The organism is Pseudomonas sp. IT-P260, from assembly GCF_949768395.1.
Taxonomy (GTDB): domain Bacteria; phylum Pseudomonadota; class Gammaproteobacteria; order Pseudomonadales; family Pseudomonadaceae; genus Aquipseudomonas; species Aquipseudomonas parakoreensis.
In genome coordinates this window covers 1-111,703 of sequence record NZ_CATKPO010000006.1, presented here as the reverse complement: position 1 = coordinate 111,703, position 111,703 = coordinate 1, and the positions used below count along the sequence as shown (strand labels likewise).

109 protein-coding genes, 1 tRNA gene and 1 pseudogene (1 of these 111 cut by a window edge) are annotated in these 111,703 nt (G+C 59.5%); 65 read left to right on the top strand and 46 right to left on the bottom strand.

Annotation, left to right across the window (positions count from 1 at the left end; genetic code table 11):
• A protein-coding gene (locus tag ACM6HV_RS04975) for an APC family permease (protein WP_414903671.1) crosses the window boundary here: on the bottom strand, nt 1–104 show its 5' end (the start). The gene continues 1,525 nt to the left of window position 1, outside the view; only the first 104 of its 1,629 coding nucleotides appear in the window; its start codon is at nt 102–104; its stop codon lies off the left edge, out of view.
• Nucleotides 105–304: 200 nt separating this feature from the next.
• On the opposite strand from ACM6HV_RS04975, the gene ACM6HV_RS04970 reads away from it, so the two are divergent.
• On the top strand, nt 305–1,078 hold the full coding sequence (locus ACM6HV_RS04970) for a helix-turn-helix domain-containing protein (RefSeq protein ID WP_414903670.1): 774 nt from the start codon (nt 305–307) through the stop codon (nt 1,076–1,078).
• 10 nt (nt 1,079–1,088) lie between these two features.
• On the opposite strand, the gene phnE is transcribed toward ACM6HV_RS04970, so the two are convergent.
• The 5 genes from phnE to ACM6HV_RS04945 form a co-directional block, all read right to left on the bottom strand.
• A complete protein-coding gene (gene phnE / locus ACM6HV_RS04965; protein WP_414903669.1) occupies nt 1,089–1,856 on the bottom strand; it encodes a phosphonate ABC transporter, permease protein PhnE in 768 nt (255 codons plus the stop codon).
• Nucleotides 1,853–2,680, bottom strand: a complete 828-nt coding sequence (locus ACM6HV_RS04960) for a PhnE/PtxC family ABC transporter permease (protein WP_414903668.1) — start codon at nt 2,678–2,680, stop codon at nt 1,853–1,855. The genes phnE and ACM6HV_RS04960 overlap by 4 nt, the downstream gene beginning before the upstream one ends.
• Nucleotides 2,674–3,471, bottom strand: coding sequence for an ATP-binding cassette domain-containing protein (locus ACM6HV_RS04955; protein WP_145593466.1), 798 nt, complete (start codon nt 3,469–3,471; stop codon nt 2,674–2,676). Before ACM6HV_RS04955 ends, ACM6HV_RS04960 begins: the two co-directional genes overlap by 7 nt.
• Nucleotides 3,468–4,331 carry a putative selenate ABC transporter substrate-binding protein gene (locus ACM6HV_RS04950; RefSeq protein ID WP_041072554.1) on the bottom strand — a complete coding sequence of 288 codons (864 nt, stop codon included), beginning with the start codon at nt 4,329–4,331 and terminating at the stop codon, nt 3,468–3,470. Before ACM6HV_RS04950 ends, ACM6HV_RS04955 begins: the two co-directional genes overlap by 4 nt.
• Nucleotides 4,332–4,601: 270 nt before the next feature.
• A complete protein-coding gene (locus tag ACM6HV_RS04945) occupies nt 4,602–4,994 on the bottom strand; it encodes a RidA family protein (protein ID WP_108182541.1) in 393 nt (130 codons plus the stop codon).
• 122 nt (nt 4,995–5,116) lie between these two features.
• On the opposite strand from ACM6HV_RS04945, the gene ACM6HV_RS04940 reads away from it, so the two are divergent.
• The 3 genes from ACM6HV_RS04940 (at nt 5,117) to ACM6HV_RS04930 (ending at nt 8,412) form a co-directional block, all read left to right on the top strand.
• Nucleotides 5,117–6,061 carry a LysR substrate-binding domain-containing protein gene (locus tag ACM6HV_RS04940; protein WP_414903667.1) on the top strand — a complete coding sequence of 315 codons (945 nt, stop codon included), beginning with the start codon at nt 5,117–5,119 and terminating at the stop codon, nt 6,059–6,061.
• Between the two features lie 74 nt (nt 6,062–6,135).
• On the top strand, nt 6,136–7,296 hold the full coding sequence (locus ACM6HV_RS04935) for a radical SAM protein (protein ID WP_414903666.1): 1,161 nt from the start codon (nt 6,136–6,138) through the stop codon (nt 7,294–7,296).
• Between the two features lie 93 nt (nt 7,297–7,389).
• Complete coding sequence (locus tag ACM6HV_RS04930) at nt 7,390–8,412, top strand: GlxA family transcriptional regulator (protein ID WP_414903665.1); 1,023 nt, start codon at nt 7,390–7,392, stop codon at nt 8,410–8,412.
• A 25-nt stretch (nt 8,413–8,437) separates the two neighbouring features.
• Here ACM6HV_RS04930 and ACM6HV_RS04925 read toward each other — a convergent pair whose 3' ends face one another.
• The gene (locus ACM6HV_RS04925; RefSeq protein ID WP_414903664.1) at nt 8,438–9,472 is read right to left on the bottom strand and encodes an alpha/beta fold hydrolase; all 1,035 of its coding nucleotides are present in this window, start codon (nt 9,470–9,472) and stop codon (nt 8,438–8,440) included.
• A gap of 301 nt (nt 9,473–9,773) precedes the next feature.
• Between ACM6HV_RS04925 and ACM6HV_RS04920 the strand changes: the two genes are divergently transcribed.
• Nucleotides 9,774–10,187 carry a cupin domain-containing protein gene (locus ACM6HV_RS04920; RefSeq protein ID WP_145593471.1) on the top strand — a complete coding sequence of 138 codons (414 nt, stop codon included), beginning with the start codon at nt 9,774–9,776 and terminating at the stop codon, nt 10,185–10,187.
• A 6-nt stretch (nt 10,188–10,193) separates the two neighbouring features.
• On the opposite strand, the gene ACM6HV_RS04915 is transcribed toward ACM6HV_RS04920, so the two are convergent.
• Nucleotides 10,194–11,183 carry an AraC family transcriptional regulator gene (locus ACM6HV_RS04915; protein ID WP_414903663.1) on the bottom strand — a complete coding sequence of 330 codons (990 nt, stop codon included), beginning with the start codon at nt 11,181–11,183 and terminating at the stop codon, nt 10,194–10,196.
• A 120-nt stretch (nt 11,184–11,303) separates the two neighbouring features.
• Entirely contained in the window at nt 11,304–11,999 is a 696-nt protein-coding gene (locus ACM6HV_RS04910; protein ID WP_145593472.1) for an SDR family NAD(P)-dependent oxidoreductase, read from the bottom strand.
• 402 nt (nt 12,000–12,401) lie between these two features.
• On the opposite strand from ACM6HV_RS04910, the gene ACM6HV_RS04905 reads away from it, so the two are divergent.
• A complete protein-coding gene (locus tag ACM6HV_RS04905) occupies nt 12,402–13,907 on the top strand; it encodes a diguanylate cyclase (protein WP_414903662.1) in 1,506 nt (501 codons plus the stop codon).
• Between the two features lie 54 nt (nt 13,908–13,961).
• Here ACM6HV_RS04905 and ACM6HV_RS04900 read toward each other — a convergent pair whose 3' ends face one another.
• Nucleotides 13,962–14,945: a zinc-dependent alcohol dehydrogenase family protein gene (locus ACM6HV_RS04900; protein WP_414903661.1), complete on the bottom strand. Its 984-nt coding sequence runs from the start codon at nt 14,943–14,945 to the stop codon at nt 13,962–13,964.
• A 176-nt stretch (nt 14,946–15,121) separates the two neighbouring features.
• On the opposite strand from ACM6HV_RS04900, the gene ACM6HV_RS04895 reads away from it, so the two are divergent.
• A complete protein-coding gene (locus tag ACM6HV_RS04895) occupies nt 15,122–17,497 on the top strand; it encodes a phosphoketolase (RefSeq protein ID WP_414903660.1) in 2,376 nt (791 codons plus the stop codon).
• Between the two features lie 4 nt (nt 17,498–17,501).
• Here the strand turns inward: ACM6HV_RS04895 and ACM6HV_RS04890 are convergent, their stop codons facing one another.
• Together ACM6HV_RS04890 and ACM6HV_RS04885 are read right to left on the bottom strand one after the other, a co-directional pair.
• Complete coding sequence (locus tag ACM6HV_RS04890; protein ID WP_108182555.1) at nt 17,502–17,927, bottom strand: potassium channel family protein; 426 nt, start codon at nt 17,925–17,927, stop codon at nt 17,502–17,504.
• 27 nt (nt 17,928–17,954) lie between these two features.
• Nucleotides 17,955–18,602, bottom strand: coding sequence for a BON domain-containing protein (locus tag ACM6HV_RS04885; protein WP_108182556.1), 648 nt, complete (start codon nt 18,600–18,602; stop codon nt 17,955–17,957).
• Nucleotides 18,603–18,958: 356 nt separating this feature from the next.
• Here ACM6HV_RS04885 and ACM6HV_RS04880 point away from each other — a divergent pair, with 356 nt between their 5' ends.
• The 3 genes from ACM6HV_RS04880 to ACM6HV_RS04870 all read left to right on the top strand — a co-directional run bounded on the left by ACM6HV_RS04880 (nt 18,959) and on the right by ACM6HV_RS04870 (nt 21,750).
• The gene (locus tag ACM6HV_RS04880) at nt 18,959–20,353 is read left to right on the top strand and encodes an MBL fold metallo-hydrolase RNA specificity domain-containing protein (RefSeq protein ID WP_414903659.1); all 1,395 of its coding nucleotides are present in this window, start codon (nt 18,959–18,961) and stop codon (nt 20,351–20,353) included.
• A gap of 65 nt (nt 20,354–20,418) precedes the next feature.
• Nucleotides 20,419–21,306: a universal stress protein gene (locus ACM6HV_RS04875; protein WP_414903658.1), complete on the top strand. Its 888-nt coding sequence runs from the start codon at nt 20,419–20,421 to the stop codon at nt 21,304–21,306.
• Nucleotides 21,307–21,495: 189 nt separating this feature from the next.
• The gene (locus ACM6HV_RS04870; RefSeq protein WP_239777329.1) at nt 21,496–21,750 is read left to right on the top strand and encodes an Lpp/OprI family alanine-zipper lipoprotein; all 255 of its coding nucleotides are present in this window, start codon (nt 21,496–21,498) and stop codon (nt 21,748–21,750) included.
• Between the two features lie 95 nt (nt 21,751–21,845).
• Here ACM6HV_RS04870 and ACM6HV_RS04865 read toward each other — a convergent pair whose 3' ends face one another.
• Together ACM6HV_RS04865 and ACM6HV_RS04860 are read right to left on the bottom strand one after the other, a co-directional pair.
• Entirely contained in the window at nt 21,846–22,394 is a 549-nt protein-coding gene (locus tag ACM6HV_RS04865; RefSeq protein WP_145593479.1) for an Hsp20/alpha crystallin family protein, read from the bottom strand.
• 372 nt (nt 22,395–22,766) lie between these two features.
• Nucleotides 22,767–23,291, bottom strand: a complete 525-nt coding sequence (locus tag ACM6HV_RS04860) for a GAF domain-containing protein (RefSeq protein ID WP_047294079.1) — start codon at nt 23,289–23,291, stop codon at nt 22,767–22,769.
• Nucleotides 23,292–23,505: 214 nt separating this feature from the next.
• On the opposite strand from ACM6HV_RS04860, the gene ACM6HV_RS04855 reads away from it, so the two are divergent.
• Nucleotides 23,506–23,736, top strand: a complete 231-nt coding sequence (locus ACM6HV_RS04855) for a hypothetical protein (protein ID WP_027613841.1) — start codon at nt 23,506–23,508, stop codon at nt 23,734–23,736.
• 312 nt (nt 23,737–24,048) lie between these two features.
• Here ACM6HV_RS04855 and ACM6HV_RS04850 read toward each other — a convergent pair whose 3' ends face one another.
• Entirely contained in the window at nt 24,049–24,477 is a 429-nt protein-coding gene (locus tag ACM6HV_RS04850) for a hypothetical protein (RefSeq protein ID WP_414903657.1), read from the bottom strand.
• A gap of 470 nt (nt 24,478–24,947) precedes the next feature.
• Between ACM6HV_RS04850 and ACM6HV_RS04845 the strand changes: the two genes are divergently transcribed.
• Nucleotides 24,948–25,259, top strand: coding sequence for a hypothetical protein (locus ACM6HV_RS04845; RefSeq protein ID WP_414903656.1), 312 nt, complete (start codon nt 24,948–24,950; stop codon nt 25,257–25,259).
• 80 nt (nt 25,260–25,339) lie between these two features.
• Here the strand turns inward: ACM6HV_RS04845 and ACM6HV_RS04840 are convergent, their stop codons facing one another.
• Nucleotides 25,340–25,732 (bottom strand): Imm41 family immunity protein, encoded by a 393-nt coding sequence (locus ACM6HV_RS04840; protein ID WP_145593480.1) that lies wholly within the window; start codon nt 25,730–25,732, stop codon nt 25,340–25,342.
• Nucleotides 25,733–26,002: 270 nt separating this feature from the next.
• On the bottom strand, nt 26,003–26,473 hold the full coding sequence (locus ACM6HV_RS04835) for a hypothetical protein (protein ID WP_085654133.1): 471 nt from the start codon (nt 26,471–26,473) through the stop codon (nt 26,003–26,005).
• A gap of 289 nt (nt 26,474–26,762) precedes the next feature.
• Between ACM6HV_RS04835 and ACM6HV_RS04830 the strand changes: the two genes are divergently transcribed.
• From ACM6HV_RS04830 to ACM6HV_RS04810, 5 genes are all read left to right on the top strand, one after another.
• Entirely contained in the window at nt 26,763–27,494 is a 732-nt protein-coding gene (locus ACM6HV_RS04830; protein WP_047294081.1) for a GntR family transcriptional regulator, read from the top strand.
• A gap of 133 nt (nt 27,495–27,627) precedes the next feature.
• A complete protein-coding gene (locus ACM6HV_RS04825) occupies nt 27,628–28,917 on the top strand; it encodes an MFS transporter (RefSeq protein ID WP_414903655.1) in 1,290 nt (429 codons plus the stop codon).
• A 28-nt stretch (nt 28,918–28,945) separates the two neighbouring features.
• Nucleotides 28,946–29,776: an amidohydrolase family protein gene (locus ACM6HV_RS04820; RefSeq protein WP_414903654.1), complete on the top strand. Its 831-nt coding sequence runs from the start codon at nt 28,946–28,948 to the stop codon at nt 29,774–29,776.
• A gap of 90 nt (nt 29,777–29,866) precedes the next feature.
• Complete coding sequence (locus tag ACM6HV_RS04815; RefSeq protein WP_086791015.1) at nt 29,867–31,243, top strand: GntP family permease; 1,377 nt, start codon at nt 29,867–29,869, stop codon at nt 31,241–31,243.
• Nucleotides 31,244–31,744: 501 nt separating this feature from the next.
• Nucleotides 31,745–33,502, top strand: a complete 1,758-nt coding sequence (locus ACM6HV_RS04810) for a diguanylate cyclase (RefSeq protein WP_414903653.1) — start codon at nt 31,745–31,747, stop codon at nt 33,500–33,502.
• A 517-nt stretch (nt 33,503–34,019) separates the two neighbouring features.
• Here ACM6HV_RS04810 and ACM6HV_RS04805 read toward each other — a convergent pair.
• On the bottom strand, nt 34,020–35,069 hold the full coding sequence (locus ACM6HV_RS04805) for a tyrosine-type recombinase/integrase (protein ID WP_414903652.1): 1,050 nt from the start codon (nt 35,067–35,069) through the stop codon (nt 34,020–34,022).
• A 1-nt stretch (nt 35,070) separates the two neighbouring features.
• Nucleotides 35,071–35,313: a DUF4224 domain-containing protein gene (locus ACM6HV_RS04800; RefSeq protein ID WP_414903651.1), complete on the bottom strand. Its 243-nt coding sequence runs from the start codon at nt 35,311–35,313 to the stop codon at nt 35,071–35,073.
• Between the two features lie 11 nt (nt 35,314–35,324).
• Between ACM6HV_RS04800 and ACM6HV_RS04795 the strand changes: the two genes are divergently transcribed.
• Complete coding sequence (locus ACM6HV_RS04795; RefSeq protein ID WP_414903650.1) at nt 35,325–35,624, top strand: hypothetical protein; 300 nt, start codon at nt 35,325–35,327, stop codon at nt 35,622–35,624.
• A 75-nt stretch (nt 35,625–35,699) separates the two neighbouring features.
• Nucleotides 35,700–35,840, top strand: coding sequence for a hypothetical protein (locus ACM6HV_RS04790; protein ID WP_414903649.1), 141 nt, complete (start codon nt 35,700–35,702; stop codon nt 35,838–35,840).
• Between the two features lie 55 nt (nt 35,841–35,895).
• Here the strand turns inward: ACM6HV_RS04790 and ACM6HV_RS04785 are convergent, their stop codons facing one another.
• On the bottom strand, nt 35,896–36,390 hold the full coding sequence (locus ACM6HV_RS04785) for a hypothetical protein (protein WP_414903648.1): 495 nt from the start codon (nt 36,388–36,390) through the stop codon (nt 35,896–35,898).
• A 436-nt stretch (nt 36,391–36,826) separates the two neighbouring features.
• Between ACM6HV_RS04785 and ACM6HV_RS04780 the strand changes: the two genes are divergently transcribed.
• Nucleotides 36,827–37,408 carry a hypothetical protein gene (locus ACM6HV_RS04780; protein ID WP_414903647.1) on the top strand — a complete coding sequence of 194 codons (582 nt, stop codon included), beginning with the start codon at nt 36,827–36,829 and terminating at the stop codon, nt 37,406–37,408.
• Nucleotides 37,409–37,755: 347 nt separating this feature from the next.
• Here the strand turns inward: ACM6HV_RS04780 and ACM6HV_RS04775 are convergent, their stop codons facing one another.
• Complete coding sequence (locus tag ACM6HV_RS04775; RefSeq protein WP_414903646.1) at nt 37,756–38,310, bottom strand: hypothetical protein; 555 nt, start codon at nt 38,308–38,310, stop codon at nt 37,756–37,758.
• A 207-nt stretch (nt 38,311–38,517) separates the two neighbouring features.
• Here ACM6HV_RS04775 and ACM6HV_RS04770 point away from each other — a divergent pair, with 207 nt between their 5' ends.
• From ACM6HV_RS04770 to ACM6HV_RS04760, 3 genes are all read left to right on the top strand, one after another.
• Nucleotides 38,518–39,144: a hypothetical protein gene (locus ACM6HV_RS04770; RefSeq protein WP_414903645.1), complete on the top strand. Its 627-nt coding sequence runs from the start codon at nt 38,518–38,520 to the stop codon at nt 39,142–39,144.
• A 100-nt stretch (nt 39,145–39,244) separates the two neighbouring features.
• A complete protein-coding gene (locus tag ACM6HV_RS04765; RefSeq protein ID WP_414903644.1) occupies nt 39,245–39,490 on the top strand; it encodes a hypothetical protein in 246 nt (81 codons plus the stop codon).
• 92 nt (nt 39,491–39,582) lie between these two features.
• On the top strand, nt 39,583–40,215 hold the full coding sequence (locus ACM6HV_RS04760) for a hypothetical protein (RefSeq protein ID WP_414903643.1): 633 nt from the start codon (nt 39,583–39,585) through the stop codon (nt 40,213–40,215).
• A 21-nt stretch (nt 40,216–40,236) separates the two neighbouring features.
• Here ACM6HV_RS04760 and ACM6HV_RS04755 read toward each other — a convergent pair whose 3' ends face one another.
• Complete coding sequence (locus tag ACM6HV_RS04755; protein ID WP_414903642.1) at nt 40,237–40,551, bottom strand: hypothetical protein; 315 nt, start codon at nt 40,549–40,551, stop codon at nt 40,237–40,239.
• 189 nt (nt 40,552–40,740) lie between these two features.
• Between ACM6HV_RS04755 and ACM6HV_RS04750 the strand changes: the two genes are divergently transcribed.
• Nucleotides 40,741–41,436, top strand: coding sequence for a hypothetical protein (locus ACM6HV_RS04750; RefSeq protein ID WP_414903641.1), 696 nt, complete (start codon nt 40,741–40,743; stop codon nt 41,434–41,436).
• A gap of 397 nt (nt 41,437–41,833) precedes the next feature.
• Entirely contained in the window at nt 41,834–42,547 is a 714-nt protein-coding gene (locus ACM6HV_RS04745; RefSeq protein ID WP_414903640.1) for a hypothetical protein, read from the top strand.
• Nucleotides 42,548–42,578: 31 nt separating this feature from the next.
• On the opposite strand, the gene ACM6HV_RS04740 is transcribed toward ACM6HV_RS04745, so the two are convergent.
• The 7 genes from ACM6HV_RS04740 to ACM6HV_RS04710 all read right to left on the bottom strand — a co-directional run bounded on the left by ACM6HV_RS04740 (nt 42,579) and on the right by ACM6HV_RS04710 (nt 45,221).
• Nucleotides 42,579–43,142 (bottom strand): siphovirus Gp157 family protein, encoded by a 564-nt coding sequence (locus ACM6HV_RS04740; RefSeq protein WP_414903639.1) that lies wholly within the window; start codon nt 43,140–43,142, stop codon nt 42,579–42,581.
• On the bottom strand, nt 43,139–43,714 hold the full coding sequence (locus ACM6HV_RS04735; RefSeq protein WP_414903638.1) for a hypothetical protein: 576 nt from the start codon (nt 43,712–43,714) through the stop codon (nt 43,139–43,141). The genes ACM6HV_RS04740 and ACM6HV_RS04735 overlap by 4 nt, the downstream gene beginning before the upstream one ends.
• Nucleotides 43,711–43,884 carry a hypothetical protein gene (locus tag ACM6HV_RS04730; RefSeq protein ID WP_414903637.1) on the bottom strand — a complete coding sequence of 58 codons (174 nt, stop codon included), beginning with the start codon at nt 43,882–43,884 and terminating at the stop codon, nt 43,711–43,713. The genes ACM6HV_RS04735 and ACM6HV_RS04730 overlap by 4 nt, the downstream gene beginning before the upstream one ends.
• Nucleotides 43,885–44,041: 157 nt before the next feature.
• Nucleotides 44,042–44,236, bottom strand: coding sequence for a hypothetical protein (locus tag ACM6HV_RS04725; RefSeq protein ID WP_414903636.1), 195 nt, complete (start codon nt 44,234–44,236; stop codon nt 44,042–44,044).
• Nucleotides 44,233–44,424: a hypothetical protein gene (locus tag ACM6HV_RS04720; RefSeq protein WP_414903635.1), complete on the bottom strand. Its 192-nt coding sequence runs from the start codon at nt 44,422–44,424 to the stop codon at nt 44,233–44,235. The genes ACM6HV_RS04725 and ACM6HV_RS04720 overlap by 4 nt, the downstream gene beginning before the upstream one ends.
• The gene (locus ACM6HV_RS04715; protein WP_414903634.1) at nt 44,421–44,825 is read right to left on the bottom strand and encodes a hypothetical protein; all 405 of its coding nucleotides are present in this window, start codon (nt 44,823–44,825) and stop codon (nt 44,421–44,423) included. Before ACM6HV_RS04715 ends, ACM6HV_RS04720 begins: the two co-directional genes overlap by 4 nt.
• Nucleotides 44,826–44,978: 153 nt before the next feature.
• On the bottom strand, nt 44,979–45,221 hold the full coding sequence (locus ACM6HV_RS04710) for a hypothetical protein (RefSeq protein ID WP_414903633.1): 243 nt from the start codon (nt 45,219–45,221) through the stop codon (nt 44,979–44,981).
• Nucleotides 45,222–45,513: 292 nt separating this feature from the next.
• On the opposite strand from ACM6HV_RS04710, the gene ACM6HV_RS04705 reads away from it, so the two are divergent.
• Nucleotides 45,514–45,927 (top strand): hypothetical protein, encoded by a 414-nt coding sequence (locus tag ACM6HV_RS04705; protein ID WP_414903632.1) that lies wholly within the window; start codon nt 45,514–45,516, stop codon nt 45,925–45,927.
• Nucleotides 45,928–45,955: 28 nt separating this feature from the next.
• Here ACM6HV_RS04705 and ACM6HV_RS04700 read toward each other — a convergent pair whose 3' ends face one another.
• The gene (locus ACM6HV_RS04700) at nt 45,956–46,183 is read right to left on the bottom strand and encodes a hypothetical protein (RefSeq protein WP_414903631.1); all 228 of its coding nucleotides are present in this window, start codon (nt 46,181–46,183) and stop codon (nt 45,956–45,958) included.
• 137 nt (nt 46,184–46,320) lie between these two features.
• On the opposite strand from ACM6HV_RS04700, the pseudogene ACM6HV_RS04695 reads away from it, so the two are divergent.
• Nucleotides 46,321–46,596, top strand: a pseudogene (locus tag ACM6HV_RS04695) (terminase small subunit); the annotation flags it as partial.
• A gap of 129 nt (nt 46,597–46,725) precedes the next feature.
• Here ACM6HV_RS04695 and ACM6HV_RS04690 read toward each other — a convergent pair.
• Entirely contained in the window at nt 46,726–47,643 is a 918-nt protein-coding gene (locus tag ACM6HV_RS04690; protein WP_414903630.1) for a LysR family transcriptional regulator, read from the bottom strand.
• A gap of 143 nt (nt 47,644–47,786) precedes the next feature.
• On the opposite strand from ACM6HV_RS04690, the gene ACM6HV_RS04685 reads away from it, so the two are divergent.
• The 6 genes from ACM6HV_RS04685 to ACM6HV_RS04660 all read left to right on the top strand — a co-directional run bounded on the left by ACM6HV_RS04685 (nt 47,787) and on the right by ACM6HV_RS04660 (nt 53,543).
• Nucleotides 47,787–48,545 (top strand): 5-oxoprolinase subunit PxpA, encoded by a 759-nt coding sequence (locus tag ACM6HV_RS04685; RefSeq protein WP_414903629.1) that lies wholly within the window; start codon nt 47,787–47,789, stop codon nt 48,543–48,545.
• Between the two features lie 94 nt (nt 48,546–48,639).
• Nucleotides 48,640–48,885: an acetyl-CoA carboxylase gene (locus tag ACM6HV_RS04680; RefSeq protein ID WP_414903628.1), complete on the top strand. Its 246-nt coding sequence runs from the start codon at nt 48,640–48,642 to the stop codon at nt 48,883–48,885.
• A 10-nt stretch (nt 48,886–48,895) separates the two neighbouring features.
• Nucleotides 48,896–50,269: an acetyl-CoA carboxylase biotin carboxylase subunit gene (locus ACM6HV_RS04675; protein WP_414903627.1), complete on the top strand. Its 1,374-nt coding sequence runs from the start codon at nt 48,896–48,898 to the stop codon at nt 50,267–50,269.
• Nucleotides 50,266–51,138, top strand: coding sequence for a 5-oxoprolinase subunit B family protein (locus ACM6HV_RS04670; RefSeq protein ID WP_414903626.1), 873 nt, complete (start codon nt 50,266–50,268; stop codon nt 51,136–51,138). Before ACM6HV_RS04675 ends, ACM6HV_RS04670 begins: the two co-directional genes overlap by 4 nt.
• Nucleotides 51,135–52,109: a biotin-dependent carboxyltransferase family protein gene (locus ACM6HV_RS04665; RefSeq protein WP_414903625.1), complete on the top strand. Its 975-nt coding sequence runs from the start codon at nt 51,135–51,137 to the stop codon at nt 52,107–52,109. The genes ACM6HV_RS04670 and ACM6HV_RS04665 overlap by 4 nt, the downstream gene beginning before the upstream one ends.
• Before the next feature lie 111 nt (nt 52,110–52,220).
• On the top strand, nt 52,221–53,543 hold the full coding sequence (locus tag ACM6HV_RS04660; protein WP_414903624.1) for a purine-cytosine permease family protein: 1,323 nt from the start codon (nt 52,221–52,223) through the stop codon (nt 53,541–53,543).
• Nucleotides 53,544–53,701: 158 nt separating this feature from the next.
• Here ACM6HV_RS04660 and ACM6HV_RS04655 read toward each other — a convergent pair.
• Nucleotides 53,702–53,789: transfer RNA gene (locus tag ACM6HV_RS04655), tRNA-Ser, on the bottom strand.
• A 123-nt stretch (nt 53,790–53,912) separates the two neighbouring features.
• Between ACM6HV_RS04655 and ACM6HV_RS04650 the strand changes: the two genes are divergently transcribed.
• Nucleotides 53,913–54,584: a Bax inhibitor-1/YccA family protein gene (locus ACM6HV_RS04650; RefSeq protein ID WP_027613775.1), complete on the top strand. Its 672-nt coding sequence runs from the start codon at nt 53,913–53,915 to the stop codon at nt 54,582–54,584.
• 63 nt (nt 54,585–54,647) lie between these two features.
• Here the strand turns inward: ACM6HV_RS04650 and ACM6HV_RS04645 are convergent, their stop codons facing one another.
• Entirely contained in the window at nt 54,648–54,974 is a 327-nt protein-coding gene (locus ACM6HV_RS04645; RefSeq protein WP_145597867.1) for a YceK/YidQ family lipoprotein, read from the bottom strand.
• Nucleotides 54,975–55,032: 58 nt separating this feature from the next.
• Complete coding sequence (locus tag ACM6HV_RS04640) at nt 55,033–55,470, bottom strand: Lrp/AsnC family transcriptional regulator (RefSeq protein WP_145597868.1); 438 nt, start codon at nt 55,468–55,470, stop codon at nt 55,033–55,035.
• Nucleotides 55,471–55,621: 151 nt separating this feature from the next.
• Between ACM6HV_RS04640 and ACM6HV_RS04635 the strand changes: the two genes are divergently transcribed.
• Nucleotides 55,622–56,518 carry a DMT family transporter gene (locus ACM6HV_RS04635; RefSeq protein WP_414903623.1) on the top strand — a complete coding sequence of 299 codons (897 nt, stop codon included), beginning with the start codon at nt 55,622–55,624 and terminating at the stop codon, nt 56,516–56,518.
• On the opposite strand, the gene ACM6HV_RS04630 is transcribed toward ACM6HV_RS04635, so the two are convergent.
• The 3 genes from ACM6HV_RS04630 to ACM6HV_RS04620 form a co-directional block, all read right to left on the bottom strand.
• Nucleotides 56,505–58,394, bottom strand: a complete 1,890-nt coding sequence (locus ACM6HV_RS04630; RefSeq protein ID WP_414903622.1) for an acyltransferase family protein — start codon at nt 58,392–58,394, stop codon at nt 56,505–56,507. The two genes, ACM6HV_RS04635 and ACM6HV_RS04630, sit on opposite strands and share 14 nt — an antisense overlap.
• A gap of 80 nt (nt 58,395–58,474) precedes the next feature.
• A complete protein-coding gene (locus ACM6HV_RS04625; RefSeq protein ID WP_414903687.1) occupies nt 58,475–59,515 on the bottom strand; it encodes an FUSC family protein in 1,041 nt (346 codons plus the stop codon).
• Nucleotides 59,516–59,561: 46 nt separating this feature from the next.
• Nucleotides 59,562–61,187 carry an NADP-dependent glyceraldehyde-3-phosphate dehydrogenase gene (locus ACM6HV_RS04620; RefSeq protein ID WP_414903621.1) on the bottom strand — a complete coding sequence of 542 codons (1,626 nt, stop codon included), beginning with the start codon at nt 61,185–61,187 and terminating at the stop codon, nt 59,562–59,564.
• A gap of 347 nt (nt 61,188–61,534) precedes the next feature.
• Between ACM6HV_RS04620 and ACM6HV_RS04615 the strand changes: the two genes are divergently transcribed.
• From ACM6HV_RS04615 to ACM6HV_RS04550, 14 genes are all read left to right on the top strand, one after another.
• On the top strand, nt 61,535–61,888 hold the full coding sequence (locus ACM6HV_RS04615) for a c-type cytochrome (protein ID WP_145597873.1): 354 nt from the start codon (nt 61,535–61,537) through the stop codon (nt 61,886–61,888).
• Nucleotides 61,889–61,964: 76 nt separating this feature from the next.
• The gene (locus tag ACM6HV_RS04610; RefSeq protein ID WP_414903686.1) at nt 61,965–63,293 is read left to right on the top strand and encodes a D-arabinono-1,4-lactone oxidase; all 1,329 of its coding nucleotides are present in this window, start codon (nt 61,965–61,967) and stop codon (nt 63,291–63,293) included.
• Between the two features lie 74 nt (nt 63,294–63,367).
• Nucleotides 63,368–64,576, top strand: a complete 1,209-nt coding sequence (locus ACM6HV_RS04605) for a DSD1 family PLP-dependent enzyme (protein WP_414903685.1) — start codon at nt 63,368–63,370, stop codon at nt 64,574–64,576.
• A gap of 222 nt (nt 64,577–64,798) precedes the next feature.
• Nucleotides 64,799–65,410 carry a transposase gene (locus ACM6HV_RS04600; protein ID WP_414903620.1) on the top strand — a complete coding sequence of 204 codons (612 nt, stop codon included), beginning with the start codon at nt 64,799–64,801 and terminating at the stop codon, nt 65,408–65,410.
• Between the two features lie 57 nt (nt 65,411–65,467).
• Nucleotides 65,468–67,066 (top strand): ShlB/FhaC/HecB family hemolysin secretion/activation protein, encoded by a 1,599-nt coding sequence (locus ACM6HV_RS04595; protein ID WP_414903619.1) that lies wholly within the window; start codon nt 65,468–65,470, stop codon nt 67,064–67,066.
• 12 nt (nt 67,067–67,078) lie between these two features.
• A complete protein-coding gene (locus ACM6HV_RS04590; protein WP_414903618.1) occupies nt 67,079–68,878 on the top strand; it encodes a DUF2341 domain-containing protein in 1,800 nt (599 codons plus the stop codon).
• Between the two features lie 11 nt (nt 68,879–68,889).
• Nucleotides 68,890–69,315 (top strand): ExbD/TolR family protein, encoded by a 426-nt coding sequence (locus ACM6HV_RS04585; protein WP_003224462.1) that lies wholly within the window; start codon nt 68,890–68,892, stop codon nt 69,313–69,315.
• A 3-nt stretch (nt 69,316–69,318) separates the two neighbouring features.
• On the top strand, nt 69,319–70,023 hold the full coding sequence (locus ACM6HV_RS04580) for an energy transducer TonB family protein (RefSeq protein ID WP_414903617.1): 705 nt from the start codon (nt 69,319–69,321) through the stop codon (nt 70,021–70,023).
• Nucleotides 70,024–70,062: 39 nt separating this feature from the next.
• A complete protein-coding gene (locus ACM6HV_RS04575) occupies nt 70,063–71,760 on the top strand; it encodes a putative porin (RefSeq protein WP_414903616.1) in 1,698 nt (565 codons plus the stop codon).
• Between the two features lie 18 nt (nt 71,761–71,778).
• On the top strand, nt 71,779–72,408 hold the full coding sequence (locus ACM6HV_RS04570) for a DNA repair protein (protein ID WP_414903615.1): 630 nt from the start codon (nt 71,779–71,781) through the stop codon (nt 72,406–72,408).
• Nucleotides 72,409–72,425: 17 nt separating this feature from the next.
• Nucleotides 72,426–72,896, top strand: coding sequence for a YbjN domain-containing protein (locus ACM6HV_RS04565; RefSeq protein ID WP_414903614.1), 471 nt, complete (start codon nt 72,426–72,428; stop codon nt 72,894–72,896).
• Nucleotides 72,893–73,840 (top strand): peptidylprolyl isomerase, encoded by a 948-nt coding sequence (locus ACM6HV_RS04560; RefSeq protein ID WP_414903613.1) that lies wholly within the window; start codon nt 72,893–72,895, stop codon nt 73,838–73,840. The genes ACM6HV_RS04565 and ACM6HV_RS04560 overlap by 4 nt, the downstream gene beginning before the upstream one ends.
• Nucleotides 73,841–73,986: 146 nt before the next feature.
• A complete protein-coding gene (locus ACM6HV_RS04555) occupies nt 73,987–74,967 on the top strand; it encodes a LysR family transcriptional regulator (protein WP_414903612.1) in 981 nt (326 codons plus the stop codon).
• A gap of 176 nt (nt 74,968–75,143) precedes the next feature.
• Nucleotides 75,144–75,653, top strand: coding sequence for a GNAT family N-acetyltransferase (locus ACM6HV_RS04550; RefSeq protein WP_108182581.1), 510 nt, complete (start codon nt 75,144–75,146; stop codon nt 75,651–75,653).
• A gap of 114 nt (nt 75,654–75,767) precedes the next feature.
• Here ACM6HV_RS04550 and ACM6HV_RS04545 read toward each other — a convergent pair whose 3' ends face one another.
• Nucleotides 75,768–76,460: an aspartate/glutamate racemase family protein gene (locus ACM6HV_RS04545; RefSeq protein ID WP_414903611.1), complete on the bottom strand. Its 693-nt coding sequence runs from the start codon at nt 76,458–76,460 to the stop codon at nt 75,768–75,770.
• A gap of 205 nt (nt 76,461–76,665) precedes the next feature.
• On the opposite strand from ACM6HV_RS04545, the gene ACM6HV_RS04540 reads away from it, so the two are divergent.
• Nucleotides 76,666–77,157: a hypothetical protein gene (locus ACM6HV_RS04540; protein WP_414903610.1), complete on the top strand. Its 492-nt coding sequence runs from the start codon at nt 76,666–76,668 to the stop codon at nt 77,155–77,157.
• A 112-nt stretch (nt 77,158–77,269) separates the two neighbouring features.
• Here the strand turns inward: ACM6HV_RS04540 and ACM6HV_RS04535 are convergent, their stop codons facing one another.
• Together ACM6HV_RS04535 and ccoN are read right to left on the bottom strand one after the other, a co-directional pair.
• Nucleotides 77,270–77,488 carry a CcoQ/FixQ family Cbb3-type cytochrome c oxidase assembly chaperone gene (locus tag ACM6HV_RS04535; RefSeq protein WP_108182584.1) on the bottom strand — a complete coding sequence of 73 codons (219 nt, stop codon included), beginning with the start codon at nt 77,486–77,488 and terminating at the stop codon, nt 77,270–77,272.
• 18 nt (nt 77,489–77,506) lie between these two features.
• Nucleotides 77,507–78,934, bottom strand: coding sequence for a cytochrome-c oxidase, cbb3-type subunit I (gene ccoN / locus ACM6HV_RS04530; RefSeq protein WP_414903609.1), 1,428 nt, complete (start codon nt 78,932–78,934; stop codon nt 77,507–77,509).
• 344 nt (nt 78,935–79,278) lie between these two features.
• On the opposite strand from ccoN, the gene ACM6HV_RS04525 reads away from it, so the two are divergent.
• From ACM6HV_RS04525 to ACM6HV_RS04510, 4 genes are all read left to right on the top strand, one after another.
• Nucleotides 79,279–80,952, top strand: coding sequence for a nitrite/sulfite reductase (locus ACM6HV_RS04525; RefSeq protein ID WP_414903608.1), 1,674 nt, complete (start codon nt 79,279–79,281; stop codon nt 80,950–80,952).
• Complete coding sequence (locus tag ACM6HV_RS04520) at nt 80,949–81,428, top strand: DUF934 domain-containing protein (protein ID WP_414903607.1); 480 nt, start codon at nt 80,949–80,951, stop codon at nt 81,426–81,428. The genes ACM6HV_RS04525 and ACM6HV_RS04520 overlap by 4 nt, the downstream gene beginning before the upstream one ends.
• Before the next feature lie 307 nt (nt 81,429–81,735).
• Nucleotides 81,736–82,710, top strand: a complete 975-nt coding sequence (locus ACM6HV_RS04515; protein ID WP_108182587.1) for a hypothetical protein — start codon at nt 81,736–81,738, stop codon at nt 82,708–82,710.
• Nucleotides 82,711–82,971: 261 nt separating this feature from the next.
• Nucleotides 82,972–83,643: a DUF3313 domain-containing protein gene (locus ACM6HV_RS04510; protein ID WP_414903606.1), complete on the top strand. Its 672-nt coding sequence runs from the start codon at nt 82,972–82,974 to the stop codon at nt 83,641–83,643.
• 37 nt (nt 83,644–83,680) lie between these two features.
• On the opposite strand, the gene ACM6HV_RS04505 is transcribed toward ACM6HV_RS04510, so the two are convergent.
• On the bottom strand, nt 83,681–84,106 hold the full coding sequence (locus ACM6HV_RS04505) for a YciI family protein (RefSeq protein WP_222019205.1): 426 nt from the start codon (nt 84,104–84,106) through the stop codon (nt 83,681–83,683).
• A 349-nt stretch (nt 84,107–84,455) separates the two neighbouring features.
• Here ACM6HV_RS04505 and tpx point away from each other — a divergent pair, with 349 nt between their 5' ends.
• From tpx to ACM6HV_RS04470, 7 genes are all read left to right on the top strand, one after another.
• The gene (gene tpx, locus ACM6HV_RS04500) at nt 84,456–84,956 is read left to right on the top strand and encodes a thiol peroxidase (RefSeq protein ID WP_007968505.1); all 501 of its coding nucleotides are present in this window, start codon (nt 84,456–84,458) and stop codon (nt 84,954–84,956) included.
• A 175-nt stretch (nt 84,957–85,131) separates the two neighbouring features.
• On the top strand, nt 85,132–86,439 hold the full coding sequence (locus ACM6HV_RS04495; RefSeq protein WP_145597907.1) for an MdtA/MuxA family multidrug efflux RND transporter periplasmic adaptor subunit: 1,308 nt from the start codon (nt 85,132–85,134) through the stop codon (nt 86,437–86,439).
• A complete protein-coding gene (locus tag ACM6HV_RS04490; RefSeq protein ID WP_414903605.1) occupies nt 86,436–89,537 on the top strand; it encodes an MdtB/MuxB family multidrug efflux RND transporter permease subunit in 3,102 nt (1,033 codons plus the stop codon). The genes ACM6HV_RS04495 and ACM6HV_RS04490 overlap by 4 nt, the downstream gene beginning before the upstream one ends.
• 142 nt (nt 89,538–89,679) lie before the next feature.
• Entirely contained in the window at nt 89,680–92,787 is a 3,108-nt protein-coding gene (locus ACM6HV_RS04485) for an efflux RND transporter permease subunit (protein WP_414903604.1), read from the top strand.
• Nucleotides 92,784–94,244 carry an efflux transporter outer membrane subunit gene (locus ACM6HV_RS04480; protein ID WP_095666676.1) on the top strand — a complete coding sequence of 487 codons (1,461 nt, stop codon included), beginning with the start codon at nt 92,784–92,786 and terminating at the stop codon, nt 94,242–94,244. Before ACM6HV_RS04485 ends, ACM6HV_RS04480 begins: the two co-directional genes overlap by 4 nt.
• A 253-nt stretch (nt 94,245–94,497) precedes the next feature.
• Nucleotides 94,498–96,579, top strand: coding sequence for a putative bifunctional diguanylate cyclase/phosphodiesterase (locus ACM6HV_RS04475; RefSeq protein ID WP_414903603.1), 2,082 nt, complete (start codon nt 94,498–94,500; stop codon nt 96,577–96,579).
• A gap of 231 nt (nt 96,580–96,810) precedes the next feature.
• Entirely contained in the window at nt 96,811–97,557 is a 747-nt protein-coding gene (locus ACM6HV_RS04470; protein WP_047294160.1) for an SDR family oxidoreductase, read from the top strand.
• Between the two features lie 134 nt (nt 97,558–97,691).
• Here the strand turns inward: ACM6HV_RS04470 and mapR are convergent, their stop codons facing one another.
• The 3 genes from mapR to ACM6HV_RS04455 form a co-directional block, all read right to left on the bottom strand.
• Entirely contained in the window at nt 97,692–99,101 is a 1,410-nt protein-coding gene (gene mapR, locus ACM6HV_RS04465; protein WP_008087199.1) for a GntR family transcriptional regulator MpaR, read from the bottom strand.
• Between the two features lie 141 nt (nt 99,102–99,242).
• On the bottom strand, nt 99,243–100,673 hold the full coding sequence (ccoG, locus tag ACM6HV_RS04460) for a cytochrome c oxidase accessory protein CcoG (protein ID WP_095669225.1): 1,431 nt from the start codon (nt 100,671–100,673) through the stop codon (nt 99,243–99,245).
• Between the two features lie 195 nt (nt 100,674–100,868).
• The gene (locus ACM6HV_RS04455; RefSeq protein WP_041067006.1) at nt 100,869–101,117 is read right to left on the bottom strand and encodes a DUF3203 family protein; all 249 of its coding nucleotides are present in this window, start codon (nt 101,115–101,117) and stop codon (nt 100,869–100,871) included.
• Between the two features lie 122 nt (nt 101,118–101,239).
• Between ACM6HV_RS04455 and ACM6HV_RS04450 the strand changes: the two genes are divergently transcribed.
• Nucleotides 101,240–101,752 (top strand): MgtC/SapB family protein, encoded by a 513-nt coding sequence (locus ACM6HV_RS04450; protein ID WP_086791075.1) that lies wholly within the window; start codon nt 101,240–101,242, stop codon nt 101,750–101,752.
• 114 nt (nt 101,753–101,866) lie between these two features.
• Here ACM6HV_RS04450 and ACM6HV_RS04445 read toward each other — a convergent pair whose 3' ends face one another.
• Entirely contained in the window at nt 101,867–102,025 is a 159-nt protein-coding gene (locus tag ACM6HV_RS04445) for a hypothetical protein (RefSeq protein ID WP_003224520.1), read from the bottom strand.
• 217 nt (nt 102,026–102,242) lie between these two features.
• On the opposite strand from ACM6HV_RS04445, the gene ACM6HV_RS04440 reads away from it, so the two are divergent.
• The 3 genes from ACM6HV_RS04440 (at nt 102,243) to glgB (ending at nt 110,006) form a co-directional block, all read left to right on the top strand.
• Nucleotides 102,243–104,240 carry an alpha-1,4-glucan--maltose-1-phosphate maltosyltransferase gene (locus ACM6HV_RS04440; protein ID WP_414903602.1) on the top strand — a complete coding sequence of 666 codons (1,998 nt, stop codon included), beginning with the start codon at nt 102,243–102,245 and terminating at the stop codon, nt 104,238–104,240.
• 190 nt (nt 104,241–104,430) lie between these two features.
• Entirely contained in the window at nt 104,431–107,772 is a 3,342-nt protein-coding gene (gene treS / locus ACM6HV_RS04435) for a maltose alpha-D-glucosyltransferase (RefSeq protein WP_414903601.1), read from the top strand.
• Between the two features lie 2 nt (nt 107,773–107,774).
• Complete coding sequence (glgB, locus tag ACM6HV_RS04430; RefSeq protein ID WP_414903600.1) at nt 107,775–110,006, top strand: 1,4-alpha-glucan branching protein GlgB; 2,232 nt, start codon at nt 107,775–107,777, stop codon at nt 110,004–110,006.
• A 147-nt stretch (nt 110,007–110,153) separates the two neighbouring features.
• Here glgB and ACM6HV_RS04425 read toward each other — a convergent pair whose 3' ends face one another.
• Nucleotides 110,154–110,936, bottom strand: a complete 783-nt coding sequence (locus ACM6HV_RS04425) for an endonuclease/exonuclease/phosphatase family protein (protein WP_198759915.1) — start codon at nt 110,934–110,936, stop codon at nt 110,154–110,156.
• Between the last annotated feature and the right edge of the window lie 767 nt (nt 110,937–111,703).

Below are 111,703 nucleotides of genomic sequence, written 5' to 3'. Positions count from 1 at the left end.
TGACTGGCGGCGAACAACCAGCCCGAACCGAAGATCGCCCCCAGCCCGATGAACGTGAGGTCTATCAGTGAAAGTTGTTTCTTGAACTTGCCTTGGCCTGTCATAGCGTCGCCTTCTTGTTGGTTGTTGGAGGGGCGTGCAGTGGCGCTACAGTGAACTGATCAGGCGATGGGCGATTGATGTTTTTTGCCGGTGACGATGACGAAATCAGCACAATGGCCCACGGCAAAGGCCCGGCTCGACAGGCTGTCGGTCATCGGGCAATCTGCGCGCAAACCAATGCGCACAGTGGGGAGTGACAGTCATGCCGCAGAATGCGTTTGCGATCCTGAGCCAGCAGAACGAGGCGAGCCGACCGCAATGCCTCGACGATCTGCTCGCCAGCATGGCGCTGCTGTTGCCGATGCTCGATGTGATTCCCAACGCGGCAATCTTCATCAAGGATCCGCAGGCGCGCTACGTCATGGCTAACCAGACACTGGTGCAGCGCTGCGGTTTGAAAGACCTGCGACCGTTATTGGGCAAGACCAGCGCCGAGGTGTTTCCGGCGCAACTGGGCCCGGGCTACACCGAGCAGGATCGGCGCGTGCTTGAAGAGGGATTGGTGCTGGAGGATCAGCTGGAGCTGCACCTGTACGGCAGCCGCGAACCCGGCTGGTGCCTGACCCACAAACGTCCGCTGTACGATCGTGATAACCGGATCATTGGCCTGGCCGGCATTTCCGTCGACCTGCAAACCGCCAGCGAAACCCATCCGGCGTATCAGCGTCTGGCGGCGGTGGACGAGTACATTCGGGCGAACTTCAATCAGCGCGTCAGCCTGAGCGAACTGACGCGCATCGCCGGGATTTCAGTGGCGCAACTGGAGCGTTACTGCAAACGGGTGTTCCACCTGACGCCGCGGCAGATGATCCAGAAAGTCCGTCTTGAGCATGCGCATCGGCTGTTGCACGGCGACTTGCCGATCACCGAAGTGGCGCTGCAGTGCGGTTATACCGACCACAGCGCGTTCACCCGGCAGTTCAAGGCTTCCACCGGATTCACCCCGCGCCAGTACCGGTTGGCGACGGCGCAGTGAGGCTTGCCCGTCAGGCCTTGACCCAGCGCTGCCGGCTCCAGGCACTCAGCGAATCCACGCCCAGCACCAGAATCAGCATCGCCAGAATCACCGTGCTCGCCTGCGCTTCCTGAAACAGGCTGAGGCTGACATACAGCATCTGCCCCAAACCACCGGCCCCGACGAAGCCCAGCACGCTGGCCATGCGGATATTGTTTTCCCAGCGATACAGGCAATAGGCGAGCAATTGCGGGGCGAGGTTGGGCAGGGTGCCGTAGCAGAAGGCAAGCACGGGATTGCCGCCCTGCAAGCGGATCGCTTCGGCCGGTTCCGGCGGGGTATTCTCCAGCGCTTCGGCGAACAGTCGACCGAGCACGCCGGTGGTGTGCAGGGCCAGCGCCAGGGTGCCGGCATTCGGCCCGAGGCCGGCGGCGAGCACCATCAGCGCCGCCCACACCAGTTCCGGAATCGCCCGCAAACCGTTAAGCAACAGGCGCGAAGCGCTTTGCAGCGGCCAGCCGAAACGCCCGGCCGCGGGCAGCGCGAGGAGGATGCCGAACAACGCTGCGAGCAGGGTGCCGAGGGCCGACATGGCGAGGGTTTCCAGCGCGCCCTTGAGGATCGCCTGCAAGTGCGTGGCGCTCAGGTCCGGGCTGAGAAAGCGTTGCGCGTAGGCACCCATCTGCTTGAGGCTGGTGGCGCTGCCGAGTTCACCGAGGTCGAGTTCGAGGTAACCGAACGAGGCGATGACCGCGACGCCAATGCCGACAATCAGCAACAGATTGATCAGGCGATTCATGTCAGCCTCCAGCGCAGCAGGCGGCTGAGTTGGTCGGCGCCGAGCACCAGAATCAGGAACGTCAGCAACATGCTCGCCACTTCACCGCCGGCGAACATGCGCAACGACAGGTCGATCTGCTGGCCGAGGCCACCGGCGCCGACAAACCCCATCACCACCGAGGCACGAATCGCGCACTCCCAGCGATACACCGTGTACGACAGCAACTCGGCCGCGACATTGGGCAGGATTCCGTAGGCAAAACCGGCGAGCCGTCCGCTGCCGGCTTGCATCAAGGCATGCGCCGGGCGTTGGTCGGTGGACTCGAAAATCTCCGCGTAGACCTTGCCGAGCATGCCGCTGTAGGTGATCGCGATCGCCAGCACACCGGCCGCCGGGCCGAGGCCCACGGCACGCACGAACAGTAGCGCCCAGACGATTTCCGGCACGCTGCGCAAGAAGATCAACAGCCCGCGCACCGGCCAGCGCAGCAAGCGCCCGAGCCGACTGGGAATGCCGCTGCGGGACGCCGCCGACAACGACAGCGCGCGGCTGGCTATCAGGCTGGCCGGCACCGCCAGCAGCAACGCCAACGCCATGCCGGCGGTGGCGATGGCCAGGGTTTGCAGGGTCGCCTTGAGCAGTAACTGGAGAAAATCGTGGTCATGCGCCGGTGGCCAGAACCCGGAAATGAAGCGGCCCATTTCGGTCTGGCTGTCGCTGTGCAGCAGCACGCCGAGGTCCAGTTCGCTGAGCTGGATGCCCGGCCACAGCAGGGCAATCGCCAGCAGGGTCAGCAGCAGTCGCGGCGCGGCGGCCGGGTCGCGGGAATCAGCCGTCAGCATCGCGGGATCTGCACAATCAGCGGCGCACTGGGCGTCATCGGGCTTTGCAATTGCTCATTGGCGTACAGCGTGTCGAGCATTTCGCGGCTGACCTGCTCGGCCGGGCTGTCAAACAGGATCTGGCCGTCGCGCAAGCCGATGATGCGCGGAAAGTGCGCCAGCGCCAGTTCCACCGCGTGCAGGCTCGCCACCAGCGTGACGTTATGCGCCCGCGCGTGCTGGGAGAGGATCGACAGGGTGTGCCCGGCGAGCACCGGGTCCATCGCCGACACCGGTTCGTCCGCCAGCAGAATCTCCGGTGCCTGATACAGCACCCGGGCAATGCCCACGCGCTGCAATTGGCCGCCAGACAATTGCTGGCAGTAAGCGAAAAGTTTGTCGCCCAGATCCAGGCGGGCGAGGGCGGCACGGGCACCGGGAATATCCGTCGGATGCAGCAGATTGAGCAGGCTCTTGCCCAGACTCCACTGCCCGAGTTTGCCGGCCAGCACCGCCGTCACTACGCGCTGGCGCGGCGGCAGCGGTGGTGCTTGATGCACCAGACCGATGCGCGCGCGCAGGCGTTGTCGTTGACGGGCGGAGAGGTGCCAGGGGCGTTCACCCAGCACCTCGATTTCACCGCTGCTGGGGCGTAACGCGGTGGCGAGCAGGTTCAACAGGCTGGATTTACCGGCCCCGGACGGACCGATGATCGCCACCTGTTCACCCGCCGCAATCTGCAGATCGACGCCACGTAGTGCGTCGACCCCATTGGCGTGGTGCAGGCGGCCTTGTTTGAGGCTCAGGGTCATTTCAACAGATCGGCGGCGCGAGCAGCTTCCTCGATGCCCTTGTAGTTCTCGGGCTTGGTGTCGATGAAACGGCTGGCCGCCTGCAGATCAAGAATCTTCTTCTGCTCCGGGTTGGCTGGGTCGAGGTCGAGGAAGGCTTTCTTGATCTTCGCCGCCAGCGCCGGGTCGAGGGTACCGCGCACGGTCCAGTTGTAATCGAAGTAGGCCGGGGTGGTGGCGAACACGTGAACCTTGCTGGTATCGACCTTGCCGGCGTCCACCAGTTTCTGCCAGACGCTGGCGTTCAGCACACCGGCATCGACCTTGCCGGCCTGGACCCAGGCGACGGTAGCGTCGTGCGCACCGGAGTAGGCGACGCGGCTGAAATAGGCTTCAGGCTTGATGTTGTCGTTCTTCAGCATGAAGTAACGCGGCATCAGGCTGCCGGAGGTCGACGACACGGAGCCGAAGGCGAAGGTCTTGCCCTTGAGATCGGCCAGGCTCTTCACGTTCGGGTCGGCAGTGATGAACTTGCTGGTGAACTGCGCATCCTGCTCGCGCTGCACCAGCGGGATCACCGGGGTGGTGGCGTCGGTCTTCAGGCGTGCCTGAACGAAAGTGAAACCGCCCAGCCAGGCCATATCGAGGCGATCGGTCGCCAGCGCTTCAACCACTGCCGGGTAGTCGGCCACCGGAACGAACTGCACTTTCATGCCCAGTTGCTGCTCCAGATAGGCCCCCAGTGGTTCGAATTTGCGCAGCAATTCGGTCGGGGCTTCATCGGGAATTGCACTGACCCGCAACACATCGGCGGCATGCGCCACCAAAGCGGAAAAAGACAGGGCCAGACCAGCAGTCAGTGCCAGGGTTCGTTTGAGCATGGAAATCTCCGTTTCATGAGCGTCGCATTCTAAGCGCCACCGGGCGCGGTGTCGCGCCCGGGCGCTCAATCAGGTTAGACGAAACGGCGAGGTTATACGCAGCCGCGCCGTGAAAGGCCAGCGCGCTTGTCCGTTGATGTTTTGCTCCACATTTCCTGCAGCCCACTGCCGCTGTCACCACGAAAACACCTGTAGGAGCTGTCGAGTGAAACGAGGCTGCGATCTTTACATTTCGATTGAAGATCAAAAGATCGCAGCGTGCCGCAGCTCCTACACGGGGATTCTGGCAATCACCTTGATCTCGAACTGAAACCCGGCCAGCCAGGTCACGCCGACCGCGGTAATCGTCGGATACGGCGCGCTGCCCCAGAATTCCGGGACCACTGCCCAGATGGTTTCGAAGGTCGCTTGCGGATCGATCATGAACACCGTGACGTCCACCGCATCGGCGAAGCTGCAACCGGCGGCCTCGAGGATCGCATTGAGGTTGTTGAAGGCCAGGCGTACCTGGTCCTGCAGATCCGGCTCCGGCGAACCGTCTTCACGGCTGCCGACTTGCCCGGAGACGAACAGAAAACCGTTGGAACGAATGGCCGGTGAATAGCGATGACGCTCATAAAGCGCATGGCGGGCAGGCGGGAAAACAACGTCGCGTTGGGTCATGGGTGTCTCCATCATTGTTTGGTGATTGTTGATGGAGTGACTGTAGGGGCTTGCGCAGGGGGGATAAACGCGCAACCTTGGCGTTCACTGTTTGCATTTTCCAAACAATCAGAGGGCGCGAAGTGGACCGTTTCGATGCAATGCAGGCGTTCGCCCGGGTGGTCGAGGCGGGCAGTTTCACCAAGGCCGCCGAGACCTTGCACATGAGCAAGACCACGGTGACGCAGCTGGTGCAGCAGTTGGAGGCACGGTTGCGGGTCAAGTTGCTCAATCGCACCACGCGCAAGGTCAACGTCACGGCCGACGGTGCGATCTATTACGAGCGAGTGATCAAACTGTTGGCCGACATGGACGACGCCGAAACCAGTCTGTCCGGCGCCTCGGCATTGCCCAGAGGGCGCTTGCGCGTCGATGTGCCGAGCCCGCTGGCGAGACTGATTCTGATGCCGGCATTGCCTGAGTTTCACGCGCGCTATCCGGATATTCAGATCGACATGGGGGTCAGTGACCGCATCGTCGACATCATCGATGAGAACGTCGATTGCGTGGTGCGCGGCGGTGAATTGCTCGATCAGTCACTGATGGCCCGGCGGGTGGCCGACCTGCAGCTCGGTGTCTTCGCCGCGCCAACTTACCTGGCCCGCGCCGGCACGCCGCAGCATCCCCGCGAGCTGGAAGACTCCCATCATCGGGTGGTCGGCTTTCTCTGGGCGCGCACCGGCAAACCCGTGCCTTACGCCTTGCACAATGGCAGCGAACACCTGCAGATCAAGGGCCGCCACGTACTCGCCGTCGATGACGGCAACGCTTACCTTGCGGCAGGTCTGGCCGGCATGGGCGTGCTGTGGTTGCCCCGGTACATGTCGCACTCGCATCAGGCTCGGGGTGAGTTGGTGCCGCTGTTCGAAGACTGGCAACTCGAGCCGATGCCGCTCTACGTGGCGTACCCGCCGAACCGGCATGTCAGCCAAAAGCTAAGGGTATTTATCGATTGGATCGTGGAATTGATGGCGCACCATGGCAATGGCCCGGAACTTGCTGAGCCGCGCTCCGGGACTGTCAAATAACTAACGAATAACGCCAACCATGACAGTCGCTTGCTCTGGATGCACCGCTATTCACTCAAGGAGCGTCACCCGTCATGAATATGTATATCGATATTGTCGGTGCGTGCAATTTAAGCTGCCCCTCCTGCCCGATGGGTAACTCGGAAAACGTCAACTTCAAGAAAGCCATGCAAGTCGACATGTTTCGCAAGATCGTCGAGAAGGCCCGGAACGAAGGGGTCGAGACGATCTTTCTGTATAACTGGACCGAGCCGTTGATCCACCCGCGAATCGGTGAGTTTGTCGAGATCATCAATGCCGCCGGTTTGCAGAGCGGTATCAGTTCCAACTTGAATCTGGCCAAGAACATGGAAACCGCCATGTTGGCCAACCCATGGTTCTTCCGTATTTCGTTGTCCGGGTTTTACCAGGAGACTTACCAGCAGGGGCACGTGGGCGGCGACATTGAAGTGGTCAAGGCCAATATGATCAAACTGCATGAACTCAAACAGCAACATGGTTTGAGTACGCGGATCGAGGTGTACTACCACCGTTATCTGGACAACATGGAAGAAGAAGGGCTGATGCGCGAATTCGCCCAGCGTCTGGGTTTCGAGTTCTCGACCGGATATTCAGTGATGATGCCGCTTGAGAAAACGCTGGCGCTGATCGAACGCGATCCTTCGGTGACAGATACCGATCATGAAACCCTGAAAAGGCTGGCGCTGCCGCCCTTCGACGATCTGGTCAATCTGGTCCGCCAGTATCCCAAGCAGGCGTGCTCGCTCAAGGATGACTGGCTGGTGCTCGACTGCAACGGCAATACCGTTTTGTGCTGTTCGGTTTTCAATCAGACCGAATACCAGGTCGGCAAGTATCTGGACATGCCTCTGGCGCACCTGACCGGCCTCAAGTCCACCCAGAAAAATTGCATCGACATGTGCAATCGTTGCGCAAAAAACGGCTTGCACATCTACTCGACCCAATCCAATCGGGGGCCGCTGGAAAGTCACGCCGTCAACCGCATTATCGACTTCCAGCGGCGCACGATCATGGGGCTGCCGGTTGAAAGCGACAAGCTTGGACGAGCCGGCGAAGTCAGTGCGGAGAACTTCGACGAAGCGCAATACCTGCAGATGAACCAGGACGTCAAAAACGCGATTTCCACGGGTGCGTTCACCAGTGGATATCAGCATTACGTGCTGTTCGGTCGTCTGGAAGGCCGGCTTGGTGCGGGTTATCTCACGGTCGTCTGACCGTGCGGATCAGGTCCCGCCAATTCAGTTGCCACAAGCGTGATTGACTCTTTGGCCCATCGAGCCAACTATCGGCGCATAACAACATGACCGATGGGCCAGACCTTGATCGAACGACGTCAATTCAGCGGAGGCATGAAGGGCAAAAACCTCCGCTATCTGAATGAGCAAGCCGCCGAGACCCGCATCACCCGCACCGGTTTCCTGTTGCTGGAGCACTTTTCACTGCCGGCCTTCACCCAGGCGCTGGACACCATCATCACCGCCAACCTGTTGCGCGCCGGACTGTTCAGCTCGCGCACATTCGGGCTGGGCGAGGGTGAGGTGATCAGCGACCTGGGGTTGGTGATTCGCCCGGATGCGCGGATTGACGCCGCCAGCCTTGCGGATCTGGACTTGCTGGTGGTGTGTGGCGGCTACCGCACCGAGCTGAAGGCGAGCGAGGCGTTGAACAGCCTGCTGCGCACGGCAGCGGAACGCGGTGTCAGTCTGGCTGGATTGTGGAACGGTGCGTGGTTTCTCGGTCGGGCCGGCCTGCTCGATGGTTACCGTTGCGCGATTCATCCGGAACACCGTCCGGCGCTCACGGAAATTGCCAAGGCCACTCAGGTCAGCAGCGAGCCTTATGTGATCGATCGCGACCGGCTCACGGCGTCGAGCCCGTCCGGGGCTTTCCATATGGCGCTGGACTGGATCAAGGGCCTGCACGGCAAGGCGCTGGTCGAAGGCATCGAGGACATTCTGGCGTTCGAGGAGTCGCGCTATCGGCGGATCAAACCGGATGAAAACCTCTGCGTCAGCGCACCGTTGCGCGAGGTGGTCAAATTGATGGACGCCAACCTCGAAGAGCCGCTGGAGCTGGAGCAACTGGCGGTGTACGCCGGTCGCTCGCGGCGCCAGCTGGAGCGTTTGTTCAAGGAGCAGCTCGGCACCACGCCGCAGCGCTATTACCTGGAATTGCGCATCACTGAAGCCCGGCGCCTGTTGCAGCACACCGAGCTTTCGCAGATGGAAGTCCTGGTGGCCTGTGGTTTCGTTTCGCCGAGCCATTTCAGCAAATGCTACAGCGCGTTTTTCGGGTATCGACCGTCCAGGGAAAAACGCCTGGTCAAATAGACCGTGGCGTTTTCTGCCTTCGGCCTCAGAGGTGATCGGCGTCGATCACCGCCTGAGCAAACGCCTGCGGATCTTCCTGTGGCAGGTTGTGGCCGATGCCGCCGTTGATCAGGCGGAACTGGTACTTGCCAGTGAAACGCTTGGCGTAATCCTCGGGCGCCGGGTGCGGCGCGCCGTTGGCATCGCCCTCGAGGGTGATGGTCGGCACGCTGATGGGTGGGGCGCTGGCGAGTTTCTGTTCCAGCGCCGCGTATTGCGGTTCGCCCTGCACCAGGCCCAGACGCCAGCGGTAGTTGAACACGGTGATCGCGACATGATCGGGGTTCTCCAGCGCTTTGGCGCTGCGGTCGAACGTGGCGTCATCGAACGCCCACTTCGGCGAGGCGAGCTGCCAGATCAGTTTGGCGAAGTCGTGGGTGTTTTTACGGTAACCGTCCCGGCCACGGTCGGTGGCAAAGTAGAACTGATACCACCACTGCAATTCGGCCTTGGGCGGCAACGGGTTCTGCCCGGCAGCCTGATTGCCGATCAGGTAGCCGCTGACCGAGACCAATGCCTTGACCCGCTCCGGCCACAACGCCGAAACGATGTCCGCCGAGCGCGCGCCCCAGTCGTAACCACCGAGCACCGCTTGCTTGATGTCAAGCGCATCCATGAAGTCGATCACGTCGCTGGCCAGTGCCGTCGGCTGACCGTTGCGTAATGACTGGTCCGAGAGGAAATGCGTGTCGCCATAACCCCGCGCATACGGCATCAGCACCCGATACCCCTTGGTGGCGAGCACCGGCGCGACCTCGTCATAGCTATGAATGTCGTACGGCCAGCCGTGCAGCAGAATCACCACCGGCCCCTGCGCCGGGCCGGTTTCGGCGTAGGCCACATCCAGCAGGCCGGCCTGCACATGCTTGAGCGGGCCGAACGGCGAGGGCGCGGAATAGCTGACGTTGTGGTCGCCGGTTGCCGGCTGCGCGGCGGCGGCCGTTGGCATTTGCGTCGCCGCCAGCGCGCCGAACAGCGCCACGGCGAGGATGTTAATACGGTTGAATGCTGCGTTTTTCATGCTGAAGTCTCCTTGGCAATCCTGTCGGGGGCAGGTGCGGGCTGAGCCCGGCAAACCTTGCAGGCATTTGAACGCCGGGACGTATCTGGTCCATGTCGAAAAAGCGCGATGATTCAAGTTCATGTATCGCCGGGGTGTCTGTACACACTGTGATACACAGCCGGTGTGCTTTGTATGGCCGTGTATCCGGCTCTGCACGTGATACACGGCGAGACCAAACGCGGGTTTTTCGACACATGGCCGCTACACCCGGCAGTCACAGTGCAGGCCTTCACACCATGACTGTCGAGAGGGCAATTGCATGCAACGCACACTGATTCTGGCCACTGTGGCCGCACTGGTTTCATTCACCGGCCTGGCGCAGGCGGCAGACGCTCAGGCCATGAGCTGGCAGCAGGGCTTGAGCCGTACCGACCTGATTCGTCAGGACCTGGGCGACGCGGATCGCGAGGTGATACAGGCACGTATCGATTTCGAACCGGGTGTCACCGCGCCGCGGCATGCGCATCCGGGGGTCGAGGTGGCGCATGTGCTCAGCGGCACGCTGGAGTATCAACTGGAGGGGCGCCCGGCGGTCACGCTAAAGGCCGGCGACTCACTGTTCATCCCGGCGGGAGTGGCCCATGTGGCGAGGAACGTCGGTCAGGACCAAGGCGTGGAACTGGCAACCTATGTGGTGAAAAAGGGTCAGCCGCTGCTGGAGCTGAAACCGTGATCGAGCTTATCTGGCGCGCAGCAACTTGCGGTAATCCACCGGCGAAATCCCGCGTGCCTGACGGAAAGAATGGCTGAATGAGCTGGCCTGCGAGTAACCCAGCATCAGGGCGATGTTCATGATGCTGGTCTCGGTGCGGCGCAGGTAATGGTCGGCCAGTTCCATGCGCATGGTTTCCAGCACCTGATTGAAGTTTTCCCCTTCCGCCGCCAGTTTGCGCTGCAAGGTGCGCGGCGAAATCGCCAACTGCCGGGCCAGGCTTTTCAGGCTGAAATCGCCGGTCGGCAACTGTTCGGTGAGCAAGGCACGCAAGCGGTCGGTCACGGAAAATGCCGGGTAGGACAGACACAGCTGCCAGTCCGCCTCCAGCAGCATGCTGCGATGCATGCGCGGGTCGGCGCCCTGGATGCGTGACGAGAGGGTCGACTCGGCGAACACCAGCGCATTGCTCCCGGCTTCGAACTGCACCGGACAACCAAAAAACGCTTCGTAGAGTGCCGGCTCGCCGAGCGCCGGGTGCCTCATTCTGACCTCCAGCATCGGCGAGTTGCTGGCGATCAACCAGCGGCCGAACGCCGCCCAGCCGGCCATTAACGTTTCCTGATGCAGGGCGCAGTAAGGCTCCAGCTCACTGATGCGCTGATCTTCGAGGGTCACGCGGCCGTCGCCGATGACGATCCGGGTCTGGCTGGACGGGCTGTCATAAACGATCTTGCCGAACCGCAGAATCATGTTCAGCGACTCGCCGAGCGTCGCACTGGTCATCAGCACGTAACCCAGTACACCGTAGGTGCCGGGGCGCACGGCGGCGCCGACCAGCAGACCGAAATGCGGCAGGTTGCTGCTGCGCGCCGCCAGTTCCAGCAAGGTCCGCAGTTGGCGCATGGGAATGCGCACAATCGAATCGGACAACTGCTCGCGTGAGAGTCCGGTCTGCTGCAACAGCCAGTCGCCATCGCAGCCGTGTTGCTCGGCGACATCAAGGACGTGGTTCACGAAAGCAGCGCTGGAAGTGGCGGGTCGCATGGGGGGAGGGGAAGTCCGGTCATCCGGTGATCTTGCTTTTCCGAAAGGTGAAGAAAGCGACGTCGCCAAGGCGCGCGGCGTCAGTAGACCCTACATGCGCCCGATCACCGGAATGCCGGTGCCGGTGACCGCGGACGCCTGTTCCGAAATCAGAAACAGAATGACCGCCGCCAGCTGCGCGGGTGTCACCCAGCGCTGGTGCTCGGCGTCGGGCATGGCCTCACGGTTTTGCGGGGTGTCGAGCACGCTCGGTAGTACGGCGTTGACCGTGATGCTCATGTCCTTGAGCTCTTCGGCGAGGCTTTCGGTCAGGCGCAGTACGCTGGATTTCGACGCAGCGTAAGCACCCATCCCCAGTCCGGCCTTGGCCGCCATGCTCGCGCCGATGTTGACGATGCGCCCCGCCGAGGATTGCAGCAGCAACGGCAGCAGGGCTTTGCTGGCATTCAAGGCGGTTCGCAGGTTCAGCGAGTAGAGCCGATCCCAAGCCTCTATCGCACCACCGAGCAATGGCTCCCACGCGTAACCGCCAGCGCCGTTTACCAATGCATCGAGGCGCCCGAAATAGCGATTGATCTGGTGGGCGACGTCCTGGCAATCGGCAAAGGAAGTCAGATCGATGCCGGACAGGACCAGTCGGTTATGGGAACTGGGCAGCGTAATCGTCGCCTGATCGATCAGCACCAGATCCGCGCCCCGGGCGGCGGCCATGTCCGCCAGGGTCTCGCCGAGATTCCCCAGGGCGCCGGTAATCGCCACAACGCGCCGTGAGAGTGACTGAGTCATCAAGAGTCCTTTCCTTTTTAAGGGCGCATACTCTAATGATATCGGTCGCCCGTAGCATGCTTTTGGATGTCAACTTGTTGTGCAAAAGTGCCAATTTTTTTTGCTTGGCAAATCTTCGGGCAAGGGTCGTGAAACAGGCGTCAGAAAGTTGGCTTCTGTCGCTCTTCAGCCGTCCAGTTCTGAAAGCCTGGCGATGGTTTGGTCTGGCATGCTTGTCATCGTTTCCCCAGGCGCGATGGCTTTTCTGAAGTTTGCGGCGTGTTTTTTTGCGCCACCTATTCTGTTGCTGCAGCAAGCCCGTGCGACTTGTATCCTTGCCCGCGACAAGGACAAGCGGCTGTAGTCATCGAGTCGGTCAACCCGCCGCAGAAACGGAAACCGGATTTTCCCAAAGGTAGTGATGTGAAGCGTGATACCCGCCTGGTAGTGCTGTTGTTGTTGGTCATCGGCTGTTCCCTCGCGTCGCTGACGGTATGGAAAGTGTTGGCCTCTCGCGAGCGTGCGCTGGAGGAAGTCAACGTTCATGGCTTGAACCTGACCCAGGCGCTGGCGACTTATTCCGAGGGCATCGTGCGCCAGAGTTCGTTGCTGCTGCTCGGACTCGTCGAACGTCTGGAAACCGAAGGCAGTGGCCCCGCGCAGATCCAGCGTCTGAGCGCACTGGTCAACCGTCAGGAACCGCTGATGCCGCAGCTCAGCGGCATCACCATCTACGACAATCAGGGCCGTTGGCTGATGTCGTCCAACCGACCGATTCCGGCCGGGGCCAACAGCCGTGATCGCGCCTACTTCATCCATCATCGCGACGATCCGAGCCGCGACACCTTTATCGGTCCGCCGATCCAGAGCCGCTCCAATCAGGAGTGGGTGATCACCGTCAGCCGCCGTTTCAATGATGCCCACGGCGAATTTGCCGGGGTGGTGGCGGTGACCCTGGGAATCGAAAACTTCCTACGCCTGTTCGGCAAGATCGATGTGGGCCAGGAGGGTGCCATCGGCTTGTCCTACACCGACGGCACGTTGCTGGTGCGCTATCCCTTCCGCGAGCAGGACATGGGGCGCAACTTTTCCAAGTCGCCGATCTATGCGAAGTATCTGGTCGATCGATCTGTCGGCACCGCGTCGTTTACCTCCAGCCTGGACGGCGTCGAGCGGCTTTACGCCTTCCGCAAGAGCGACCGGCTGCCGCTGATCACCACCGTTGCTCTCGGCAAGCGCGAGGCCCTCGCGGCGTGGCGCATGGAAGCCTGGTTGTCGGCTGTGGTGGTCACAGGATTGCTGGGGCTTACCGGGCTGATCGGCTGGTGCCTGATGCTGGATATCCGCCGGCGTACCAGGGCTGAAGATCAATTGCGCGGCACACAGCAACAGTTGCTCTCCTCCAATCGCCAGCTTGAGTTGCTGGCGATGAAGGATGCCCTGACCGGCCTGGCCAACCGGCGCTGCTTCGATGAGAGCCTCGCCATGGAAGCCCGGCGCGCCCAACGTGACGGCACGACGCTGGCGTTGCTGATGATCGATATCGATTACTTCAAGCTGTTCAACGATTCATTCGGGCATGTCGCCGGCGATGCTTGTCTGCAGAAGGTCGGCAGAATCCTCGAGGGTTGCGTAAGGCGCCCGTCGGATCTGCTGGCGCGTTATGGCGGAGAAGAAATGGCGGTGATCATGCCGGACACCGACCGTGCCGGTGCAACGGTCGTCGCACAATTGATCCTTGATCGTCTGGCGCAAGCGCATATTGCGCACGCCTCCAGCCCGGTCGGGCGTGTGACCGTGAGCATCGGGATTGCGGCGGCGTCGGGGGCACAATTGGATCACGTGCCAGGTTTGATCGAGGTGGCCGATCAGGCGCTGTATAACGCCAAAACGGCGGGACGTAACCGGTCTGTATCGGCCGAGTGGTGACGGGGGCAAACAGGACGTTGTCAATCAGTGGCGTCGGGCGCCTCCCGCAGAGTCTCAGGGTGTCAGCACGATGGCGCCGTTGAAGTGCCCGCCGCGCAGACACGTCAGCGCCTGATTGGCGTCCTCCAGGGCAAAACGGGTGACGTCGCAATGCACAGGGGTGTGCTGCAATTGCGCAAAAAACGCGGTGCCGTCTTCACGGGTCAGGTTGGCCACGGAGCGTACGCTGCGTTCGCCCCACAGCAAACGATAGGGAAAGGCGGGGATATCGCTCATGTGGATGCCGGCGCAAATCACGCAGCCGCCCTTGACGGTGGCGGACAGCGCCAGTGGCACCAGCGCCCCGACGGGCGCAAAGATCAGGCTGGCGTCCAGCGCATGGGGCGGTGGCTGATCCGAAGGGCCAGCCCATTCGGCGCCCAGGGTGCGTGCATAGGCCTGGCCTTCGTGGTCATCCGCTCGGGTAAAGGCGTAGACCTGTTGCCCGCGACCGCGGGCAATCTGAATCGCCAGATGTGCCGCCGCGCCAAATCCGTACAGCCCCAGGTGTTGCGCGCCCTGAGCCATTTGCAAGGCGCGAAAGCCGATCAGGCCGGCGCACAATAACGGCGCCGCCTGAATGTCGCTCAGCGTATCCGGGATTGGAAAGCAGAAGCGCTGATCGGCGACGGTGTATTCGGCATAGCCGCCATCCAGCTGACAACCGGTGAACTGCGCCTGATCGCAGAGGTTCTCCCGACCCGAGCGGCAGAAGACGCATTCGCCGCAGGTCCAGCCCAGCCACGGCACGCCAACCCGCCGGCCAATCCATTCAACTGCCACATCGGCGCCTGCGGCGATGACTTCTCCGACGATTTCATGCCCCGGCACGCGGGGCAGAACCGCTTGTGGCAACTCGCCGTCGAACAGGTGCAGATCGGTACGACACACCCCGCAAGCCAGCACCCTGAGCAACAGTTGCTGCGCGGTGGGCGTGGGGATCGGACGTTCTTCGCATTGCAGCGGTTGCCCGGGTGAATACAGGACCATGGCACGCACGATGATTCTCCTGGCGTTGCAAGAAAGCGCTGAATTGCGCTCCCTCCTGCAGCGTCTGTTTCCCATAGAACCGGAGCACTGATGACGGCGCTTGATTTAAATCAAGTCTTGCAGGTTTCAGGCTTTCAGAATCGACGGACGAATCTCTGTTCAGCGAACCCTGGGCGGTAAACCTCATGAGCGATTTCCTCAATGCGCAACAACTGGAAGGCCTGGACGCTTACTGGCGCGCCTCCAATTACCTGGCTGTCGGGCAGATTTACCTCAAGGACAACCCGCTGCTCAAGGAGCCGTTGCGCCGGGCTCATATCAAACCGCGTTTGCTGGGGCATTGGGGCACGACGCCGGGGCTTAACCTGATCTACACCCACCTCAACCGGTTGATCAAACAGTACGACCTCAACATGCTTTTTGTGACCGGCCCCGGTCATGGCGGGCCGGCGATCGTGGCGCAGACCTATCTGGAAGGCACATATACCGAGTGTTATCCGGCGGTGGAGCGCAATGCCAACGGTCTGCTGCGCCTGTTTCGGCAGTTTTCCTGGCCGTACGGAATTTCAAGTCATGTGTCGGCACAGATTCCAGGGTCGATTCACGAGGGCGGGGAGTTGGGGTACAGCCTCGCGCATGCCTTTGGGGCCGCGTTCGATAATCCTGACCTGATTGTCGCCTGCGTGATCGGCGACGGTGAGGCGGAAACCGGCACGCTGGCGGCCAGCTGGCACTCGAACAAATTCCTCAACCCGGTGCGTGACGGGGCGGTGCTGCCGATCCTGCACCTCAATGGCTACAAAATTGCCAACCCGACGTTGCTGTCCAGAATCAGCGAGGATGAACTCTCGGCGCTGATGTACGGCTATGGCTACGATCCCTTTTTCGTTGAGGGCGACGATCCGGTGCAAGTGCATCAGGCATTGGCGCAGACACTCAACACCATCGTGCTGAAGATTCGCCAGATTCAGCTCGAAGCGCGGCAACGGCCGCCGTCCAGGGCAGTGTCACGGCCGCTCTGGCCGATGCTGGTATTACGCACGCCCAAGGGTTGGACCGGCCCCGGATTTGTCGACGGCCATCGGGTTGAAGGCACATGGCGCGCGCATCAGGTGCCACTGGCCGACTTCACCCAGCCGCTCCATTTGCAACAACTGGAAGAGTGGCTGAGCCGTTATCGTCCCGAGGAATTGTTCGATGCCCAAGGTGCCTTGATGCCGGAGATCACCGCGTTGGCGCCCACCGGACATCGGCGCATGAGTGCCAATCCCCACGCCAATGGCGGTGTGATGCTGCGTGCGCTGGACCTGCCGGGTTTTGCCGAATACGCCGTGAACGTGGTTGGGCCGGGGACATTGCGCGCCGAAGCCACCCGAGTGCTGGGAGGATTCCTGCGTGATGTGATGAAAAACAGCCTGGCCAGCCGCAACTTTCGGCTGTTTGGCCCTGACGAAACCGCCTCCAATCGCCTTGATGCGGTGTATGAGGTCAGCGCCAAGACCTGGATCGATCCGCTGGAACCTGACGACCTGAACCTGTCGGCAGACGGCCGAGTGATGGAAATTCTCAGCGAGCAGGTGTGCGAGGGCTGGCTGGAAGGCTATCTGCTGACGGGCCGGCATGGATGGCTGTCGTGCTATGAGGCGTTTATCCATATCGTCGATTCGATGGTCAATCAGCATGCCAAATGGCTGAAGACAGCCGCCGAGGTGCCGTGGCGCAAACCTGTGGCATCGCTGAACCTGCTGTTGACCTCCCACGTCTGGCGTCAGGACCACAATGGGTTCTCACACCAGGATCCGGGATTCATCGACATGCTGGCGAACAAGAAGCCGGACGTGGCGCGCATCTACTTGCCGCCCGATGCCAACTGCCTGTTATCGGTCGCCGACCACTGCCTGCGCAGCCGTAATTACATCAACGTCATCGTCGCCGGCAAGCAACCGGAATGGCAGTGGCTGAGCATCGACGCGGCACAGCAACACTGCCAGGCAGGTGGCGGCCGATGGGCGTGGGCCAGTCACGATGATCAGGACCCGGACGTCGTCATGGCTTGCGCCGGCGATGTGCCGACGCTGGAAACCCTGGCCGCCTTGACCCTGTTGCGCGACTACGTGCCGGACTTGCGCGTCAGGGTGGTCAATATCGTCGACCTGATGCTGCTGCAGCCGTCCAGTCAGCATCCTCATGGCTGGTCGGATAGCGCGTTCAATGCGCTGTTCACCGTCGACAGACCGGTGATTTTTGCCTTTCACGGGTATCCGGCGCTGATCCATCGGCTGGTCTACAAACGCGCCAATCATGCCAACTTTCACGTACGAGGTTTCAAGGAGGAGGGCGCGACTACTACGCCGTTCGACATGGCCGTGATCAACGACCTTGATCGCTACCGACTGGCGCTGGACGTGATCGAGCGGGTGCCACGCCTGCAGGATCTCGTAGACGTTGCCCGGGAGCGTTACTGGTCCGTCATGGAGCAACACAAGCTGTACCTCATCGAGCACGGCGAAGACCTTCCCGAGGTGCGCAACTGGCAATGGACACCTCGCCAGACGCCATGAGCGGCTATTTGTTCTTCCAGTATTTCTGCATTTCCAGAAACAGAAACGACGCGGTCCAGGTTATGAGGACAAGGCCGGTCAACGCTTCAAGCCCGGTCAGATACTTGAGGTGGCCGACCGGCGAAATATCGCCGAAACCGATGGTCGTGTACGTCGTGAAGGAGAAGTACACGCAATCCATCAAAGAGCCGTCGAAATTGCCGGTCAGTTGTCCCCATTCGCCCGCGCGGGACATCAGGAAATAAACCACGGCGAACGCCCAGACCTCGATGGCATGGGCCAGCAGGCTGCCCAACACCCCGACAACGATTCTGAACCGGCTCCAGATTTTCAGACGCGGCATCCAGTCATTCAGGCGCAGCAGACACTCATAGTGGATCACTACCGCGATGATCACGACCAGGCTGTTGATCAGCGTGACGGCAAGCATTGGCCTGGCTCCAGGAAGACGAGCGTGTCACGCCAGCAGCAGATGGTCTTCGACCCGGCCGACGCCGGGCACTGACCAGGCCGCGCGCTCGGCAATCTGGCGTTCGCGCCACAGGTGAACCCGGCCTTCGAGCCGCACCACATCGCCTTCGACTTTGACGTGAATGTCCTGGGCATCGACTTCGGCGTTACGTTTGAGCGCGGCCTCGATGCGTTGCTGAATATCGAAGACATCCAGCCGTGGACGCAGGGTGATGCAATTGCTCACGCCGGTCACGCCGGACAGCTTGCGTACCGAACGCTCGACGGTTTCCTTCTGATACTGCCAGTCGACTTCACCTTCCAGGGTGATGCGTCCGCTCTGCACGATGACCTTGACGTCACCTTCGGGAATGTCGCAGCTCCAGTGGATTATCTTCAGCGCCCGGGCAGCGATGGTGTCATCTGCGGTGCCGGCATTCCTGTCCAGTCGTACCTGGAGCTCTTCAGCCACTGCGCGCACGCCTTTCATGCGTTTCACCGCGCGCTCGGCACTGACCTTCTGGGCATAGCTTTTGACATGCCCGCTGAGGGTGACCACACCGTCCTCCACCGTGACGCCGATGTTGGCGGCATCGATTTCCGGCTGGAACTCGAGTTCTTCGAGAATATTTTTGCGCAGGTTCAAGTCGCTCATGACGGTGTCCTCTTTCGGATAGGTGTCGATCGGTCAAACGTGCCTGTTGTTGTTTTTCTACACCGCGGTGACGCGCGCGCATTGAGGTATATCAACAATGCCGGCCTCGCCGTCGCATTGGCTGATGGCGTCTGCAAGTCGGTGATTGTTTGACAAAGATCAGAGTGGTGACCGGATAACGCCAGATACTCGAATCATTACCTTTGCCGTCGTGAGCAATCGAGGGAACAACCATGAACAAGCGCTTGCCGATTGTGGTGCTGAGTGCGTTGTAGCTGGCAACAATCCCGAAACAGCCATGAATCGGCGTGATGGCTGAAAGTGTCGGCGTTCTCATCCACATTCAGGAGACGGCCATGCGAATCACTTTTCTGGGGGCGGCAGGCACCGTCACCGGCAGCAAATACCTGTTGGATCACCGCGACCGGCATGTGCTGGTCGACTGTGGGCTGTTTCAGGGTTACAAGCAATTGCGCCTGCACAACTGGGATCCTTTCCAGCTGCCCGTGCGGGATCTCGACGCGATCGTGCTGACTCACGCTCATCTGGATCACAGCGGCTACCTGCCGGTGCTGGTGCGCAACGGCTACCGTGGCCCGATCTATGCCACCGCAGCAACCTGTGAACTGGTGAAAATCCTGTTGCTCGACAGTGGGCGCCTGCAGGAAGAAGAAGCCGGGTTCGCCAACCGCCATGGTTTTTCCAGACATGCACCGGCGTTGCCGCTGTACACCGAACAGGACGCCGAGCAGGCATTGAAACTGTTGCAGCCGGTGGAGCTGCATCATCGGGTCGAGATTGTTCCCGGTCTGAGCATCTTGCTGCGCGGTGCCGGACACATTCTGGGTGCGGCCACGGTCGAGGTGGTTGCCGACGGTGTCACGCTGGTCTGTTCCGGCGATCTGGGGCGGCCCAACGATCCGTTGATGTTTGCCCCCGAAACCATCGAGCAAACAGATTACCTGTTAATCGAGTCGACCTATGGTGACCGCCAGCACCCTGACGACGACCCCGAGCAACAACTGACCGACGTGATCAACCGCACGGCGTTGCGCCACGGCATTACCCTGGTACCGTCATTTGCGGTCGGTCGGGCGCAACTGCTGATGTATCACTTGTATCGTCTGAAGCAGAAACATGCGATTCCGGATCTGCCGATCTACCTCAACAGCCCGATGGCGACGGATGTCACGCGTCTGTATCAGCGTTTTCGCAGTGAGCACCGGTTGTCGCTGCAAGAATGCGAGGGAATGTGCCAAGGCACGCGTTTCATACGTTCGACCCAGGAGTCGATCGATCTCGATCATCAGCGCATTCCGGCCGTGATCATCGCCGCCAGCGGCATGGCCACCGGCGGACGTGTGCTGCACCACCTCAAGGCATTGGCGCCGAATCCGGTCAACTCGCTGCTGATGCCCGGTTTCCAGGCCGGCGGCACGCGGGGCGCACAGATCGTTGCCGGTGCGCCGTCAGTGCGTATCCACGGTCAGGAGGTGCCGATCCGCGCCGAAGTGGTACCGATGCAGACCCTGTCCGCGCATGCCGATGCCGATGAAATCATCCAGTGGCTGCGCGGTTTCAAACGTGCACCGAAACACACCTACGTGGTGCATGGCGAACCCAACGCCTCGGACGTTTTGCGGCGGCGTATCAGCCTGGAACTGGGCTGGTCGGTGTCAGTGCCGGAGTACCGGGACAGCGCCGAACTGGGTGCCGCTGCCGATGTGCCTCCAGCCGAACGGCAGGAGTGACCGTTTCAAATCCGCTGGTGACGATCTTGACCGTCCCGCACGGTTCATCCGACTGGAGACCAATCATGAGCCAATATCAAAGTCTGTTGCTGGTGATCAATCCGGCTCTGCGCCGCTCTCCGGCGATCAGCCATGCGGCTGCGCTGGCCAAGGCCAGTGGGGCGACCTTGCATATCGTGGCGCTGGTCAAGTCATTGGACATTCTCTGGTTGCTTGAAGAAGGCGATCGGGAAACAGCCCGGGCGAACTATTTGCAGGATCACCGCGACTGGCTCAAATATCAGGCCGGCAACCTGCGCGACAGAGGCATTGACGTGACAGTCGAAGTCGCCTGGTCGGATGACATGAAGCAAGAGATCCTCGACCTCGTCACCGAGATGATGCCCGACCTGCTGATCAAGCAAGTGCAGCATGAGTCGTTGCTCAAACGCGCCTTCTTCACCCCGCTGGACTGGCACCTGCTGCGTCATTGCCCGGTCCCCGTCTATCTGCTGGGCGGGGCAGGCCAGGCATTGCCACGCAAGATCGTGGCAGCGGTCGACGCCTCTGCAAGCGACCCGGTCAACGACCAATTGAACAAGCGCATCATCGATCAGGCCACGGCCATGGCGATCCAGTGTGACGCCGAGTTGCATCTGTTGTACGCCTACGACATTTCGCAGGAGTACCTGGAGGAACTGGGCGAAGGCTTGACGGTTTCAGAGCTGACCAAGGAACTGCGCAGAGAGTTCGAGAGCGCGTATATCGACCTGGCCAGGCGCTATGGAGTACCCGCCGAGCGCCGGCATTTCGTGGTCGGCCACCCGGTTGCCGCACTCAGTGAGTTCGCCGATGCACAGCATGTGGATGTGATCGTCATGGGCCGGGTGCAATACCACGGGCTGGACAAGCTGCTGGGCAGCACCACCGAACATATTCTTTATCAGGTGCCGTGCAATCTGTTGGCGGTCTGACAGCGACGTCTGCCTACGACAAATGCCGTGATGGGTCTATTGCAGTGTCGACCGGTGATTAACACTGCCAACATCCAGTTGCCTGCCGGTTGGCCGTTCATTGACAAAAATCAGAGGCCGGCCGTGCTGACGCCAGATACTTCAGGGGTGCCGGATTTTTCCCGGCGCAATGACCCAAGGAGAGTCATCATGAACAAGCGTTTATCTGTGGTTCTGCTCAGCGTCCTTTTGGCGATGAGCGCCGGGTGCAGCAATAAAAAGGCGCAGGAAATGGACACGCGAATCGACGCCGCCCAGAGCACTGCAAGCGCGGCACAATCCCGTGCCGACGCGGCTTACTCCAGGGCGGATCAGGCAGCCGCTGCAGCCAGTCAGGCACAACGTACGGCCGATGAGGCCAATGAACGCGCCAGCCGGATGCTGGAAAAGGCCAGCCGCAAATAGTGAGTCCGTGCGGCCAGCGTTTGCAGCAGTTGTGCAAAGGACGGCGGTAAAAAAACCTTGCCGGTTTCCCGGCAAGGGGTATGACAGCGCGAAACTTACTCGCCCTTGATCGGTACGACTTTGTCCGCTTTCATGGCTTCAGGCTTTTTCGGCAACGAGATACTCAGCACACCTTTGCTGAAACTCGCGTCGATCTTCTCGGCGTCGACGCCTTTGGGCAGGTTGAAGACCCGCTCGAAGGAACCATAGTGACGCTCGCTCAGGTGGTAGCCCTTCCTTTTTTCTTCCTTGTCCTCTTTCTTTTCGCCCTTGATGATCAGGCTGCCGTTCGACAGTTTGATCTCGATGTTCTTGTGATCCATGCCGGGTAATTCGGCGGTGATCTCGTAGCTTTTGTCCTTTTCACTGATATCCACGGCCGGCATGCCGTGACCGATCAGTTCGCGCCGCCAGAGCGGTTCGACGTCGAACAGCCCACGACCAAAGGGTGAAAGTCCCGAACCGCGGTTGAAGTCTTCGAACAGGTGATCCACCTGCTGGCGCAGTTTTTCCAGAGGGCGCCACAAGTCTGCATTCAGCGGATGCTGAAGGGATTTGTCTTTGGTATCGGTAGTGACCGGCATTTTCTTCACGGAGTTGCTCATTTTGAATTCTCCTTTGCGAATGGACGGCGGCTCACGGACATCCGAACCGGAGCGCTCAGTGGTTGGCAGAGGTTTCGCCCTGCCACGTCAGCTTCAATGTCGGCGAGAACAGCGTGTCAGTGGTTGATAAAAGTCAATTACGGGGGGAACGGCGTTTCGCTCAGAAGCCAAATGGCAGCGTGCGGCCCAGCCCTATGCAAACGTCGGCCCGCTCTTGGGCGACGGACTGGTAGCTCCTGTCCTGGAACCAGGTTTTGCGCACCACGTCGATGTTTCCTGCGCGGTGTTGAAGGATGGAGCGCAAATCTCACACGCCAGAAATGAAACAGCCCTGAATATTCAGGGCTGATTTTTTAGTTATTCGTTAACACTTCAACCGTTCTTGCTGTAGCCGCTGCCGACGTCCGTCAGATTCGAATAAAAGATGCAGCCGATCAGCCTCGCGAACAGGCCTAACGTATCCGCCAGATCCGGGTCGTCGAATATGACCGCCCTGGAGTCCAAGGCACACAGCGCACCCCACAGTTGTCCGTCGGGAAGGAAAATGGGCGCGCCGGCGTAGCTTTCAATCAAGTATTGCTTCACCACGGGACGCGTGGAAAACCTGCCATCGCGACTGATTTGTGGCACGAACAGCACTTGAGGGTCTCTGCGAAACTCACTGCACAGCGTGGTTTCCAGCTCCAGCGTGTCACCGGTGTGGATTCCAAGCTCGATCGGATCGTACGCGGAACAGACGATCCATTCCGTGTCGGTGAATTTGGCGATCGCCGCGAAGCGCGTCCCGGTCATGCGTGTGACCAGTTGCAGAATATTGGTAGTGGCTTCAATTTCAGCGATAGAGGAACGTTCCTCTGCGCTTAGCAACGCTCTGTGAATGGTGTCACTGAGAGGCATGCAGTGTTCTCCGGTCATGATTGTTCGAGCTGGCAACGGCTAAACGCGTTTGAAACTTCGCGTTTGATCGCCGGCAAAACGGATTCGTTCACTTGAAGGGTTCTGATGGCTACCATAATGAAGGATCGTTTGCGTGTGGCTTGAGACACCGTTATCGGCGGCCTAGCCTTGATCACACATTTGTTCGATGTCGCATTGAAGGCAAGGTGAAGAAGTGGAAGGCGTAGTGTTGAGCGAGAAGATGCAGCGTGAAGCTGATCGGCTGCTGGCGCAGATTGTCCGGGCAGATTCGATGATCATTGCGGTGAAGGCGGGGGCGCGTGCGGATGGCTTCGTGCTGGGGCTGGAAACCAGTGAGGTTTTGCGTGCTGGCGATGCTGAAAAGCTGTACGTCATTTTTGAAGCGGCTTTGGTGGAGCGCCTGAAAACGCTTTCACGGTCTTGAGCGGCTTGTCAGGCTTCAACTGTATTTTGCAGTCAGGTCAGGACCGGTGAGCCAAGCACCGCTGTCTGTCGTCTGCCTGTCGGAGCTGAAGCGACTCCAATGACTTATGTTTCCCTGTACACCGGCAGACACAAGCACGACTCAATTGATGAAAGGCGCGCCACTGACTGGCCTGCGCGTGAGGGGATTGACAGATCTTCCGATCAGAAATGATTGATGCAGCCACCGGAAGTTGTGTCTGCTGCGCGGACTCACTGTGGTACGACACGCATAAAAAAGCCCGCGAGAGAGGCGGGCTTCAAGGGGCGGGCTTCAGAGGCAGTCGGACTTGCCTATCTGAAAATTGACGATCGGTGAACTGGTTGAATCTTTGTAGAGGAGGTCAATGGAAAGACCCGATTTCACGAACTGTCCCAAACCTTTTTCATTACAGAATGCAGAAGCTGCAATCGCTCTTGCATCCTTGGTGAATTCATCAGAATCGATTTCGTCTTTGGTAACTTTTGTGAGTGTGTAGGAGATACGCATGACCTCATCGCTGTAGGTCACAGAATCGACGCGAGTTGAGTCATCAGATACTTTTCCGGACTGCACACTCATGATGAGCGCGAGCCCTTTGAGTTGGCGCTCCCGCTCCTGCTTTTTCTCTTCCTGGGCAGATTTTGCGTGCCATACCTGTACCAGGATAAAGAGAAAAGTCATAGCCGAAAAAAATAGGATGATTCCGCGATTCTGTTTCAATTGAGAGTACCGTAGCAAAAGGCCATCACTCATTTGAACATGCCGATCGCGCCATCTCAAGTTGGAGAGGTTTCTCATTGACGACCCACAGATCTCGACGGTATCGATCCGCTGCGCTGACTGTCTGGGCGTTGCAGAAATCGCACTCGGGTCAGTCGGAGGGGAATGGCGCCGGACTATCCGTACGATTCGTCATGTGTCGGTGCGGTGCCTGCACGAGCGAACAACGAGTTGCATAATGCTTATCGTGCAGTTTGCTGGTCGGACGAACCGGCTATTTGGCGATTTGGGTAGGCGTATGGTTGTCTCAAACTTCAGAGCTGCAGAGAGACTGCGCTAGGTCAGTCGTGACAGGCAGGAAACGGCCAGAAGCGGACGCCCAAGGCTAACTTTTCTCAACCCAAAGCGGTCATCATCATGTTCCAGTATTATTGCGCAGATGCTCGGACTGCTCATAGGTAGGTTGATGTATGGCCAGAAGCGTTAGGCTTCAACAGAAACTTCATTCAAAGTATCTCGTTGAGGTAGCGGGAGAGGTGGTGCTTGATGACTGCCTTGTTGAAAAGCTATGGGCGTTCAACAGAGGTGACAGGTTTGAGTTGAATTCGCGCTCCTTCAGTTTTGGGCCTGTTCAAAAATACCGCTTGGAATACGTGATAACGAGAGGACCGGTTTCTGGGCATTGGCTTTACAAAGAATTTGACCCAAAGGAACTGACATTATTTTTTACGGCTAAAGACTTTGCCGGCATTTGCCATGGCTGGACCTTGTTTGACGAGTGACCACTCAGCGTTAGCTTTCTAGGAGGCAGCTTCTGGCCGATTTCAGCCTTTCGCGACCGGCTGAAACCGAACCGAAACAGTCAACTTTGATGGTTGGAGACGAGCAGAGGATTGGGGTCGGAAAAAATGCTGGTTGCCGGCATTCTACCAGCAAAAAAACCTTCGAAAACCAGCTGCATTCTTTCACGTAGATCGTAAACCTCCTTCCTTTTGAGGTTTTCAATCTTGAAACTGTCTCGACGATCTAAGTGGCAGCCGAATAACAGAAAGGTGTAACTGAATATGCGGAAAATCCGCCTAGAGAGCTCTTGGGAGGGGCTTTTGCCGATCGCGAGTTGATATAGCGCCCACTCCAGCATCCAGTAGTCATCGTGAGCCCAGATTGATTCTTCGTGTAATCGCCCTATAAACGAATAGTCGTCGTATTCCTCGCAGTCAGAAGAATTTCTAGCGATTACAGAATGAGCATCCATCGAGGTAAGTCCCTTCTCATATGTCTTGGCAGCTTCGCAGGGCAGCGAGAGTGTTCTCTAACAGCGAATAGCCTACACTACCTTCTACTATTTTCTGGCACTAAAGAAGCGTTCTCAGCGATAGCTTTTGGCCGAAACCCGCCTGTCACGAAGGGCAACCACCGACCCAACTCTGCCGGTCATAACAGGCTTCTATCGACTCATAGCTACCGGTCGCCCAAAGTGATTATCACCATCGCAGCGTTTCAATACGCCACTCCTGCGAGCCAGTTACAGCTTTTTCTCAATAGCTTCGATGGCTGCCACATACGCATCATTGCCGATCCCGACTTGGCCCCACACCTCACGTTCTTCTCCGCGTTGACGGTCATATTGTTCATCAGCATCCCAAAGCGTGAGTATTTGGTTCGGAAAGCAGTACTCGTAACGGTCGAACTCATGGGGGCCAGAATCGTCCGAGGCAGCCATCAGTGAGAACAACTCAGCCGCAGAGATAGCAAAAACATCAACCCCTTTAAACGTGAAGTTGAGTTGAGAGCTCCAGGAAACGCCTATGAACTGGACTTCATCGCTAGGGCCGTACTCAAGCTGGATTGAAGATTCGCAGAAATAATCGACGCGGCCATTGGAGCACTCCAGCTGGAATCCACTCACAGACATTGCTTCCCTTGCTGCGGTACGTGAAGCGCCAAGCCGTGCGGGGCCGATTGCTTCCAGCGGCAAAATCTCAAAAACAGGCATTCACAAATGCTTCCTGAAAATGAACAACCTAATCATTAACCTGGTGCGATTTCAACATGTTAAAGCGTCGTTCCCAAAGACCGCTTCTGGCCGATAGCTGTCACTCCTGACCCTCCACATTCGGCCAGAATCCGACATCGCCGGCGCAACCCTACATGTCTATGAAAAGGGCAGTGGGTCAGCCATTCGTCAGCAGGAAGAAAAGCCCCTCCTTGACAGGCAAATTATCTGGGCAAATACTCGCCGCAAGATTCATATAGATGACTAGATAACAAGGTGAATAAAGTCGATGAATTCTTTATCCAGTGATGCCCGACTCCCGCTGTATCAACGTCTGCGTGACCAATTGGCTGAGCAGATCGCCAATAATCGCTGGCGTCCGGGGGAGGCGATCCCTACTGAAGCGGCGCTGTCTGCGGAATACCAACTGTCCACCGGCACGGTGCGCAAAGCGATTGATGCGTTGGTCAGTGAGGGCATTCTGGAGCGTCAGCAAGGGCGAGGGACGTTCATTCGCCGGGCGCAGTTTCAATCCTCATTGTTCCGTTTCTTCCGATTCCAGACTGTTTCCGGTGAGCGCCAGGTCCCGGAAAGTCGCATCCTCTCGATCGAGCCCGTTGCCGCACCGTCGGCCGTAGCGCAAGCACTGGGGTTGCCCGCCGATGCGCCGGTCATTCGTATTGTCCGTGTGCGTCTGCTCGATGTTAAGCCGGTGCTCGCCGAAGAAATCTGGTTGCCCCGCCAGCGGTTTCAGGCGCTGCTGGAGATCGACCTCAGTCGCGAAGGGCCGCTGCTGTATCCGATCTACGAAGAAGTGTGCGGACAGGTTGTTGCATCGGCCGAAGAGACGTTGACCGCTGAATCGGTGAATGATGTGCATGCCCGATTGCTCCAGGTAGCGGTCAACAGTCCGGTGATCGTGATCGAGCGTCTGGCCCGCGATTACGCGGGGAGCCCGCTGGAATGGCGTCGCTCGCGCGGCCACGCGGAGCACTTCCGCTACAGCGTGGATATTCGCTGACGCTTGCCTGTGTAGCGGAGCGTTCTGCGGCGGCTAGATCGCCGCCCGATTTCTGTCTGTTTGCCAAAGCTGACCCTGTCGCGGTGCGGTTGGCTGTCGGCTGCCTTGCGTAACACCTATAAGGATAAGAATCATGTTCAGCTGGTATCGCCAAGTCACTCCTCGGGAGCGCAAAACGTTTTGGGCCTGCTTCGGCGGTTGGTCGCTCGACGCGTTGGAAGTACAAATGTTCGGTCTGGCGATTCCGGCGCTGATCGCCGCTTTCGCGCTGACAAAGGGCGATGCCGGATTGATCAGCGGCGTTACCCTCGTCACCTCGGCACTCGGTGGCTGGGTGGGTGGGACGTTGTCTGACCGCTATGGCCGTGTGCGCACGTTGCAGTTGATGATTGTGTGGTTCTCGTTCTTCACCTTTCTCTCGGCCTTCGTCACGGGCTTCAATCAGCTGTTGGTGGTCAAGGCGCTGCAGGGTTTCGGGATTGGCGGGGAGTGGGCGGCCGGTGCGGTGCTGATGGCCGAGACGATCAATCCGCACTATCGCGGCAAGGTCATGGGCACTGTGCAAAGTGCCTGGGCGGTGGGTTGGGGCCTGGCGGTCGGGGTGTTCACGCTGATCTATACCTGGGTGCCACAGGACATGGCCTGGCGTGTGATGTTCCTTGTCGGGTTGCTGCCGTCGTTCCTGATCATCTGGGTACGTCGTAACGTTGAGGAGCCGGACAGCTTCCAGCGTCTGCAAAAAGCCAACGCCATCCCGCAGAGTTTCTTCAAGTCGCTCGCCGGCATTTTTCGCCCGGAACTGATTCGCGTGACCCTGTTTGGCGGGCTGCTGGGACTGGGCGCGCACGGTGGCTATCACGCGGTAATGACCTGGTTGCCGACCTTCCTCAAGACCGAGCGCAATCTCTCTGTGCTGAACTCGGGCGCGTATCTGGCGGTGATCATCTTCGCCTTCTGGTGTGGTTGTGTGGCCAGCGGCTATTTGATCGATCGCATTGGCCGTCGTAAAAATATTGTGCTGTTTGCCTGGTGCTGCGTGGTCACGGTGCAGTGCTACGTATTTTTGCCGTTGACCAATACGCAGATGCTGTTCCTGGGGTTCCCGTTGGGTTTCTTTGCCGCCGGTATTCCGGCCAGTCTGGGAGCGCTTTTCAACGAACTTTACCCTGCCGATGTACGCGGCGCCGGCGTTGGCTTTTGCTACAACTTTGGCCGGGTGCTGTCCGCTGTATTTCCATTCCTGGTCGGGCACATGAGTGACTCCATGTCGCTGGGGTCGGCGATTGGTATCGATGCCGGGATCGCCTACGGCGTGGCGGTGCTTGCCGCACTGTGCCTGCCTGAAACCCGGGGCAGGGACCTTGAAGCCAATGCCACCTCCGTTTCGGCCGGTATCAACGGCAATCAACGCGCTCGGGCGTGACGATCCTAACCTTCAGTAGATAAAACCCATGTCAGATATTCGCCCCAAGTCGATCACCGGCATCGACTCCCATGCCCATGTGTTCAGCCGTGATCTGCATCTGATCGGTGCACGGCGCTACACCCCTGAGTACGACGCCACGCTTGGCCAGTACCTTGAGCATTTGCAAGCGCATGGTCTGAGTCACGGTGTATTGGTGCAACCCAGTTTCCTTGGCACCGACAATAGCTACCTGTTGGCGGCGTTGAAGCACGCGCCGCAGCAGTTGCGCGGTGTGGTGGTGCTGGAGCCAAGCGTCAGTCGTTCTACCTTGAATGACATGGCTCGACTGGGCGTGGTCGGCGTGCGCTTGAACCTGATCGGCAAGGCGTTACCTGATTTTCGTGACAGTGCCTGGCAAGGGTTTTTCAGCGATATCGCTGATCTCGACTGGCATGTCGAGTTGCACCGTGAAGTCAAGGATCTGCCGGGCCTGATCCAGCAATTGACGCCGTTCGGCGTGAAGTTGGTGATCGATCACTTTGGGCGGCCGGACGCGAATGCGGGTTTCGATCAGCCCGGGTTTGGCGAGTTGCTTGAGGCCGGATCGAAAAATCCGATCTGGATCAAGGTATCGGGAATCTATCGTTTGGGAGGTACGCCACAACAGAACATTGATTTCGCTCGAAGAGCATTACCGTTGCTGGAACAAAGCTTCGGCCTGCATCAGTTGGTATGGGGCAGTGACTGGCCGCATACGCAGCATGAGCAAAGCATCGGTTTCGCCACCGTCGTCGACCAGTTGCAAGCCTTGGAACTTTCGGCGCAAGCCAGCGACTCGCTGCTGGTGCAAACGCCTCGAAGGCTATTCGGTTTTTAGAAAGTCGAACGCTGAAACTCAGCCGTTGCAGATGCCATTCATCTCACCCACATACAAGAATTTGGGCACCAGCCCAACCGAGAACCTTTCATGACTCCCTTAGATATAGATCTGTTACTGACCGCATTGATCAGCGTACTGGTGTTGGTAGCGCTGATCGTCTCGCGCCTCAAAATGCACCCGCTGCTGGCTTTGTTGGTAGTTTCCGTCGGCGTAGGCTTTGCAACCGGTATGGAGCCAGATGGCATCGTCTCCCACTTGGTCACCGGCGCCGGCAAGACACTGGGGGCAGTGGGGGTGGTCATCGCGCTGGGGGCGATGCTCGGCAAAATTCTTGCTGACGCCGGCGTCACCGAGCAGATTGCTGCGGTCATCCTCAAGCGCACAACGGATCGGATGATTCCGTGGGCGATGATGATGGTCGCGTTTGTGATTGGCATACCGATGTTTTTCGAGGTCGGCCTGGTGATCATGCTGCCGCTGATCTTCAGCGTGGCGCGCAAGCTGGAAAGTCAGGCGCGCTTCAAGGGTTCAGCGTATGTCTATGTGGGCGTTCCGGTGATTGCCGCACTGGCCGCCATGCACGGCATGGTTCCGCCGCACCCTGGCCCGTTGACGGCCATCGCCGCGCTGAAAACCTCGGTCGGGCCGACCATGCTCTATGGTTTCCTGGCGGCTATTCCGGCCATGATTTTAGGCGGCCCACTGTATGGCGCATTCATTTCCCCGCGCATGAGCACTCGGCCCGATCAGGTGTTGCTGGATCAGTTCACCCTGGCTGAAAAAGCCGACGATAAACCAAGCCCCAGCGTATACCTTGGCGTACTGGCAGCCTTGCTGCCGGCGATCCTGATGCTGATCCATGCCGTCGCCGAGATGGTATTGGCCAAGGACAATGCGCTGCTGAAAATGGCCGGTTTCCTCGGCAATCCGCTGATAGCGATGCTGCTGGGCGTGCTGTTCGCCGGGGCCAGTCTGGTACTCGCGCGCGGCGGCGATGCGGGGCAATTGCGAGAGTCGCTGGGCAAGAGCCTCAAGCCAATCGCCTCGATCATCATGATCATTGCCGGCGGCGGTGCCTTTCAGGAACTGCTGACCAGCGCCAAGGTGGGCGATGCGATTGTGCACCTGACTCAGCAGTCGGCATTCCCTCCGCTGATCCTCGGTTGGTTGATCGCCATGTTGCTTTCGGTGTCTACCGGTTCCGCCACGGTAGGTATCGTGGGGGCTGCCGGCTTGCTGGCGCCGCTTGCCGGTGCTGATCCCAGCCTCAACCTGCCGCTGCTGGCCTTGTCCATTGGTTGCGGCTCGTTGTTCTTCAACTACGCCAACCATGCAGGTTTCTGGATGGTGAAGGAATCCTTCGGCATGACGATGGGCGAAGCCACCAAGACTATTTCGGTGGTGCAATCGATCGTCGCCGTGGTCGGTTTGATTGTGGTGTTGCTGTTGAACGTGGTCGTGTAATGACCTGAGGCGGCGTCCAATCAGGACGCCGCCATCTGTGAAACCCCTTATTGGCCGTCGATCAGGCGCGGCAGTTGCAGCGGATTGGACTCGCGCAGTGACTCACCGATCGCTTTTGGCCGGTTGCTGCCCTTTGGGGCAAACCGCATTCGGCCAATAGATGCTACTCGCAATCGACTCGGCCCCTTGCTTCCAGCAGCCAGTCAAATCGCAGATATAAGTCTGTAACCAGCAGTTGGCTCGATATGGCACGAGCCGGGTTGACGGGGGGGTAGGTGAACCAGAACTGGTTATTCACCATATGGGCTGGCCATCGCTAGCCACTATCGGTGACTCGAGTCCGCCCCTTTCGATTCGACTGAGGTAACGGTAGTGGCTGCAGCCAATTCGTCATGGCTTGACGAAATGATGACGGCAGAAAGCTATTATTGTTAAGTTTTCCAACCCCAAGCCGATAATCGCCAGGAGGCACGACTCGCACCCCGGAGTGGAGAAATCCGAATGTTGTCCAGCAGATCCAAGTCGTCAGAAGGTTCCCGAGACGAGCGCTTCGACGGCCTGCTCCATATGGTCAGGCGGCAGTTCGGTGTCGTGGCCGTCCTGCTGACAACCGGCGCCCGGGATCTCCAGCGCTTTTGCGCTGGCGCCGGCCCGATTGTGCGCGACACACTGCCAGATCTCCACATGCCGCTTCCCTCCAATGCCAATGCACATACATTGCTGCTTGTGCCCGATATCAGCCGCGACGAACATCTGCGCAATCACCAGCTGACAAAAACGTTTCCCGCGCTGCGCTTTCTCGCCGTCTGCCCCCTACAGGCTCCAGATGGAGCGCAGCTCGGCCTGCTTTATCTGCTTCACGACCAACCCCGCGAGCTGGATTCCGAGCAACAAAAAGGTTTGCAGGAGTTCGCTCAATTGGCGGCAGGGGCGCTTCTGCTAAAGGAGTCGGATCGAGCAGAGTTTGAGCTTCCGAGCGAAAGCGAGCGACGCAAGACGCTGGCCATCGCCACCAGCGGCACTGGTGTCTGGGACCGAAACATGATCACCGGCAAAGTCAACTATTCCGATAGTTGGAAGGCCATGCTGGGGTACACCAACAACGAGGTCGGCGACGACGTCGCGGAAGCGTACACCCGCATCCATCCCGCCGACTTCGCCTACGTGCTGGCTGTCTACCAGGAGGCCATCGACGGGCGCACCGAGATTTTCGAAGTAGAACACCGACTACGCTGCCGGGACGGCAGTTACAAGTGGGTCTGCAGTCGCGGCAAGGTGGTGGAATATGACGGCGCCGGCAACCCCGTGCGCATGGTCGGAGCCACCACCGACGTCACTGCCATGTACGCTCTGTCAGAACAGATACAGCTGAACGCCGCGCTGCTGACCGACCTGACCAACGAAATCCCCGGCATGGTTTTCCAGAGTCTGCGGCAGTTGCATGGACAGTACAGCTTTTCCTTCGTCAGCATCGGGGCCCGCGACATTTACGGAGTGACGCCGGAGCAACTGATGCAGGATGCCGACATGCTGCACCAGATCATCCATCCGGACGATCTGGCTGCTTACCTCGGCTCCCTGGAGGCGTCTGCGAAGGATCTCAATCCCTGGAGCCTAGAATACCGGGTACTGCTGCCCGGTGGGAGCGCCGCTTGGCGTCAGGGGGCTGCGCGTCCCAGGGCACTGGCGGACGGCAGTGTGCTGTGGCACGGCATCATCACCGATGTCACCGAGCGCAAGCTAATCGAAGCAGAACTGCAGGTGCTCGCCAGCACGGATTATCTGACGCAACTCTCCAATCGTCGCCATTTCATGAAGCACCTCGAAAGCGAGTTGGCGCGGGTACAGCGCTCTGCCAGCTATCCCGCGGTAATCCTGATGTTCGACCTTGATCACTTCAAAGCCATTAATGATCGATGGGGCCATTCGGTAGGTGATCTCGCGCTGCAGCACTTCTCGGCCATTCTCTGCGCACAGCTGCGCAGAACTGATGCCGCCGGTCGCATGGGCGGCGAAGAGTTCGCAGTGGTGTTGAGCAATGCTTCCGTCGACGAAGCCAAAATCTTCGCCCAACGAGTCCAGGATGAGCTGGCCAGTGCGCCGCTAGACCACGGAGACGAACGTCTGACACTGGCGGTCAGCGTAGGTATCGCCGCCCTCGATTCAGCCGATGTCAGCGCTGAGGCCAGCCTGTCGCGCAGCGATAAGGCGCTCTATTGTGCAAAGCGTGCCGGGCGCAACCGCATCGAATGTTATTGAAAGGTCGGGCGGGGTTCAGACCTCAAAAAAGCGACATAGCAAGACGTATCGAGCCTCCGCCGCCCGGCCTGCATAGTTACGATGCCCATCATTTCAGCATGATCGAAAAAACATCAAGTTTGAAGCGTTCCAGCGATCGTCTGCCTGGCCGAAAGCAGCCCGTTGAAGATGGCCCATACTTTTGAGTGTCGAGATCGAAACAGTGAGGTGGGAAGGGTAGGGTTGCGGAAATGACTGAAAAGATGCGGAAGACATCCAGAAAAAGATGAGCAAAATTTCCGAATGTCAGAAACGACAAAGCCCTGAATAATCAGGGCTTTGTCGTATCAAATATGGCGGAGGCGATGGGATTCGAACTCATGGACCTGTTACAGTCGACGGTTTTCAAGACCGCTACGGAAAGCCGCTGAATACGCGGTCTCAGACGCTTTTTCGTTCCAATACTTTTGTCTTGTAGCACCTCTGCAGACCGCATTCTACAAGGGGCGCGATTTGAGTTATGGAACGCTTTTTTTGCCTATTTTGATGGTTTCGCGATGGCACCAACGCGACGGTAAACCCGCTCGGTAATGTCACCTTTCGTGTGCCCGAGCAGCAGGCTGGCGTCACCCACATCACTGATCTCCGATGCCGCCTTCGGTCGAATGTCCCGGAACTGGAATTCACCGATCCTCTTTGCCAGCAGCTCGTCTCCCTGTTCAAGAGCTTCCAGCTTTGCCTTCTCCCGCGCGGCATCCCACCGCTTCCTTAGCATCGTTGCCGTCATCCGTTTACCGCTCCTGTTGATGATCAGGTAGCTCGAAACGTGTGCAGCGTTTCGCTCTGTGATCGCCGCGATCAGAATGCCCAGGCTGTTCGCCTCTCCGGCGGTCGTCATCTGAATGCGCAGCTTCTTGTGCGTCTTGTTCTGCTGAACAGTCAAATATCCGCCCTCAACATCATCCTTCCGCATAACCAGCACATCTGCCGGCCTTTGCCCGGTCAGATAGGCCAGGTCCATCGCTTCCTTCAGCTCCTGAGCTGCCTGCTTGTACACCGCCTCCCAAACCACATCATTCGCGTAATAGTCCCTCGGCGTCTCCTTGTTCTTGCGCACACCTTGGCAGGGATTTTCTTTTGTCGTCAGCCCCCATTCCCGGGCGATGTTGAAAATGTGGGAGAGGGTAGCGATCTCACGGTTTGCCCGGACCTTTGCTGATCGCGCGTCTCGGTAGCCAGCAATCGTTGCTGGCGTGATCGAGTCGATCGGGGCGCTATCGAACATCGGCGGAAGCTGCTTGATCTCCGCCAGGTTGTCCTTCTGCGTGCGCGGCGCTTTCTTTGGCACCACATCACGAATGTACCGGTCGAAGATTCCCTTCATAGTGCGCAGGTCGAGGGGCTTTTCCTTGGCTTCGAGTTCAGCCCACTTCAGCCTGGCCTTGTCGATATCCTTGCCCAGAGGGATGTCATTGCCGAGTAGGTCGCGGTAGTAATACGCGGTCCAGGTACTACCGTTTTTCCGCTTCCGTGAGCGCTTGTACATCCGAGGGGGAAGGTGCTGGTGCTCGGTCTTGCGGGGGCGCATATCAGTTCACTCGCGAAAAATCTGGCGTCCATGCCGGCGCGACCGGCGGCGGGTTCGGATCGGCGATGGTGGGGCTGATCATGCCCAGCTTCATGCGGGCGTACATCCGCCCCACCAGCGGGCGCTTACCGCGGCTTTCGACAAACACCCACTGGCGATCAATCAGCCAGCGGCGCTGGTACGCGCGGGCTTTGTAGCCGGTGAGTTCGGCCAGCTCCTCGTCGGAGAGAATTTCAGTTTCCATGGTGATGCTCCATGCCGCGCGTGGTGGCAGAAGTTGCTTGCTATTGGATGGTTGCGCTTGGTCTACAGTTGATCGATGCGCAATTGATGCGGAGTAAACGAATGTTCAACAAGTATCCGGAGCAGAAGCAAAGCCGGACGGCGCTGGCTGTGCTCGGTGCCGCATTCCTGGCGCTGGGAATATTTCTGATCGCCGTCGATGCAGTTGGAGGTTTTATTTTTGTCGTCGCTGGAAGCGGCCTTGTCTTGATGACGTGCGGGGCAGGCGAGCGAACATTCGCGAGAGTGTTGCGAGTCCTGAATTGGTTTTGAGTGATTAACCGCGGCTTGGCCTTACGCCGGCAGGCTTTGTGGTTAAATGAGATGTTTTCTTAAGGAGAGGCATCTATGAAAAAGGCATTTCAAAACTCGTTGTTCTTATCCGGTCTGCCGCTGACCGTCTGTGGCGTTGCGATTACTGCCCCGGGTCTTTGGATTCCGGGGCTGGTGCTGATGGTTGCAGGCTTGGCTACGAAAAAAAGAGTCTGACTTCATCGCCACGGCCCTCTGTATATCAGGTAGGCCATGTAGAGCGGGGCGAAGATCATGGCGTCACCTCCGAGGCTTCTGGCATATCCTCGAACTTGTAAGTCTTGATGACGCGCTCTTCGAACCCGGATACCTTGATGAACTTTGCCTCTTGCACCCAGGGGTAGGCGTCTGGTTCGCCGTGCTTGCCGCCGCCGCTCATCTCACAAAAGGCGAGGGCGCGGCCATCGGGCAGGATGAAGGCTTTCACATCGACCTCGTAGTTACGCTCCCAACTGTAGTGGCACCAAGAAGGGATGCCGCGAACTACTTCAGCCTCATAACGCACTTCGTTGATGGCGTCGTCATGCTCGTTTTCCTCGAACATGGTGTCGAGTAGTTCGCCCGGTGCGGCGGACAGAAAAGCATTGTCGATGTTGCTGTCCTGCCCATCATCATCGGTAAACGTGTAGGCGTAGCCGAACTCAAGCCCCTTGCGCATGACCAGCAGCTTTGCCATCTGGCTTGCAGTGAGCGTGTTCAGTGAGTGGTGAATGTTTGCATCAAGCATAGGAGTTCCTTGCCGCTATAGCGGCTATCAAATTCACATGAGGGAGAGGTATCGTTGCCGCCATTAAAAAATGGAGGTGGGAAGTGGTCGTTCACGGAGTCGAGTATCGGTTTTGCTGCGCTTCAAGCGTTGTTGAAGGACACGATGGCCTTGCGCTTGAATGCTGGAGAGGTAACAACGGGCTGTTATTTGAGATCTTTCGAAATGACGAGACACTCCGCTTTGAAGTGACCCTGTTCGTAGAGAATGTACCGCTTGAGCTACTTGAGTACGCCGTACCAATCGCCCGAGAACGCTTAGGGGATTTTGTTCCTTATTCCTGACACTTCGTCCTTGCCGCTATAGCGGCTGAGTCTAGGTGAGATGATTTCGTGGTTTTAATAAGGTAAGCGGTTGATTATATGGTAATTATTTTGGTTTCTACGGGATGTTCTAAATGTTGGGTTTTCGCTTAGCGTTAGGCGTTGTCGCCTTCTTAGCCGGACTTGTACTAGCCGTAATTGCTGCTTTTGAAGGCCGCTTTCTAGGGGGAGCAGGCTTCCTTGCTGCTGGGATTGCATTGGCGGTCACAGTTGTCTTCTGGGAGCTATGGATGAGTCCAGGTTATTGGATAGCTCCTGTGTGCGCGACAGCGTTAACATTTTTCTCTATTGGTGATGTGCTTACCTCGAGTCATGCGGTTAATTTCAACGAAATCGAAGCACAAAATGACTTTCTGAGCCTGATTATAAATTTGCAGGGTGGGTTATCACCCATGAACCTTCGCGAGAAGAGATTGGTTGAAGCGGCCTTCAAAGTTTGCGTATTGCAAGGCATTCAGGACCAGCAGGAGCTCGTAATCGGAGCCCAGAAAGCTATCTACTTCGGGTCAGCGATGACACTAGTGGATGGAGTCAATTCGGCATTGACTAGTGAGCACCCATCACGTTGTCTTGACTATTATCGAGAGTTAAGAAAAACCAAACCCCAGATCTTTGTGAATTTTGAAAGAAACCATCCTTGGCTTTTGGCGAACTGAGGGCCAGTAACGGTGCGCCAATTTTTTCGGCTGTCCTATGCCGAGGCATGCCCGGGCGGAGGAGAGTGGAGGGTGGCTGTTGCCACAACTAATTACGTAACGCGTCTTTTGTTTGTTTTTAATCGGAGTAACATCGTCGGTCGCCGGTAAAACCGGCTCGCTGATAGGCGGAAAACGATGATGTTTCGACTTCTCGAAGAGCTGCTGTTACAACTTGTGATTGACCAGTTGGTAACCCTTTTTGCTCGACTCATCGAATGGCTCAACACATTGCCTTGGCAATCTTAGCTAACGTGATTACGCCGCACCGGCATGGCCCTCGATGCAGGCCATGGTTGGTTTTCTCATTAGTTGGTAGCGGTTAGCGCGAGTGCTTCTTCCCCGCCGCGTGCGATGCCGGCGTGCAGATCTACCCTGCGGCCGACAAGCATTCCCGCGATTTGCGCGTTCAGGTCGATGTCGATATCGCGCGCTTTGCGGGTTTTGCCTACGCCTTTGTTTGCGAGGTACTCGGTGATCAGCGCCTTGTCTTGCGCTTCGACGGCGATAATGTCGCGGCCGTCGCTTGCTCCCGGGATATCGTCTTCGCCTTTTGGAACAAGGGCGCTCAGCTTTCCGTGAACCTCGTTAACCCATGCCAGGGCAAAGTGGTCGCCTGCTGTTTCGGCTGAGTACGAGCTGTGGTGCACGCCTGCACGCACCGAAGCGACGTATTGCTTGCGGGCAAATTTCAGCTTTGTCAGCAGCGCCTCGAACGCATACAGCGCGATGTGCTGGGCAATGTCACCCCCACGAAGGAAGTGCGCGCAATGATTCGATCGTTTTCGCTGCAGTACTGCCGACCGTACAAAGAGGTGCACCCGAATACGTTGGCAACCGCTCCGGCCAAGCTGCGCTCCCATACGGGCGTTCGGCCCGTATGAATTGCGACTCGACCTCACCAACGTCGCTCAGCTTCACATCCATTTCAGTCAGCCGTTACTCGCGCATCAGTGCTTGGGCCTGGCGCAACGCCGTTGCGGCTTCGTTCTCGTCGATCTGTTGTGCGGACACAGGGGATCCTCGCCGGGTATATTCGCCGGTCAAATGACAAGGTGAGTGGGGAAAGGATGCTGAATGAATGCGGTAAGGCGCTGTTCAAACCTTGGTTGTCAGTGCCGAATGTCGTACTTGTCCTAGCGGTGATCTTTACAGTTTCGCTGCTTAATCTAACAAGTAGCGAGTTAGCGAGTTGGGTCCAGTCGGTTGGCTCAATTGCCGCTATATGGGGGGCATTTTCAATAAGTAATCGACAGACAAAAATTCAAGAAGCGCAACGTATTGCTGAGGAGGTTCAGAAAAAAGGGCGATTAAGAGGAATATTGATCTATTTGGCGGATAAGCATTTAGTGAAAACTAAGCTGCTCAAAGATGCCGTGCAGCAAGAGTATTTTGGTAGTGATACTATTGGCCCATATCTTGAGGCTAAATTCCACCTGGAGTGGCCGAGTCACTTGGAAGCCCTTAAAGCTATTGATATCAATGGGCTTGAGCCATTGGAGGTTGGCGTGGTAATTGATATGCAAGTTGCTACGCAGTTCGCATTGGATGTTTGTAATCGGTTGGGTAAGGATTGGGAGCCGGCGGGTGATAGGGAAGAAAGTGATATTGAACGTTTAATGCACTTTCGTAAAGAAGCTAAGGCTAACTTTCGATACCTGCTGGATGAGGCTGCACGCAGCCAATCAATTGTTTGAGTGGACTCCCAAGAAGCTCGTGTGCCACCATCGGCTAGCGTGATTCGTAGAAGTGGGGTATTTGTGTTCGGCCCGGCATGAAGCCGGCCAAGGAGCGGTAATGTTTGCGAAAATTATTCTGGGCATACTGATCGGTTTTTTAGGCGGTGTCGTTGAAGATCGAGGGCCATCTTGGAGAAGAAAAACTGAGATTATTTCGGAGGTTCTACTTTTCTTTATTGGTCTCGCGTTTTTAATTTCTTCCTTCATGTTCGGCGCACTTTATGGCGCCATGGCGATAGCCGAAATTACTGCTGGTGTTTATGCATACCAGAAAGTTTTCCGTTCACAAAAAGCAAGCTCGTAATTTCTCCAACTGGGCGCGGCCCTCCGTGACCGGTGGTACCAGCTTGGTTTTGGTTGGGATATTACGGATGGCCGACAAAGAGAGTAATACTGATGGGCGTCAAAAAAACCAATAAAAGTCAGTTTGATTTTTTAGTTAACGTAGGGCTTGCAATTATTTTTGTACTTCTTGGTTCGCTTCTGTATTTTTATTTCAATGTATTTGATGGCGGAGTATCGAAGAAGCCAGATAGTTGGTCAGCGTTTGGTTCTTTTTTTGGTGGTGTTTTTGGCCCTGTAATTTCACTGGTTACACTATTTGCATTATTGCGCACAATTCAGCTTCAAAAGGAGTTGCTAGTCACACAATCAACTGAATTCGATGCGCTCTCATCTTTGCAATCTGAGCAGTTACGCGAGGCAAAGCTATCCGACTACAAGACACATCAATTGCAGCTTCTTCATCAGCAAACCACAATGCTTGAGCAAATGCAGGATCGATATCAGCAGGAGGCTGAGCGAATTTTTTTGCACACAACTGAATTTCACGGGACGAAGGCTGCTGCACTCCAGGATATGGATAATGCAATAGTTGACAGTGAATATAAAGTTAAGCGATTGATAAAGCTCTCGATCAAAGTTTCGTTAACTACATACGAAACAATCGAGCAAATCAGGGGTGATGTATCAGAAGGGCTGAAATCCATCGATCCATTATTTGTGGAAAGTGATATTCCCAACGAGTAGATTTGTTTAATTAGGAGTGGGTTAAGTCTGTCTGCCGACCTCAGTTATGGCAAACGCTTCTAGCTGCCGCGACCACTTTTCCTTAATTACAATTTCCGGTCGCGACATGCTGGCGAAGCGCGCTGATTCTTCAGCTGGCGCGCCGGCCAGATTGATGATGAACGTCGACACCGTCTCCTGCCATTCCTCGAAGCCGTGACGCTCGCCGAGAATCTGAAGTGCGTCATCAAGCGCTTTCGAAACAATCAGCGAACGCTTTTCGGCGCCGATCCGCTCGAGCAACGCCTTCTCCTTGGCTCGCTTGTCCTTCTGCAATTGCGCATTGCTCTTGGCCATGGCCCACCTCTTCAATTCCGCTGGCCGGCAAGTCCAGCCAGGTCTGTAGGCGGCGCTGGTGCACCCTGTTGATAGTTCGTCTCACGCTGCTACCTTCATCTGATGCCAAGCGCCGCACTTCTGGTGCTGGTAATTTGGTTTGGGTTGGGCTATTACAGTGACAGGCATAGAGCCGAGACAGGGGCAATTGTGGATAAAATTGACTTGGGCGGTCTGGAGCCTGATTTGGAGCCAGTCGCTGAAAAGTTACATCGTCTGGCTCGCATGGGGATCAGTGCGCTACCAGTGGTCGGCGCCCCGCTTATGGAGATATTCAACTCTGTTCTCGAATCGCCTTTGAATAGGCGTCGAACGGAAACCATGATTCAGATAGGTGAGGTAATAAATAATTTGATCGAAAAGCACGTATTGACTGAGGAAGATCTGCAGGAAAACGAGGCCTTTATCAGTACGGTTTCTGAGGTATGCGCCATTTCGCTGCGGAACCACCAATCTGAAAAACTTGAAGCGCTACGGAACGCGGTAAAAAACTCTGCCCTGCCCAGTTGTCCGTCTGATGATCACCGTCAGATGTTTCTAAATTTCGTTGACGTGTGCACCGTTACCCACATCAAAATTTTGCACGTTTTCGATGACCCGCAAGAATGGATTACCTCTCGAAATATGACGCCGCCTGGGTGGAGCATGGGTGCGATTTCCACCGTTTTGGAGTTTGCATTGCCCGAATTAAAAGGCCACGCCGAAACCTACACCGTTATTTGGAAAGATCTATTCCAGCGTGGACTGCTCACGACCGATGGTCTCAATACGACCATGAGTAGGGACGGCATGATCGCTGGAAGAACAACCAAACTCGGGGCCGAACTCATCAAGTTTTTAAGCTAGCGACCCAGTCTCCGAAGTGTCGAAATTCTTGTTTTCGCTAAGCCAACTTCAATTTCCGCGACACGTTCTCGGGCATCACGTATTCGTGGTGCGGATAACTCAAGCAAACCAACCAGCGCTTTGTCGGCTATTAATGTCATATTCATCGTACTGTTATGCAAACCTTGCAGTGAATCAAAGTTTAGCCTATGGCACACATCCCAGCATAGCCTGCTCGATGCTGGCATGGCCTTGTGTCGCAGCTCCTTTCCCGCGACAGCTAGGCGCTTTGCACTGCTCTGGCCGAACATTCCTATGCTAATTTGGTCGTGGCAATTATCTCGTTGCAATTTTCAACTATGTTACTGATACACTGATCTAAACCTTCCAATAGGTGGCGCTAGCCCAAAGGAATGAGATGGAAATCAAAGATTTTTGCGTAGCGCATAATATAGATTTGAGTGGATGCGCTGTGTCTCTCGGAGGCGGTGCCTTTACACTAGTCGAGTTGGAAACATCGCCTGTTGAGTTTTTGACCTTGGCTGAAGAAGATTTTCAACGTGGTGGTCTGTCTGCGCTCGTAAATGCAACGACAAATGCCAAACGCGCGGTTGTGAGTCAGATGGATCAACTTTTAATTTCTTTCGGCTACAAATCGACTAGTTTTGAAGTTCCACGCAAACTAGAAAAGTTGCAGGCGCTCGGGCTGTTGGCCCCAAGACTGTTACGAAAAGTTGTCAAGATGCGAAACATTCTTGAGCACGAGTATAAAAAGCCATCGCTTGCCGCGGTAGAGGAGGTACTTGATATTGCGAGTCTGTACTTGTTTTCATCCTCCGCGATGTTTATCCCTTTTGATGATGTATTGGAATTCTCTCTCTATAAGGCGTCAAATAAGAACAGCCCAATTAAGCAGGTAAGTGTTGGATTGGCGCGAGAGGCAGGACGAGTCTTTTATACTGCATATGTTTACGAGGGGGACGCTGCCCATAGTTCCTGTGTCGGCAAATGCGAGATACCCTCAGGTCATCCTCTCTTTGATCCAATGGTAAAAATATCCGCCTCGATGATGCAGAAATATAAGGTGGATCAGGCGTTCAGGGACTTCGAAACGGTATACGCGACAATGTGACTCCGTCGTAGATGTTGCTTTCTGGCGACTATCATTTGACTCTGATTGAACTTTCGCCACGCTCTAAATGCGCCCATGTTGGTTCAGGCAGCAGTTCCTGTTCCGCATCTTCCCCAGCGTCGATGCGCTTGTGTACCGCATCGTTGTGGTCCCGAATTTCCTTGAGCTTAATGGCGATGGTTTTCTTGTCTGGGGTGATCACGCTCTTCAGCGTGACGAACTCATCAGGCACTGCTTGCTCGTTGTCGACGATGACCTTTTCGGGCGAGCGCGCGAGTGTGATGGTGAACAGTGGTCGTTTGATGGACTTGATGTCAGCGGCCTCCATGTTCCGGCGCAGGTAATCGCTGAGTTGGCCAACAGTGTTTTTTTTGATGCGCTTGAGCTCGATCAAGCGATCAACCTCCTTGAAGATGGCGTCAATGTCACTTTCAATGTTCCGGCGCAGCATGACGACGTTGTCGGCCTTCACTTCGAACTCGCCCTTGATGCCGTCCATTATGTCTTGGATGGCCTGGCGCAGTCCTTCGTCGTCGCTGTCAGCCAAAGCTGCGAGCTCGGCCATCTGCATATTCAGTTTGTAGAGATCGGTCATGCTGCGCCCTCCAAGGCATCTTCAAGATCTGCTTTACGGGCGTCTTTGGCGCGCGTGAATTTGAGTTTGTGAGCAGCGCACTCTGGTTCGGTTTTGCGCAAGTCCAGCTTCCGCATCGCCGATTTGTAAAGCTGCTCCAACTCGTTGAGTGATTGCGCGGTGCCGATCAAGTGGAGTGTTTCAGCCAGCCATTCGCGATATTCAGCTGCCAGACGCTCCTTCGCTTCGATCTTGTCCTCGGCGCGCTCGATTTCGGCTTCACCCAGGCGTTCGTTGACGTAGTGAATGTCGTCGTAAAGACCGAGGCGAACGTCGGCGGAGAAGCCGAGCTGGCTCAGGCACTTGCCGATCGCATCTGTAAGAGATTTTTTTGGGGCGTCGAAGTCAGTACTGATGCCAAACGGGTTCTGTGTGATGAAAGGCGTGTGTCCATAGTGCGTGATCGTCTTGCGTTCGCCGTCGCCGCCGAGGTACCACAGCGCGACTTTGAGGGTGTGAACCTGGGCGCTGGCCAAAACTGCTCCATCCTTGCTCAGCAGCGGTCCGCCGATATCGAAGCGCTCTTCGGTCACGTCATACCCCCAGCCGGTACCGCAAGGCCCGAACTGCTGGTGGCACGCTTAGCCAGGTATTGGGCGTTCACCGCGGTACCTGTAAAACCGCCGGGGCCGGTGTATTCCTTGGTGAACTTGGGGTCGGTCTTTCCGACCTCTTCCCAGAGGGCGAGGTTTGGTGCAGGCATGACGATCTCCCGCCGCGCGTGTGCGCGGCTTTGAAAGATGGGGTTTATTGAGTGATGCGGTCGGCGAGAGCGCTGAGCAGCATCAGGAAGGTGAAAACGCCGAGGGAGGAGAACGCGCCGCGCCAGATGATCAGGCGGCGCGCCCATTGACGACCGGTCACGGCCGAACTCTCACCGCAATCCGCTTGCCCTTCATCGTCGGCGCCAGGAGCTGCGGCAGATTGGCGACCAGATCCTCGCGCTTGCAGCCGATCACCTCGTTGAAGGGACGGCCGAAGCCGAGCAGGGCGATCTTGTTTTCGATGTCCTCCAATTGCTCGTCGATCAGCGATTTAACTGGTGCCGTACTCATGTGTCCTCCTTGCGCCGATGACAGGTGTCACGCAGGCGTTTGCAGTAGTGGTTGAACTTGTCAGTGGTGATTGCGCCGTCAGTGAAGAGGCGGGTGATCAGCGCCTGAACCAGCAGACTGATGTCTTCTTCGTCGGCGGGCGCCGACACACCATCAAGGGCTTGGTCGATCAGGATGTGCGCGCTCAAAACCCACACTCCTGTTCGACGCGATCACATTCGCGCTTGGCGTCTCGGAATTCGTTGGCGTGCACTACGACCAGGTCGTTGGCGAGCGACCGAATGATCTGCGGATCACCGCCAACTGCCTCTACGGCCCACTTTTGCAGAATCCCGCCGTCTTTCCGCCTGATCAGTTCGATCAAAATCTTCTCGATGTACCGATCGGGATCCGGATTTGCGGCCATGTGATCCGCCAACGCCTCCGGCAGATGGTCAGCGTTGAATAGAACCTTGCTTCGCCCAACCGGGTTGGGCGCCTCGACGTGGCGCCGATAAAGCAAATCGTCGACCGACTCGGTCAGCCATTCCTGACCTGCCTCCGTATCGAGAAAGTCGTCTTCCGGGATGTGCTTGCGCAAAGCTGACATGGGCGCCTCCAGAGTGGCGGGTGTTGATCCAACAAAACTCGGATGCACTCATCCACTCCGCTGGTTGCCGTTTGGCGCGGAGGGGAGTGCATTCGGGATTGGTCGGGTGAAGGGTGGGGATGCCGCTTACGGCGGCAAGTCGACCTGCGGGGTCTAGAAGTCCGTGATTACGTTAATGCTTGCCAGCTTTTGGCCCTCACCAGCCGCGGTGATTTCCAGCCGGGCTTTGTGATTTGCATCTCTGCTCATATTGGCGAAAAACATGTCAGCCGAATCCGGTTCAAATATTCGAATCCCTTGACCCTTTTCCAAAACTTCAGAGTCCTCACACAGAACCAGGAGCTGCAGTTCTGGATCAAGCTTTTGAAGCTGCGCGATCATGTCCTTAACTTTCATAGTTGATTCCTAAATTAAAGTCGGGGGAGTAGCAGAGACAAATGTAGCCGTATTGTTCGATCGCATCGGGGTGTGATCTGACCGGGGCTCAACCGGCATTGAGCGGATGGGGCAGCCCTGAAGACTACCTGATGGCACATCCGCCGCACGAGGCTTGGCCTCAGATCACACCCCGATGCGCTCTCATAGAGAGGATCGGGCAGTTAACGCCAGGCTGTCGTGGCGCTGGTTGTTTAGCCCGTAGCGCTGAAGGTTGGTAGCATCGAACTCCTTTTCGGAGCACGCAATTGCTATGCATCAGGTTGTTGAAAGGGCGTTGAACGTGATCGCAGCAGAAAGCAGCGAGCCCCAATACACTGAAGCGTTCAGCGCTGCGCGGGCAGTCGTCCTTGAGTTTGGTGAGGAAAATCTGGCTGACCGGCTTTTTGCCGATATTCCCGATTCAATCTCTTTCATGCAGGTGGCCCGGCTCTTCGACTTTCTTGCCTGGCAGACGGAGGACAACGGGTCAGCGATGACTCGCGCTATTGAGCGTTGGCTGCTAGAAGGCACCAATCTGCGCAAGGTTCAGATCGCTCTCAATCTCGAGATCTACCCGTTTCCGGATGAGCGCGAGATGTATCGAGTGCTGTCTGATGTGGCTGCGTCACTCCCGGAGATGGCTGATAGATGCCAGCAGATAATCAGCTCTCGGAAAAGCTTGTAGCACCTAGTCCACATCCCAAAGCCCGCTCTTAGAACGAGCTTCGTAACTTTTCAAAGGCGTGTAGGTCGCGATCTTCCTGAGCGACTTGAGATGCATCAACCATCGCGCGGTAAGCATCTGGGTCATCGATGGGTTTGTAGTCGACGTCACTGATCACCCGCTCGGTTTCAACCAGTTGGTACCGGCGCCCATTCAGTTCCAGCATCAGGCCCGAGATTGTCCCAATCTTCCGGGAAAGCCCCAAGGTCAGCCGCACCCCATCCGCGTTAGAGTAGATCTTGCCGTCGTAGGGAAAGGAGGCGCCGCGTGGTTCGTCACTTTCGAAGTTGAAGATCGACCGGCTGATAGTGCCCAGCAGCTTTCCGTTTTCGACCTGAACGACGTCATAGGTAGATGCTCCGCGATACTGGCCAGGCGAGTTCTGCAGCTCCTCGACAGCGTGCCAGTAGCTACATCACTTAGCTCAAGGAAAATGGTCGACTGGTGCTGTCGCCCAACGGCAAGCAGGTGGACGTACAGGCCACCGAAGCGCTGATCCGCGAGACCGCCGACCCGAGCAAGGCTGCCGTCGCTGCCCGCCACCAACAGGGGCGGCTTCAGCGTGATGTGTACAGCCAAGTCTCAGCCCAATCCGAACCGACTAACATGGCTGCGCCGCCGCCCGTTGAATCCACAGCCGATAGCGGTCGTTCGTGAATGACAACAAACAGCCAAAATCTTTGCATCACAACAGTACGGAAATGACTCAAAAAGCTCATCCTAAAAAACAACAAAAAGAGAGAGGTGCTTTTGGCTTTTTCAGCGTCTCGCAGACAGCTGTTGCGGCGCCAAAAATGCATCGTGGAAATAATTGCGAAACGCGTGCATTGCCGGGCTGAACTCCTGTTCACGGTGCCACGCCAGGCCGACGCTCATTGGAGTGACCTTATCGGTGATTGTCAGGGTTTCGATGCGTTTGCCTTCCAGTGACCAAGGGCGGTGTACCAGGTCCGAAAGGATCGCCACGCCGCTGCCATTGGCGACCATGCTGCGCACTGCCTCCACTGAGCTGGTGCGCACCCGCACGTTCGGCTGCTGGTGCGCGTTTTCCCAGTAGCGCATGGCGCTTTGTTCGGCCTCGTCGACGGTCAGCAGAATGAACGGCTCCTTTGCCACATCGGCAAGGCTGACCGCCGAACGCTCGCACAATGGGTGGTGGCTTGGCAGCCATAACCGGCGCTCAGAGTTGAAGAGTGTCTCGGAGACGATGTCCGGATGGGTGAGGTTGGCGGTGAGCACCACGGCCATGTCGAACCGGCCTTCGAGCAGGCCTTGTTCGATGGCTTGCCGTTCCTGTTCGTGGACTTCGATGGTCACGTCGGGATGCCAGTGCTCCAGTCGCTGCAAATGGTGCGGCAGGAAGTAGCCGAACACGGTATAGCTCGCCGCGAGACGCAACACCCCGCTGGCGCGGATGTCCGGCAACGGACTGTTCAACGCGTCATCGACACTGCGCAAAATCACATAAGCCCGATTCAGAAAGTGCCGCCCGGCATCGGTCAGGCTCATGCCCTGCGCCGAGCGCTGGAAGAGCAGGGTGCCGAGTATACCTTCCAGTTCCTTGATCGCCGTGGTTACCGCCGACTGCGAAATATTCAAGTGAATCGCGGCCTGGGAGATCTGTCCGATCTCGGCCGTGGCAACGAAATAGCGCACCTGGCGCAAGGTCAGTGACATGAACACTCCGGTAGATGAAGACGCTGTTTTCTCCAGGCTATCTGTTTTTCAGAAGATGGCCTATCTATTAATAGATCTTCCCAAGGGGTGATCTGGAATTTACTTTGGCCTGCATGAAGTCACAAGCGTCAGGAGCAAGCGTCATGCAAGCAGTAGATTTCAACTCGGACATGGGTGAAGGCTTCGGCCCATGGACCATCGGCGATGGCGTCGACAACGAACTGATGGGTTTCATCAGCTCGGCAAATGTCGCCACCGGTTTTCATGCCGGCGACCCCGGCACCATGCGCCGCACCGTTGAACAGGCCAAGCGTCTGGGCGTGGCGGTCGGCGCGCATCCGGGGTTTCGTGATCTGGTCGGTTTCGGCCGTCGGCACATCAACGCACCGGCCCAGGAACTGGTCGACGACATGCTTTACCAGTTGGGCGCCCTGCGTGAACTGGCTCGGGTTCAGGGCGTGGCCCTGCAACACATCAAACCGCACGGTGCGCTCTATATGCACCTGGCGCGTGACGAGGAGGCCGCGCGTCTGCTGGTGGAAAACCTGCAACGCCTGGAGCCTGAGTTATTGCTGTATTGCATGCCCGATTCGGTGATCTGGCGAGTCGCCACAGAACTCGGCCAACCGGTGATCCGCGAGTTCTACGCCGACCGCGAATACGACCTCAGCGGCTCCATCGTCTTCACCCGCAACGTGCGCGCCTACGACGCGGAGCAGGTCGCTGCGCGGGTATTGCGCGCCTGTCAGCAAGGCGTGGTGCGCACAGTCGAGGGTGAAGACCTGGCGATCGAGTTCGATTCGATCTGTTTGCACAGCGACACCCCGGGCGCACTGGCGCTGGTCGCTACCACTCGCAAAGCACTCGATAACGCCGGGATCCAGGTGCGCGCACCACGCTGAACTCTTGCGAAAACACTTGGCACACAGACGCCAGGGTTTGCTCAACGCTGCATTTTTTGCCTGCCTTTCTACAACTATTCCAAAAGGAACAGACATGGCCGAACACACTGTTATCACCCCGTTGCCAGGGACCTTCTATCGCAAAGCCACTCCGGACTCGGCGAACTACGTCGAGGTGGGCGCTCAGGTCAGCGCTGACACGGTTATTGGCCTGATCGAGGTCATGAAGCAGTTTTCCGAACTGACCGCCGGGACGGCCGGTCGCCTCAGCACATTCCTGGTAGAAGACGGTGATCCGGTGGAGCCGGGTCAAGTCATCGCAACACTCGACGACGAGTGAGGACGCGATCATGACCCAAGGTATTCATAAATTGCTGATCGCCAACCGTGGCGAGATCGCGGTGCGGATTATTCGCGCCGCCAAGGAATTGGGGATTCCCACTGTTGCCGCGTGCAGCGAGGCGGACGTCGATTCCCAGGCAGCGCGCATGGCCGATGAGGTTCACATCCTCGGCCCGGCCCGCGCCGATAAAAGTTACCTGAATGTCGAAGCATTGCTTGGCGCCTTGAAGGCCACGGGTGCCGACGCAGTTCACCCGGGTTACGGCTTTCTCTCGGAGAACGCGGATTTTGCCGAAGCAGTGGTGGCGGCCGGGGCGATTTTTGTCGGCCCGAGCGCAGAGACGATCCGGCGCATGGGCGATAAAGCCGAAGCCCGGCGCACTGCGCAAGCGGCAGGGGTACCGGTGGTACCAGGCTCACCGGGTGAACTGTTCGACGTCGAGTCAGCACTCGAGGCGGCCGAAACCGTCGGCTTCCCGCTACTGATCAAGGCCTCGGCCGGTGGCGGCGGACGTGGTATTCGTCTGGCAGAAAACGCCGAGCAACTGCGCGAAGAGTTTCCCCGTTCCCAGCGCGAAGCCCAGGCCGCGTTCGGCAACGGCGCGGTGTACCTGGAGCGGTTTATCGGCCGGGCTCGGCATATCGAAGTGCAAGTGTTGGGCGACGGTCAGCATGCGGTGCATTTGTTTGAACGCGAGTGCTCGCTGCAGCGTCGCAGGCAGAAAATCTTCGAAGAAGCGCCGTCGCCGGTTCTCAGTCAGCAGCAACGCGAAACCCTTTGTGCCAGCGCCGTGCGCCTGACCGAAGCCCTCGGCTACAAGGGCGCCGGCACTCTTGAATATCTGTATGACGACGCAACCGGCGAGTTCTTCTTTATCGAGATGAATACGCGGATCCAGGTGGAGCATCCGGTCAGCGAACTGATCACTGGCATCGATCTGGTTCAAGCCATGTTGCGCATTGCCGGCGGCGAGCCGCTGGGCTTCAAGCAGAGTGACATTCAACTCAACGGTGCCGCGCTGCAGATGCGCCTGAACGCCGAAGACCCGGAGCGTGATTTCTTCCCCAGTCCCGGGCTGGTTGACGAACTGATCTGGCCGCAGGGCGAAGGCATTCGCGTCGATACTCACCTGTATCAAGGTTACCGCGTGCCGCCTTACTATGACTCGCTGCTGGCCAAGCTGATCGTGCACGGTGCTGATCGCGCCGAAGCCTTACGCCGGGCGAGGGCGGCGGTAGAGCAAACCACATTGTCCGGCATGGCCAGCACCTTGGCGCTGCACGGCGAATTGTTGAAACAACCGTGGCTGCACAGCGCCGACTTCCACACCGGCACCCTGGAAACCTGGCTGACTGCGCGCCGCAGTGGAGGTGAAGCATGAGCACGCCGATCCGTTACAGCTTCGGTGCCGACGAGCATCTGTTTGCCGAAGTCAGCGACAGCATGTCCCTCGATGCGTTTTTCAAGGGCCTGGCCGTCACCCGAGCGGTGGAACGGCTGGCGCTGGATGGCGTGCTGGATGTGTGTCTGGCCAATGCTTCGTTTCAGATCCGCTTTGATCCCGATCGTATTGCCCCGCACACCTTGCTTGAAGCGGTAAAGGGCGCTGAAGCCGAGGCGGTTGCCGAGCGCACGCTGCAGACGCGGATCATCGAGATTCCGGTGCTGTACAACGACCCGTGGACCCACGAAACCCTGATGCGTTTTCGTGACCGCCATCAAGACCCCGGCGCCACCGACCTGGAATACGCCGCGCGCATTAACGGTCTGGCGGACGTCGATGCGTTCATCGCCGCCCACAGCGGTGCACCGTGGTTTGTGTCGATGGTCGGCTTCGTCGCCGGGCTGCCGTTCATGTTCCAGATGGTCGAGCGCGAACGCCAGTTGCAGGTGCCGAAGTACCTGCGACCACGCACCGATACACCGAAATTGACCCTCGGTCATGGCGGCTGCTTCGGTTGCATTTATTCGGTGCGCGGTGCCGGCGGTTATCAGATGTTTGGCGTCACGCCGGCACCGATCTACGACCCGCAACAGAACCTCGCCTACCTCAAGGAGCACATGGTGTTTTTCCGTCCGGGCGACATCGTGCAGTTCAAGCCGATCGATCGTGAGGCCTACGACCACGCTGTGGCCGATGTGGACGCCGGACGCTTTGATCTGCGGATTCGCCCGGTGGAGTTTTCGCTGGACGCGTTTCTTGCCGATCCGATCGGTTATCCCAAGTCGCTGCAGGAGGTGCTGGCATGATCAAGGTACTCAAACCCGGCTTGGCGACCTCGGTACAGGATCTGGGGCGCGAAGGGTATTACCATTTGGGCATTCCACCCTCCGGAGCGCTTGATCAATACGCGCTCAGTGCGGCCAATCAACTGGTCGGCAACCCGGCGGGCTCTGCCGCGCTGGAATGCACGTTGCTCGGCCCAGAGCTTGAATTTCAGCAGGACACCTTGGTGGCGGTCTGTGGCGCGCACATGACGCCGCGGCTCGATGGCATGGAAATGCATCACGACACGGCCTTCGAGGTGAAGGCCGGACAGGTGTTGCGTTTCGATTTTCCGAAGGCCGGCGCCCGGGCTTATCTGGCGGTGGCGGGGGGCATCGATGTGCCGGTGGTGCTCGGCAGTCGCTCGACCTACGCGCTCGGTGCGCTCGGTGGTTTTCAGGGGCGCCGACTGGTCGCAGGCGACGAATTGCCGGTAGGCGCTGCCAGTAGCAGGGGCCGTGCCGGGGCCAGTCTGCCCATGGCGTTGCGCCAATCGCTGGGCGGCGAAATCACCCTGCGGGTAGTGCCGGGACTGTATTACGAGCGCTTGAGCGAATCTGCGGCGAAGAGTTTCTTCGCCGAGCCATGGACGGTCGGCTCGGAAGCAGATCGTATCGGCTATCGCTTCAAGGGCGGCAGCGCGCTGAGCTTTCAGCCCCGCGAGCAACCCTTCGGCGCCGGTTCCGATCCGTCGAACATCGTCGACAGTTGCTACCCGATCGGTTCAATCCAGGTCCCGGCCGGGCTTGAGCCGATTGTCCTGCACCGCGATGCAGTGTCCGGTGGCGGCTACGCGATGATCGGCACGGTGATCAGCGCCGACCTCGATCTGATTGGCCAGATGCAACCCAATCAGAAGGCCCGCTTTGTCGCGGTGACCCTCGAAGAAGCGCTGGAAGCACGACGCTCCTATAAGAAAAAACTCAGCTGCCTGAACAAGCTGTTCCCTTCCTGATTCTGCCCGCCGCATCGCGCGGGCCATGCCAAACGGTAAGCCAACGCCGCACTTCGGTGCGGTGACGGCTGCCCGCGCTTCAACCTTTGACTGGTTCTGGAGTTCACGCATATGGCTGCTTTATCGCAATCGAGTCAAACCGGGCAAGATCCGGCCCATCATCCCGTACCGAACCAGGCGCGCATGGGGCGACTGTCGCTGACCATGGCCTGGTGGGCTGTATGCAGCGCGATGTTTTACATCGTGGTCGGCGCGTCACTGGCGCTGTCGTTCGGTGCGCGCAGTGCGCTGATCGGGATGGTGCTGTCGGTGATCAGCTACGGTCTGATCAATAGTGTGCTCAGCCGTTTTGCGATTCGCAGCGGCTTGTCGGTGGCGTTGTTCTCACGGCTGTTGTTCGGCAGCACTGGCGCGTGTCTGGCAACGCTGATCTTCTTTTCCACGGCGATCTACTACGCGGTATTCGAAGGCTCGGTGATCGCCGTGGCGCTCAATCACCTGTATCCGCAATTGATCTATCCGCTGGCGGCACTGGCGGTGGTGCTCTACAGCGTGCCGATGATCCTCGGCAGCGTGCAACACTGGCTCGACAAGCTCAACGGCGTGTTGCTGCCGGTGTACCTCGGCGGTCTGCTGGTGGCGGTGGGGCTGTCCATCAGCCGTTATGGCTATCAGCCGCAATGGCTGGATTTCGGCCCGGCAACCCCCAGTGCATTCGGCTGGTGGCATTGCTTCGTCGCCTACATGGGCGTCTGGGTATTGATGCTGTTTACCTTCGACTACGCACGTTTCGGCAAACCTGAAGACGCCGAGTACCACGGCCGCTGGAACTTCGGCATGCCGTTCTATGCAGTGACATTCCTGCTCAACGGCGCGGCGGGGATCTATCTGGTCAGCAGCATTCCTCATGACGGCGCGCTGAACGAAGTGTCGGTGGTGATGGCGATCCTGCAGTTGATGGGTTTGTGGGGATTGTTGTTCGTCTGGGCCACTCAAACCCGAATCAACACGGCCAACTACTATCTAGCGACGTTGAACATGCAGGCGTTCTTTGGCCGTTTTGGCATACGCGGTTCGTACCTGATGTGGGCGTTGGTGGTTGGTGTGATCGTCTACGGCTTGATGCTCGCGGACGTGTTCGCCTACCTCCTCAATGCTTTGGCCTATCAGGGGATTTTCGTCGTGGCCTGGGTCGGTGTGGCGCTGGCACAGATTCTTTATGGCCGCAGTGATGTTGAGGCGCTGGAGCGAGTGGCGGCATTCAATCCGGTGGGGCTGACGGCGTGGTTCGGGGCGACAGCGCTGGGGCTGGCGTTGATGTTTGCCGGAGAGGGACTGAGCAGTTTTTCTGCGCCGGCGACGGTGGTCGTGGCGTTTGCCCTGCAAGCAGGCTTATCCCATCGAAGCCGGTTGCAGTTAAGGCTGGCAGAGTAGCGTCTTGCAGTCACCAATCCCTGATCAGTGATGTCGAAAGAGCAGGGTTGCGGAAATGACCGAAAAGATGCGGAAACGATCCATAGAGAACGGAGCTAATTTCCTGAATGCCAGAAACGACAAATCCCTGAATAATCAGGGCTTTGTCGTACATAAGATGGCGGAGGCGATGGGATTCGAACTCATGGACCTGTTACAGTCGACGGTTTTCAAGACCGTTGCCTTAAACCACTCGGCCACACCTCCGTTTGCGTTGCGGGCGCCATAATACCTGAATGAAACACACTGTCAAACTCTGTGCATGGCTTGTTACAGAGCGTCTGTTATGATCTTTGCCACTGAACGTTTCAAACCAACAGGAGTGTCGCCATGCGCGAACAGGATTACGCAGTTCACAACAGCGTGCAGGCTGAGCAGCTAGAGGTTAGCCGCGTCCTGCGCAACACATACGGCTTGCTGGCGCTCACCCTCGCATTCAGCGGTGTGATGGCTTTCGTGGCCCAGCAGATGCGTGTTGGCTACCCGAACATTTTCGTGGTGCTGATCGGTTTCTACGGGCTGTTCTTCCTCACCAACAAACTCCGTGATTCCGCATGGGGCCTGGTGTCCGCCTTTGCGCTGACCGGTTTCATGGGCTTCCTGCTCGGCCCGATCCTCAACCGTTACCTGGGCATGCAGGGCGGCGCTGAAGTGGTCAGTTCGGCATTCGCGATGACCGCACTGGTGTTCGGTGGTCTGTCGGCCTATGTGCTGATCACCCGCAAGGACATGAGCTTCCTCGGTGGTTTCATCACCGCCGGTTTCTTCGTTCTGCTGGGAGCGACGCTGGCAAGCATGTTCTTCCAGATCAGCGGCCTGCAACTGGCGATCAGCGCCGGTTTCGTGCTGTTCTCGTCGGTCTGCATTCTGTTCCAGACCAGCGCGATCATCCACGGTGGCGAGCGTAACTACATCATGGCGACCATCAGCCTGTATGTATCGATCTACAACCTGTTCATCAGCTTGTTGCAGATCTTCGGCATCATGAGCCGCGACGACTGATCGCTGGCCTGAAACAACAAAAAACCCGCATTTGCGGGTTTTTTGTTGTCTGCGAAAAGCAGATCAGTTGATCACCATGCTGCCATCGGCCTGTTGCTTGTAAATGGTGTAGGGCAGGAGAAATGTATCCAGCACACCCGAAACCGCGGCATCTACCACCAGGCCAAAAGAAGCATTGTTGTAATTGAACGCGTCGACATCATCCGGTTTTTCGGCGTGCAGCATGCAAAAGTCGTAGGTTGCACCGCTGTAAATGCGCGGAACGGCGCCGCAATAGGTTTTCTTGGTTTTCAGCTGGTCCACGGAAAACTTGTCGTTGAACGCAACCGTTTGCACCGTCCCGCACCCGGTGAGCAATACTGCCGACAGCATCAATGCCTGAAATTTCATTACCGCCAATCCTTCGCCGGAAAAATTTCAATCTACGCCGAACACGCGCAAAAAGCACTCACGCCATCGGCGGCAACCGGCGTTTGACCGGTGTCTTCTTGACGATCGCGGTGTTGGTTTCGGCCAGCGTATTGAGGCGGTCGAGCAGGGTGTCGAGCTGTTCCATCGAGCGCACGTGCAGGCGGGCGATGAAGCAATCTTCCCCGGTGACCTTGTCGCACTCGGTGAATTCCGGAATCGACAGGATCTGTCGTTCCACTTCCTGCAATTGCCCCGGCAGCGGTCGCACCCGGACGATGGCCTGCAGTTGATAGCCGAAACATTTCGGGTCGATCTCAACTGTATAGCCCTTGAGCACGCCGCGCTCCTCCAGTCGGCGCAGGCGCTCGGCCACGCTGGGCGACGACAGGCCGCTGATCTGCGCCAGTGCCTTGAGCGAGCGGCGTGAGTCTTCCATCAGGGCGCTGATGAGAGTCTGGTCGATATCGTCGGTCATGGCGCAACTCCGGCATAAGGCATTTGCGGGAAACCACCCGCGATAAAAAAGGCAGAAACCGAGTTTAGCCTGCTTTTTGCGCTGGAGGTGCAGGGAGCCGGCTTGGCATACTTTGCCCACGCTTTCGTCAAAACGTTTAGGGAGATCGATGATGGACAACTCAATCCGCCGTGGTTCATTGGAAATGACCGCCGCCATGCTGATTTCCGGGACCATTGGCTGGTTCGTGCTGGTCTCCGGGCAGCCGGTGCTGGACGTCGTGTTCTGGCGTTGCGTGTTCGGCGCTGGCACCTTGCTGCTGATCTGTGCCGCGTTCGGCTTCCTGCGTCCAGGCATTCTGACCCGCACCACGTTCCTGCTCGCGGTGCTCAGCGGGGTGGCGATTGTCGGCAACTGGGTGTTGTTGTTCGGCTCGTATTCCCGGGCCTCGATCGCCATTGGGACGGCTGTCTACAACGTACAACCGTTCATGCTGGTTGGCCTGGCGGCACTGTTTCTCGGCGAGAAAATCACCTTGCAGAAGCTGTTCTGGCTAGCGATTTCCTTTCTCGGCATGCTGGCGATCGTCAGCGCCCACGGCGGGCAGGGCGAGAGCGGTCACGAATATCTGCTGGGGATTGCGCTGGCGCTGGGCGCGGCGTTGCTCTACGCGATCGCGGCGCTGATCATCAAGCGTCTGACCGGCACGCCGCCGCATCTGATCGCGCTGATCCAGGTCTGCACTGGAGTGCTGTTGCTCGCGCCGTTCGCGCACTTCAACGGTCTGCCGCAGACCGGCGCAGCCTGGGCCAGTCTGGTGACGCTGGGCATCGTCCACACCGGCCTGATGTATGTGCTGCTGTACGGCGCGATCCAGAAACTGCCGACCGCCCTGACCGGCGCACTGTCGTTCATCTACCCGATTGCGGCGATCTTCGTCGACTGGTTTGCCTTCGGCCATCGCCTGCAAATCCTGCAATGGGTCGGCGTGGCGGCGATTCTGCTGGCCGCCGCCGGGATGCAACAGGGCTGGGGCTTGAAAGCCCGGCGTCAGCTCAGATCGGTTTGATCACAGCCCGGAACAGTCCTTTCAACTGCTGATTGCCGGCATCAACCAGATGGTTGTCGTCAAAGTACAGCGGGACGCCGTCCATGGAGCCCATGCAGTGGCCATCGGGGCACAGGTACGGCGTCGGGTCGATCACCGTCGCGTTGCAGCGGCTGGCCGCCGCTTCGATGGTCGCGATGGCGATGCGATTGCGTTTCTCGTAAGCCTGTAACGGCAGGGAAATGTCCGAGGTTTGCCCGAACAACCGCTGATTCAGATTCAAACCCTTGTAGACGCTGAAGGGCATTTCCGGGATCGGTTTGACGATATACACCGGATGGTTTTCAGCGATTGAGCAGACCGTGCTGACGTACTCTTCGGTATAGGCTTCGGCAAACGCGGCCTGACGCTCGGGAAAGGAAATCCGATAGCTGTTTTCCCGCCCTGAATCCGCGTACAGCGCCGCGCGGCTGAACAGCACCACGGGCACGCCGGCGTACGCTGTTTTCAGTTGTTGCAGCTTTTCCTGATTGAAGCCTCGACATTGGCTTTCGACGGTTTTGTCGTGCATGGCGAAGTGCGCCAGGGTCGGGCAACCGCCCCGTGACCAAGACAGCGCGGCTTGAGGGTTGTCCATCTGCACCGCTGCTGCAGTCGATTGCGCGTGGCTGTCGCCATACAGAATCACCGACACCTCGCCTGTGCCAAGTTTGCAATCCGCCGCCGCATAGGCATTCGGGTAGCACTCCTGCGGATACAGCTTGCTGGTGTATTCCGGCTGACCGAGTTCGACCAGCGCCGGGCGCCAATCGGGATGCTGCTTGACCAGCGACGACGTCGTTGCCGACACGGCCACCACCGCTACCGTCAGCGACGCGAACTTGATCACTGTTCGAGTAGCGCTCGTACCTTTCTTCACCTTCGACTCAACCCTGTAGAAGGACAGGGTGCCGAGCGTGACCGAGGCGATGATCGCGCCGATCACATGTGGCCAACTGGTCAACAGCCCGCACAAGTACAGCAGCACCACCAGCGGCCAATGCCACAGATACACCGAGTAGGAAATACTCCCGACAAATTGCAGCGCAGGATTGCTGCTGAACACCGACCGGGTATTGCCGTGAATCACCAGCATCGTCCCCAGCACCGGCAGCAGAGCCAGGTAGCCCGGCCACAGATCGGCTTCAGAAAAGCCCAGCACACTGACGGCAATCGCCAGCAGGCCGAGACTTTCGCAAATCGCGCCGCTGCGCGGGCTCGATCGTAGCGGAAACAAAGAAACCAGACCGCCAGCGATCATTTCCCAGGCACGAGTGGGCAGCATGTAGAACGCGAAAGTCGGGTTGACGCGAGTCACGATGATGGACGCCGCGAGCGACATCAACGCCAAGGCAACCAGGGCAAAGCGGGTTTTATCGGCGCCGAAGCACTTGTACAAACCCATGATCAGCACGGGATAAAGCAGATAGAACTGCCATTCGACCGACAGTGACCATGTATGCAACAACCAGTTTTCATGCAGTGGCGCGGCAAAATAATTGCCGCTTTCGGCGAAACTGAAGTTGGAGCTGAATAACAGACTGCTCTTGATCGTGCGGATCGTCTCGCGCAAGTCGTCCAGCGGCAGGTACAGGTAACCGAAGACCAGCAGCGTAACGCACAGCACCAGCAGGGCAGGAATAATGCGGCGGGCGCGGGAGGCGTAGAAACCGAGGAGGGAAAAGTTCTGCTGCTGCACGCCATTGACGATGATGCCGGTCATCAGGAAGCCGGAAATGACGAAGAACACGTCTACGCCGACGAACCCGCCCTCGAACCCAGGCACCTTGAAATGAAACAGCACGACCGACAGCACGGCCAGTGCCCGCAGGGCGTTGATACTCTTCCTGAATTGCATTTATGCGTCCATGTCACATCCATTGTGCGGCGCATTGTAGTGATGATGTCGGCTTTGTTACATGGGTTTTTTCCGACGGCTCAGATGTTCCAGCGCGGCGCCGTCATCGCCAGACGCTGGCGCAACTCGCCGATGTTCGCGGCCAGTTGCCGGGTCAGCAAACGGTAACCGTCCAGCGTGTTGTAGACCGGCGTGTCGAGGCTGGCGTCCGGCAACTCCAGCGGGCGCTCCAGACGCTGAGTAGTGCCGGACTTCAAGGCCCGGGCCATGCCGATCAGTTGCACGCGGATTACCCGGTGTTCGGCCCGCAGCGCTGACTGCAGGTGCGCCATGGCGTCGGGGTCGTTGGCATCCGGGCGGGTGTTGCCGAGGATCTCCAGCGTGCTGACGCACATGCGCAGGTTGCGTTGAATCGCGTCCAGTTCGGTCATGGAGATTTTCACTTCCTTGGACACCGAAGGCATCAGCGAGCGCAGTTGCACCATCACCGTGGTCACCCGGCCCATCAGCTTCAGATGTTCATCGGCGCTGACCGGTTGACCGCTGATGATTCGCCCGTACAACGTGGCGCAATCGCGCAGGGCATCGGCCAGGTTGTAGCGCCACGAATACACCGCGTACAGCGGCAGGGCGAAGGAAAAGGCGAGGGCCAGGGCGATGCCGATCAGGATGTCGACTCCGCGCCACAAGCCGTCGGTGATCGGGTTGTCGCCATGCCCGGCGACAATGAATACGGTAATTGCCGAGAGCAGGGCGGTGTACCCGCCCTTGCCGATGGCGTGATAGGAGAAGAACCCGCAGACCACCGCCATCGCAAAGTAGGTCAGCCATGGCATGCCCAGCCATGCCTGTTGCGCCACCAGCACCAGTCCGACGCCGGCACCGATCAGGGTGCCGGTGGCGCGTTCGGCGGCTTTTTTGCCGATGTTGCCGTGGTGCTGCAGGCCGCCAATCACCACCAGCATGGTCACCGACGCCCACTCGCCGTGGGGCAGGTTGATGCCGGTGGTCAGCAGGATGGTTGCCAGCAGACCCAGCGCTACCCGCACCGCGTGAATCAATCGGGCGTGCTGGTAGCGGCGATACGGGTCCAGCAACGGACGCAGGATTCGCCGCAGCAGCGGTGGCAGTCGGTGGGTGCTGAAGGTGCTCAGTGCAAGGTCCTCGTCAGAAGATGTAGTCGGTGGTCAGGAAGCTCGAATCGCGGCCGCGAATGATTTCGCTGATCAGATCCTTGTTGCTGTCCTGGAACTTGGTTGCCACCAGTGTGCGGATCGAAAACACCCGCAGGGCATCGTGTACCGACAGCGTGCCCTCGGCGGAGTTCTTGCGCCCGTTGAACGGGTAGGTGTCCGGGCCGCGCTGGCACTGGGCGTTGAGGTTGATCCGCCCGACCTGGTTGGCGAAGGTATCGACCAGTCGGCCGATCGCCACCGGGTTGGTACCAAACAGGCTCAGTTGCTGACCGAAGTCCGACTCCAGCACGTAATCGATCACGGTATCGAGGTGACGGTACGGCACGATCGGCACCACCGGGCCAAATTGTTCTTCGTTGTACACGCGCATCTGCGGCGTCACCGGGTACAGCACGGCGGGGTAGAAGAACGACTCGCGACTGGCGCCGCCGTTCGGGTTGATCACCTGTGCGCCCTTGCTCTGCGCGTCGGCCACCAGACCGTGCAGGTAGTCGACCTTGCCCGACTCCGGCAGCGGCGTCAGTGCCACGCCGCTGTCCCACGGCATGCCAGGTTTCAGCGTAGCGAGTTTGGCGTTGAATTTTTCGATGAAGGCGTCAACCACGTCCTCATGCACAAACAGGATCTTCAGCGCGGTGCAGCGCTGGCCGTTGAACGACAGCGAACCGGTGACCGCTTCGCTGACCGCGTTGTCCAGATCGACTTCGGGCAGGACGATGCCCGGGTTCTTCGCATCCAGACCCAGCGCGGCGCGCAAACGGTGTGGTTTCGGGTGCAGTTTTTTCAGGTCGCTGGCGGCCTTGTTGGTGCCGATGAAGGCGAAGATATCGATCTTGCCGCTGGCCATCAGCGCGCTGACGGTCTCGCGGCCGCTGCCGTAGATCACGTTGATCACGCCGGTGGGGAAGCTGTCGCGGAACGCTTCAAGCAACGGGCGGATCAGCAGCACGCCGAGCTTGGCCGGTTTGAACACCACAGTGTTGCCCATGATCAGCGCCGGGATCAGCGTGGTGAACGTTTCGTTCAGCGGATAGTTGTAAGGGCCCATGCACAGCGCGACACCGAGCGGCACGCGACGAATCTGGCCGAGAGTGTCCTGTTCCAGTTCGAACCGGCTGGAGCGGCGGTCGAGTTCTTTGAGTGCGTTGATGGTGTCGACGATGTAGTCGCAGGTGCGGTCGAACTCTTTTTCCGAATCCTTGAGGTTCTTTCCAATCTCCCACATCAGCAATTTGACCACGGCTTCGCGCTGCTGACGCATACGCCCGAGGAACGCTTCGACGTGCTGAATGCGTTCGGCGACGCGCATGGTCGGCCACAGGCCCTGACCGCGATCGTAGGCACGCACGGCGGCATCAAGGGCGGTGAGGGCGGTGTCGGCATCCAGCAGCGGGGTGCTGCCGAGAATCACTTGTTCAGCGCCATTCTCGCCGTGCAGGTACACCGGGCTGCGTACCGTGGCGAGCGGGCCGTCCCAGCGCCGCAGTTCACCGTCGACGAGGTATTCGCGTTGCTCGACCTGACCGTCGAGGCGGTATTTTTCCGGGATGTCGCTGACAGAAGGGAACAGGTTGCCAAGGATGTTTGCTGTGGTCATGTCGCTACCCCGTATTGATGTCCGTATGCAGATCAAAAAGTCTGTACAGGTTATACGCCTGAATACGCGGGAATTTAAACCCGCGAATGTCACGCGAATGTCACGCAGAGAGGCGGAACAGAGCGGGATGCTCACCCCAATCTCTGTAGGAGCTGCCGAAGGCTGCGATCTTTTGACTTTGCTTTTGAAGGTCAAGATCAAAAGATCGCAGCCTGCGGCAGCTCCTACAGAGGGCATCGGTGTGGCCCCGGATGGCCCCCTCGTTGTCCCGCAATGCCCTCAACCCGCTGCCGTGCCTGCCTTAAGGTGTGATCACAACAATAAGCGCTACCCAGGCGAGGATCGTTATGCGGGTACTCCCACTCACTTTATTGCTGGCGCTGTCTGTCGCCCTGTGCGGCTGCGGCGAAAAAGCCGCACCGCCGGCGACCACTCACAACGCCACGCCCTCCGACCCGGCACTGGCGCAGATCTACGCCAACAGCTGCCAGTTGTGCCACGCCAATCCGGCCGCCAACGCGCCGCTGACCGGCGACCGCAAGGCCTGGGAACCACGCCTGCGGCAGGGCACCGACACCCTGCTTGATCACGCCATCAACGGCTACAACGGCATGCCGCCGATGGGCCAGTGCGTCGAGTGTTCGGAAGAACAATTCCTGCAACTGATCGGCTTCATGGCCGATCAGCCCCTCCCACAATAAGGGCGCGCGCATGAGCATGGATCTGACACGCCGTCAGTTGTTGCAACGGGCAAGTATCGTCGGCGCGTTCAGTGCGCTGGCTTCCAATCCGGCGCTGGGCCAGTTGATGCGCGCGCCACGGCTGATTCCCTGGCGCAACTGGTCGGGCGGGCAGAGTTGCCTGCCGGCGGCGCGGGTAGCGCCCAAGAATCTGGACGAATTGACCGCAGTCATCCAACAGGCACCGGGCAAGATTCGTCCCGTCGGCTCGGCGCATTCCTTCAGTGCGCTGGTGCCCACCGACGGCACGTTGCTGTCACTGAGCTACTTCAACGGTCTGCTCGATCACGACCCGAAAACCCTGCAAGCCGAATTCGCCGCCGGCACGCCGATGTCGCGTATGGGCAAGCCGCTCAAGGACATCGGCCAAGCCCTGCAAAACATGGCCGACATCGATTACCAGACCCTCGCTGGCGCCATTTCCACCTCGACTCACGGCACCGGCAAAACCTTTCAGTCTTACTCGGCGCACGTCTGCGGGATGCAGCTGGTGACCGCCAGTGGCGAGGTATTGGACTGCGACAGCCAGCGTCATCCGGACGTATTCAACGCTGCCCGGGTATCCCTCGGTGCGTTGGGTGTTGCCACTAAAATCCGCTTGCAAAACCGTCCGGCGTATCGTCTGCGGGAAACCCAGTGGATCGCCAAGACCGAAGAGCTGCTTGAAGATCTGGACAAGAACACCCGCGAAAACCAGCACTGGGAAATGCTCGTCGTTACCCACTCCGACTACGCCTTGTCCATCGCCCTCAATGAAACCGGCGACCCGGCCACACCGCCGATCCCGCCCGAGGAGGAGGGTGGCAACGAGTTCGTGACCCTGATCGAGAAGATCGACAAGTACGGCAGTGACTTCCCCGGCCTGCGCACCTCGTTGCTCAACAGCTTGCGGCATCTGGCGAGTTTCGATGATCGGGTCGGTGACTCGTTCGACATCTACGCCAACGTGCGCACCGTGCGCTTCAACGAGATGGAGTACTCGGTGCCCGCCGAATACGGCCCGGCCTGCCTGCGCGAAATCCTCAAGCTGATTCAGGACAAAGACCTGCGCACCTGGTTTCCCATCGAGTACCGCTACGTCAAGGCCGACGACATTCCACTGAGCATGTTCGAGGGCCGCGATAGCTGTTCGATCTCGGTGCACCAGCATTATCAGATGGACCATCACAACTTCTTCGCCGCGGTCGAACCGATTTTCTGGAAGTACAACGGTCGCCCGCATTGGGGCAAATTGCACACGCTCAATGCGCGCACCCTGCAACCGCTGTACCCGCGCTGGCGCGAGTTTGTCGACGTACGCCAGGCACTGGACCCGAGCGGACGTTTTCTCAACGCGCATCTGTCGTCAATTCTGGGGGTGAACTGATGGCGGTCAATCGACGCAATTTCATGCTGGGCACCGTGGGCGTTGGCGCCTTCTTGCTGGGAGTCGGTGCCTGGTTGCGACCGGGCGATCATGGCGGCCCGTACAGCGAGTATTTCCGCGCCCTGAATAAAGAGTTGAAAGACCACGGCCCAATGCGTCCGGTGCTTTTGATCGATCTGGATCGGCTCGACCACAACATCGATGTGGTCATGCAGTCGGTGCGACGCGGCGGCAAACAACTGCGGCTGGTGGAAAAGTCCCTGCCGTCACCGGGGCTGTTGAGCTACATCGCGCAACGGGCCGGAACGCAAAAGCTCATGTCGTTTCACCAGCCGTTCCTCAATCACGATGCTGTCATGTTTCCCCAGTCCGACATCCTGCTCGGCAAGCCGCTGCCGGTGCGTTCGGCACAGCTGTTCTATCAAACCCACAAAGGCCCGTTCGACCCGGCGAAGCAGCTGCAATGGCTGATCGACAACCCCGAACGTCTGCAGCAATACCTGGCGCTGGCGCAGGGATTGGGCACACGGATGCGTATCAACATCGAGCTGGATGTCGGCCTGCATCGCGGCGGGGTCAGTGATGTGAGTGTATTGGGGCAGATGCTCGCGCTGATCAGCGCCAACCCGCAGCACCTGGCGTTCGCCGGGTTCATGGGTTATGACCCGTTTGTGGGCATGGGCGTGCCGGGAATACTCGGTTCGCCCGAGGAACTGTTCGCCAAGGTGATGGTGATTTATCAGCGCTGCGTGGATTTCACCCGCCAGCAGTTTCCGGCGTTATGGAATGACCACTTGTGCCTGAACACCGCCGGCAGCCCGAGTTACCGCATCCACGAAAACGAGACACTGAGCACCGAGGTGTCGGTGGGTACGGCGATGCTCAAACCGACGCATTACGACCTGCCGTCGCTGGTTGACCATGTGCCGGCGACCTACATCGCCACGCCAGTGTTGAAGAGCACCGGCGCGGTGAACATCCCGGCGCTGGATGACCAGTCGAAGCTGCTGTCGTGGTGGGATGTCAATCAGCGCCAGACCTTTTTCATTTACGGCGGCAACTGGATGGCCGAGTTCGAATCACCGACCGGACTACAGAGCAACGGCGTGTATGGCCGCAGTTCGAATCAGGAAATGGTCAACGGTTCTGACGCGGTCGGCCTGACCGTCGAAGATCAAGTGTTCCTGCGTCCGACCCAGACTGAAGCCGTTCTCCTGCAATTCGGTGATCTGCTGGCGGTGCGTGGCGGCAGAATTGTCGATACCTGGCCGGTCTATTCCTGAAGCAAAAGATCGCAGCCTTCGGCAGCTCCTACAGGGGGCACTCAATCCCAGTGTAGGAGCTGCCGAAGGCTGCGATCTTTGCTTTTGCTCTCCCTCATTAATGAAGCTTTCATGACAAAAGTTCGGTAGCACATAGCCAGTCCAGTCATGCCTATGTAACGCGCTTGAGGGGCCCAACGGGGCGCTTTTCACAAGCCGAGGCGGGACGCCGGGAGTGAGGCAATGGGGACTATGGAACGCTACTCGAAAGTGGGCATGCAGGAGCTCGATCAGCGCCTGTCGAAGATCGTCGAAGCGGCGCGCAAGAAACCGGTGTCGGTGTATCGCTACGGCGCGCCGTGGGTCTGGATCGTGTCGCAGGATGATTGGCAGGGCGCCTTGAAAGAGGTCTCCAGCTACATTCCGCCAGGCCATTCGCTGGTGTTGCTGCGCCCGCAGATCGACGACTTGCTTGCGGCCCACCAAGACCTGCTGCATGACCTCAATGCCGAGCCCGGCATGCTGATTCCCGCGCAAACGGTCATGCACATCCTGCTCCTGCAACTGCTGTATTCAGTGCCCAGCGAACAGCAGCTGTATGAGCAGCTCAATTACAACCTGCTGTTCCGTTGGTTCGTCGGTCTTGGCCTGAATCAGAAAGTCTGGAGCTTCAACGTCCTCAGTCGCGACATCGCCACGCTGCTCAACGAGCCGCGTGCGGTGCTGCTCATCCAGAAAATCATTGGCGAAGTGTTCTGCGGTGCCTTGCTGCAAATGCCCGAGTTCTCCTTGAACTTCGCGCTGCTGCACACCTGGCTCGGCAAGCACAGCGGTGCCTCGACAGTCGGCAACTGACGCAACTCACAAGGCGCGCGACAGCGCCAACAGGTCATCGCGAATTCAGGGGGTAGTGTGGATCAGATTTTCACGTCACGGCTGGCGCTGTGGGGCTGGCTGCTGGTGACGGCCGGCGCGCAACCGGCATTCGCCGAAGCGGCTGCCCAAGGCGCCGCGCCGCAGCGTCTGGTGGACGTCAACGAATACTTCGTGCGCGGCAACACCGTGCTTGACGCACGGGCGATTGAAGAAGCGGTGTACCCGTTTCTCGGCCCGCAAAAAGCCATGACTGACATCGAAGGTGCCCGCGACGCGTTGCAGAAGGCTTATCAGCAGCGCGGCTACCAATCGGTGTTCGTCGAACTGCCGGAGCAAGCGGTGGCGGATGGCATCGTCTACCTGCAAGTCAGCGAAACCAAGGTCGGCCGGGTGCGCGTGGTCGGCGCCAAACACTATTCGCCGCTGGACATCCGCGACAACGTCCCGGCCCTGAAAGAAGGCGAGGTGCCGGACTTCGCCAAGGTTCAGGGTGAACTGGCGCAGCTGAATAAAACCCCGGGGCGCCAGGTCATGCCGCTGGTGCGCGAAGGCCAGCGCCCCGGGACCATGGACGTCGACTTGCAGGTCGAAGACCAGAACCCGTGGAGCGCCAGCGTCGGCCTCAACAACGATTACAGCGCCGACACTGAGAAACTGCGCGCCGTGACCAGCCTTGGCTACAACAACCTCTGGCAACTCGGCCACAGCATCAACCTGACGTACTTCACCGCGCCGCAGGACACCGACAACGCCAAGGTCTGGTCGGCTTCCTACACAGCGCCGCTGAGCGAGCGCTGGAGCGTGCAGTTCTCCGGTTATCAGTCCGACAGCAACGTCGCCACCCTCGGCGGCAGCAATGTGCTGGGCAAGGGCCATTCCTACGGGGTGTCGGCGATCTACACGCTGCCATCCAGCGGCAACTGGTCGAACTCGCTGTCGGCCGGTATCGACTTCAAGGATTTCGACGAACGCCTGACCCTGTCCGGCGAGAGCGACAAGGTGCCGCTGAAATACGCGCCGTTCACCTTCGCCTACAACGGCTTCCGTTACACCGAAAAGAGCCAGCTCGGCCTCGGCCTGAGCCTGGTGGCGGCCACCCGCAGCATCTTCGGTTACGGCAGTTCCGACGAAGACTTCGACTACAAACGCTACCGCGCCAACCCGAGTTTCGCCGTGCTCAAGGGCGACAGCAACTTCACATGGACCTTCGACAACGACTGGCAAAGCGCGAGCAAAGGCGCGTTCCAATTGGCGTCGGGGCCGCTGGTTTCCAACGAACAGTTTTCTGCTGGCGGCGCGACCTCGGTGCGCGGCTATCTGGCGGCCGAGCGCACCGGGGATGACGGCGTGCTGCTCAGTCAGGAACTGCGCACGCCGTCGCTGGCGAAATACGCCGGCAGCTGGATGCAGGAATGGCGCTTCTACGCCTTCGCCGAAGGCGCGCAACTGTATCTGCGCGACGAACTGCCGGACCAGGACGCCAGTTACGCCCTCGCCAGCGTCGGCCTCGGCACCCGCGCCAGCCTGAGCAAATGGCTGTCCGGCAGCCTCGACTGGGGCTACCCGCTACTCGAAGGGCCGAACACCTCGAAGCAGGCATCGCGCCTGCACTTCAACCTTCAAGCCACTTTCTAAAGGAGCACGTTCATGCAGCGCCTCATTCTTTCGTTGTTGATCTGCCTGGGCTTCGTGCTCCCGGCCACGGCGCAGGCCTGGTGGCAGGACGACTGGCATTACCGCAAACAGATCGCCGTCGACACCACGCCGCAGGGCGCCGGGATCAATCTGGCCCTGGGCCGCACTGCGCTGCTGGTGCGCCTGCACACCGGCAATTTCACCTTCGACGGGGTCAAGGAAGACGGCACGGATTTGCGCTTTGTCGCCGCCGATGACAAGACCGTGCTTAACCACCAGATCGAAAGCTTCGATGCGCTGATGGGCATGGCGCTGATCTGGGTCGATGTGCCGAATGTCGAGGGCGGCCAGCGTCAGGACATCTGGATGTACTACGGCAATCAGAAGGCCCCGGCGACCGGCAACGGCCAGTTGACCTTCGATCCGAATTACACCGCGCTGTACCACTTCGACGGCGCCACCGGCACCCCGGCCAAAGACACCACCGCCTACGGCAACACTGCACAAAGCGCCACTGGCGCGGCGATTGACGGTGTGATCGGGCGCGCCTTGCAGTTCAGCGGCCAGCCGTTGCTGCTGCCGGCCAGTCCATCGTTGCAGCACAGCGCTGGCAGCGCGTTCACCTTCAGTGCCTGGCTGCGGCTGGATCAGGCCAATGGCGAGCAACTGATTCTGGCCCGTCGCGAAGGCGCCAACAGTCTGCTGGTCGGGGTCAATCAAGGCGTGCCGTTCGTGGAGATCGACGGCCAGCGCGCGGTGGCCTCTCAGGCGCTGAATCCCGGCCAATGGCAGCATGTCGCGCTGACCGCCGAAGGTTCGAAAGTCAGCCTGTACATCAACGGTCGTGAGGGCGCGACCCTCGCGCAAGCGATGCCGGCGTTCAATTCGGTGATGGCGGTTGGCGGTGATCTGGCCGCTGGCCCATACCAGCCGTTCGTGGGCGCCATCGACGAACTGCGCCTGTCGAAAGTCGCGCGTCCGGCCCCATTGCTGCTGGCTGATGCGACCTCCCAAGGTGCCGAGTCGAAACTGGTGACTTACGGCGTTGACGAAGAACAGTCCGGTTTCGGCTTCGGCAGCCTCGGATTCCTGCTCAACGCGGTACCGGTCGACGCCTGGGTGATCATCGCCGTGCTGGTGCTGATGATGTTCCAGTCGTGGATCATCATGCTGCGCAAGAACCGCACCCTCAGCCGCGTGAGCAAGGCCAACGAGGATTTCCGCGAGCAGTTCGCCAAGGTCGGCACCCGTCTGGAGATGTTCGCCGACGACGCGCAACTGGCCCAGCGTCTGCAGCACTCGCCGCTGTGGCGCCTGTACTCGGTGGCGGTCAAGGAAATCCGTACCCGCCGCGAGCAGGGCGCCGATACCTCTTCGGTGTCGGCAGCGACGATTGAAGCGATTCGCTGCTCGATGGACGGCGTGCGCACTCGCGAGAACCAGGCCCTCGGTTCGAAACTCTCGACCCTGTCCAACGCCATCGCCGGTGGCCCGTACATCGGCCTGCTCGGCACCGTGCTGGGGATCATGGTGGTGTTCCTCGGCACCGCGATGGCCGGCGACGTCAACATCAACGCCATCGCGCCCGGCATGGCGGCGGCGTTGCTCGCCACGGCGATGGGCCTGTTTGTCGCGATCCCGGCGCTGTTTGGCTACAACCGCCTGATTACCCGCAACAAGGAAGTCAGCGCCGACATGCGCGTGTTCGTCGACGAGTTCATTACCCGTCTGGCGGAGATGCACGGTGAAGGTCAGTCCAGTGAAGCGGCGCATCAGCGCAGCCATCACGCCAACCACTCCGTACCCGCCTGAGGAGCATTGCCATGGCGTCCGTAAATGCCTCCCACGACGATGACGAAGATGCAGCGGTGGACAGCATCAACATCACGCCACTGGTGGACGTGCTGATGGTGGTGCTGGTGATGTTCATCCTCACCGCCACCGCGCAAGTCTCCGGGATCCAGATCAACCTGCCCAAGGCCAGCGCTTCAGTGTCGCTGTCCGAGGCCAAGACCAAGGCGATTTCGGTCAACGACGGCGGCCAGGTGTTCCTCGACGCCTACCCGGTGACCCTCGCCGAGTTGGAGGAGCGCCTGCGTATCGAGAAGGCGCAGAGCCCGGACTTCCCGGTGATCGTGCGCGGCGACGCCACGGTGCAGTACCAGAAAGTCATTGAAGTGCTGGATCTGCTGCGCCGGCTCGAACTGTCCCAGGTCGGTCTGGTGACCGGCAAACCGACGCAGGGTTGAGTGATGACCGCACAACTTCCGATCGAGCCGCTGCCGGTGAAGCGCTCGCCGTTGCGTTACCTGAAGTGGGGCGCCGGGCTGCTGCTCGGCGCGCTCGCCGCGTGGTTCCTGTGGCAGTGGGCCAATGACATGAGCGGCATCCGCCGAGAGGCGCCGAAGGTGCCGACGATCATTCCATTGCCGCCACCGCCACCTCCGCCGCCGGAAAAACCGCCGGAACCGGAAACCCCGGTGGAAGAAAAAATCGTCGAGCCCGAGCCAACGCCCGAGCCGCAAGAGGTCAAGCCCGAGGAGGAGGCGCCGCCTTCACCGGCGGACGATCTGGCCAACCCGATGCAAATCGACGGCGACGCCCAGAGCGGCAATGACGCTTTCAACATCGGCGCCGGCAAGGGCGGCGGCATGGCCGGTGCGGGTGGCGGACGCCTGGGTACCGGCACCTACAGCCAGTTCCTCGCGTTCACCTTTCAGAAGCTGCTGCGCGAGAACCCGGACCTGCGCAACCTCGCGTTTTCGCTGCAGGCCGATGTCTGGCTGAGCAGCGTCGGAGAGATCACCCGGGTCGAGCTGGTCAAGTCCAGCGGCAAGCCCGAGATCGACACTCAGGTGCTGGCCGCATTGCGTAACGCGCCCCATCTGAGCGAACGGCCACCGGCCTCCATCACCTTGCCTGTGCGCCTGTCCCTGCAAGGGCGGCGTCCGGGTTAACCGAATTCATAAAGCTGTATGAAAAGGAGTTGTGTGCAGATGATTTCCAACGTGAATCGATTGTCCCTGGCGGTCGGCATGGTCATCGCGACCCTGGTCGGGCAGGCCGCGGCAGCGCCTGCGCCCTCGGAGAACGCCACGATCAATCTGATCCGCTTGCTGGTCGAGCAGGGCATTCTGAAACAGGACAAGGCCGATGCGCTGATCGCCCAGGCGCAGAACGAAGCCGCTCAGGCCAAACAGGCAGCGGCTTCGACAGCGGTCGCAGCCGGTCCGGTGGCGGCACCGGGCGATGTGCGCGTGCAGTATGTGCCGGCCGCGGTGCGCGACCAGATCCGCGATCAGGTCAAGGCCGAAGTCATGGCCACCGCCAAGCAGGAAAACTGGGCCGCGCCCAACACCTTCCCGGACTGGGCATCGCGCATCAGCTTCGACGGCGACATTCGTCTGCGTGACGAATCGCGCTACTACTCGGGCAGCAACAGCAACGAAATCGTCGACTTCGCCAAACTCAACAACAACGGCCCGTACGACGTGAACCCCAACAGCAGCACCAACCTGCCGCCGTTGCTCAATACTCGTGAAGACCGCACCAACCTGTTCCGGCTGCGCGCGCGGCTAGGGATGAAAGCGGTGATCTCGCCAGAATGGACAGCCGGCATCCGCATCGGCACCGGCTCAGACAACAACCCAGTGTCGACCACGCAGAACCTCGGCGGCGGATTCGCCAAGAAAGATATCTGGCTCGATCAGGGTTACCTGAACTGGAAACCGACCGATGAGCTGACCCTGACCGGCGGGCGTTTCGCCAACCCGTTCATGTCCACCGACATGCTGTACTCCAACGACCTGAACTTCGACGGTGTGGCGGCGATTTTCGATCACAAGCTCAACCGCGACTGGGGCGTGTTCGGCACCGTCGGCGCGTTCCCGGTGGATTACACCAACGACACCAGCACCAGCAATGGCTTCGACAAGGAAGAAAGCGACAACAAGTGGCTGTACGGCGCGCAGCTCGGCGCCAAGTGGGCAATCAACAGCAACAACCGCCTCAAGGGCGCGTTGGCTTACTACCGTTTCGACGACATTCAGGGCCAACGCTCCAGCCCTTGCGCACCGTGGGCCGGCGCCCCGGGCTGCGACACCGACGGCACACGGGCGGCGTTCATGCAGAAGGGCAACAGCGTGTTCCTGCTGCGCGACATCACGCCGAACCCAGCCAACCCGACCACCACGCCGCAGCCGCAATTCGTCGGTCTTGCGTCGGCGTTCAACCTGCTGGACCTGAACCTGGTGTGGGACGCCGATCTGCCGCAAGACTTCAAATTGCGTAGCCAGGGCAACTACATCCACAACCTCGGTTACGACGAAGGCGACATGCGCAAACGCTCGGAAGGGCAGATCGTCAACAACCTCAACAGCAACGGCGAGATCGAAAGCGGCGCCAATGCGTGGATGGTCCAGTTCACCCTCGGCAACGCGCTGGACCTGAAGAAGCAGGGCGACTGGAACCTGTTCGCCGGCTACAAGTACATCCAGCCGGACGCCTTGCCTGATGGCTTCAACGACTCGTCGTTCCACCTCGGCGGCACCAACGCCAAGGGCTATATCCTCGGCGGCAACTACGGTCTGGCGAAAAACGTCTACGCCACCGGCCGCTGGATGAGCACCGAGGCCGTGTACGGTGCGCCGTTCGACATCGACGTCTTGCAGCTTGAGATCAACACGCGCTTCTAAGGCGCCGGGAGTACGGTCATGCACGCACGAGTTTTACTGTTGGGGCTGAGTTTTTTCATCGCGCAAGGCGCGCACGCCGAAGGCATGGAGGAGCGTCTGCGCACCCAGTTGCGCAGCACCACCCAGCAGTTGCAGACCCTGCAGAGCCAGCAGGCCCAGGCCAGCGCCGCGCAATTGGCGGCGCAGAACGAAGCCAAAGCGGCGCAGGCGCAGATCAAGCAATTGACCGCCGAACTGGCCAAGGCCAGAGGCGTCGCCGAGCAATTGGCCGGCCAGCAACAGAGCCTGCACAGCCAGGCGCAGGCGCAAGTCGCCGCCAGCAACGAGCAGGTCGGCAAGTTCAAGAAGGCCTACGACGAGTTGCTGGTCATGGCCCGTGCCAAAGAGGCAGAACGGTCTAAGCTTCAAGCGCAATTGGCTGAACGTGACACACAAGTGCAGCAATGTTCAGTCAAGAATCAGCAGATGTACGGCGTCGCCAAACAGATCCTCAGCGCCTACGAAAACATCGATGTCGCCGAGGTGATGAAGATCCGCCAGCCCTTCGCGGGCAGCGCCCGGGTCAAGTTCGATGAACTGGCCCAGGGGTTTGGTGACGAGCTTTACAAGACTCAATTCGACGCGCCGCAAGCTGCGCTCTCGCACTGATAAACAAGGAAGAAGTCATGACTCAATTGATCAGCCATGTGTCCCCACAATCCCTGACCGACGTCCTGCAAGCGGCCGGTTATCGCGTCAACCAGACCGAACAGAACGGCATCGTGCAGTTGCTCAGCGCCAGTCAGGGCATCGGTTATGCCGTGCGTTTCGGCAACCCGGCGGTGGAGCAGGGCAGCTATGTCGATTTCACCTTCAGCTGCGCGCTGCGGGTGCAAGGTGAGTTGCCACACGGTGTGGCCGAACAGTGGAACGCCACCCGGCGTTTTGCCCGGTTGTCATTGCAGGGCGAGTTTCTGGTGATGGAAATGGACGTGGTGGTTGCGGCGGGTGTGAGCAACGATCACCTGCGTGGCAATCTGGAATTGTGGGATCGCCTGTTGCAGGAATTCATCGTCTACCTGCGTGATTTCACCCAGGCCGCGCAAGCCTCGACAGCCAAAGTCGCGGTCGCCGAACAAGAGGAAGTCGCGCTGTGAAAAAGCCTGCCATGGTGATCGGCGCCGGGGCAGTGGCGCTGTTGGTGGTAGCCGTGGCGTTGGTGTTGCGACCGGGTACTGACCCGGTTGCCGCCCAGCAATCGTCGCCGTTGGCGGCGGTTGCTGCGGGGCCGGCCGTGGCGCGGTTGGGCAATCAGCAGGTGACGCCACAGGAGCTGCAGGCATTGCTGGCGACATTGCCACCGGCAAGTGCCGAGCAACTGCGCGGCAACCGTGAAGCACTGGAGCGCTGGATTCGTACCCGTCTGGCGGAGAAAGCGGTGCTGGAGCAGGCCGACGCTCAGGGCTGGGCGCAGCGTCCGGACGTGGTGCGGCAAACCCGCGCGGCCACCGAGCAGATCGTCTTTCGCGATTATTTGCGCTCGGTCAGCACCGTGCCGGCGGACTACCCGAGTACGGCCGAGTTGCAACAGGCGTACGACGCCGGCAAAGCCAACTGGATGACCCCGCCGTTGTATCGGGTCAGCCAGATTTTCCTTGCGGTACCGGATGCCCAGAGCCTGGACGCCGTGCGCAAACAGGCGACCGAGCTGAGCAAGAAGGCCCAGAGCACGCCGGCGGATTTTGCCGCGCTGGCGACTCAGTATTCGCAGGATCGGCTGACCGCCGAACGCGGCGGCGACAGCGGGCTGCAACCGTTGCAGCAACTGGTGCCGGAAGTACGGGGCGTGGTGGCGAAGTTGAAGGTCGGCGCGGTGTCCGACCCACTGCAGAGCGCGGCCGGCTTCCATGTGATCAAACTCACCGAACAGCAACCGGCGCGTACCGCGACCCTCGACGAACTGCGCGATCAATTGACTCAGGCCTTGCGGGCGCAACGGCAGGAGCAGATTGCCCAGGCGTATCTGGACGGCATGCTCAATACCGCGACGCTGAGTATCGATGGGGCCGAGCTGAACAAAGTCCTCGAAACCCACCAGTAAATCACCTTGGGGGAGCGAGCCTGCTCGCGAATGCGGTGTGTCAGGCAGCGTAATTGTTGAATGTGCTGGCGCCTTCGCGAGCAGGCTCGCTCCCACAGTGGATTGTGGTGCACTCAAGACCAACAAAGATCGACAGGGAGTCATCGATGTCATTCACCGAACCCGCAGGACGACAGGGTAGCCCCGACTATCGCTGGGCACAGCGCGAGCGCGAGCCGTGGCTGGCGCAAGCCGCGAGCATCGATGCCGAGGTCGCGCAATATTTTCTGGTCAGTGCTCGCTGCGGTTGCTTCATGCAGGCGGCGCGCAGCCTCAACGTGCGCTCGACCTTGCTGCGCAAACAATTGGCGCAGCTGGAGCAAACGCTGCAGCACGCGCTGTTCAGCTTTCAAGGCAGCGCCTTGAGCCTGACCCGTGAAGGTCAGCAGTTGCAGGCGCAACTGGTGGCGCTGGCCCACGAACGTAAACTGCCGGTGGTCGAGCAGCCGCTGGTGCGTTTGGCCGTCGCCGAGTCGATCCTGCATGACATCCTTGGTCGTGACCTGATCGCACTGCTGCGGCGCAATGCCAGCGTTCGTTTGGAGATCATTGCGCTGGACAGCGAACTGGCGTTGCGCGCGGTCAGTGCCGACGTGGTGCTGTGGCTGGCCCACGGCGAGACCCCGAGTCCCGGCCCGACCTTCGCCACCAGCCAGCCGCAAGCGCTGGCGCGGCTTGACTACCTGCCGCACATTGCCAAACGCTATTCCCGCGTCACCGCGCGCCCGGCCAGTACCGACGACCTCAGCGATTTCATGCTGGTGCAATGGCAGCACGACCGGCAGATCGACAGCTTTCGGCCGTGGAATGAACTGGTCGAACAACGCCTGGCCGGTGTGGTGCAGATGCAGTCCTATGAGCTGATGCTGGAAATGATCCGCTGCAGCGCGTGCATCGGTCTGCTGCCGGCGTACATGAGCCGTTTTGATCGCGGACTGATTGCGCTGCCGGGGCTGTTTGACGAGCCGATGCAGTTGCAGGCATGGCTGGCGGTGAATGCTGAATCCCGGCACGTCGGCGAAGTGCAAACCCTGGTCGAACTGATTCAGCACACCTTCAACGAGCGCCAGGAGTGGTTTCAGACCTGACCCGATCCCCTTTGCCCACAATCCCTGTAGGAGCTGCCGCAGGCTGCGATCTTTTGACTTTGATTTTTAGAAGCAAGATCAAAAGATCGCAGCCTGCGGCAGCTCCTACAGTTTGTATGCGCCGGACTTTGCAGTTTAGAGTGATTGGCCACCCATCGATCCAGGAAGGATCCGCCATGCCCGAGCACAACCCCGCCATCACCCTTGAACGCTTCAATGAATCGCACATCGAGGCCGTCACCGCGCTGTACAACGATCCGGCGGTGACCCGGCAGGTGTTGCAGATGCCGTTTCAATCTACCGAGATTTGGCGTCAACGGCTGCTGGCGGAGAACGAGCGGATGGTCAAACTGGTGGCGCTGCATCAGGGCGCGGTGGTCGGTCATCTTGGCCTGGAAAACTATTCACGAATCCGCCGCGCGCACGCCGGCAGTGTCGGCATGGCGGTCGCCGTGGCGTGGCAAGGCAAAGGGGTCGGTTCGACACTGCTGGCGGCGGCGCTGGACGTCGCCGACAACTGGATGAACCTGCATCGGGTCGAACTCTCGGTGTACGCCGACAACCAGGCGGCCATCGGTCTGTACCGCAAGTTCGGCTTCGAGAACGAAGGGCTGTTCCGTGACTACGCGGTGCGCGACGGGCGATGGGTCGACACCCTGAGCATGGCCCGCCTGCGCCGTCGATAAGCCAAAAAAATTCTGTGGGAGCGTGGCTTGCCGGCGAAGAGTCACCGCGGTTTTTCAGGTATTACGCGTCATCGTTCTTCGCGGGCAAGCCACGCTCCCACAGGTTCTGTGGAGTCAGTCGCCGAGCGCGAACGCCACTGCCGCCTGCGCATGCAGTTCGGTGGTGTCGAGCAGGGGCAGGGCGCTGTGTTCGGGTTTGACCAGCAGGCCGATTTCCGTGCAGCCGAGGATGATCGCCTGGGCGCCGCGCGCGGTCAGCGATTCGATCACCCGTTGATAGATTTTGCGTGATTCGTCACTGATCACCCCTACGCACAGTTCGTCGTAGATGATCCGGTGCACGTCTTTGCGCTCGGCGTCGTCCGACACCAGTACCGTCAAACCCTGCGCAATCAGGCGCTGCTTGAGAAAGTCCTGCTCCATGGTGAACGCCGTGCCGAGCAGGCCCACCGTGTGCGCATCAATATTCAGCGCGGCCTGCGCCGCCGGTTCGGCGATGTGCAGGAACGGAATGCTGATCGCTGCCTGAATCTGCTCCGCGACCTTGTGCATGGTGTTGGTACACAGCACCACGCACTCGGCGCCGCCGGCCTGCAGCCTGCGCGCGGCATCCACCAGAATCGCCGCCGCATCGTCCCAGCGCCCGGCGTGCTGGGCCTGTTCGACCGGGCCGAAGTCGACGCTGTACATCAGGATTTGCGCCGAGCGCAGCGGGCCGAGGCGGTCGCGGACCTGTTGATTGATGAGTCGATAATATTCAGCGCTGGATTCCCAGCTCATGCCGCCGATCAAGCCGATGGTACGCATTGAAATTCCTCGTTCAATGGCCCGTATTGGAAAAGTCGGGCTCCGGCCGAGTGTCCATCGGTTGCACGACGGATGCCAGTACAAAGCAACTGTACCGTTGATCCATTTGCCAAGTGTCACGGTGTCGGCGTTCGAGGTTAAACGTACGCCGGTGCGCCGATCTGTCACTATCGACTCTCGCAGGCTCTCCCCGAGGAACGTACCGATGAACGACGTACAACAACTGGGCGAAATGCTTCGTCACTATGCCGAGAGTGAAGCGCACAAGAAGCAACTGTTCGAAACCCAGTCGCAGGCTTGGGCCAGCCGCATCTCCGAACTGTTCGGCCAGATCCAGCAATGGCTGGAACCGGTGCAGGCACCGAACCTGCTGGAGGTGAGCCGCGAAGCTTACGTCGCATTCGGGCCGAGCACGCCGTTAGAAACCTCGACCTTCAAGACCGAGAAACTGAGCATCGTGATTGCCGGCAAAATGGTGGAATTCGTGCCGGACGTGATGGGCAGCGCCGGGCAGATTTCCCTGGCGGTGATGGGCCTGACCGCGGCGCGCTATGGCAGCATTTCGCTGGTGGGATTACCGAGCGGCGAGTGGCAGTGGCGCAAAACCAATGGCCTGAAGGATCCGGACACCTTCGTGTTTGATGCGGACTTTCTTGCACAGCAGTTGCAGAGCCTGATTCCCCGCGACCGCGCCTGACCCGCCACAAACCCTGTAGGAGCTGCCGCAGGCTGCGATCTTTTGATCTTGTTTTTAGAAAATCAAAGTCAAAAGATCGCAGCCTTCGGCAGCTCCTACACGGGGCGGGGGATTACATGTCGAGGTTGATCCAGCCCGGTTTCGCCTCTTCCGGCGCCACCGCTTTCACGGTTTTGCCGGTGGCCAGTTCCACCCGCCGTGCCACCTCCGGATCATCGGCAAATGGCACCATGCTCGCATCGTCGAGGCTTTCCGCCGTCTGGTGGCGCAGGCAGTACTCCACCGCCAGCCACAGAAACACCACGCCCAGCACATTCAAGAAAATATCCATCCTCTTCAGCTCCCGGCCTCAGGCGATCTGCGCTTGGCTGCGCACCAGCGCCGCATCGGCGACCCGCACCGTGCGCCAGACGTTGTAGGCCATCAGCAGCATGCCGCTGAGGAAGAACACCCCGCCAGCAAAGCGCACGATGAAGCCCGGGTGACTGGCCTGCAGCGCCTCGACAAAGGAATAGGTCAGCGTGCCGTCCTCGTTGATCGCCCGCCACATCAGGCCCTGAGTGATGCCGTTGACCCACATCGACGCGATGTACAGCACCGTACCGATGGTCGCCAGCCAGAAGTGCAGGTTGATCAGCGGCGTGCTGTACATCTGCTCGCGGCCAAAGACTTTCGGCACCATGTGATACGTCGCGCCGAAGGTGATCATCGCCACCCAGCCCAGCGCCCCGGCGTGAACGTGGCCGATGGTCCAGTCGGTGTAGTGGGAGAGGGCGTTGACGGTCTTGATCGCCATCATCGGGCCTTCGAAGGTCGACATGCCGTAGAACGCCAGCGACAGCACCAGAAAGCGCAGGATCGGGTCGGTGCGCAACTTATGCCAGGCGCCCGAGAGGGTCATCATGCCGTTGATCATCCCGCCCCAGCTCGGCGCCAGCAGGATCAGTGACATTGCCATACCGAGGGACTGCGCCCAGTCCGGCAGCGCGGTGTAGTGCAAGTGGTGCGGGCCGGCCCAGATGTACAGGGTGATCAGTGCCCAAAAATGCACGATCGATAACCGGTAGGAATACACCGGGCGATTGACCTGTTTCGGCACGAAGTAATACATCATCCCAAGGAAGCCGGTGGTCAGGAAGAACCCCACCGCGTTATGCCCGTACCACCACTGCACCATGGCATCGGTGGCCCCGGAATACACCGGATAGGATTTGAACCAGTCCACCGGAATCGACAGGTGATTGACCACGTGCAGCATGGCAATCACCAGAATGAACGCGCCGAAGAACCAGTTGCCGACGTAGATGTGTTTGGTCTTGCGCTGCACCACGGTGGTGAAAAACACGATGGCGTAAGCAACCCAGACCACCGCCATCCACACCGCGCCGGAGAATTCGATCTCGGCGTATTCCTTGGTGGTGGTGTAGCCCATTGGCAGGGTGATCAGCATGATCACGATCACCGATTGCCAGCCCCAGAACGTGAAGGCGGCGAGCTTGTCCGAATACAGCCGCACCTGGCAGGTACGCTGCACCGCGTAGTAACTGGCGGCGAATTGCGCGCTGCCGGCGAAACCGAAAATCACCAGGCTGGTGTGCAATGGCCGCAAGCGGCCGAAGGTGGTCCAGGGCAGGTCGAGGTTCATCTCCGGCCACACCAGTTGCGAGGCGATCCATACCCCCATCGCCATGCCGACGACACCCCAGAACACCGTCGCGATAACGAATTGGCGGACGACCTTGTAGTTATAAGCCTGTCCGATTGTTGCTGTGCTCATGGTCAGTTCTTCCACGGTTGCAAAGTCTTGCCAGGCCACCCTGGTCTGGCACGAGCTGCACTGTAGGAATACCGCCAGAAACAAAACAGGCTCAGGAATCTTTCATTTGTACGGATCAGATTGGAGTGCTGACTGCGGCGTTCTGCCGCGCCCTGATACGGTTTTTATCGTTTCAGGTGAATCTGTTGTGTGCTGCGCTGCTCGTCCATAGTGCCTTTACGAAAACTGTGGGAGCGAGCCTGCTCGCGAATGCGGTGTGTCAGCCAACAATGCAGTTGCCTGACACGCCGCATTCGCGAGCAGGCTCGCTCCCACAGAACTAATTGATGAGGTGGGGCAGGCACATGTATCAATACGACGATTACGACCGCGCACTGGTGTTCGAGCGCGTTGCGCAGTTTCGCGATCAGGTCGAGCGCTTCATGGCCGGTGAATTGAGCGAAGAGGAGTTCTTGCCGCTGCGCCTGCAAAACGGCCTGTATATGCAAAAGCATGCGTACATGCTGCGGGTGGCGATCCCCTACGGCACCCTGAGTGCCGAACAGATGCGCACGCTGGCGAGTATTGCCGCCGACTACGATCGCGGTTACGGCCACTTCACCACGCGGCAGAACCTGCAATTCAACTGGATCGAACTGGCGCAGGTGCCGGACATCCTTGAACGTCTGGCGCAGGTCAACATGCATGCGATCCAGACCTCCGGCAACTGTGTGCGCAACATCACCACCGAGGCCTTCGCCGGGGTCGCGGCGGACGAGCTGATCGATCCGCGCCCGCTGGCAGAAATCCTCCGGCAATGGTCGACGATCAACCCGGAATTCCTCTTCCTGCCACGCAAGTTCAAGATCGCCATCTGCTCGGCAAAACAGGATCGCGCGGCGATCATGATGCATGACATCGGCCTGTATCTTTACCCGGGGCGTGACGGGCAAATGCTCCTGCGCGTGATCGTCGGTGGCGGGTTGGGGCGCACGCCGATTCTGGGTTTGCAGATCCGCGAAGGTTTGCCGTGGCAGCATCTGCTGTCCTACGTCGAGGCGATCCTGCGGGTCTATAACCGCCATGGCCGGCGCGACAACAAGTACAAGGCGCGGATCAAGATTCTGGTCAAGGCGCTGGGCATCGAGGCGTTCGCCAAAGAGGTCGAGGAAGAATGGCAACACCTCAAGGACGGCCCGGCGCAGTTGACCGAGGCTGAATACGCGCGGGTCGCCAGTGCTTTCGTGCCGCCGATCTATCACACCCTGGCCGATACCGATCTGGACTTTGGCACGCGTCTGGCCGAAAGCCCGGCGTTCGCACGTTGGGTCGCGCGCAACGTGCAGCCGCACAAGAAAGCGGGTTACACCAGCGTGGTGCTGTCGACCAAACCCGGTGTGAGTGCGCCGCCGGGGGACGTCACCGGCCAGCAGATGCTGGCGGTGGCCGACTGGGCAGAGCGTTTCGGTTTTGGCGAGATTCGCATTGCCCATGAGCAAAATATCGTCCTGCCCGACGTAAAAAAGTCTGACCTCCACGAACTCTGGCAACTGGCCTGTGAGCACAATCTGGGCAGCGCCAACGTCGGCCTGCTGACCGACATCATCGCCTGCCCGGGCGGGGATTTCTGTGCGCTGGCCAACGCCAAGTCGATTCCGATTGCCCAAGCGATACAGGCGCGTTTCGCCAACCTCGATTACCTGCACGATCTGGGCGACATCAGCCTGAACATTTCCGGCTGCATGAACGCCTGCGGCCACCACCACATTGGCAATATCGGCATTCTCGGCGTCGATAAAAACGGCAGCGAGTGGTACCAGATCACCCTCGGTGGCGCGCAGGGCAAACACAGCGCACTGGGCAAAGTCATCGGTCCGTCGTTCAGCGCCGCTGAAGTGCCCCAGGTCATCGAACGGATCATCGGTACCTTCGTGCGTTACCGCGAAAGCGAGGAACTGTTTGTCGACACCGTGGCGCGCATTGGCCTGGAGCCGTTCAAGGAGCGGGTCTACCCGAAAGCGCTGGAGGTGTCGGCATGAATAATCTGCTGCGGCTGGAGCAGGGTGTTGCGCGGTTGATCGAGGATGATCCGTGGACGCTGGTCCGCGAGCCGGAGCAGGGCAGGCCGCAAGGATTGCTGATCCTGCCGCTGGCGCACTGGCTGCAATCGCCATCGACCCACGCGGTGTGGCTGGGGCCGGACGATGAAGTTGAAAGCGTGGTGCCGTGGCTGGCTTCGCTGCCGCTGATTGCCCTGGATTTTCCGAGCTTTCGCGATGGTCGCGCCTACAGTCAGGCGTATCTGCTGCGCAGCCGGTTTGGCTGGAGCGGCGAGTTGCGCGCGATTGGCGATGTGCTGCGTGATCAACTCAGCCATATGCGTCAGTGCGGATTCGACAGTTTCGCAGTGCGCGAGGACAAGTCGGCCGAAGATGCCCTGAAAGGACTGGCCGGCATGAGCGTGCTGTACGGCCGCTCGGTGATCGAGCCGCGCCCGTTGTTCCGCAGACGCTGAATATCCATTGCTTGATAGATACTTTGTGGTGAGGGGATTTATCCCCGATGGGCTGCGAAGCAGACCTAAAATCTGCCGAAGCATTTCTTCAGCTAAAACCTGTTGGCTGGTTCTGCGGCCGCTGCGCAGCCGGTCGGGGATAAATCCCCTCACCACAATTGTCTAGCGGCCCCTTCTATACAGGGGAAACCCTTACATCCCGCACCATTCCCGGATTTTCCCTTGGGTCGATGCTGGCCTTTTGGTAGAGTCGCCGTCGCCAGCGGGTTTTCGGCTGGACGACGGAACGAAGAAGGGAGTCTGGGTAGTGAGTGCGGGCAAAAAGATTTTGGGCCTCACGGCGTTGCTGTTGATGCTGACGCTGTGGGCCAGTTACTTCTATGTGTTCAAGGAAAACCGCGACGGCCAGTTGGGCGGCGCCGGTGAAAGCACCGCGTGGTGCGGCACGCCGCCGTCCACCGAAGCGGCGCTGTTGGGCAAGGATCAACTGACCTTGCGCGTCACCAACAACCTGCGCGGCGAGTTCATGCTCAGTGGCTCGCTGGTGGTCTCCGAACGCACCTTCAACCGCTACGATCTGGGTCGCAACGAACTGCGTCTGCGCCTCGAACCGTTGCAGTGGTCGTATGGCGTGACGCCGATCTTCCTCGAACAGGTCAAGGTCCAGCCGCTGAGCCGCAACCTCGCCTCACCGACCAAAAGCGCCTACGCCGAGCTTGAGCCACGGCCAATCGGCGTGCAGGGCCAGGTCACCGACTTTCCGTTCGACACCTATCGCTACGGCTACAAACCGGTGCTGTATTACCTCAAGGGTAGCGAGCGCATCGACCTGCGCTTCAAGAACATCACCACGCTGATGGACCTGTCCAACACCTTCACCCCGATTCAGAAATACAACCGCGTCGAGTACATCAACGAGAAAAACTCGATGATCCGCGACGAGGACTACAAGGCCTACGGCCCGCACGAGTGCGCGTTCAGCGTCGAGCGCAAAGGCTCGTTCAAGGTCGTGGTGCTGTTGTTGCTGCTGGTGCTGTGCCTGCCGCTGCTGCACGTGTTCTATCGCGACGAACCGGGGATCGACTTCCTCGCTACGCTGGTGGCGATTGCCGTGGTGCGCGTGCTGCTGGTGGGACCGGTGCAGGACTTCCAGCTGTACAACATCGACTTCCTGTTCGGCGCGGCGATTCTGCTGGTGGGCTCAGTGTCGCTGATCAAGGCGATGCGCGCCAACAGCCGTCGGGAGATGGCGTTGAAGAGCGGGGCGACATCTTCCTGGTAACACACGGCGCTTGAGATCAATACTGACCCTGTGGGAGCGGGCATTGTCATTCCTGACCCGTTCACTTCAGCGCCGGATCTCCCATGTTCATCTTTTTCCATTCTTAAATGGAATCTGCAACTGTGGCTCAAGTGAGGTTTGTCAGGCCGCGCGGGGTCTCCTGTAAATTTTGTGGTTTTGCAACGCAATCGGCTGGGTTTTAGCTATACCTGTAACTCCCCCCAACGCAACACATTCAGGCCTTCTGACAGGAGTTACAGCATGAAGCTAGCAGTAATGATGGGCACCCTCTGCATTGCCACCCTTGGCGTGGTGGGTTGCTCCAGCAAAACCGTCGCTCCCGATGAGTATTCCGGCTTTCTCAAGGACTACAGCCAGCTCAAGGAGGCCAAATCGCCGTCCGGTGCCGAGGTGATGCGCTGGATCGATCCGAAGGTGGATATGAGCAAGTTCACCAGCGTGTACATCGAGCCGACCCAGCTCTATCCAAAGCCGCAAGCGACCGCAAAGATTTCCCAACAGACCCTCAACGGGATCACCTCCTATTACGATCAGGCGCTCAAGCGTGAAATCAGCAAGGATCTGCCGTTGGCCAACGGCCCTGGCCCAGGCGTGATTGTGGTGCGTGCGGCCATCACTGCTGTGAGCAGCAAGACCGAAGGCCTGCACGCTTATGAAGTGATCCCGGTGGCGTTGGTGGCAGCAGCCGTCAGCACTGCCAGCGGTATCCGCGATCAGGAAACCACGCTGGCCACCGAAGCAGTTTTCCTGGACGGCGCGAGCAACAAGGTCGTGGCGCAAGTGGTGCGCAAAGGCACCGGCAAACCGTTGGAAAATGAAACTCAGGCAATGAAAGCCTCCGACGTTAAACCTGTGATTGATGGCTGGGCCAATGACATGCGTCAGATGTATGTGAAGCTCAAGTCCAGATAAGCTGGGGCCTTTATAGGCGCTGCCGAAGCCAAGAGGATTACAGATTTTTCTTCGCTTGCTCGCGAACACGCTCTTCCTGCGCCCGCGCCTCAGGCGTGAACTCGGCACCGAAATCCTCGGCGGAGAAGATCTGGCGGATTTCGATATCAGAGTCGCCTGGCATTGGGTTCGGGCAGCGCTTGACCCACTCGATAGCTTCTTCTTTCGACTTCACTTCCCAGATCCAGTAGCCGGCCACCAGCTCCTTGGTCTCAATGAAAGGGCCATCGATGACGGTGCGCTTGTCGCCGGAGAAATGCACGCGGGTACCTTTGCTGCTCGGGTGCAGGCCATTGCCGTCGATGAGAACGCCGGCCTTGACCAGTTCTTCGTTGAAGTTGCCCATGGCAGTGATCAGCTCTTCACTGGGCATGATGCCGGCTTCGGAGTCGGCGCTGGCTTTGACAAGGATCATGAATCGCATGGTGGTTTCTCCAGGGAATGGGGTTGATTCACTGCTTAGTCGAACGGGCAGGGCGTGAATCGACAGGTCTCTGAATAAAAGATGCAGTCCGGCGTTTTAACAAACGCAATCCGACACGCTGCACTGCCAAGGTAGGAGCTGCCGCAGGCTGCGATCTTTTGCTCCTGTCGTTAAAAACCAACATCAAAAGATCGCAGCCTGCGGCAGCTCCTACAGGAGAGGTGGGTTGTATACAATTTTTTGCACAGGCCGCTGACAATTTTCAGTCAGGGCATAGGTCGTCGGACAATTTCGTGGTTAACTTCGGCCTCTTGCATGCTCAATCACCACGTTAAGAAGGACTAAAGTCATGGCTCAAGTCACCCTCAAAGGCAACCCGGTTCAAGTCAACGGCCAGTTGCCACAAGCCGGTTCCAAGGCGCCAGCCTTTTCCCTGGTTGCCGGCAATCTGTCCGACGTCACCCTGAAAGACTTTGCCGGCAAGCGCAAAGTGCTGAACATCTTCCCAAGCGTTGATACACCGACCTGCGCCACTTCGGTACGCAAGTTCAACGCTCAGGCCAACGAACTGGCCAACACCGTGGTGCTGTGCATCTCGGCTGACCTGCCATTCGCCCAGGCCCGTTTCTGCGGCGCCGAAGGCCTGGAAAACGTGCAGAACCTGTCGACCCTGCGCGGTGCCGAGTTCATCGAAAACTACGGCGTAGCCATCGCTGACGGCCCGCTCAAAGGCCTGACCGCCCGTGCCGTAGTGGTTCTGGACGAGAACGATAACGTGCTGCACAGCGAGCTGGTCAAGGAAATCGCTGAAGAGCCGAACTACGACGCCGCACTCGCCGTACTCAAATAAGCGCTTTTACAATTGTTAACGGCCTGGCTCTGTCCAGGCCGTTTTCATTTGTGTATCAGTGTTTTGCCTCACACCTTGAAACGTAAGTTGAAGGTAAATTGCCGGTAAAGCTGCTTTGCTTAAATCCCATCAGTGCTTATCGTTCAGCCTCCCGTAAAAGAAGCCCACGCGCCCAATGGTTAATCAATCCATGCAATCGTCCCCTCGCAACGCCCGTCGCTGGCTGATCAGCCTGCTCGTCCTGTTGGTCATCGCCGTCCTGTGCTGGAAGTTCTGGCCCGCCGGTTCGGCCCACAAGGAGGGCGCCGACAAGGCGGCGACCGGGCATGCCGGACGTTCGGGGATGATGCGGCCAGGTTTCGGCGGTGCGGCCGGGCCGATTCCGGTGCGGGTGGCCCCGGCGGTCACCGGTGACTTCCCGCTGTATTACAAGGCGCTGGGCACGGTGACCGCGCTCAACACCATCAACGTGCGCAGCCGGGTCGGCGGCGAGTTGGTGAAGATCAATTTCGAAGAAGGACAGATGGTCAAGGCCGGCGACTTGCTGGCAGAGATCGATCCGCGTCCGTACCAGAACGCCTTGCTCCAGGCTGAAGGCACCTTGCTGCAGAACCAGGCGCAGTTGAAAAATGCGCAGGTCGACGTCGAGCGTTATCGCGGCCTGTACAAGGAAGACAGCATCGCCAAGCAAACCCTGGACACCGCCGAAGCACTGGTCGGCCAGTACCTGGGCACGGTCAAGACCAATCAGGCGGCGGTCAACGACGCCAAGCTCAATCTCGAATTCACCAAGATCCGCGCACCGATTGCCGGTCGCGTCGGTCTGCGTCAGGTCGACGTCGGCAACCTCGTTGCGGCCAACGACACCACGTTCCTTGCAGTGATTACTCAGACCCAGCCGATCAGCGTGGTCTTCACCCTGCCGGAAAACAGCCTCGAAACCGTATTGGCCCGCTACCACAGCGGCGCCAGGCTGCCGGCCGAGGCATGGGATCGCGGCGATACCAAAATGCAGGCCAGCGGCGTGCTGCAAAGCCTCGACAACCAGATCGACGTCGCCACCGGCACCCTGAAATTCAAGGCCCGTTACGATAACCGCGACCAGTCACTTTTCCCCAATCAGTTCGTCAACGTTCATTTGTTGGCCGACACCCTCAAAGGCGTGGTGCTGGCACCGTCGGCCGCGATTCAGTTCGGCACCAACGGCACCTTCGTCTACGCGCTGGACGGCGACAAGAAAGTCACCATCCGCCAACTGAAGATCGGCGCCAGCGACGGTACCAACACGGTGGTCACCGAAGGCCTCGCCGCGGGCGATCGCGTGGTGCTGGAAGGCACCGACCGCCTGAAGGAAGGCAGCGAAGTGGAAGTGGTCAACGACAGCAATGACGTGCCGACCACCCCGACCGGGCACCTGCAGGGCAAACCCGCCGCCAGTGCACCGGACGCTGCTGCGGCTGACAAGGCCAAGAAGGGCGCATGAACATTTCGCGGCTGTTCATCCTCCGTCCGGTAGCTACCACCCTGAGCATGCTGGCCATTGTGCTGGCCGGCCTGATTGCCTATCGCCTGCTGCCGGTCTCGGCGTTGCCGCAGGTCGATTACCCGACCATTCGCGTCATGACCCTGTACCCCGGCGCCAGTCCCGACGTGATGACCAGCGCCGTGACCGCGCCGCTCGAACGCCAGTTCGGGCAGATGCCGGGCCTGACGCAAATGGCCTCGACCAGTTCCGGCGGCGCGTCGGTGCTGACCCTGCGTTTCAGCCTCGACATCAACATGGACGTCGCCGAACAGCAGGTGCAGGCCGCGATCAACGCCGCGACCAACCTGCTGCCGACCGACTTGCCGGCACCGCCGGTGTACAACAAGGTCAACCCGGCGGACACCCCGGTGCTGACCCTGGCGATCACCTCGAAAACCATGCTGCTGCCCAAACTCAATGATCTGGTCGACACGCGCATGGCGCAGAAGATCGCCCAGATCAGCGGCGTCGGCATGGTCAGTATTGCCGGCGGTCAGCGTCAGGCCGTGCGGATCAAGGTCAACCCGGAAGCATTGGCGGCGAACAGCCTGAACCTGGAAGACGTGCGCACCCTGATCGGTGCGTCCAACGTCAACCAGCCCAAGGGTAACTTCGACGGCCCGACCCGGGTCTCGATGCTCGATGCCAACGACCAGCTGACGTCGCCCAAGGACTACGCCAACCTGATTCTCGCCTACAAGAATGGCGCGCCGCTGCGCCTGAAGGATGTGGCGGAAATCGTCGACGGCGCCGAGAACGAACGTCTCGCCGCATGGGCCAACCAGAATCAGGCGGTGCTGCTGAACATCCAGCGTCAGCCGGGCGCCAACGTGATCGAGGTGGTCGACCGGATCAAGGCCTTGCTGCCGAGCATCACCGACAACCTGCCGGCTGGCCTCGACGTCACGGTGCTCACCGACCGCACCCAGACCATCCGCGCCTCGGTCACCGACGTGCAGCACGAACTGCTGATCGCCATCGCGTTGGTGGTGATGGTGACGTTCCTCTTTCTGCGGCGTGCCAGCGCAACGATCATTCCGTCAGTGGCGGTGCCGCTGTCGCTGATCGGTACGTTTGGCGTGATGTACCTGGCCGGCTTCTCGGTCAACAACCTGACCTTGATGGCGCTGACCATCGCGACCGGTTTTGTGGTCGACGATGCGATCGTGATGCTGGAGAACATCGCGCGTTTCATCGAGGAGGGTGATAGCCCGATGCAGGCAGCGCTGAAAGGCGCCAAACAGATCGGTTTCACTTTGATTTCGCTGACCCTGTCGCTGATCGCGGTACTGATTCCACTGCTGTTCATGGCTGACGTGGTCGGGCGGCTGTTCCGCGAGTTCGCCATCACTCTGGCGGTGGCGATCCTTATTTCGCTGGTGGTCTCGCTGACCCTGACGCCGATGATGTGCGCGCGCTTGCTCAAGCGTGAGCCGGAGGCCCATGAACAGGGCCGCTTCTACCGGGCCAGCGGCGGCTTCATCGACTGGATGATCGCCGCCTACGGGCGCAAGTTGCAGTGGGTGCTCAAACACCAGCCGCTGACCCTGTTGGTGGCCATCGGCACGCTGGCACTGACCGTGTTCCTGTACATGGTGGTGCCCAAGGGCTTCTTCCCGGTGCAGGACACCGGGGTGATCCAGGGTATTTCCGAAGCACCGCAGTCGATTTCCTTCGCGGCGATGGGCGAGCGTCAGCAGGCGCTGGCCAAGGAGATTCTTGAAGATCCGGCGGTGGAAAGTCTGTCGTCCTACATCGGTGTCGACGGCGACAACGCCACGCTCAACAGCGGTCGGCTGCTGATCAACCTCAAGCCTCACGGCCAGCGTGACTTGAGCGCCGCCGAGGTGATCGCGCGCCTGCAGCCGCAACTGGACAAACTGGTCGGCATTCGTCTGTTCATGCAACCGGTGCAGGATTTGACCATTGAGGATCGGGTCAGCCGTACCCAGTACCAGTTCAGCATGTCCTCACCGGACGCCGAATTGCTCAGCCAGTGGAGCGGGCGTCTGGTCGAAGCCTTGGCGCAGCAACCGGAATTGACCGACGTTGCCAGCGACTTGCAGGACAAAGGCTTGCAAGTCTATCTGGTGATCGACCGCGATGCGGCGTCGCGCCTCGGCGTTTCGGTGCAGAACATCACCGATGCGCTGTATGACGCCTTCGGCCAGCGGCAGATCTCGACCATTTACACCCAGGCCAGCCAGTACCGCGTGGTGCTGCAGGCACAGGCGGGGGAGAAGATCGGGCCGGCGGCGCTGGATCAGATTCACGTCAAGACCACTGACGGTGCGCAGGTGCGCCTGTCGAGTCTGGCCCATGTCGAGGAGCGTCAGGCGCAACTGGCGATCACCCACATCGGTCAGTTCCCGGCGGTGATGATGTCGTTCAACTTGGCGCCCGGCGTGGCGCTGGGGCATGCGGTGGACATCATCGAACAGGTGCAGAAGGACATCGGCATGCCGATTGGCGTGCAGACCCAGTTCCAGGGCGCGGCCGAGGCATTCCAGGCATCGCTGTCGAGCACCTTGCTGTTGATTCTGGCGGCGGTGGTGACCATGTACATCGTACTCGGCGTGCTGTACGAAAGTTACATTCACCCGATCACCATCCTCTCGACCCTGCCGTCGGCGGCGGTCGGCGCCTTGCTCGCGTTGCTGCTCAGCGGCAATGACCTGGGCATGATCGCGATCATCGGCATCATCCTGCTGATCGGCATCGTCAAGAAAAACGCGATCATGATGATCGACTTCGCCCTCGACGCCGAACGCACCCAGGGCATGGCGCCGGAACAGGCGATCTATCAGGCGGCGCTGCTGCGCTTCCGGCCGATTCTGATGACGACGCTGGCGGCGCTGTTCGGTGCCGTGCCGTTGATGCTCGCCACCGGTTCCGGGGCTGAACTGCGTCAGCCACTGGGTCTGGTGATGGTCGGCGGTCTGCTGGTGAGTCAGGTGCTGACACTGTTCACCACGCCGGTGATCTACCTGTACTTCGACCGTCTGGGTCGGCGCTTTGGCAAGACCAATGCCGACCGTGATGAGGTGGTGGTATGAATTTGCAGCACCTCATCCACTGTGGGAGCGAGCCTGCTCGCGAAAGCGCTGGATCAGTCACCATCAAGGTTGAATGTCAGACCGTATTCGCGAGCAGGCTCGCTCCCACAGTGAGTAGGTGTGTTGATGGGGATTGCGGTCAATGAACCTCTCCGGTCCTTTCATCAAGCGCCCGGTCGCGACCATGCTCCTGAGCCTGGCGATCATGTTGCTGGGCGGTGTCAGTTTCGGCTTGCTGCCAGTATCGCCGCTGCCGCAAATGGATTTCCCGGTGATCGTGGTCCAGGCCAGTCTGCCCGGTGCCAGTCCCGAAGTGATGGCGTCCACGGTGGCGACGCCGCTGGAGCGCTCGTTCGGTACAATTGCCGGTGTCAACACCATGAGCAGCCGTTCCAGCCAGGGGTCGACCCGGGTCATTCTGCAATTTGACCTTGACCGCGACATCAACGGCGCAGCGCGCGAGGTGCAGGCAGCCATCAACGCTTCGCGCAACCTGTTGCCGAGCGGGATGCGCAGCATGCCGACCTACAAGAAGGTCAACCCGTCGCAGGCGCCGATCATGGTGCTGTCGCTGACCTCGGACGTGTTGGAAAAAGGCCAGCTCTATGACCTGGCCTCGACCATCCTGTCGCAGAGCCTGTCCCAGGTGCAGGGCGTGGGAGAGGTGCAGATCGGTGGCAGTTCGCTGCCGGCGGTGCGTATCGAACTCGAACCGCAGGCGCTGAACCAGTACGGCGTGGCGCTCGACGATGTACGCAAGACCATCGCCGCGGCCAACGTACGCCGGCCCAAGGGCTCGGTCGAAGACGGCGAGCGCCTGTGGCAGATCCAGGCCAACGACCAGTTGGAGAAAGCCAAGGATTACGAGTCGCTGATCATCCATTACAAGGACGGCGCGGCTCTGCGTCTGAAGGACGTGGCCAAGGTCAGCGACGGCGTCGAAGACCGTTACAACAGCGGTTTCTTCAACGATGACGCGGCGGTGCTGCTGGTGATCAACCGCCAGGCCGGCGCCAACATCATCGAGACGGTCAACGAGATCAAGGCGCAGTTGCCGGCCTTGCAAGCGGTGCTGCCGGCCAGCGTGAAGCTGAATCTGGCGATGGACCGCTCGCCGGTGATCAAGGCCACCCTCCACGAAGCGGAAATGACTTTGCTGATCGCTGTGGCGCTGGTGATTCTGGTGGTGTTCCTGTTCCTGGGTAACTTTCGCGCCTCGCTGATTCCGACGCTGGCGGTGCCGGTGTCGCTGGTCGGCACGTTCGCGGTGATGTACCTCTACGGTTTTTCGCTGAATAACCTGTCGCTGATGGCGTTGATTCTGGCTACAGGGCTGGTGGTGGACGATGCCATCGTGGTGCTGGAAAACATTTCCCGGCACATCGACGAAGGCGTCAAACCGATGAAGGCCGCGTACCTCGGGGCCAAGGAAGTCGGTTTTACCTTGTTGTCGATGAACGTGTCGCTGGTGGCGGTGTTCCTGTCGATCCTGTTCATGGGCGGCATTGTCGAGAGCCTGTTCCGCGAGTTTTCCATCACCCTGGCGGCGGCGATCGTGGTGTCGCTGGTGGTCTCGCTGACGTTGACGCCGATGCTCTGCGCGCGCTGGCTCAAGCCGCATACGCCGGGCCAGGAAAACCGTTTGCAACGCTGGAGCCGCAAGACCAACGACTGGATGGTTGGCAAATATGCGACCAGCCTCGACTGGGTGCTGCGCCACCGCCGCCTGACCTTGCTCAGTCTGATCATCACGGTCGGAGTCAACGTCGCGCTGTACGTGGTGGTGCCGAAGACGTTCATGCCGCAGCAGGACACCGGCCAGTTGATCGGTTTCGTGCGGGGCGACGACGGCCTGTCGTTCAGCGTGATGCAGCCGAAAATGGAAACCTTCCGCCGCGCCGTGCTCAAGGACGAAGCGGTGGAGAGCGTAGCCGGGTTCATCGGCGGCACCAACGGCACCAATAACGCGTTCATGCTGGTGCGCCTGAAGCCGATCAAGGAACGCAACCTGTCGGCGCAGAAAGTCATCGAACGCCTGCGCAAGGAGATGCCCAAGGTCCCCGGCGCCCAGTTGATGCTGATGGCGGATCAGGACCTGCAGTTCGGCGGCGGCCGCGAACAGACCACCTCGCAATACAGCTACATCCTGCAAAGCGGGGACCTGGGCGCCCTGCGCGAGTGGTACCCGAAAGTGGTGACCGCGCTGCGCGCACTGCCGGAGCTGACTGCGATTGATGCCCGCGAAGGACGCGGTGCGCAGCAGGTGACGCTGATCGTCGACCGTGATCAGGCCAAACGCCTCGGGGTCGACATGAACATGGTCACGGCGGTGCTGAACAACGCCTACAGCCAGCGGCAGATTTCGACGATCTACGACAGCCTCAACCAGTATCAGGTGGTGATGGAGGTCAACCAGAAGTACGCGCAGGATCCGGTCACCCTCAATCAGGTGCAGGTGATTACCGCTGACGGTGCGCGGATTCCGTTGTCGACCATTGCCCATTACGAAAACAGCCTGGAGGACGACCGCGTCAGCCACGAAGGCCAGTTCGCCTCCGAAAGCATTGCCTTCGACATGGCCGAAGGGGTGACTGTGGAGCAGGGCAGTGCCGCCATCGAGCGGGCGATTGCCAAGGTCGGTCTGCCAGAAGACGTGATCGCGAAAATGGCCGGCACCGCCGATGCCTTTGCCGCGACGCAGAAGAGCCAGCCGTTCATGATCCTTGGTGCGCTGTTGGCGGTGTATCTGGTGCTCGGTGTGCTGTATGAAAGCTACATTCACCCGCTGACGATCCTCTCGACCTTGCCCTCGGCCGGGGTCGGCGCGTTGCTCTCGATCTACGCGCTGGGCGGTGAATTCAGCCTGATTTCATTGCTCGGACTGTTCCTGCTGATCGGGGTGGTGAAGAAAAACGCCATTCTGATGATCGACCTGGCGCTGCAACTGGAGCGCCATCAGGGCCTGTCGCCGCTGGAGTCGATTCGTAGCGCCTGCCTGCAGCGGCTGCGGCCGATTCTGATGACCACCCTGGCGGCCATTCTCGGTGCATTGCCGCTGTTGCTCAGCCGTGCGGAAGGCGCGGAAATGCGCCAGCCCCTGGGTCTGACCATTATCGGCGGCCTGATCTTCAGTCAGGTCCTGACGCTTTACACCACGCCTGTGGTTTACCTCTATCTCGACAAGCTGCGCCACCGCTTCAACACGTGGCGTGGCGTGCGTACTGACGCTGCTCTGGAAACTCCGCTATGACCGACCGTTCGCTTCTCAATCTGGCCACTGCGCGCGGTTCGCGCCTGTTGAGCCTGTCGCTGTGCGTGGCGATGCTCAGTGCCTGCGCCGTCGGCCCGGACTATCAGCGCCCGCAGACTGCCGAGGTCGCACAGTACAAAGAGGCCGAGGGCTGGCGCCAGGCCAATCCGAGTGACGCGCTGGCGCGTGGTGCCTGGTGGGAGCTGTATGGCGATCAGCAGCTCAATGGCCTGATCGAGAAACTCAACAGCTCCAACCAGACCGTGGCGCAATCCGAAGCGCAGTACCGTCAGGCCCAGGCGTTGGTGCGCAGTGCCCGTGGGGCGTTTTACCCCAGTGTCGATCTCAGCGTGGGCAAGACCCGCTCCAGTCAGGGCACCGGCAGCAGCAGTTCGAGCCTGAGCAGTTCTGCCAGCGGGATTCGCGATACCTACAACGCGCAGTTGGGCGTGAGTTGGGAAGCAGATATCTGGGGCAAATTGCGCCGAGGCCTGGAGGCCAACGAGGCCAGCGCCCAGGCGAGCTTCGCCGATCTGGCCGCGATGCGTCTGAGCCAACAGTCGGAACTGGTGCAGAACTACCTGCAACTGCGGGTGATCGATCAGCAGAAACGCTTGCTTGAAGCCACGGTCGCGGCCTACGAAAAATCGTTGCAAATGACCCAGAACCAGTACCGCGCCGGGATCTCCGGGCGCGATGCGGTGGCGCAGGCACAGACCCAGTTGAAAACCACCCAGGCCGATCTGGTGGACCTGATCTGGCAACGGGCGCAATTCGAAAATGCAATCGCCGTACTGACCGGGCAGGCGCCGGCCGAGTTCAGCATCGCCGAGACCCAGAACATCCCGAACCTGCCGCAGATTCCTCTGAGCCTGCCGTCGCAGTTGCTGGAGCGCCGCCCGGACATCGCCTCGGCGGAGCGCTCGGTGATCGCTGCCAACGCCAATATCGGTGTGGCCAAAGCCGCCTATTACCCGGATCTGACGTTGAGCATGAGCGGCGGCTACAGCAGCAGTACCTCGAAAAATCTTTTGACCATACCCAACCGTTTCTGGTCGGTCGGGCCGAAACTGGACTTGCCGATCTTCGACGGTGGCATCCGTTCGGCCGAGGTTGACCGTACCGAGGCGGTGTACGACCAGACCGTCGCCAAGTACCGCCAGACGGTGCTCGATGGTTTCCGCGAAGTGGAAAACTATCTGGTGCAATTGAAGGTGTATGAAGACGAGGCGGCGGTGCGTCAGGAAGCACTGGATGCGGCGCGCGACTCGCTGCGCCTGACCCAGAACCAGTACAAGGCCGGGTTGATTGCCTACATCGATGTGGTTGTGGTGCAAGCCACGGCGCTGAGCAACGAACGCACCGTTCTCAACATCCTGCAGAGCCGCCTGATCGCCAGTGTGCAATTGATTGCAGCGCTGGGTGGTGGCTGGGACGGTCAACTGGCCACCGAATAAATCGTGTAGGAGCTGCGGCACGCTGCGATCTTTTGATCTTAAAAAACAAGGTCAAAAGATCGCAGCGTGCCGCAGCTCCTACAGGTTGTGATGGTTGCTCCAGAGCCTCGCAAAACCATCAAACAAGCGTTTCATCGGGTTGATGGCAAAATGATTACTTTGTCAGTGCGTTCTTCCGCGCAATCAGTACAATCGCCGCATTTTCCCGGCCGAGAATGGACGCAGTACGGCGCGGGTGGTTGCGAGAATCCCCATGCTCATCGGTCATTATTCCTTCACCCTGGTTTTCATTTCTTTGTGTGTGGCGATCCTTGCGTCCTACACCGCGCTCGACCTGACCGGGCGCATTGCCAGTGCCCGTGGGCGGGCGGTGCATTTCTGGACGGCGGGCGGCGCACTGGCAATGGGGGTTGGCGTCTGGTCGATGCATTTCATCGGCATGCTGGCCTTCAAGTTGCCAATCGAGCTGGGCTACGACATTCCGGTGACCGCGCTGTCGCTGCTGATTGCCGTTCTGTCGTGCGGGTTTGCCCTGTGGCTGGTCAGCCAGCCAAAACTGCCGATTCTGCAATTGGGTTTTGGCGCCTTGATCATGGGCGCCGGCATCAGCGCCATGCATTACACCGGCATGGCGGCTCTGCGCATGACGCCGGGCATCGATTACGACCCGACCCTGTTCGGCGCCTCATTGCTGATTGCGGTCGGTGCTTCGGCGGCGGCGTTGTGGATCGCCTTTCGCCTGCGCCAGCACTCGCCTTATGTGCGCCTGATTCGCGGCGGTGCGGCAATCATCATGGGCATTGCCATTGTCGGCATGCACTACACCGGCATGGCTGCGGCGCAGTTTCCCGCAGGCAGTTTCTGCGGCGCGACGCTTGCCGGTCTCAAGGGCAACGGCCTCGATAATCTGGTGCTGATCACCACGCTGGCGGTGCTGTCGATCGCCTTGCTGACCTCGATTCTCGATGCTCGCCTTGAAGCACGCACTGCCGATCTGGCGCATTCGCTGACCCTGGCCAACCGTGAACTGACGCAACTGGCGTTGCACGACACCCTCACAGGTCTGCCGAACCGCATGCTGCTGGACGACCGGATCAATCAGGCGATGAAGAAGGTCGAGGAGCAGGGCGGCTGTTTTGCGTTGATGTTCATCGATCTGGACGGTTTCAAACCAGTCAACGATGCCTTTGGCCACCACATGGGGGACCAGTTGCTGCGCGAAGTCGGGGTGCGCCTGCGTGAGGATTTGCGCAGTCAGGACACGCTGGCGCGAATTGGTGGCGACGAGTTCGTGCTGCTGGTGCGTCTGACCGAGCCCAACGATGCCCTGAGCCTGGCAGCGCGTCAGGTGGGCCTGATCGGCCAGTCATTCCGCGTAGCCGAGCATGAGTTGCAGATTTCCGCCAGCGTCGGCATTGCCCTGTACCCGGGTAATGGCCAGAGCGCTCAGGAACTGCTGATGAACGCCGATGCGGCGATGTATCACGCCAAGGGCGGCGGTAAAAACGGCTACAGCTTCTTCGATGCCTCGATGAACAGCAACGCACGCAAGCAGCTGCAGTTGCTGCAAGATCTGCGCGCTGCGCTGGAGCACCGGCAGTTCAGCCTGTATTTCCAGCCCAAATTCGAAGCCGCCAGTGGTCGTCCGGTGGGGGCCGAAGCGTTGCTGCGCTGGCAGCATCCGACCCAGGGCATGTTGCTGCCGGACAAGTTCATCGATCTGGCGGAGAAGACCGGCCTGATCATCGCCATCGGCGACTGGGTACTCAATGAGGCCTGCCGGCAGATGCGCGAATGGTATGTGCTCGGTTACACCGACTGGCGCATTGCAGTGAACCTCTCGGCGTTACAGTTCTGCCACGCGGGACTGGTGCAAAGCGTGGCCAGGGCGCTGGCCACGCATCATTTGCCGGCCAACAGCCTGACCCTGGAAATCACTGAAACCACGGCCATGAGTGACGCCGATGCCAGCATGACGGTGTTGCAGGAGTTATCGGACATGGGCGTCGACCTGTCGATCGATGACTTCGGCACCGGCTATTCGAGCCTGATGTACCTCAAGCGCTTGCCGGCCAACGAGCTGAAAATCGACCGAGGGTTTGTCCGCGATCTGGAGCACGACAGCGATGACGCGGCCATCGTCTCGGCGATTGTGGCGCTGGGGCAGGCACTCGGTTTGCGCATTGTTGCCGAGGGCGTGGAGACTGGCGTACAGCAGGACTTCCTCACGCAGTTGGGCTGTGACTCGTTGCAGGGCTATCTGTTGGGCCATCCGATGCCGGCGGACGCGTTCATGCAGAACCTCACCCGTGGAAAGGCTCAGGTAACTGTCTGACTGCAAACTGTGGCGAGGGAGCTTGCTCCCGCTGGGGCGCGGAGCGGCCCCGTTCTACCGTGTTGGTCGGATTCACGTCTGCTTCGCAGCCGAGCGGGAGCAAGCTCCCTCGCCACAAAAAACATCTCAGTCTCATGCAGGGTTTTGTCTTGGACAGAGCCCATGCAAAACCGCCCAATGACGGTTATTCTTCACCCCGACTGTTACGTGTGCATTGGGGGAAGGGCCAGCATGGATAAAGTCATGGTAATCACCGGTGGCGGCCGCGGAATCGGCGCCGCTACAGCGTTGTTGGCTGCCGGGCAGGGCTATCGGATCTGCATCAACTATCAGTCGGATGAACAGGCCGCACAAAGCGTGCTGGAGCAAGTGCGGGCGCTGGGGGCGCAGGCCATTGCGGTGCGCGCCGATGTCAGCATCGAAGACGAAGTCATCGCACTGTTTCACCGGGTCGACACCGAACTGGGACGGGTCACCGCACTGGTGAACAATGCGGGCACCGTCGGCCATAAGTCGCGGGTCGATGAAATGTCCGAATTCCGCATTCTCAAAATCATGAAAACCAACGTCCTGGCGCCGATCCTCTGCGCCAAGCACGCGATCTTGCGCATGTCGCCCAAGCACGGCGGCCAGGGCGGCAGTATCGTCAACGTGTCGTCGGTCGCCGCACGCCTGGGCTCGCCCAACGAGTACGTCGACTACGCCGCGTCCAAAGGCGCACTCGACACCTTCACCATCGGACTGTCCAAGGAAGTGGCGGGCGAGGGCATTCGCGTCAACGCGGTGCGTCCGGGCTACATCTACACCGACTTCCATGCGCTGAGCGGCGATCCGGATCGGGTCAGCAAGCTTGAGTCGGCGATTCCCATGGCTCGGGGCGGGCGCCCGGATGAAGTGGCGGAGGCGATTGTCTGGTTGCTGTCGGACAAGGCTTCTTATGCGACGGGGACGTTTGTTGATCTGGGGGGGGGGCGTTAAGTCCAGAGAGTTTCGCTGTCAGGTCGGCCCTCTTCGCGAGCAGGCTCGCTCCCACATTGGTTCTGTGTCCTGCACAAATCCAGGGTGGGAGCGAGCCTGCTCGCGAAGGCAATAGCCCAGACAACACAGGGCTGTCAGAACGACCGCACAATCCGCCCCAGCGTCTCCATTGCCTTCTCCGAATCCTCGGTCCACGGGCTGCCGTAATTCAAGCGAATACAATTCCTGAAGCGCTGGGTTGGCGAGAAGATCGGCCCCGGCGCGATGCTGATGCCTTGCGCCAATGCCATCTGAAACAACTTCAAGGAATCCATCTGCGGCGGCAATTCCAGCCACAGAAAGTAGCCACCCGCCGGCTGGCTGACCCGGGTCTGGGCCGGGAAGTAGCGGGCAATCGCCGCGAGCATCGCGCTTTGCTGTTCTTCCAGGGCGTAGCGCAATTTGCGCAAGTGGCGGTCGTAGCCGCCGTGTTGCAGGTAGTCGGCAATCGCCGCTTGGGCCGGCATCGAAGCACAGAGCGAGGTCATCAGTTTCAGCCGCTCGATTTTCTGTGCATAGCGCCCGGCAGCGACCCAGCCGATACGGTAGCCGGGGGCCAGACTCTTGGCGAACGAACCGCAGTGCATCACCAGCCCTTCGGTATCGAACGCCTTGGCCGGTTTCGGCGCTTGCTGGCCGTAATAAAGTTCGGCGTAGACATCGTCCTCGATCAGCGGCACCTGATGCCGGCGCAGCAGTTCGACCAGTTCCTGTTTCTTCGCCTCGGGCATGGTCGCACCCATCGGGTTCTGGAAACTGGTCATGCACCAGCAGGCCTTGATCGGATGGCGTTCCAGGGTCTGGGCGAGCACGCCGAGGTCGATGCCGTCGCGCGGGTGCACGGGGATTTCCACGGCTTTGAGTTTCAAGCGCTCCAGCACTTGCAGGCTGGCGTAGAACGCCGGGGCTTCGATGGCCACCAGATCGCCCGGTTCGGTCACCGCTTGCAGGCACAGGTTCAGCGCTTCGAGGGCGCCGTTGGTGATCAGCAGTTCTTCCATGGGCAGCATCAGCCCGCCGACCATGTAGCGCAAGGCAATCTGCCGACGCAGTTGCGGGTTGCCCGGCGACATGTCGGTGACCACCATGCGCGGGTCCATTTCCCGCGCCGCACTGGCCAGCGAGCGCGACAGACGCTGCAACGGGAACAGGGTCGGGCTGGGGAACGCCGAGCCGAAGGGCACGGTGCTCGGGTCCTTGATCGACTCCAGCACCGAGAACACCAGTTCGCTGACGTCGACTTCGGTGGAGTCGTTGACGTGGCTGCTGATCACCGGCTCGGAAAACGGGCTCGGCGCGTGGGTGTTGACGAAGTAGCCTGAGCGCGGCCGCGCGCGGATCAGACCGCGACGTTCGAGCAGGTAATAGGCCTGGAACACCGTGGACGGGCTGACCCCGTAAGTCTGGCTGGCGTAGCGCACCGACGGCACTCGCTGCCCGGGGCCGAGTACGCCGGAGCGGATCAGTTCAGCGATGTCGTCGGCGAATTTTTCGTAGCGTTTCATCTTGCGTCCGGGTTGGGTTCATTCTGGAAGACCGCGCTGCCTTCATTCGCGAGCAGGCTCGCTCCCACACTGGATCTCAGTGTCCACAAAACCCTGTGGGAGCGAGCCTGCTCGCGAATGGCCGCGCCGCAGTCTAAGGGATCAGCGATTCATCGGCGCCACAAACCTGCTTTTCGCCACGCTGTAAATCTGCGGCTCGTCGCTGTCGGCGATCTTGAAGCTCAAGGTCTGCGAGCTGCTGGCCGGGCGTTCGGTGGTCATCGCCACCGATACCGGCACATCGACAATCTCACCCGGCGCCAGGCTCAGTTCGGTCTTGCCCTGCAACTGGAAGCCCTCGCCATCCACCAGGCTCAGGGTGTAGTCCTGGCGCTGTTGGGTCTTGTTGATGACCTTGAGGGTGTAGATGTTTTCGATCTGGCCCTGACCGTTCTCGCGGAACAACCCACGATCCTTGGTCACGTCGAGCGAGACCATGGGCCGTTCGACCAACGCCAGTGCCAGGGCGCCGATCATCACCAGCAGCACCGCGACGTAACCGATCAGCCGAGGCCGCAGCAGATGGGTCTTGCCGCCCTGCAATTCGCGTTCGGAACTGTAGCGGATCAGGCCGCGCGGGTAATTCATTTTGTCCATGATCGAATCACAGGCGTCGATGCACGCTGCGCAGCCGATGCATTCCATCTGCAGACCGTCGCGGATGTCGATGCCGGTCGGGCAGACCTGCACGCACAACTGGCAATCGATGCAATCGCCGAGACCGGCTTCGGCGGGCTTCACGTCGCGTTTGCGCGGGCCACGGTTTTCGCCACGGGCCGCGTCATAGGAAATCGCCAGGGTGTCCTTGTCGAACATTACGCTCTGGAATCGCGCATACGGGCACATGTGCATGCACACCGCTTCGCGCAGCCAACCGGCGTTGATGTAAGTGGCGGCGGTGAAGAACAGTACCCAGAACAGACTGACCCCGCCGATCTGCAGGGTGAACAGCTCTTCGGCCAGCGGGCGAATCGGCGTGAAGTAGCCGACAAAGGTCAGCCCGGTCATCACGCTGATCGCCAGCCACAGGGTGTGCTTGGCGGCGCGCCGCGCCAGTTTGTTCAGGCCCCAAGGCGCTGCTTGCAGTTTGATGCGCTGGTTGCGCTCGCCTTCGGTGACTTTCTCGCACCACATGAAAATCCATGTCCACGAGCTCTGCGGGCAGGTGTAACCGCACCAGACCCGACCAGCGAACACGGTGATGGCGAACAGACCGAACGCAGCAATGATCAGCAGCGCCGAGAGCAGGATGAAATCCTGTGGCCAGAAGGTCGCGCCGAAGATGTGGAATTTGCTTTCGGCGAGGTCCCACAGTACGGCCTGACGGCCGCCCCAGTTCAACCACACGGTGCCGAAAAACAGCAAAAACAGAAAACCTGCGCCGCTGATGCGCAGGCGGCGGAACAGCCCGGTGAAACTGCGCGTATGGATCTGCTTGTCGGTGGAGCCGGCCTTCGCCTTCATTGGGCGACCTGGCACATTTTTAATGGTGGGACTTGCTTCTACGGTTCGGACGGGGATTTGTTCGCTCATGGTCATTCGCTCATCAGCCTCCATCAGGCGAACGAACTATGAGCGCCGATCTGTTTGCATAACAGACTCAGCTATTTGAATAAAAAGCGGATCAGATGGCGTTTGAACGACGTCCTGCGACAACTTGAAGCAGCCCGCAGACGCAGGCGCAAACGCCTATCGCAGGCGTCTGCACCGGGTGTTGATCAGGGTCAGTCAAATCACCGAATCACTCTCGTCAGCCTTCAGGTGCTTGCGGCCGTCTTTCGCGCCGGCGACGGTCAATGCATCCGCCTCTGCTTCAGTGATGTAAACGCGCCGGCTTTCAATTTCCACGAACGACATGGCTTTTTCGCTATCCGTTTTGACTTCCAGGGTGTCGCAGATACGAATTTCTTCGCCATTTTCGACGGTGAAGAAACACACTTTTGATTCGGGATTGGATTCATCGATTCGAACGGGCATGAGGCTGTCCTTTTTTCATGGGTACCTGAGAAGTTAGGGCGCACGCGTGGCCGATCGTTCTGCGCAACTGATTAATGGTCGCTGCTGTCCATCCATTAACGACAAATAAAAAGGACGGAGCGATGAACGCTTGGTGGCATGAAGTGTGGGTAACGCTGCAAGCGGAGTTCGCCGATGTCGGCGATGCTTCGCAACTGACGCGCATCACCGTGCGCCTGCTGATGGCGGCGGTGCTCGGCGGGATTCTTGGTTTCGAACGTGAGCACAAAGGCAAGGCCGCCGGGGTGCGCACGCACATGCTGGTGGCACTCGGCGCTGCGCTGTTTGTGCTGGTGCCGCAAACCAGCGGGGCGGAGTCCGATGCCATGAGCCGGGTGTTGCAGGGCGTGATCGCCGGGATCGGTTTTCTTGGCGCCGGAACCATCCTGAAAAACAAGGAAGGCGATGAGGGCCATGTCAAAGGGCTGACCACTGCAGCCGGGTTGTGGATGACGGCGGCGATCGGCGTGGCGGCGGGGTTGGGCAGGGAAGCGACTGCACTGCTCAGCACGTTGTTGGCGTTGGGGATTTTCAGCGTAATGCCACGGGTGGTCAGGTTGTTCGAGAAAGAAGACGAGAAAAACCAGCATCTGTGAACACCGCGAACAACCTGTAGGAGCTGCCGCAGGCTGCGATCTTTTGACTTTGATTTTTAAAAACAAGATCAAAAGATCGCAGCCTTCGGCAGCTCCTACAGGGGGGCGGTGCCGTCAGACGATGACAGGCGGCATCGTCGTCGGCGGTTCTTCCTTCGGCGGTGGCGTGGTGCCTGGGGGTTCCTGCTCGGGAATCGGCTGCGGTTCGGTCTCGGGCAGGGTGGGTTTGTCGATGTTCGGATCAGGCGTTTCTGCCGGGATCGGGATGTTCATCTGTAGACCTCCGTGTGGCACATGGCGTGAGAAGTGCTTAAGTGGATTGACCACCTGCTGGCGAATTCGATCCGCTTTTTTGCCCAGGCAAATCCCTGTGAACTTTTCCCCGCGCCGGTCGCTCGGAACCTAAGTGAGTTCATGTCGGGGCCGGTGCCTCCTTGTGGACACGGATCCGGCACAAGAGCGTCCTTGGGGCGTAAAGGAGAGAGGCTCGATGTCCGCTGAAAAACCTTCAGAGCAGAGCTATAACCCGCATATGCCGCTGTCGCAGGCGTTACTGCTGCCGCGCATCGTGATCGAAAACACCATGCCGACCCTGGATGGCGGGCAGTTTGCCGTCAAGTCGATCGTCGAGCGTGACGTGATCGTCACCAGCAAGGTCTTTGCCGACGGCCACGACAAGCTGGCGGTGCGCATCCGCTGGCGCGCGGAGGGCGAAGAGAGCTGGCACAGCGAGGTGATGAACGAGCTGGGCAATAACAGTTGGCAGGGGCAGTTTCGTCCCGAACGCCAGGGTCGCTACCTGTATTGCATCGAAGCGTGGATCGATCACTTCGCCAGTTTCCAGTACGAACTGGAGAAAAAACACAACGCCGCCGTCCCGGTGTCGCTCGAACTGCAGGAAGGCCGCACCATGGTGCAACAGGCCGCCGAGCGCAGCGACGGTCAGCTCAGCGAACAACTCGCCGCACTGCATCATGAATTGTCCGGCCTGCTCGAAACCGAGCAGGTGGCGCTGTTTCTGCACTCGCGCAGTGCGCAGTTGATGGCGCAGGCCGATCACCGCGCCTATCTGAGCCTGAGCGCCGAATTCCCGGTGGACGTCGAACGGGAACTGGCCGAGTTTGCCAGTTGGTATGAGCTGTTTCCGCGCTCGATCACCGATGATCCCAACCGTCACGGCACGTTCAACGACGTGCACGCGCGTCTGCCGATGATTCAGGACATGGGTTTTGACGTGTTGTATTTCACGCCGATTCACCCCATCGGCCGCGCCCACCGCAAGGGCCGCAACAATTCCCTGACCGCAGGTCCCGATGATCCGGGCAGTCCGTACGCGATTGGCAGCGAGGAGGGTGGTCATGAGGCGATTCACTCGCAGCTCGGCACCCGCGAAGACTTCCGCCGACTGGTGGCCGCCGCCGCTGAGCATGGCCTGGAGATCGCCCTCGATTTCGCCATCCAGTGTTCGCAGGATCACCCGTGGCTCAAGCAGCATCCGGGCTGGTTCAACTGGCGCCCGGACGGCACGATCAAATACGCGGAGAACCCGCCGAAGAAATACCAGGACATCGTCAACGTCGACTTCTATGCGCCGGACGCGATCCCCAGTCTGTGGGTCGAGCTGCGCGATATCGTGGTCGGCTGGGTCAACGAAGGCGTGAAGATCTTTCGCGTCGACAATCCGCACACCAAGCCGCTGCCGTTCTGGCAATGGCTGATCGCCGATGTGCGGGCACTGCACCCGGAAGTGATCTTCCTCGCCGAGGCGTTCACCACGCCGGCGATGATGGCGCGTCTGGGCAAGGTCGGGTACAGCCAGAGCTACACCTATTTCACCTGGCGTAATACCAAGTCCGAGTTGGCGACCTATTTCACTGAGCTCAATGAGTCGCCATGGCGCGAATGCTACCGGCCGAACTTCTTCGTCAACACGCCGGACATCAACCCGGCGTTCCTGCATGAGTCGGGGCGGCCAGGCTTTTTGATCCGCGCGGCGCTGGCGACCATGGGGTCGGGTTTGTGGGGCATGTATTCCGGTTATGAACTGTGCGAATCGGCGCCGGTGCCGGGCAAGGAGGAATACCTCGATTCGGAGAAGTACGAGATCCGCGTCCGCGACTTCAATGCGCCGGGCAACATCATTGCCGAGATCGCCCAGCTCAACCGCATCCGTCGGCAGAACCCGGCGCTGCACACGCACCTGGGCCTGAAAATCTACAACGCCTGGAACGACAACATTCTGTATTTCGGCAAGCGCAGCTTTGACGGCAGCAACTTCATTCTGGTGGCGGTAAGCCTCGATCCGCACAACGTGCAGGAGGCCAATTTCGAATTGCCGCTATGGGAGATGGGCCTGCCCGACGACGCAACCACCCACGGTGAAGACTTGATGAACGGGCATCGCTGGGACTGGCACGGCAAGTATCAGTTCATGCGCATTGACCCGGCGTACCAGCCGTTCGGGATCTGGCGGATTACTGCCGCGTAAGACCTTGCTCAAAAACTTGTGGTGAGGGGATTTATCCCCGACTGGCTGCGCAGCAGCCACAAAAAACAACCGCGTAAAACTGAATAAAAGCAGGGCCGCTTCGCAGCCCATCGGGGATGAATCCCCTCACCACAGAGCCCCTCATCACAGGGCAACCGTGTGGTCTGACAGAATTGAACAGGAGTTTCACATGGCGAAGAAACCCAAGGCAGCCACCTTCATCAAAGACCCGCTCTGGTACAAGGATGCGGTGATCTATCAAGTTCACGTCAAATCGTTTTTCGACTCCAACAATGACGGGATCGGCGACTTTCCCGGCCTGATCGCCAAACTCGACTACATCGCCGAACTCGGCGTCAACACCATCTGGCTGTTGCCGTTCTACCCGTCGCCACGCCGCGATGACGGTTACGACATCGCCGAATACCGCGGCGTGCACAGCGACTACGGGACCATGGCCGACGCCAAGCGCTTCATCGCCGAGGCGCACAAACGTGGCTTGCGGGTGATCACCGAGCTGGTCATCAACCACACCTCCGATCAGCACCCGTGGTTCCAGCGGGCGCGCAAGGCCAAACCCGGCTCGGCGGCGCGAGACTTCTACGTGTGGTCGGATGACGACCAGAAGTACGACGGCACGCGGATCATCTTCCTCGACACCGAAAAGTCCAACTGGACCTGGGACCCGGTCGCCGGCCAGTACTTCTGGCACCGCTTCTACTCGCACCAGCCCGACCTGAATTTCGACAACCCGCAAGTGATGAAAGCGGTGCTGTCGGTGATGCGCTACTGGCTGGACATGGGCATCGACGGCCTGCGCCTCGACGCCATTCCGTACCTGATCGAGCGCGACGGCACCAACAACGAAAACCTGCCCGAGACCCATGACGTCCTCAAGCAGATCCGGGCCGAGATCGACGCCAATTACCCGGACCGCATGCTGCTGGCCGAGGCCAACCAATGGCCGGAAGATACCCAGTTGTATTTCGGCGACACCGATGCCGAGGGCGTCAACGGTGACGAATGCCATATGGCCTTCCACTTCCCGCTCATGCCGCGCATGTACATGGCGCTGGCCCAGGAAGATCGCTTCCCGATCACCGACATTCTGCGGCAAACCCCGGAAATTCCTGCCAATTGCCAGTGGGCAATTTTCCTGCGCAATCACGATGAGCTGACGCTGGAGATGGTTACCGACAAGGAGCGCGATTACCTGTGGAACTACTACGCCGCTGACCGTCGCGCGCGGATCAACCTTGGCATTCGTCGGCGTCTGGCGCCGTTGATGGAGCGAGACCGCCGCCGCGTCGAACTGCTCAATAGCCTGCTGCTGTCGATGCCGGGCACGCCAACCCTGTATTACGGCGACGAAATCGGCATGGGCGACAACATCTACCTCGGCGACCGCGACGGTGTGCGTACGCCGATGCAATGGTCAATCGATCGCAACGGCGGTTTCTCCCGCGCCGATCCGGCGAGCCTGGTGCTGCCACCGATCATGGACCCGCAATACGGTTACCTGTCGGTGAACGTCGAAACCCAGGCCGGTGATCCGCATTCGCTGCTCAACTGGACGCGGCGCATGCTCGCCGTGCGCAAACAGTCCAAGGCCTTCGGGCGCGGCACGCTGAAGATGCTCTCGCCGAGCAACCGACGCATCCTGGCCTACACCCGCGAGTTCACCGACGCTGACGGCAAACACGAAATCATTCTCTGCGTGGCCAACGTCTCGCGCAGCGCACAAGCAGCGGAGCTGGATCTTTCTGCGTACGTCGGCATGGTCCCGGTGGAGATGCTTGGTGGTAACGCGTTCCCGCCCATCGGCCAGTTGAATTTCCTGCTGACCCTGGCGCCGTATGGCTTCTATTGGTTCGCCCTCGCGGCGGAAAACCAGATGCCGAGCTGGCACGTCGAACCGGCGCAGAGCCTGCCCGACTTCACCACGCTGGTGCTGAAAAAACGCATGGAAGAACTGCTTGAAGCGCCGACCCGCAACACTCTGGAGCAGAGCATTCTGCCGAGCTGGCTGCAGAACCGTCGCTGGTTCGCCGGCAAGGACGCGGCCATCGAGCAGGTCCATCTGGCCTACGGCGTGCGTTTCGGCGATGCCCAGCATCCGGTGCTGCTCAGTGAGATCGAAGTCACCAGCGCCGGGCAGACCAGCCGCTATCAACTGCCGTTCGGGTTTATCTCGGAAGATCAGGTCGGGGCGGCGCTGCCGCAGCAATTGGCCTTGTCCCGGGTACGTCGCGGACGTCAGGTGGGGCTGATCACTGATGCGTTCAGCCTCGAAACGTTTGTGCACGCCGTGCTGCAAGGCATGCAGAGCGCCACCGTGCTCAACTCCGAACAGGGCGAGATTCGTTTCGCACCGACTGCGCAGCTGGAAAAACTTGGCCTCGGCGCTGAATCCGAGGTGCGTTATCTATCGGCCGAGCAGTCGAACAGTTCGGTGGTGATCGGCAATAGTCTGGTGCTGAAACTGATCCGCAAAGTCGCCTCGGGGGTGCACCCGGAACTGGAAATGAGCGCGTACCTGACCGAGGCCGGTTTCGCCAACATCTCGCCGCTGCTCGGCTCGGTGATCCGCCGCGATGGCGCGGGCGAAGACAATCTGCTGATGATCGCCCAAGGCTATCTGAGCAATCAGGGCGATGCCTGGGAATGGACGCAGAACAACCTCGAACGGGCGCTGCGCGATGAACTGGCCGACGCCATGTCCGAGCAGGAACAGCATTACAACGCCCTCGGTGAGCTCAAGGACTTTGCCGGCATGCTCGGCCAGCGTCTGGGCGAAATGCATCAAGTGCTCGCGGCGCCGAGCGACAATCCCGATTTCGCCCCGCAAACCACCAGCGCCAAAGACGCCCAAGCCACTGGCAAGGACGTTGCGGCGCAGGTCGAGCATGCGCTTAAGCTGCTCAAGCAACATCAAAGTCATCTGAGCGCGGCAGATCAGAAAATGGTCGCGCGGCTGCTGGACAACAAAAAAATCATCCTCGGCCATGTGCAGGAGCTCGCGCAAAAAGCCGTGGGCGGCCTGCGCATTCGTGTGCATGGCGACTTGCACTTGGGCCAAGTGCTGGTGATCAAGGGCGATGCCTATCTGATCGACTTCGAAGGTGAACCGGCGCGGCCGCTGCACGAACGGCGCGGCAAACACAGTCCGTACAAGGACGTCAGCGGCGTGCTGCGGTCCTTCGATTACGCGGCGGCGATGACCATCAACGTGCATAACGTCGATCACAGTGCGGAGTCGGAAGCGGCCCGGCATCGGGTTGCCGAGCGCTACCTGCGTGAGGCGCGCGAGGCATTTGTTCAGGCATATCGCCAAGCGGCGACTAGTCTTGATCATGCCTGGCAGGATCCTGCGGGTGCCGACGCAGCGCTTGCGCTGTTCGGCCTGGAGAAGGCGGCCTATGAAGTGGCCTATGAAGCCGAAAATCGCCCCACGTGGCTGCCCGTGCCGTTGCACGGTTTGTATGGGTTATTGACGGGGCTTAAACCCTTTTCCGATCTTGGTGGAGAGTAGTCATGAGTGTCTCGAACAAGGAACAGGGTCACGCTAAAGAAGCGTTATTGCCGACGGCGCAAGACATCGACGCGTTGGTACGTGCGGAACATCGCGACCCGTTTTCCATTCTCGGCCCGCACGGTGATGGTGCCGGCGGGCAGTTCATCCGCGCCTATTTGCCGGGTGCGTTGAAAGTTGAAGTGCTGGACAAGGACAGCGGTGAAGAACGTGGCGAACTGACCGCCACCGAAACCCCGGGGCTGTTTGTCGGGCACTTCGCCCAGGCCCGGCCCTATCTGCTGCGCACGCGCTGGGCCGGCGGCGAGCAAGTGGCGGAAGATCCCTATAGCTTTGGTCAGTTGCTCGGCGAAATGGATTTGTATCTGTTCGCCGAAGGCAATCACCGCGACCTGAGCAGTTGCCTCGGCGCCCAGCTGAAAACCGTCGATGGCGTTGACGGCGTGCGTTTCGCCGTGTGGGCGCCGAACGCCCGGCGCGTCTCGGTGGTCGGCGATTTCAACGTCTGGGACGGGCGCCGCCATCCGATGCGCCTGCGCCATCCATCCGGGGTCTGGGAGTTGTTCATTCCGCGCCTGCAGGCGGGCGAGTTGTACAAGTACGAGATTCTCGGCGCCCACGGCATTCTGCCGCTGAAGGCTGACCCGATGGCGCTGGCCACCAGCCTGCCGCCGGACACCGCGTCGAAAGTCGCCGCGCCGCTGCAAGTCGACTGGCAGGATCAGGAATGGATGAGCGGTCGTCGCGAACGGCAACAGCATTCGCAGCCGCTGTCGATCTACGAATTGCATGCCGGCTCGTGGCAGTGCGAGCTGGATGACCTGGGCGAAGTCGCCCGTCAGTACACCTGGCCGGAGCTGGCCGAGCGACTGATTCCTTACGTCAAGGAGCTGGGCTTCACCCACATCGAACTGATGCCGATCATGGAGCACCCGTTTGGCGGCTCATGGGGTTATCAGTTGCTCTCGCAATTCGCCCCGAGCGCCCGTTACGGCACGCCGGAGCAGTTCGGTGAGTTCGTCAACGCCTGTCACCAGGCTGGAATCGGGGTGATTCTCGACTGGGTACCGGCGCATTTTCCTACCGATACCCATGGCCTGGCGCAGTTCGACGGCACGGCGTTGTACGAATATGGCAACCCGCTGGAGGGCTTCCATCAGGACTGGGACACGCTGATCTACAACCTGGGACGCACCGAAGTACACGGCTACATGCTGGCATCGGCACTGCACTGGTTGAAGCACTTTCACGTGGATGGCCTGCGCGTCGATGCGGTGGCCTCGATGCTTTATCGCGATTATTCGCGCAAGGCCGGCGAGTGGATTCCGAACCGCCACGGCGGGCGCGAGAACCTTGAGGCGATCGATTTCCTGCGGCACTTGAACGATGTGGTCGAGCTCGAGGCGCCGGGCGCGCTGGTGATCGCCGAAGAGTCCACCGCCTGGCCGGGCGTCAGCCAGAGCACCCAGCAGGGTGGCCTCGGTTTCGCTTACAAATGGAACATGGGCTGGATGCACGATTCGCTGCACTACATTCAGCAAGACCCGGTGTACCGCGCGCACCATCACAACGAACTGAGTTTCGGTCTGGTCTACGCCTGGTCCGAGCGCTTCATCCTGCCGATCTCCCACGACGAAGTGGTGCATGGCAAGCATTCGTTGATCGACAAGATGCCCGGCGACCGCTGGCAGAAATTTGCCAACCTGCGCGCCTATCTGAGTTTCATGTGGACCCACCCGGGCAAGAAGCTGTTGTTCATGGGTTGCGAGTTCGGCCAGTGGCGTGAGTGGAACCACGATCAGCAGCTGGACTGGTACCTGCTGCAATACTCGGAACACAAAGGCGTGCAGAAACTGGTCGGCGACCTCAATCGCCTGTATCGCGAAGAGCCGGCGCTGCACGACCAGGACGACGCGCCGCAGGGCTTCCAGTGGTTGATCGGTGATGACGCGATCAACAGCGTGTACGCGTGGCTGCGCTGGAGCAAGGAGGGCAAACCGGTGCTGGTGGTGGCCAACTTCACCCCGGTGCCCCGTCAGTCGTACCGCGTCGGCGTGCCGTTTGCCGGACGCTGGAATGAACTGCTCAACAGCGATGCCGACACCTATGCCGGGTCGAACTATGGCAATGGCGGCGGGGCGTTTACCGAAGAGGTGGCGAGCCATGGGCAGTCGCTGTCGCTGGAACTGAATCTGCCTCCGCTGGCGGTGTTGATTCTCAAGCCGGAGGGTTGATCCAGACACCGCTAACTCTGTGGGAGCGAGCTTGCCCGCGAAGAGGTCGGAACATTCAACATCTCTGTTGCCTGATCCGCCGTCATCGCGGGCAAGCCTGCTCCCACAGGCGTTTTCGGTGATCCGGGGATCGCTGCCGCAGCAGGATTACAGGTGCACTTCCACCGCCAGTGGCAAGTGGTCCGACAGGTGCGTCCATGGTTTGTTGCCGAGGATCTGCGGGTCGTGGCTGCTGGCGTTGCGCAGGTAGATGCGGTCCAGGCGCAGCAATGGAAAACGCGCTGGATAGGTCTTGGCTGGACGCCCATGGTGGCGTTCAAACGCTTCGTGCAGGTAATCACGGCGGGCGAGGGCGACATTGCCCTGCAGCTGCCAGTCGTTGAAGTCGCCGGCAATGATCACTGGCGCGTCTTCGGGCAAGGATTCGAGCAACTGACAAAGTAGCTGCAACTGCAACTGACGGTGACTTTCCAGCAGACTTAGGTGCACGCAGATGGCGTGGACTTCGGCGTGGCCCGGCACGTCCAGTACGCAATGCAACAAGCCACGGCGCTCGGGGCCGGTGATCGACACGTCGAGGTTGCGGTATTCGCGGATCGGGTATTTTGACAGCAGGGCATTGCCGTGGTGGCCATCGGGGTAAACCGCGTTGCGTCCGTAGGCAAAATCGCTCCACATGCTGTCGGCAAGAAATTCGTATTGCGAGGTTTGCGGCCATTCGTTGTAGCGATTGGAATGGCGCTCGTGTTCGCCCACGACTTCCTGCAGAAACACCAGATCGGCCGAGGTGCTGCGCACCGCTTCGCGCAACTCCGGCAGGATGAAGCGCCGATTGAGGGCGGTGAAGCCCTTGTGGGTATTGACCGTCAGCACGCGCAGGCGATGGATGACGGGGGCGTCGACGACGTGACGCTCGGGATCGCTGGACACGTTCACTCCTCTGAAAAAACGGCTTCCTGTTCATGCGACTGGTCTGTGCGCGGGCAGTTCCTTCCAGATGCCTCAGGCCGTAACACGAATCACCCGAGCCGCCAGAAAACCTGTGGGAGCGAGCCTGCTCGCGAAAGCGGCCTGCCGATCGACCAATCTCTGACTGAATGCACTCGGTCAAATTGTGGGAGCTGGCTTGCCAGCGATGACGGCTCACAAGCCGACCAACCTCCCACTGAATGCAAGCATTCCAAGTGTGGGAGCGAGCCTGCTCGCGAAAGCGGCCTGCCAGACAAAATCGAAACAACAGACCAAACCCCGCACATAAACATAACCCCGCAACCACGTTTAAAGTACACGAACCGTTACGCCATACCGGCTACAACGCCTTGCGCCGTTACCTACGCGTACGCCAGAATCCGCCGGCTTACACGGCTATGCGTTGGGCTTATCGTTTCCCTGTCACTGGAAAACAGTGATCGGGTTTGGTAGCCCATTTCGGTACGGTCGTATGGCGTCACCTTATGTAGCCTCTTTTTGGGGTTCAGTTTTATGGTGGGCATGCGTGGGGCTCATTCGTGAGCGCCGGGTTCCGTATCGACCGGTCTACCAACCCGCGCATGGCCGCCACCCATCGTTTGGTAGCGAGGGTGATGGCTCCTATTTCTCGATACGGAGTTTCATCCATGTTCAAAGCCACACCCAATCCCCCGGACGCCTCAATCCCGTACGACCCAGCCCTCGACCCGCAGAAGATAAAAGCGTTG

Excerpts from the sequence above, each read along its gene's own strand:
- ACM6HV_RS04665 (WP_414903625.1), top strand. The coding sequence starts at position 51,135 with ATGATCAAGGTACTCAAACCCGGCTTGGCGACCTCGGTACAGGATCTG.
- ACM6HV_RS04830 (WP_047294081.1), top strand. The coding sequence starts at position 26,763 with ATGAATTCTTTATCCAGTGATGCCCGACTCCCGCTGTATCAACGTCTG.
- phnE (WP_414903669.1), bottom strand. The coding sequence starts at position 1,856 with ATGAATCGCCTGATCAATCTGTTGCTGATTGTCGGCATTGGCGTCGCG.
- ACM6HV_RS04455 (WP_041067006.1), bottom strand. The coding sequence starts at position 101,117 with ATGCCCGTTCGAATCGATGAATCCAATCCCGAATCAAAAGTGTGTTTC.
- ACM6HV_RS04730 (WP_414903637.1), bottom strand. The coding sequence starts at position 43,884 with ATGCCTGCACCAAACCTCGCCCTCTGGGAAGAGGTCGGAAAGACCGAC.
- ACM6HV_RS04490 (WP_414903605.1), top strand. The coding sequence starts at position 86,436 with ATGAACATTTCGCGGCTGTTCATCCTCCGTCCGGTAGCTACCACCCTG.
- ACM6HV_RS04705 (WP_414903632.1), top strand. The coding sequence starts at position 45,514 with ATGCATCAGGTTGTTGAAAGGGCGTTGAACGTGATCGCAGCAGAAAGC.
- ACM6HV_RS04805 (WP_414903652.1), bottom strand. The coding sequence starts at position 35,069 with ATGCGCCCCCGCAAGACCGAGCACCAGCACCTTCCCCCTCGGATGTAC.
- ACM6HV_RS04485 (WP_414903604.1), top strand. The coding sequence starts at position 89,680 with ATGAACCTCTCCGGTCCTTTCATCAAGCGCCCGGTCGCGACCATGCTC.
- ACM6HV_RS04925 (WP_414903664.1), bottom strand. The coding sequence starts at position 9,472 with ATGAAAAACGCAGCATTCAACCGTATTAACATCCTCGCCGTGGCGCTG.
- ACM6HV_RS04845 (WP_414903656.1), top strand. The coding sequence starts at position 24,948 with ATGGCCAGAAGCGTTAGGCTTCAACAGAAACTTCATTCAAAGTATCTC.
- ACM6HV_RS04875 (WP_414903658.1), top strand. The coding sequence starts at position 20,419 with ATGAGCCAATATCAAAGTCTGTTGCTGGTGATCAATCCGGCTCTGCGC.
- ACM6HV_RS04715 (WP_414903634.1), bottom strand. The coding sequence starts at position 44,825 with ATGTCAGCTTTGCGCAAGCACATCCCGGAAGACGACTTTCTCGATACG.
- ACM6HV_RS04770 (WP_414903645.1), top strand. The coding sequence starts at position 38,518 with ATGCTGAATGAATGCGGTAAGGCGCTGTTCAAACCTTGGTTGTCAGTG.
- ACM6HV_RS04820 (WP_414903654.1), top strand. The coding sequence starts at position 28,946 with ATGTCAGATATTCGCCCCAAGTCGATCACCGGCATCGACTCCCATGCC.
- ACM6HV_RS04935 (WP_414903666.1), top strand. The coding sequence starts at position 6,136 with ATGAATATGTATATCGATATTGTCGGTGCGTGCAATTTAAGCTGCCCC.
- ACM6HV_RS04920 (WP_145593471.1), top strand. The coding sequence starts at position 9,774 with ATGCAACGCACACTGATTCTGGCCACTGTGGCCGCACTGGTTTCATTC.
- ACM6HV_RS04570 (WP_414903615.1), top strand. The coding sequence starts at position 71,779 with ATGCACGCACGAGTTTTACTGTTGGGGCTGAGTTTTTTCATCGCGCAA.
- ACM6HV_RS04860 (WP_047294079.1), bottom strand. The coding sequence starts at position 23,291 with ATGCCTCTCAGTGACACCATTCACAGAGCGTTGCTAAGCGCAGAGGAA.
- ACM6HV_RS04620 (WP_414903621.1), bottom strand. The coding sequence starts at position 61,187 with ATGACCACAGCAAACATCCTTGGCAACCTGTTCCCTTCTGTCAGCGAC.
- ACM6HV_RS04895 (WP_414903660.1), top strand. The coding sequence starts at position 15,122 with ATGAGCGATTTCCTCAATGCGCAACAACTGGAAGGCCTGGACGCTTAC.
- ACM6HV_RS04825 (WP_414903655.1), top strand. The coding sequence starts at position 27,628 with ATGTTCAGCTGGTATCGCCAAGTCACTCCTCGGGAGCGCAAAACGTTT.
- tpx (WP_007968505.1), top strand. The coding sequence starts at position 84,456 with ATGGCTCAAGTCACCCTCAAAGGCAACCCGGTTCAAGTCAACGGCCAG.
- ACM6HV_RS04580 (WP_414903617.1), top strand. The coding sequence starts at position 69,319 with ATGACCGCACAACTTCCGATCGAGCCGCTGCCGGTGAAGCGCTCGCCG.
- ACM6HV_RS04675 (WP_414903627.1), top strand. The coding sequence starts at position 48,896 with ATGACCCAAGGTATTCATAAATTGCTGATCGCCAACCGTGGCGAGATC.
- ACM6HV_RS04785 (WP_414903648.1), bottom strand. The coding sequence starts at position 36,390 with ATGCTTGATGCAAACATTCACCACTCACTGAACACGCTCACTGCAAGC.
- ACM6HV_RS04740 (WP_414903639.1), bottom strand. The coding sequence starts at position 43,142 with ATGACCGATCTCTACAAACTGAATATGCAGATGGCCGAGCTCGCAGCT.
- ACM6HV_RS04810 (WP_414903653.1), top strand. The coding sequence starts at position 31,745 with ATGTTGTCCAGCAGATCCAAGTCGTCAGAAGGTTCCCGAGACGAGCGC.
- ACM6HV_RS04690 (WP_414903630.1), bottom strand. The coding sequence starts at position 47,643 with ATGTCACTGACCTTGCGCCAGGTGCGCTATTTCGTTGCCACGGCCGAG.
- ACM6HV_RS04440 (WP_414903602.1), top strand. The coding sequence starts at position 102,243 with ATGTCCGCTGAAAAACCTTCAGAGCAGAGCTATAACCCGCATATGCCG.
- ACM6HV_RS04575 (WP_414903616.1), top strand. The coding sequence starts at position 70,063 with ATGATTTCCAACGTGAATCGATTGTCCCTGGCGGTCGGCATGGTCATC.
- ACM6HV_RS04650 (WP_027613775.1), top strand. The coding sequence starts at position 53,913 with ATGCGCGAACAGGATTACGCAGTTCACAACAGCGTGCAGGCTGAGCAG.
- ACM6HV_RS04520 (WP_414903607.1), top strand. The coding sequence starts at position 80,949 with ATGAATAATCTGCTGCGGCTGGAGCAGGGTGTTGCGCGGTTGATCGAG.
- ACM6HV_RS04445 (WP_003224520.1), bottom strand. The coding sequence starts at position 102,025 with ATGAACATCCCGATCCCGGCAGAAACGCCTGATCCGAACATCGACAAA.
- ACM6HV_RS04550 (WP_108182581.1), top strand. The coding sequence starts at position 75,144 with ATGCCCGAGCACAACCCCGCCATCACCCTTGAACGCTTCAATGAATCG.
- ACM6HV_RS04660 (WP_414903624.1), top strand. The coding sequence starts at position 52,221 with ATGGCTGCTTTATCGCAATCGAGTCAAACCGGGCAAGATCCGGCCCAT.
- ACM6HV_RS04630 (WP_414903622.1), bottom strand. The coding sequence starts at position 58,394 with ATGCAATTCAGGAAGAGTATCAACGCCCTGCGGGCACTGGCCGTGCTG.
- ACM6HV_RS04645 (WP_145597867.1), bottom strand. The coding sequence starts at position 54,974 with ATGAAATTTCAGGCATTGATGCTGTCGGCAGTATTGCTCACCGGGTGC.
- ACM6HV_RS04835 (WP_085654133.1), bottom strand. The coding sequence starts at position 26,473 with ATGCCTGTTTTTGAGATTTTGCCGCTGGAAGCAATCGGCCCCGCACGG.
- ACM6HV_RS04765 (WP_414903644.1), top strand. The coding sequence starts at position 39,245 with ATGTTTGCGAAAATTATTCTGGGCATACTGATCGGTTTTTTAGGCGGT.
- ACM6HV_RS04680 (WP_414903628.1), top strand. The coding sequence starts at position 48,640 with ATGGCCGAACACACTGTTATCACCCCGTTGCCAGGGACCTTCTATCGC.
- ACM6HV_RS04640 (WP_145597868.1), bottom strand. The coding sequence starts at position 55,470 with ATGACCGACGATATCGACCAGACTCTCATCAGCGCCCTGATGGAAGAC.
- ACM6HV_RS04970 (WP_414903670.1), top strand. The coding sequence starts at position 305 with ATGCCGCAGAATGCGTTTGCGATCCTGAGCCAGCAGAACGAGGCGAGC.
- ACM6HV_RS04545 (WP_414903611.1), bottom strand. The coding sequence starts at position 76,460 with ATGCGTACCATCGGCTTGATCGGCGGCATGAGCTGGGAATCCAGCGCT.
- ACM6HV_RS04565 (WP_414903614.1), top strand. The coding sequence starts at position 72,426 with ATGACTCAATTGATCAGCCATGTGTCCCCACAATCCCTGACCGACGTC.
- ACM6HV_RS04555 (WP_414903612.1), top strand. The coding sequence starts at position 73,987 with ATGTCATTCACCGAACCCGCAGGACGACAGGGTAGCCCCGACTATCGC.
- ACM6HV_RS04510 (WP_414903606.1), top strand. The coding sequence starts at position 82,972 with ATGAAGCTAGCAGTAATGATGGGCACCCTCTGCATTGCCACCCTTGGC.
- ACM6HV_RS04800 (WP_414903651.1), bottom strand. The coding sequence starts at position 35,313 with ATGGAAACTGAAATTCTCTCCGACGAGGAGCTGGCCGAACTCACCGGC.
- ACM6HV_RS04760 (WP_414903643.1), top strand. The coding sequence starts at position 39,583 with ATGGGCGTCAAAAAAACCAATAAAAGTCAGTTTGATTTTTTAGTTAAC.
- treS (WP_414903601.1), top strand. The coding sequence starts at position 104,431 with ATGGCGAAGAAACCCAAGGCAGCCACCTTCATCAAAGACCCGCTCTGG.
- ACM6HV_RS04635 (WP_414903623.1), top strand. The coding sequence starts at position 55,622 with ATGGACAACTCAATCCGCCGTGGTTCATTGGAAATGACCGCCGCCATG.
- ACM6HV_RS04890 (WP_108182555.1), bottom strand. The coding sequence starts at position 17,927 with ATGCTTGCCGTCACGCTGATCAACAGCCTGGTCGTGATCATCGCGGTA.
- ACM6HV_RS04880 (WP_414903659.1), top strand. The coding sequence starts at position 18,959 with ATGCGAATCACTTTTCTGGGGGCGGCAGGCACCGTCACCGGCAGCAAA.
- ACM6HV_RS04745 (WP_414903640.1), top strand. The coding sequence starts at position 41,834 with ATGGAAATCAAAGATTTTTGCGTAGCGCATAATATAGATTTGAGTGGA.
- ACM6HV_RS04950 (WP_041072554.1), bottom strand. The coding sequence starts at position 4,331 with ATGCTCAAACGAACCCTGGCACTGACTGCTGGTCTGGCCCTGTCTTTT.
- ACM6HV_RS04755 (WP_414903642.1), bottom strand. The coding sequence starts at position 40,551 with ATGGCCAAGAGCAATGCGCAATTGCAGAAGGACAAGCGAGCCAAGGAG.
- ACM6HV_RS04525 (WP_414903608.1), top strand. The coding sequence starts at position 79,279 with ATGTATCAATACGACGATTACGACCGCGCACTGGTGTTCGAGCGCGTT.
- ACM6HV_RS04535 (WP_108182584.1), bottom strand. The coding sequence starts at position 77,488 with ATGGATATTTTCTTGAATGTGCTGGGCGTGGTGTTTCTGTGGCTGGCG.
- ACM6HV_RS04775 (WP_414903646.1), bottom strand. The coding sequence starts at position 38,310 with ATGGGAGCGCAGCTTGGCCGGAGCGGTTGCCAACGTATTCGGGTGCAC.
- ACM6HV_RS04590 (WP_414903618.1), top strand. The coding sequence starts at position 67,079 with ATGCAGCGCCTCATTCTTTCGTTGTTGATCTGCCTGGGCTTCGTGCTC.
- ACM6HV_RS04585 (WP_003224462.1), top strand. The coding sequence starts at position 68,890 with ATGGCGTCCGTAAATGCCTCCCACGACGATGACGAAGATGCAGCGGTG.
- ACM6HV_RS04450 (WP_086791075.1), top strand. The coding sequence starts at position 101,240 with ATGAACGCTTGGTGGCATGAAGTGTGGGTAACGCTGCAAGCGGAGTTC.
- ACM6HV_RS04930 (WP_414903665.1), top strand. The coding sequence starts at position 7,390 with ATGGGCCAGACCTTGATCGAACGACGTCAATTCAGCGGAGGCATGAAG.
- ACM6HV_RS04725 (WP_414903636.1), bottom strand. The coding sequence starts at position 44,236 with ATGAGTACGGCACCAGTTAAATCGCTGATCGACGAGCAATTGGAGGAC.
- ACM6HV_RS04670 (WP_414903626.1), top strand. The coding sequence starts at position 50,266 with ATGAGCACGCCGATCCGTTACAGCTTCGGTGCCGACGAGCATCTGTTT.
- ccoG (WP_095669225.1), bottom strand. The coding sequence starts at position 100,673 with ATGAGCGAACAAATCCCCGTCCGAACCGTAGAAGCAAGTCCCACCATT.
- ACM6HV_RS04615 (WP_145597873.1), top strand. The coding sequence starts at position 61,535 with ATGCGGGTACTCCCACTCACTTTATTGCTGGCGCTGTCTGTCGCCCTG.
- ACM6HV_RS04475 (WP_414903603.1), top strand. The coding sequence starts at position 94,498 with ATGCTCATCGGTCATTATTCCTTCACCCTGGTTTTCATTTCTTTGTGT.
- ACM6HV_RS04540 (WP_414903610.1), top strand. The coding sequence starts at position 76,666 with ATGAACGACGTACAACAACTGGGCGAAATGCTTCGTCACTATGCCGAG.
- ACM6HV_RS04480 (WP_095666676.1), top strand. The coding sequence starts at position 92,784 with ATGACCGACCGTTCGCTTCTCAATCTGGCCACTGCGCGCGGTTCGCGC.
- ACM6HV_RS04795 (WP_414903650.1), top strand. The coding sequence starts at position 35,325 with ATGCCGCGCGTGGTGGCAGAAGTTGCTTGCTATTGGATGGTTGCGCTT.
- ACM6HV_RS04505 (WP_222019205.1), bottom strand. The coding sequence starts at position 84,106 with ATGCGATTCATGATCCTTGTCAAAGCCAGCGCCGACTCCGAAGCCGGC.
- ACM6HV_RS04955 (WP_145593466.1), bottom strand. The coding sequence starts at position 3,471 with ATGACCCTGAGCCTCAAACAAGGCCGCCTGCACCACGCCAATGGGGTC.
- ACM6HV_RS04865 (WP_145593479.1), bottom strand. The coding sequence starts at position 22,394 with ATGAGCAACTCCGTGAAGAAAATGCCGGTCACTACCGATACCAAAGAC.
- ccoN (WP_414903609.1), bottom strand. The coding sequence starts at position 78,934 with ATGAGCACAGCAACAATCGGACAGGCTTATAACTACAAGGTCGTCCGC.
- ACM6HV_RS04910 (WP_145593472.1), bottom strand. The coding sequence starts at position 11,999 with ATGACTCAGTCACTCTCACGGCGCGTTGTGGCGATTACCGGCGCCCTG.
- ACM6HV_RS04780 (WP_414903647.1), top strand. The coding sequence starts at position 36,827 with ATGTTGGGTTTTCGCTTAGCGTTAGGCGTTGTCGCCTTCTTAGCCGGA.
- ACM6HV_RS04495 (WP_145597907.1), top strand. The coding sequence starts at position 85,132 with ATGGTTAATCAATCCATGCAATCGTCCCCTCGCAACGCCCGTCGCTGG.
- ACM6HV_RS04710 (WP_414903633.1), bottom strand. The coding sequence starts at position 45,221 with ATGAAAGTTAAGGACATGATCGCGCAGCTTCAAAAGCTTGATCCAGAA.
- ACM6HV_RS04885 (WP_108182556.1), bottom strand. The coding sequence starts at position 18,602 with ATGAGCGACTTGAACCTGCGCAAAAATATTCTCGAAGAACTCGAGTTC.
- ACM6HV_RS04600 (WP_414903620.1), top strand. The coding sequence starts at position 64,799 with ATGGGGACTATGGAACGCTACTCGAAAGTGGGCATGCAGGAGCTCGAT.
- mapR (WP_008087199.1), bottom strand. The coding sequence starts at position 99,101 with ATGAAACGCTACGAAAAATTCGCCGACGACATCGCTGAACTGATCCGC.
- ACM6HV_RS04815 (WP_086791015.1), top strand. The coding sequence starts at position 29,867 with ATGACTCCCTTAGATATAGATCTGTTACTGACCGCATTGATCAGCGTA.
- ACM6HV_RS04960 (WP_414903668.1), bottom strand. The coding sequence starts at position 2,680 with ATGCTGACGGCTGATTCCCGCGACCCGGCCGCCGCGCCGCGACTGCTG.
- ACM6HV_RS04790 (WP_414903649.1), top strand. The coding sequence starts at position 35,700 with ATGAAAAAGGCATTTCAAAACTCGTTGTTCTTATCCGGTCTGCCGCTG.
- ACM6HV_RS04840 (WP_145593480.1), bottom strand. The coding sequence starts at position 25,732 with ATGGATGCTCATTCTGTAATCGCTAGAAATTCTTCTGACTGCGAGGAA.
- glgB (WP_414903600.1), top strand. The coding sequence starts at position 107,775 with ATGAGTGTCTCGAACAAGGAACAGGGTCACGCTAAAGAAGCGTTATTG.
- ACM6HV_RS04870 (WP_239777329.1), top strand. The coding sequence starts at position 21,496 with ATGAACAAGCGTTTATCTGTGGTTCTGCTCAGCGTCCTTTTGGCGATG.
- ACM6HV_RS04685 (WP_414903629.1), top strand. The coding sequence starts at position 47,787 with ATGCAAGCAGTAGATTTCAACTCGGACATGGGTGAAGGCTTCGGCCCA.
- ACM6HV_RS04945 (WP_108182541.1), bottom strand. The coding sequence starts at position 4,994 with ATGACCCAACGCGACGTTGTTTTCCCGCCTGCCCGCCATGCGCTTTAT.
- ACM6HV_RS04470 (WP_047294160.1), top strand. The coding sequence starts at position 96,811 with ATGGATAAAGTCATGGTAATCACCGGTGGCGGCCGCGGAATCGGCGCC.